At 63.1% G+C, this 113,579-nt stretch carries 106 protein-coding genes and 1 pseudogene (1 of these 107 running past the window's edge); 45 read left to right on the top strand and 62 right to left on the bottom strand.

What is annotated here, in order from left to right; all coding sequences use genetic code 11:
* Positions 1–14: 14 nt before the first annotated feature.
* Positions 15–335 carry a helix-turn-helix domain-containing protein gene (locus tag ACYVNQ_RS21400; protein WP_460904583.1) on the top strand — a complete coding sequence of 107 codons (321 nt, stop codon included), beginning with the start codon at positions 15–17 and terminating at the stop codon, positions 333–335.
* A 119-nt stretch (positions 336–454) separates the two neighbouring features.
* Here ACYVNQ_RS21400 and ACYVNQ_RS21395 read toward each other — a convergent pair whose 3' ends face one another.
* The 7 genes from ACYVNQ_RS21395 to garD form a co-directional block, all read right to left on the bottom strand.
* Complete coding sequence (locus tag ACYVNQ_RS21395; protein WP_460904582.1) at positions 455–1,657, bottom strand: porin; 1,203 nt, start codon at positions 1,655–1,657, stop codon at positions 455–457.
* 86 nt (positions 1,658–1,743) lie between these two features.
* Positions 1,744–3,096: a TRAP transporter large permease gene (locus tag ACYVNQ_RS21390; RefSeq protein WP_460904581.1), complete on the bottom strand. Its 1,353-nt coding sequence runs from the start codon at positions 3,094–3,096 to the stop codon at positions 1,744–1,746.
* A gap of 8 nt (positions 3,097–3,104) precedes the next feature.
* Positions 3,105–3,584, bottom strand: coding sequence for a TRAP transporter small permease (locus ACYVNQ_RS21385; RefSeq protein WP_460904580.1), 480 nt, complete (start codon positions 3,582–3,584; stop codon positions 3,105–3,107).
* Positions 3,585–3,735: 151 nt separating this feature from the next.
* Positions 3,736–4,728, bottom strand: coding sequence for a TRAP transporter substrate-binding protein (locus tag ACYVNQ_RS21380; protein ID WP_460904579.1), 993 nt, complete (start codon positions 4,726–4,728; stop codon positions 3,736–3,738).
* A gap of 409 nt (positions 4,729–5,137) precedes the next feature.
* The gene (locus ACYVNQ_RS21375; RefSeq protein WP_460904578.1) at positions 5,138–6,067 is read right to left on the bottom strand and encodes an SMP-30/gluconolactonase/LRE family protein; all 930 of its coding nucleotides are present in this window, start codon (positions 6,065–6,067) and stop codon (positions 5,138–5,140) included.
* Positions 6,064–6,906 (bottom strand): NAD-dependent epimerase/dehydratase family protein, encoded by an 843-nt coding sequence (locus tag ACYVNQ_RS21370; RefSeq protein WP_460904577.1) that lies wholly within the window; start codon positions 6,904–6,906, stop codon positions 6,064–6,066. The genes ACYVNQ_RS21375 and ACYVNQ_RS21370 overlap by 4 nt, the downstream gene beginning before the upstream one ends.
* A 78-nt stretch (positions 6,907–6,984) precedes the next feature.
* Complete coding sequence (gene garD / locus ACYVNQ_RS21365) at positions 6,985–8,577, bottom strand: galactarate dehydratase (protein ID WP_460904576.1); 1,593 nt, start codon at positions 8,575–8,577, stop codon at positions 6,985–6,987.
* A 218-nt stretch (positions 8,578–8,795) separates the two neighbouring features.
* Between garD and kdgD the strand changes: the two genes are divergently transcribed.
* Positions 8,796–9,713: a 5-dehydro-4-deoxyglucarate dehydratase gene (gene kdgD / locus ACYVNQ_RS21360; RefSeq protein ID WP_460904575.1), complete on the top strand. Its 918-nt coding sequence runs from the start codon at positions 8,796–8,798 to the stop codon at positions 9,711–9,713.
* 91 nt (positions 9,714–9,804) lie between these two features.
* Here the strand turns inward: kdgD and ACYVNQ_RS21355 are convergent, their stop codons facing one another.
* The 4 genes from ACYVNQ_RS21355 to ACYVNQ_RS21340 all read right to left on the bottom strand — a co-directional run bounded on the left by ACYVNQ_RS21355 (position 9,805) and on the right by ACYVNQ_RS21340 (position 12,379).
* Positions 9,805–10,302 (bottom strand): DUF4442 domain-containing protein, encoded by a 498-nt coding sequence (locus tag ACYVNQ_RS21355; protein ID WP_460904574.1) that lies wholly within the window; start codon positions 10,300–10,302, stop codon positions 9,805–9,807.
* 16 nt (positions 10,303–10,318) lie between these two features.
* Complete coding sequence (locus tag ACYVNQ_RS21350; RefSeq protein WP_460904573.1) at positions 10,319–11,374, bottom strand: phosphotransferase family protein; 1,056 nt, start codon at positions 11,372–11,374, stop codon at positions 10,319–10,321.
* A 331-nt stretch (positions 11,375–11,705) separates the two neighbouring features.
* Complete coding sequence (locus tag ACYVNQ_RS21345; RefSeq protein WP_460904572.1) at positions 11,706–12,128, bottom strand: DUF1801 domain-containing protein; 423 nt, start codon at positions 12,126–12,128, stop codon at positions 11,706–11,708.
* The gene (locus ACYVNQ_RS21340) at positions 12,125–12,379 is read right to left on the bottom strand and encodes a hypothetical protein (RefSeq protein WP_460904571.1); all 255 of its coding nucleotides are present in this window, start codon (positions 12,377–12,379) and stop codon (positions 12,125–12,127) included. The genes ACYVNQ_RS21345 and ACYVNQ_RS21340 overlap by 4 nt, the downstream gene beginning before the upstream one ends.
* 120 nt (positions 12,380–12,499) lie before the next feature.
* On the opposite strand from ACYVNQ_RS21340, the gene ACYVNQ_RS21335 reads away from it, so the two are divergent.
* The gene (locus tag ACYVNQ_RS21335) at positions 12,500–14,629 is read left to right on the top strand and encodes a TonB-dependent siderophore receptor (protein ID WP_460904570.1); all 2,130 of its coding nucleotides are present in this window, start codon (positions 12,500–12,502) and stop codon (positions 14,627–14,629) included.
* 16 nt (positions 14,630–14,645) lie between these two features.
* Positions 14,646–15,341, top strand: a complete 696-nt coding sequence (locus tag ACYVNQ_RS21330) for a PepSY-associated TM helix domain-containing protein (protein WP_460904569.1) — start codon at positions 14,646–14,648, stop codon at positions 15,339–15,341.
* Between the two features lie 71 nt (positions 15,342–15,412).
* Here the strand turns inward: ACYVNQ_RS21330 and ACYVNQ_RS21325 are convergent, their stop codons facing one another.
* Positions 15,413–16,339 carry a LysR family transcriptional regulator gene (locus ACYVNQ_RS21325; RefSeq protein ID WP_460904568.1) on the bottom strand — a complete coding sequence of 309 codons (927 nt, stop codon included), beginning with the start codon at positions 16,337–16,339 and terminating at the stop codon, positions 15,413–15,415.
* Between the two features lie 91 nt (positions 16,340–16,430).
* Between ACYVNQ_RS21325 and metE the strand changes: the two genes are divergently transcribed.
* The 3 genes from metE (at position 16,431) to ACYVNQ_RS21310 (ending at position 21,118) form a co-directional block, all read left to right on the top strand.
* The gene (gene metE / locus ACYVNQ_RS21320; RefSeq protein ID WP_460904566.1) at positions 16,431–18,722 is read left to right on the top strand and encodes a 5-methyltetrahydropteroyltriglutamate--homocysteine S-methyltransferase; all 2,292 of its coding nucleotides are present in this window, start codon (positions 16,431–16,433) and stop codon (positions 18,720–18,722) included.
* Between the two features lie 171 nt (positions 18,723–18,893).
* Positions 18,894–20,054, top strand: a complete 1,161-nt coding sequence (locus ACYVNQ_RS21315) for a winged helix-turn-helix domain-containing protein (RefSeq protein WP_460904565.1) — start codon at positions 18,894–18,896, stop codon at positions 20,052–20,054.
* Between the two features lie 101 nt (positions 20,055–20,155).
* Positions 20,156–21,118 (top strand): LysR family transcriptional regulator, encoded by a 963-nt coding sequence (locus tag ACYVNQ_RS21310; protein WP_460904564.1) that lies wholly within the window; start codon positions 20,156–20,158, stop codon positions 21,116–21,118.
* Positions 21,119–21,142: 24 nt separating this feature from the next.
* On the opposite strand, the gene ACYVNQ_RS21305 is transcribed toward ACYVNQ_RS21310, so the two are convergent.
* From ACYVNQ_RS21305 to ACYVNQ_RS21285, 5 genes are all read right to left on the bottom strand, one after another.
* Positions 21,143–21,898 (bottom strand): hypothetical protein, encoded by a 756-nt coding sequence (locus ACYVNQ_RS21305; protein WP_460904563.1) that lies wholly within the window; start codon positions 21,896–21,898, stop codon positions 21,143–21,145.
* Positions 21,899–22,096: 198 nt separating this feature from the next.
* Positions 22,097–22,363, bottom strand: a complete 267-nt coding sequence (locus ACYVNQ_RS21300; RefSeq protein ID WP_460904562.1) for a hypothetical protein — start codon at positions 22,361–22,363, stop codon at positions 22,097–22,099.
* A gap of 64 nt (positions 22,364–22,427) precedes the next feature.
* Entirely contained in the window at positions 22,428–22,556 is a 129-nt protein-coding gene (locus tag ACYVNQ_RS21295; RefSeq protein ID WP_460904561.1) for a hypothetical protein, read from the bottom strand.
* A gap of 508 nt (positions 22,557–23,064) precedes the next feature.
* Positions 23,065–24,090 (bottom strand): zinc-binding alcohol dehydrogenase family protein, encoded by a 1,026-nt coding sequence (locus ACYVNQ_RS21290; RefSeq protein WP_460904560.1) that lies wholly within the window; start codon positions 24,088–24,090, stop codon positions 23,065–23,067.
* A 197-nt stretch (positions 24,091–24,287) separates the two neighbouring features.
* Entirely contained in the window at positions 24,288–24,713 is a 426-nt protein-coding gene (locus ACYVNQ_RS21285) for a hypothetical protein (RefSeq protein ID WP_460904559.1), read from the bottom strand.
* Between the two features lie 305 nt (positions 24,714–25,018).
* Here ACYVNQ_RS21285 and ACYVNQ_RS21280 point away from each other — a divergent pair, with 305 nt between their 5' ends.
* Positions 25,019–26,398, top strand: coding sequence for an NAD(P)-binding protein (locus ACYVNQ_RS21280; RefSeq protein WP_460904558.1), 1,380 nt, complete (start codon positions 25,019–25,021; stop codon positions 26,396–26,398).
* A gap of 71 nt (positions 26,399–26,469) precedes the next feature.
* Here ACYVNQ_RS21280 and ACYVNQ_RS21275 read toward each other — a convergent pair whose 3' ends face one another.
* Positions 26,470–27,402, bottom strand: coding sequence for a LysR family transcriptional regulator (locus tag ACYVNQ_RS21275; RefSeq protein ID WP_460904556.1), 933 nt, complete (start codon positions 27,400–27,402; stop codon positions 26,470–26,472).
* 201 nt (positions 27,403–27,603) lie between these two features.
* Between ACYVNQ_RS21275 and ACYVNQ_RS21270 the strand changes: the two genes are divergently transcribed.
* The 4 genes from ACYVNQ_RS21270 (at position 27,604) to ACYVNQ_RS21255 (ending at position 31,601) form a co-directional block, all read left to right on the top strand.
* The gene (locus ACYVNQ_RS21270; protein ID WP_460904977.1) at positions 27,604–29,019 is read left to right on the top strand and encodes an MFS transporter; all 1,416 of its coding nucleotides are present in this window, start codon (positions 27,604–27,606) and stop codon (positions 29,017–29,019) included.
* Positions 29,016–30,554, top strand: coding sequence for a M81 family metallopeptidase (locus ACYVNQ_RS21265; RefSeq protein ID WP_460904555.1), 1,539 nt, complete (start codon positions 29,016–29,018; stop codon positions 30,552–30,554). Before ACYVNQ_RS21270 ends, ACYVNQ_RS21265 begins: the two co-directional genes overlap by 4 nt.
* A gap of 268 nt (positions 30,555–30,822) precedes the next feature.
* Positions 30,823–31,167 carry a DUF4148 domain-containing protein gene (locus ACYVNQ_RS21260; RefSeq protein WP_460904554.1) on the top strand — a complete coding sequence of 115 codons (345 nt, stop codon included), beginning with the start codon at positions 30,823–30,825 and terminating at the stop codon, positions 31,165–31,167.
* 77 nt (positions 31,168–31,244) lie between these two features.
* On the top strand, positions 31,245–31,601 hold the full coding sequence (locus ACYVNQ_RS21255) for a DUF4148 domain-containing protein (protein ID WP_460904976.1): 357 nt from the start codon (positions 31,245–31,247) through the stop codon (positions 31,599–31,601).
* Positions 31,602–31,742: 141 nt separating this feature from the next.
* On the opposite strand, the pseudogene ACYVNQ_RS21250 reads toward ACYVNQ_RS21255, so the two are convergent.
* From ACYVNQ_RS21250 to ACYVNQ_RS21235, 4 genes and pseudogenes are all read right to left on the bottom strand, one after another.
* Positions 31,743–32,762, bottom strand: a pseudogene (locus ACYVNQ_RS21250) (thioredoxin family protein); the annotation flags it as partial.
* 235 nt (positions 32,763–32,997) lie between these two features.
* Complete coding sequence (locus ACYVNQ_RS21245) at positions 32,998–34,317, bottom strand: HAMP domain-containing sensor histidine kinase (protein WP_460904553.1); 1,320 nt, start codon at positions 34,315–34,317, stop codon at positions 32,998–33,000.
* Complete coding sequence (locus ACYVNQ_RS21240; protein ID WP_460904552.1) at positions 34,314–35,054, bottom strand: response regulator; 741 nt, start codon at positions 35,052–35,054, stop codon at positions 34,314–34,316. The genes ACYVNQ_RS21245 and ACYVNQ_RS21240 overlap by 4 nt, the downstream gene beginning before the upstream one ends.
* Before the next feature lie 121 nt (positions 35,055–35,175).
* Positions 35,176–35,547 (bottom strand): GFA family protein, encoded by a 372-nt coding sequence (locus ACYVNQ_RS21235; protein WP_460904551.1) that lies wholly within the window; start codon positions 35,545–35,547, stop codon positions 35,176–35,178.
* A 262-nt stretch (positions 35,548–35,809) separates the two neighbouring features.
* On the opposite strand from ACYVNQ_RS21235, the gene ACYVNQ_RS21230 reads away from it, so the two are divergent.
* The 3 genes from ACYVNQ_RS21230 to ACYVNQ_RS21220 all read left to right on the top strand — a co-directional run bounded on the left by ACYVNQ_RS21230 (position 35,810) and on the right by ACYVNQ_RS21220 (position 38,458).
* Positions 35,810–36,889: an MBL fold metallo-hydrolase gene (locus tag ACYVNQ_RS21230; protein ID WP_460904975.1), complete on the top strand. Its 1,080-nt coding sequence runs from the start codon at positions 35,810–35,812 to the stop codon at positions 36,887–36,889.
* A 196-nt stretch (positions 36,890–37,085) separates the two neighbouring features.
* Positions 37,086–38,102, top strand: coding sequence for an LLM class flavin-dependent oxidoreductase (locus ACYVNQ_RS21225; protein ID WP_460904550.1), 1,017 nt, complete (start codon positions 37,086–37,088; stop codon positions 38,100–38,102).
* An 83-nt stretch (positions 38,103–38,185) separates the two neighbouring features.
* The gene (locus tag ACYVNQ_RS21220) at positions 38,186–38,458 is read left to right on the top strand and encodes a hypothetical protein (protein ID WP_460904549.1); all 273 of its coding nucleotides are present in this window, start codon (positions 38,186–38,188) and stop codon (positions 38,456–38,458) included.
* A gap of 51 nt (positions 38,459–38,509) precedes the next feature.
* Here the strand turns inward: ACYVNQ_RS21220 and ACYVNQ_RS21215 are convergent, their stop codons facing one another.
* The 4 genes from ACYVNQ_RS21215 to ACYVNQ_RS21200 all read right to left on the bottom strand — a co-directional run bounded on the left by ACYVNQ_RS21215 (position 38,510) and on the right by ACYVNQ_RS21200 (position 41,853).
* Positions 38,510–38,680 (bottom strand): hypothetical protein, encoded by a 171-nt coding sequence (locus tag ACYVNQ_RS21215; protein ID WP_460904548.1) that lies wholly within the window; start codon positions 38,678–38,680, stop codon positions 38,510–38,512.
* Positions 38,681–38,814: 134 nt separating this feature from the next.
* The gene (locus ACYVNQ_RS21210; RefSeq protein WP_460904547.1) at positions 38,815–39,945 is read right to left on the bottom strand and encodes an AAA family ATPase; all 1,131 of its coding nucleotides are present in this window, start codon (positions 39,943–39,945) and stop codon (positions 38,815–38,817) included.
* A gap of 151 nt (positions 39,946–40,096) precedes the next feature.
* Positions 40,097–40,474 (bottom strand): DUF427 domain-containing protein, encoded by a 378-nt coding sequence (locus tag ACYVNQ_RS21205; protein WP_460904546.1) that lies wholly within the window; start codon positions 40,472–40,474, stop codon positions 40,097–40,099.
* Positions 40,475–40,680: 206 nt separating this feature from the next.
* Entirely contained in the window at positions 40,681–41,853 is a 1,173-nt protein-coding gene (locus tag ACYVNQ_RS21200; RefSeq protein WP_460904545.1) for an MFS transporter, read from the bottom strand.
* Positions 41,854–42,612: 759 nt separating this feature from the next.
* Between ACYVNQ_RS21200 and ACYVNQ_RS21195 the strand changes: the two genes are divergently transcribed.
* A complete protein-coding gene (locus tag ACYVNQ_RS21195) occupies positions 42,613–44,424 on the top strand; it encodes a PQQ-dependent sugar dehydrogenase (RefSeq protein ID WP_460904544.1) in 1,812 nt (603 codons plus the stop codon).
* 109 nt (positions 44,425–44,533) lie between these two features.
* Here ACYVNQ_RS21195 and ACYVNQ_RS21190 read toward each other — a convergent pair whose 3' ends face one another.
* From ACYVNQ_RS21190 to ACYVNQ_RS21150, 9 genes are all read right to left on the bottom strand, one after another.
* Complete coding sequence (locus tag ACYVNQ_RS21190; protein WP_460904543.1) at positions 44,534–45,298, bottom strand: IclR family transcriptional regulator; 765 nt, start codon at positions 45,296–45,298, stop codon at positions 44,534–44,536.
* Between the two features lie 20 nt (positions 45,299–45,318).
* Entirely contained in the window at positions 45,319–46,071 is a 753-nt protein-coding gene (locus tag ACYVNQ_RS21185; protein ID WP_460904542.1) for an amino acid ABC transporter ATP-binding protein, read from the bottom strand.
* Positions 46,068–46,718, bottom strand: a complete 651-nt coding sequence (locus ACYVNQ_RS21180) for an amino acid ABC transporter permease (protein ID WP_460904541.1) — start codon at positions 46,716–46,718, stop codon at positions 46,068–46,070. Before ACYVNQ_RS21180 ends, ACYVNQ_RS21185 begins: the two co-directional genes overlap by 4 nt.
* Before the next feature lie 52 nt (positions 46,719–46,770).
* Positions 46,771–47,487 (bottom strand): amino acid ABC transporter permease, encoded by a 717-nt coding sequence (locus tag ACYVNQ_RS21175; RefSeq protein ID WP_460904540.1) that lies wholly within the window; start codon positions 47,485–47,487, stop codon positions 46,771–46,773.
* Positions 47,488–47,527: 40 nt separating this feature from the next.
* The gene (locus ACYVNQ_RS21170) at positions 47,528–48,361 is read right to left on the bottom strand and encodes an ABC transporter substrate-binding protein (protein ID WP_460904539.1); all 834 of its coding nucleotides are present in this window, start codon (positions 48,359–48,361) and stop codon (positions 47,528–47,530) included.
* 252 nt (positions 48,362–48,613) lie between these two features.
* Positions 48,614–50,458, bottom strand: a complete 1,845-nt coding sequence (locus ACYVNQ_RS21165) for an ABC transporter ATP-binding protein (RefSeq protein ID WP_460904537.1) — start codon at positions 50,456–50,458, stop codon at positions 48,614–48,616.
* Positions 50,459–50,850: 392 nt separating this feature from the next.
* Positions 50,851–51,819, bottom strand: coding sequence for an amidohydrolase family protein (locus ACYVNQ_RS21160; protein WP_460904536.1), 969 nt, complete (start codon positions 51,817–51,819; stop codon positions 50,851–50,853).
* A gap of 66 nt (positions 51,820–51,885) precedes the next feature.
* Positions 51,886–53,145 carry an MFS transporter gene (locus tag ACYVNQ_RS21155; protein ID WP_460904535.1) on the bottom strand — a complete coding sequence of 420 codons (1,260 nt, stop codon included), beginning with the start codon at positions 53,143–53,145 and terminating at the stop codon, positions 51,886–51,888.
* A gap of 120 nt (positions 53,146–53,265) precedes the next feature.
* Positions 53,266–54,333, bottom strand: a complete 1,068-nt coding sequence (locus ACYVNQ_RS21150; protein ID WP_460904534.1) for an isocitrate/isopropylmalate dehydrogenase family protein — start codon at positions 54,331–54,333, stop codon at positions 53,266–53,268.
* A 184-nt stretch (positions 54,334–54,517) separates the two neighbouring features.
* On the opposite strand from ACYVNQ_RS21150, the gene ACYVNQ_RS21145 reads away from it, so the two are divergent.
* The 5 genes from ACYVNQ_RS21145 (at position 54,518) to ACYVNQ_RS21125 (ending at position 59,725) form a co-directional block, all read left to right on the top strand.
* Complete coding sequence (locus ACYVNQ_RS21145; RefSeq protein ID WP_460904532.1) at positions 54,518–55,204, top strand: GntR family transcriptional regulator; 687 nt, start codon at positions 54,518–54,520, stop codon at positions 55,202–55,204.
* Between the two features lie 266 nt (positions 55,205–55,470).
* A complete protein-coding gene (locus ACYVNQ_RS21140; RefSeq protein WP_460904531.1) occupies positions 55,471–56,766 on the top strand; it encodes an MFS transporter in 1,296 nt (431 codons plus the stop codon).
* Positions 56,763–57,194 carry a nuclear transport factor 2 family protein gene (locus ACYVNQ_RS21135; protein ID WP_460904530.1) on the top strand — a complete coding sequence of 144 codons (432 nt, stop codon included), beginning with the start codon at positions 56,763–56,765 and terminating at the stop codon, positions 57,192–57,194. Before ACYVNQ_RS21140 ends, ACYVNQ_RS21135 begins: the two co-directional genes overlap by 4 nt.
* A 206-nt stretch (positions 57,195–57,400) precedes the next feature.
* Entirely contained in the window at positions 57,401–58,651 is a 1,251-nt protein-coding gene (locus tag ACYVNQ_RS21130) for a porin (protein WP_460904529.1), read from the top strand.
* Between the two features lie 57 nt (positions 58,652–58,708).
* Positions 58,709–59,725 carry a LysR family transcriptional regulator gene (locus ACYVNQ_RS21125; RefSeq protein WP_460904528.1) on the top strand — a complete coding sequence of 339 codons (1,017 nt, stop codon included), beginning with the start codon at positions 58,709–58,711 and terminating at the stop codon, positions 59,723–59,725.
* A 27-nt stretch (positions 59,726–59,752) separates the two neighbouring features.
* On the opposite strand, the gene ACYVNQ_RS21120 is transcribed toward ACYVNQ_RS21125, so the two are convergent.
* From ACYVNQ_RS21120 to ACYVNQ_RS21110, 3 genes are all read right to left on the bottom strand, one after another.
* Positions 59,753–60,661, bottom strand: a complete 909-nt coding sequence (locus tag ACYVNQ_RS21120) for a 2-hydroxy-3-oxopropionate reductase (RefSeq protein WP_460904527.1) — start codon at positions 60,659–60,661, stop codon at positions 59,753–59,755.
* Between the two features lie 33 nt (positions 60,662–60,694).
* Complete coding sequence (locus ACYVNQ_RS21115) at positions 60,695–62,875, bottom strand: acetate--CoA ligase family protein (RefSeq protein WP_460904526.1); 2,181 nt, start codon at positions 62,873–62,875, stop codon at positions 60,695–60,697.
* Positions 62,876–62,969: 94 nt separating this feature from the next.
* Positions 62,970–63,809, bottom strand: coding sequence for an enoyl-CoA hydratase/isomerase family protein (locus tag ACYVNQ_RS21110; RefSeq protein ID WP_460904525.1), 840 nt, complete (start codon positions 63,807–63,809; stop codon positions 62,970–62,972).
* 645 nt (positions 63,810–64,454) lie between these two features.
* Between ACYVNQ_RS21110 and ACYVNQ_RS21105 the strand changes: the two genes are divergently transcribed.
* From ACYVNQ_RS21105 to ACYVNQ_RS21065, 9 genes are all read left to right on the top strand, one after another.
* Entirely contained in the window at positions 64,455–65,282 is an 828-nt protein-coding gene (locus ACYVNQ_RS21105) for an IclR family transcriptional regulator domain-containing protein (RefSeq protein ID WP_460904524.1), read from the top strand.
* Between the two features lie 370 nt (positions 65,283–65,652).
* Positions 65,653–66,612, top strand: coding sequence for an SMP-30/gluconolactonase/LRE family protein (locus tag ACYVNQ_RS21100; protein ID WP_460904523.1), 960 nt, complete (start codon positions 65,653–65,655; stop codon positions 66,610–66,612).
* Positions 66,613–66,661: 49 nt separating this feature from the next.
* The gene (locus ACYVNQ_RS21095; protein ID WP_460904522.1) at positions 66,662–67,636 is read left to right on the top strand and encodes a Bug family tripartite tricarboxylate transporter substrate binding protein; all 975 of its coding nucleotides are present in this window, start codon (positions 66,662–66,664) and stop codon (positions 67,634–67,636) included.
* 163 nt (positions 67,637–67,799) lie between these two features.
* Entirely contained in the window at positions 67,800–68,864 is a 1,065-nt protein-coding gene (locus ACYVNQ_RS21090; protein ID WP_460904521.1) for a porin, read from the top strand.
* 45 nt (positions 68,865–68,909) lie between these two features.
* The gene (locus tag ACYVNQ_RS21085) at positions 68,910–69,428 is read left to right on the top strand and encodes a tripartite tricarboxylate transporter TctB family protein (protein ID WP_460904520.1); all 519 of its coding nucleotides are present in this window, start codon (positions 68,910–68,912) and stop codon (positions 69,426–69,428) included.
* A gap of 3 nt (positions 69,429–69,431) precedes the next feature.
* Positions 69,432–70,991 (top strand): tripartite tricarboxylate transporter permease, encoded by a 1,560-nt coding sequence (locus tag ACYVNQ_RS21080; protein WP_460904519.1) that lies wholly within the window; start codon positions 69,432–69,434, stop codon positions 70,989–70,991.
* A gap of 7 nt (positions 70,992–70,998) precedes the next feature.
* On the top strand, positions 70,999–71,877 hold the full coding sequence (locus ACYVNQ_RS21075; protein WP_460904518.1) for an acyl-CoA thioesterase: 879 nt from the start codon (positions 70,999–71,001) through the stop codon (positions 71,875–71,877).
* A gap of 48 nt (positions 71,878–71,925) precedes the next feature.
* Positions 71,926–72,699 (top strand): hydroxypyruvate isomerase, encoded by a 774-nt coding sequence (gene hyi / locus ACYVNQ_RS21070; RefSeq protein ID WP_460904517.1) that lies wholly within the window; start codon positions 71,926–71,928, stop codon positions 72,697–72,699.
* A 99-nt stretch (positions 72,700–72,798) separates the two neighbouring features.
* On the top strand, positions 72,799–73,656 hold the full coding sequence (locus ACYVNQ_RS21065; RefSeq protein ID WP_460904516.1) for a DUF817 domain-containing protein: 858 nt from the start codon (positions 72,799–72,801) through the stop codon (positions 73,654–73,656).
* A gap of 40 nt (positions 73,657–73,696) precedes the next feature.
* On the opposite strand, the gene ACYVNQ_RS21060 is transcribed toward ACYVNQ_RS21065, so the two are convergent.
* The 7 genes from ACYVNQ_RS21060 to ACYVNQ_RS21030 form a co-directional block, all read right to left on the bottom strand.
* The gene (locus ACYVNQ_RS21060; RefSeq protein WP_460904515.1) at positions 73,697–75,040 is read right to left on the bottom strand and encodes a hypothetical protein; all 1,344 of its coding nucleotides are present in this window, start codon (positions 75,038–75,040) and stop codon (positions 73,697–73,699) included.
* 580 nt (positions 75,041–75,620) lie between these two features.
* Positions 75,621–76,499 (bottom strand): amidohydrolase family protein, encoded by an 879-nt coding sequence (locus ACYVNQ_RS21055; RefSeq protein ID WP_460904514.1) that lies wholly within the window; start codon positions 76,497–76,499, stop codon positions 75,621–75,623.
* Between the two features lie 14 nt (positions 76,500–76,513).
* Entirely contained in the window at positions 76,514–77,326 is an 813-nt protein-coding gene (locus ACYVNQ_RS21050; RefSeq protein WP_460904513.1) for an SDR family NAD(P)-dependent oxidoreductase, read from the bottom strand.
* 2 nt (positions 77,327–77,328) lie between these two features.
* The gene (locus ACYVNQ_RS21045) at positions 77,329–77,880 is read right to left on the bottom strand and encodes a carboxymuconolactone decarboxylase family protein (RefSeq protein ID WP_460904512.1); all 552 of its coding nucleotides are present in this window, start codon (positions 77,878–77,880) and stop codon (positions 77,329–77,331) included.
* 72 nt (positions 77,881–77,952) lie between these two features.
* Entirely contained in the window at positions 77,953–79,293 is a 1,341-nt protein-coding gene (locus tag ACYVNQ_RS21040) for a cation:dicarboxylate symporter family transporter (RefSeq protein WP_460904511.1), read from the bottom strand.
* A gap of 93 nt (positions 79,294–79,386) precedes the next feature.
* Positions 79,387–80,007: a hypothetical protein gene (locus ACYVNQ_RS21035; protein WP_460904509.1), complete on the bottom strand. Its 621-nt coding sequence runs from the start codon at positions 80,005–80,007 to the stop codon at positions 79,387–79,389.
* Positions 80,004–80,852 (bottom strand): alpha/beta fold hydrolase, encoded by an 849-nt coding sequence (locus tag ACYVNQ_RS21030; protein ID WP_460904508.1) that lies wholly within the window; start codon positions 80,850–80,852, stop codon positions 80,004–80,006. Before ACYVNQ_RS21030 ends, ACYVNQ_RS21035 begins: the two co-directional genes overlap by 4 nt.
* Positions 80,853–81,186: 334 nt before the next feature.
* Here ACYVNQ_RS21030 and ACYVNQ_RS21025 point away from each other — a divergent pair, with 334 nt between their 5' ends.
* Both ACYVNQ_RS21025 and ACYVNQ_RS21020 read left to right on the top strand, forming a co-directional pair.
* A complete protein-coding gene (locus tag ACYVNQ_RS21025; protein WP_460904507.1) occupies positions 81,187–81,465 on the top strand; it encodes a hypothetical protein in 279 nt (92 codons plus the stop codon).
* Between the two features lie 67 nt (positions 81,466–81,532).
* Positions 81,533–81,949 (top strand): organic hydroperoxide resistance protein, encoded by a 417-nt coding sequence (locus ACYVNQ_RS21020; protein WP_460904506.1) that lies wholly within the window; start codon positions 81,533–81,535, stop codon positions 81,947–81,949.
* Positions 81,950–82,046: 97 nt separating this feature from the next.
* Here ACYVNQ_RS21020 and ACYVNQ_RS21015 read toward each other — a convergent pair whose 3' ends face one another.
* The 10 genes from ACYVNQ_RS21015 to ACYVNQ_RS20970 form a co-directional block, all read right to left on the bottom strand.
* Positions 82,047–83,111, bottom strand: coding sequence for a GntR family transcriptional regulator (locus tag ACYVNQ_RS21015; protein ID WP_460904505.1), 1,065 nt, complete (start codon positions 83,109–83,111; stop codon positions 82,047–82,049).
* A gap of 13 nt (positions 83,112–83,124) precedes the next feature.
* The gene (locus ACYVNQ_RS21010) at positions 83,125–84,312 is read right to left on the bottom strand and encodes an ABC transporter substrate-binding protein (protein ID WP_460904974.1); all 1,188 of its coding nucleotides are present in this window, start codon (positions 84,310–84,312) and stop codon (positions 83,125–83,127) included.
* 62 nt (positions 84,313–84,374) lie between these two features.
* Positions 84,375–85,469: a CobW family GTP-binding protein gene (locus ACYVNQ_RS21005; RefSeq protein ID WP_460904504.1), complete on the bottom strand. Its 1,095-nt coding sequence runs from the start codon at positions 85,467–85,469 to the stop codon at positions 84,375–84,377.
* Complete coding sequence (locus ACYVNQ_RS21000) at positions 85,466–85,807, bottom strand: hypothetical protein (RefSeq protein WP_460904503.1); 342 nt, start codon at positions 85,805–85,807, stop codon at positions 85,466–85,468. Before ACYVNQ_RS21000 ends, ACYVNQ_RS21005 begins: the two co-directional genes overlap by 4 nt.
* 24 nt (positions 85,808–85,831) lie before the next feature.
* Complete coding sequence (locus ACYVNQ_RS20995; protein WP_460904502.1) at positions 85,832–86,590, bottom strand: SDR family NAD(P)-dependent oxidoreductase; 759 nt, start codon at positions 86,588–86,590, stop codon at positions 85,832–85,834.
* Positions 86,591–86,645: 55 nt separating this feature from the next.
* Positions 86,646–87,401 carry an SDR family NAD(P)-dependent oxidoreductase gene (locus ACYVNQ_RS20990; RefSeq protein ID WP_460904501.1) on the bottom strand — a complete coding sequence of 252 codons (756 nt, stop codon included), beginning with the start codon at positions 87,399–87,401 and terminating at the stop codon, positions 86,646–86,648.
* 19 nt (positions 87,402–87,420) lie between these two features.
* The gene (locus ACYVNQ_RS20985) at positions 87,421–88,758 is read right to left on the bottom strand and encodes an MFS transporter (protein ID WP_460904500.1); all 1,338 of its coding nucleotides are present in this window, start codon (positions 88,756–88,758) and stop codon (positions 87,421–87,423) included.
* A gap of 80 nt (positions 88,759–88,838) precedes the next feature.
* Positions 88,839–89,720, bottom strand: coding sequence for a polysaccharide deacetylase family protein (locus tag ACYVNQ_RS20980; protein WP_460904499.1), 882 nt, complete (start codon positions 89,718–89,720; stop codon positions 88,839–88,841).
* Positions 89,721–90,019: 299 nt separating this feature from the next.
* Positions 90,020–90,544 (bottom strand): 3-isopropylmalate dehydratase small subunit, encoded by a 525-nt coding sequence (locus ACYVNQ_RS20975; protein WP_460904498.1) that lies wholly within the window; start codon positions 90,542–90,544, stop codon positions 90,020–90,022.
* Positions 90,537–91,847, bottom strand: a complete 1,311-nt coding sequence (locus ACYVNQ_RS20970) for a 3-isopropylmalate dehydratase large subunit (RefSeq protein WP_460904497.1) — start codon at positions 91,845–91,847, stop codon at positions 90,537–90,539. Before ACYVNQ_RS20970 ends, ACYVNQ_RS20975 begins: the two co-directional genes overlap by 8 nt.
* A 118-nt stretch (positions 91,848–91,965) precedes the next feature.
* Between ACYVNQ_RS20970 and ACYVNQ_RS20965 the strand changes: the two genes are divergently transcribed.
* Positions 91,966–92,856, top strand: a complete 891-nt coding sequence (locus ACYVNQ_RS20965; RefSeq protein ID WP_460904496.1) for a LysR family transcriptional regulator — start codon at positions 91,966–91,968, stop codon at positions 92,854–92,856.
* Between the two features lie 7 nt (positions 92,857–92,863).
* Here ACYVNQ_RS20965 and ACYVNQ_RS20960 read toward each other — a convergent pair whose 3' ends face one another.
* Positions 92,864–93,805, bottom strand: coding sequence for a LysR family transcriptional regulator (locus tag ACYVNQ_RS20960; RefSeq protein ID WP_460904495.1), 942 nt, complete (start codon positions 93,803–93,805; stop codon positions 92,864–92,866).
* A gap of 207 nt (positions 93,806–94,012) precedes the next feature.
* Between ACYVNQ_RS20960 and ACYVNQ_RS20955 the strand changes: the two genes are divergently transcribed.
* From ACYVNQ_RS20955 to ACYVNQ_RS20925, 7 genes are all read left to right on the top strand, one after another.
* Complete coding sequence (locus ACYVNQ_RS20955) at positions 94,013–94,864, top strand: alpha/beta hydrolase (protein WP_460904494.1); 852 nt, start codon at positions 94,013–94,015, stop codon at positions 94,862–94,864.
* A gap of 281 nt (positions 94,865–95,145) precedes the next feature.
* A complete protein-coding gene (locus tag ACYVNQ_RS20950; RefSeq protein WP_460904493.1) occupies positions 95,146–96,630 on the top strand; it encodes an SLC13 family permease in 1,485 nt (494 codons plus the stop codon).
* 133 nt (positions 96,631–96,763) lie between these two features.
* Positions 96,764–97,795: a porin gene (locus ACYVNQ_RS20945; protein ID WP_460904492.1), complete on the top strand. Its 1,032-nt coding sequence runs from the start codon at positions 96,764–96,766 to the stop codon at positions 97,793–97,795.
* 169 nt (positions 97,796–97,964) lie between these two features.
* Entirely contained in the window at positions 97,965–98,363 is a 399-nt protein-coding gene (locus ACYVNQ_RS20940) for a VOC family protein (RefSeq protein WP_460904491.1), read from the top strand.
* The gene (locus ACYVNQ_RS20935) at positions 98,360–99,580 is read left to right on the top strand and encodes an FAD-dependent oxidoreductase (RefSeq protein WP_460904490.1); all 1,221 of its coding nucleotides are present in this window, start codon (positions 98,360–98,362) and stop codon (positions 99,578–99,580) included. The genes ACYVNQ_RS20940 and ACYVNQ_RS20935 overlap by 4 nt, the downstream gene beginning before the upstream one ends.
* On the top strand, positions 99,577–100,425 hold the full coding sequence (locus ACYVNQ_RS20930) for an alpha/beta hydrolase (protein WP_460904489.1): 849 nt from the start codon (positions 99,577–99,579) through the stop codon (positions 100,423–100,425). Before ACYVNQ_RS20935 ends, ACYVNQ_RS20930 begins: the two co-directional genes overlap by 4 nt.
* A gap of 138 nt (positions 100,426–100,563) precedes the next feature.
* Positions 100,564–101,544, top strand: a complete 981-nt coding sequence (locus tag ACYVNQ_RS20925; protein ID WP_460904488.1) for a LysR family transcriptional regulator — start codon at positions 100,564–100,566, stop codon at positions 101,542–101,544.
* 37 nt (positions 101,545–101,581) lie between these two features.
* Here the strand turns inward: ACYVNQ_RS20925 and ACYVNQ_RS20920 are convergent, their stop codons facing one another.
* The 4 genes from ACYVNQ_RS20920 to ACYVNQ_RS20905 all read right to left on the bottom strand — a co-directional run bounded on the left by ACYVNQ_RS20920 (position 101,582) and on the right by ACYVNQ_RS20905 (position 106,540).
* On the bottom strand, positions 101,582–102,571 hold the full coding sequence (locus tag ACYVNQ_RS20920) for an ABC transporter substrate-binding protein (protein WP_460904973.1): 990 nt from the start codon (positions 102,569–102,571) through the stop codon (positions 101,582–101,584).
* 55 nt (positions 102,572–102,626) lie between these two features.
* Positions 102,627–103,334: a class II aldolase/adducin family protein gene (locus ACYVNQ_RS20915; protein WP_460904487.1), complete on the bottom strand. Its 708-nt coding sequence runs from the start codon at positions 103,332–103,334 to the stop codon at positions 102,627–102,629.
* Positions 103,335–103,403: 69 nt separating this feature from the next.
* Entirely contained in the window at positions 103,404–105,083 is a 1,680-nt protein-coding gene (locus ACYVNQ_RS20910; protein ID WP_460904486.1) for a Bug family tripartite tricarboxylate transporter substrate binding protein, read from the bottom strand.
* A gap of 185 nt (positions 105,084–105,268) precedes the next feature.
* The gene (locus ACYVNQ_RS20905) at positions 105,269–106,540 is read right to left on the bottom strand and encodes a Rieske 2Fe-2S domain-containing protein (protein WP_460904485.1); all 1,272 of its coding nucleotides are present in this window, start codon (positions 106,538–106,540) and stop codon (positions 105,269–105,271) included.
* A 346-nt stretch (positions 106,541–106,886) separates the two neighbouring features.
* Between ACYVNQ_RS20905 and ACYVNQ_RS20900 the strand changes: the two genes are divergently transcribed.
* From ACYVNQ_RS20900 to ACYVNQ_RS20890, 3 genes are read left to right on the top strand one after another with little or no spacing between them, the layout of a single operon-like run.
* A complete protein-coding gene (locus tag ACYVNQ_RS20900) occupies positions 106,887–107,486 on the top strand; it encodes a MarR family winged helix-turn-helix transcriptional regulator (protein WP_460904484.1) in 600 nt (199 codons plus the stop codon).
* Positions 107,483–108,724 (top strand): Gfo/Idh/MocA family oxidoreductase, encoded by a 1,242-nt coding sequence (locus tag ACYVNQ_RS20895; protein ID WP_460904483.1) that lies wholly within the window; start codon positions 107,483–107,485, stop codon positions 108,722–108,724. The genes ACYVNQ_RS20900 and ACYVNQ_RS20895 overlap by 4 nt, the downstream gene beginning before the upstream one ends.
* Positions 108,725–108,736: 12 nt before the next feature.
* Positions 108,737–109,801, top strand: coding sequence for a PDR/VanB family oxidoreductase (locus ACYVNQ_RS20890; RefSeq protein WP_460904482.1), 1,065 nt, complete (start codon positions 108,737–108,739; stop codon positions 109,799–109,801).
* A gap of 123 nt (positions 109,802–109,924) precedes the next feature.
* Here ACYVNQ_RS20890 and ACYVNQ_RS20885 read toward each other — a convergent pair whose 3' ends face one another.
* Both ACYVNQ_RS20885 and ACYVNQ_RS20880 read right to left on the bottom strand, forming a co-directional pair.
* Complete coding sequence (locus ACYVNQ_RS20885; RefSeq protein ID WP_460904481.1) at positions 109,925–110,914, bottom strand: PDR/VanB family oxidoreductase; 990 nt, start codon at positions 110,912–110,914, stop codon at positions 109,925–109,927.
* A 44-nt stretch (positions 110,915–110,958) separates the two neighbouring features.
* Positions 110,959–111,753, bottom strand: a complete 795-nt coding sequence (locus ACYVNQ_RS20880; protein ID WP_460904480.1) for an IclR family transcriptional regulator — start codon at positions 111,751–111,753, stop codon at positions 110,959–110,961.
* A 149-nt stretch (positions 111,754–111,902) separates the two neighbouring features.
* Here ACYVNQ_RS20880 and ACYVNQ_RS20875 point away from each other — a divergent pair, with 149 nt between their 5' ends.
* On the top strand, positions 111,903–113,255 hold the full coding sequence (locus tag ACYVNQ_RS20875) for a Rieske 2Fe-2S domain-containing protein (RefSeq protein WP_460904479.1): 1,353 nt from the start codon (positions 111,903–111,905) through the stop codon (positions 113,253–113,255).
* A gap of 72 nt (positions 113,256–113,327) precedes the next feature.
* A protein-coding gene (locus ACYVNQ_RS20870) for an aldo/keto reductase (RefSeq protein WP_460904478.1) crosses the window boundary here: on the top strand, positions 113,328–113,579 show its beginning. The gene runs 771 nt beyond the window's last position; only the first 252 of its 1,023 coding nucleotides appear in the window; the start codon lies at positions 113,328–113,330; its stop codon lies beyond the right edge, outside the window.

The raw sequence follows: 113,579 nt of genomic DNA, 5'->3' as shown, positions 1-113,579 counted from the left end.
GATGACGAACTCAAATGAGCAAAAAGCCAAGCCCATTGTTTGAAATCCTGCAGAACGGATTCGACGCGTTGGCTGCCGAGCGCGCAGGAAAAGTTACGCTACGCAAAACTCAGGCGGCGTTGCTCGACCCAGTCGAAGTCTCTGCCGACGAGATCAAGGCCGTGCGCGAATCGTCGCACGCTTCTCAGGCCGTGATGGCCCATCGCCTGCGCACTAACCCGCGCACATATCAAAATTGGGAACAAGGTAAGGCGAAGCCGAACGCGCAAGCGGCTCTGCTGATCAAGCTGGTGAAAAAATACCCGGACATGGTCGAGCGCCTCGAATCGCTCTGATTTCCATGTCTCTATAGGAATGGCACTAGCCGGTAGTCGCGTACCACCGCGAACAGCGGCGATGGCACGCGTGAAATGAAGCATGCGCAGACGGTGCTATACCGCCCGCGCGCCGCGCATCAGAACTTATGAATAATCCCCACACCAACCGCCACCATACTGCGCGACGAAGCCGGCGTACCGTTCTGCCCGTCGCCGACATCCGCCGTCGCGTTGATGATGCTGACGCCGTCCGTACCAAGCGTCTGGCCACCGGCGCGCTGATACGCCTCGACTGCATACAAACCGGTGCGCTTGGACAGCGAGTAAAACTGCGACAGGTTGAACTGCTGATACGACGCCGTACTCGAGATGCCGTTGGCCGAAGTCGCGCGCGTATAGCTGTAGCCCGCGGCCAGATCGAACACCGGTGACGGCTTGAAGTGCAGCACCGCGCCGCCGGTATTGAAGATCGCCTCCTGATGGAACTTCGAGTTGATGCCCGCGATGTACTGCACGTTCGAATACGAGAACGACACGTCCCACTGCGAACTGAACGCGTAACCGCCGGTCACCGCAATACGCTGCTGTGCCTGCGCGGTCTGGTAGCCGTTGTTGATGGCCGATACGCCCGGCTGCGCGCCGCCGTTCGACATCGTGGAGTTGGCGCCCCATGCGCCGCCGCCCGGCGTCGAGTTGTTGACGCGCTGGAAGCCCGCGGCAATGCCGAACGGCCCATTCAGATACTGCAGCGCGGCGCTATACGTCGAACCCGCGTTGGTGCTGCCGGCCACGCCACCCACCGAATACGACACGCTGCCCGTCAGCCCGTAGATGCTCGGCGACGTATAGACCAGCGAGTTGTTCGCGCGATACAGCGTATCCATCGAATCGAGATCGCCCGGGTGCGCGCCATACGCGCCGGTCAGCCACGTGGTCGGGCTATACGGCGACAGCAGCAGATAGTACGGCGTGTACTGACGGCCCGCAGTGAACGAACCGTACTTCGTATCGGTAATGCCGACATAAGCCTGCCGGTTGAACATCAGGCCCGACACGCCCATCGCGCCATTCGAGCTGTTAAAGCCCTCTTCCAGCTGGAAGATCGCCTTGGTGCCGCCGCCCAGATCTTCTGCGCCTTTAAAGCCGAAACGGCTGCCCGCCCACACGCCGTTGACCATCTTGACCGCCGAGCGGCCGCCGCTCGTCGCACCGAGCGTCGAGACCTGGCTGCTTTGATATCCGATCCCCGTATCGACGATGCCGTACAAGGTCACGCTGCTTTGTGCATGTGCGCCGAGCGCGACAAGGCCAAGCGCTGAGCTTGCCAGTGCTTTTTTCATTCTTCAATCTCCAAGGGTTTGTTATTCGTTTGCGCTTTTTGTTCTGGTGCTCCAACCGGCGTTTATCGTTGCTTGTTTGTCTCCGTTCAGTAGACCGGGTGGCCGTTGATCAGGCTCGGCAACCACGTCGAAAACAGCGGCACGTAGGTCACGATGTTGATCGCGCTGAAAATGGCGAGGTAATACGGCCATGCGACCTTGGTGGTTTCGCCGATCGACACGTTGCCGATCGCGCAGCCGATGAACTGCACCGAGCCGATCGGCGGGTGCACCAGACCCAGCGCGCAATTGAGCAGGATCATGATGCCGAACTGCACTGGCCCGACGCCGGCGTGCATCGCCATCGGCAGAAACAGCGGCGTGGTGATCAGGATGTGCGCCGCCATATCGACGAAGGTGCCGAGGAAAATCTGGATCAGGTTGATGTACAGCAGCATCAGCCACGGGTAGCGGGTGGCGCCGTCGAGCATGTGCTCGATCGCATCCGGAATCTCCAGATACGCCATCTGGTAGCGCAGCATGTTCGAGACGCCGATCAGCAGCAGCACCACGCCGGTGGTCTTGGCCGCTTTCGCCAGCGCATGGCCGAGCTTTCTCAGCGACATCGACCGGTACACAACCATCGTCAGCACCAGCGAATAGGCCACTGCGATAGCCGCGGCCTCGGTCGCGGTGGCAATGCCCTTGGCCACGCAGACCAGAATGATCGCGATCACCATCAGGCCCGGCAGCGCACCGAAGAACGTGCGTACCACGGCGAGCCAGCCCGGAAAGCGCTGCAGCCCGGTCGAACCGTCGGCGCGGCGCGGATAGCCGTAGCGCACGGCCTGCCAGTACGCGGCGATCAGCACGAGGCCCATCACCCACAGCACCGGCAGCAGGCCCGAGAACAGCAGATCGCCGATCGATACGCCGCTCAGTTGCTGGCCGTGCAAGGTGCCGGTGATGCCCTGCGCCGCGAATGCGTAGATGATCATGTTGGTCGAGGTCGGCATCAGCGCGCCGGCCAGCGACGAGTGGGTCGTCACGTTGACCGCGTAAGCCGCGCTATAGCCTTCGCGTTTCATCAACGGAATCACCACGCCGCCCATCGCCGAAGTATCCGCGGTGGGCGAGCCCGATACGCCGCCGAACAGCGTGCAGGCCACCACGTTGGCCATGCCGAGGCCGCCGCGAAAATGGCCGACGGTGGCCTGCGCGAAACGCAGGATGCGGTCGGCAATCCCGCCGTGCAGCATCAGCTCGCCGGAGAAAATAAAGAACGGCACCGCGAGAAACGAGAAGGCGTTCATGCCGGAGATCATCGACTGCATCGCGGTAGCCGCCGGCAGACCTTCGTACAGATAGGTCAGCACGCACGACAGCCCCAGCGCAAACGAAACCGGCACGCCAAGCACCAGAAAGACCAGAAAACTGACGGAGAGAAGAGCAAGTTCCATGACGGGTTCTATTTGTGTTTCTGGGCGAAAAGCGCCAGCAGGTTCTCGAGCGAGAACAGCGCAATGCACACGCTCGCCACCACCGGAATGCAGTAGCGCAACGCTTCGGGCAAGCCGAGAATCGGGATGCGGTCGTCTATCGTGGTTTCGGCCATCTGCAAACAGCCGAAGAAAATCGCCACCGCCAGCGCGATCAGGCACAGGTGCTGGAACACCATCGCGGCGCGCTGGCCTTGCGGCGGCAGTTTGGTGACGAACGAATCGAGCCCGATATGGCCGCCCTCGCGCACTTTCAGCGCGGCGCCGAACATCGCAATCAGGATCACCAGCAGCAGCGCAATCGGTTCGACGAAATCCGGCGCATCGTTGAACACATAGCGCATCACGACGCTGTAGATCACCAGCAGGCTCAATACGGCTAGCCCCAGCGAAGCGGCCACCACCAGCAAACGGAACAGCAGATCGTTCGGCCGTTTCAGGAATTGCATTGCCGGCTTCCTCGCATACATCTGGGGTTCATGGGTATTCGCCTGTCACTACACGCTTCACGCGCAGCAGCACATGCGGTGACGCGCGCGGCGACCTGGGGTCGCGCGCGCGGCGTGCCTCTACGGCGTTCTGATTGCTGAAACGTGGGCCTTACTTGACCGCTTCGATCTCATCGACGATCTGCTTCATCTGCGGGGTTTTTTCGTACTTCGTCCACACCGGCTGCATCGCCTTGACGAACGCCGCGCGATCGATCTGCGAAGCCGCGACGATGGTCGCGCCGCCCTTCGTGACGGTCTTTTGCGCCTCGGCTTCGCGCGCCGTCCACAGCTTCTGGTAGTACGGCACCGAATCGGCCGCGGCCTTGCGGATGATGTCCTGCTCCTGCGGGCTGAGCGTATCCCACACCTTCTTCGAGAACACCAGCACTTCCGGCGTCATCGAATGTTCGGTTTCCGAATAAACCTGCGCGACTTCGAAGTGTTTGGTCTCTTCGTACGAAGGCAGGTTGTTTTCAGCTGCGTCCACCAGCCCGGTCTTCAGGCCCGTGTAGACCTCGGCGAACGGCATCGGCGTCGGCGTGCCGCCCATCGCCCGGATTTCGTCGACCATCAGTTCGGATGGCTGCACGCGCACCTTGAGGCCCTTCATGTCGGCCGGCGAATGGATCGGCCGCTTCGTGTAGATCGAACGCGCGCCGCTTTCGTAGAAGGTCAACGCGATCATGCCTTTCGCCTTGAACGCGTCGAGAATCTTCTGCCCTTCGGGGCCGTACATCACCTTGCGGAAATGGTCGATGTCGCGAAACAGGAACGGCAGCGACGGAATCATCGATTCGGGCACGATCTCGTTGAAGGCCGCGCCGTTGGCGCGCGCCATGTCCAGCGCACCGATGCGCACCTGATCAATGGTGTCGTTTTCCGAGCCCAGCGCGCTGTTGCCGAATACCTTGACCGAATCCTTGCCGTTGGTCGCCTTGTTGATCTGCTCGCCCATGTACTTGACGGCCATGTTGGTCGGATAGGTGTCGCCATGCACATCCGACACGCGAAACACGCGCGCCTGCGCCGACATCGTGCCGAAGGCCAGCAGCGCGGCCGCGACGATCGTCGAAACACGGGAAGACAGATAAGGGTGATTCATCGTGACATTCCTTGAAAATGGGCCAGCGTGGCGATCGATTGCGGATGTCGGGTTTGCCGCGCGTGTGGCGCGACGTTAGCCTCTCGCCGGCGGTGACGGTGATCACCGCCGGACGGGCATGCCGAAATCCTGGAATTTGCGAAAGAGGAATTCTTTTAGTCTTATACGTTGTACGACAACGTATGAAGAATATTGAACGTAAGGTGAGCTGTACAGACAGTATTTACCCGCAGCGCGGCGACGTAATTTACTGGGATTGCTAAGCAATATGGATATTTAGCGCGATATTCGCGCGCTGGCATGCAGCAGATCGCCACATTGTGGGAATTTTAAATCTGCATCCCAACTATTATGTTGTACGATGAGTGACGAATAAAGCCGGGCTTAAACGCTGGACGTCCCGGGCGCTTTATAGCGCCGTCGCGTACTCAGGCTCAGGCAGCCCTGCCACACCAGGGCGCAGCGCGAACAGATGTCCATCGTGTTCGCTGGCGTTTGCCGCCGGGCGAATCGTCGTGACGAACAAGGTATCCAGATCGCGCCCGCCGAACGCGCACATCGACGGCTTGGTGGCCGGCACCGCAATCTGCCGGTCCAGCTTGCCGGCAGGCGTGAAGCGCAGCAGCAGGCCCGCGTCATTCGCACAGGTCCAGTAGCAGCCGTCGGCATCGACCGCGGCACCGTCGGGCCGGCCCGCATAGTGGTTCAGATCGGCGAACACGCGCCGGTTGTGCGGCGTGCCGGCTTCGACGTCGTAGTCGAAGGCCCAGATCTGCCGGCGCGAAGGATGCGAATCGGACAGATACATCGTCGTGCCATCCGGCGACCACGCAAGGCCGTTTTGCGTGATCAGCGAGTCGACCACCGGCGCGGACAGCACGCCGTGTTCGTCGAACCGGTATAGCGCGCCGGCCGGGTTGGCGGCCGCCATGTCCATCACCATCGTGCCGGACCAGAAGCGCCCCTGCCGGTCGCAACGGCCATCGTTAAAGCGCATGCCTTCGGATGGGAACAGCGGCGCAGCGAGCTGGCGTGTGGTGGCGGCAACCGGCTGCGCGCCCGAACCCGGCTCGCTCAGCGCGATCGCGAACAGGCCGCTTTCGCAGCCGGCCAGCACGGTGCCGTTGCGATCGAACGCGATGCATGCCACCTGCTCCGGCAGCAGCCACGCGGCGCGCTCGGCGGTGTCTAGCTGCAGCCGCGCGATCTGGCGTGCCGGAATGTCCACCCAGTACAGCGCCTGCTCGGCCACGCGCCATACCGGGCTTTCGCCGACTGATGCCGGCAATCGCCCCGCCGCTTCGACCCGCTCGACCCGCACGCCGGCCGCGCCGCTCACGCCTTCGGCTCCATCGGGCCGGCCAGCACGAACGGGCCGCCCTGGAAGCGCTGGGTCGGGTCGTCGAGTTCCGCGGTGGGCGCGCCGACTGGGAACAGGTGCTCGAATTCAGCGGAACTGTCCTGCGGACGAAAACCGAGGAACGCCGCCTTGGTGTTGTCCACCCATTTGGTGCGGTTATCCGATACGCCGTAGACGATCGCGTGCCCGACGCGGTTCGTGAACAGCGAACAGCGCACCAGTTCGATCAGGTCGCGAAAACTGAGATAGGTGACCAGCATGCGCGGATTCTTCGGCTGCTCGAACGACGAGCCGATACGCAGGCACACCGTCTCCAGTCCGAAGCGGTCGAAGTAGTAGCGCGACAGCGATTCGCCAAAACACTTGGTCACGCCGTACAGGCTGTCGGGGCGCAGCGGCGCGTCGATGTCGAGCACTTCCGTCACCGGATGAAACCCCACCGCGTGATTCGAGCTCGCGTAGACGATGCGCTTCACGCCGTGCTTCTGCGCGGCCGAATACAGGTTGTACAGGCCGCGAATATTCGCTTCGAGCAGATCTTCGAACGGCGCCTCGACCGAAATGCCGCCGAGATGAACCACCGCATCCACCCCTTCCAGCAACTGATGAACCGCTGCCTTGTCGGCCAGATCGACGCTCGCCGCTTCTTCGTGCGCCGCCGTTTCGCCGAGCGGCGCGACGTCGCTCAGACGCACGACGTCGGCCCATTGCGCCAGCGCGCCGCGCAACTGTTTGCCGAGGTTGCCTGCCGCGCCGGTCAGCAGCAGACGATGGAACGGTTTGCGTGCCGCGGCGCGGTCACGATTCGAATCGGTCATAAGCGTATTGATCTGGTTGTGAATGCATCGAAACCGGGTGGCTAGGCGCAGCGCTGTGACACTACAGCACGCGGCCCGTCAGGTTACCGGCGCCGGATTGAAAAGCACTAGCGCGTTGTGCAGTTTCAGCTTTTCCGCGCACGTGGGTTGGCGGCCGCTCGCCACCTCGAGCATCAGGTGAAACATCTGCCAGCCCACCTGTTCGATGCTCGCAGAACCCGTAGCAATGGTGCCGGCGTCGATGTCCATCAGGTCGTGCCAACGGCGCGCGAGGTCCGAACGCGTCGCGACCTTGATCACCGGCACTTCGGCGAGGCTATACGGCGTACCGCGGCCGGTGGTGAACACGTGCAGGTTGATGCCCGCCGCCACCTGCAACGTGCCGCAGATGAAATCGCTGGCCGGCGTGGCCGCGTAGATCAACCCTTTCTGGCGGACCTTTTCCCCCGGCGCAAGCACACCGGAGATCGCCGAGTTGCCCGATTTGATGATCGAGCCCATCGCCTTTTCGACGATGTTCGACAAGCCGCCCTTCTTGTTGCCCGGCGTGGTGTTCGCACTGCGGTCGGCGCCGCCGCGCTTCAGGTATGCGTCGTACCACTGCATCTCGCGGATGATCGCCGCGGCCACTTCAGGGTTGGCTGCGCGTGCGGTCAACTGGTCGACGCCGTCGCGCACTTCGGTGACTTCCGAGAACATCACGGTAGCGCCCGCGCGCACCAGCAAGTCGGTTGCGAAGCCCACCGCCGGATTGGCGGTCAGGCCGGAAAACGCATCGCTGCCGCCGCATTGCACGCCCACCACCAGGTCGGCCGCGGAACAGGTCTCGCGGCGCCGCTGGTCGAGCCGCCGCAAATGGCCTTCCGCCATTCTGATGATCGAGTCGAGCATCGACTGAAAGCCGACGTGCGCTTCGTCCTGCAGTACGACGACGTCGCCGTTGGCGGTGTCGGCATCGGCTGCCTGCGTTGAACCTTCCGCTGCCTTGCCCGACGCCGCAGCAATCGGAATCGTGCCCGGCGGCATCAGACGTTCGGGCTGCAGCTTCTCGCAGCCGAGGCTGACCATCATCACCTCGCCGCCGAAATTCGGATTCAGCGCGATGTTGCGCACGGTGCGGATCGGCACCATCGCATCGGGCGCGTCGATCGCCACGCCGCAGCCGTAGGTGTGACCGAGGGTGACGACGTCGTCGACGTGCGGGTATTTCGGCAGCAGTTCGGCTTTGATGCGCGTGACCGCATGCTGCACGACGTCCGCCACGCATTGCACGGTCGTCGTGATCGCCAGGATGTTGCGCGTGCCGACCGAGCCGTCGGTATTGCGATAGCCTTCGAACGTGAAGCCATCGAGCGGCGCCATGGCGGGCGCCTTGATCGTGGCGATCGGCAGATCTTCGAGGCCGGGCGGCTCCGGCATGCGGATCACGTGTTCATTGATCCAGCTGCCCTTCGGCAAGGCCTGCAGCGCGTAACCGATCACCACGTTGTAGCGGATCACTTCGTCGCCGGCGGCCAGGTCGCTCAGCGCGACCTTGTGGCCCTGCGGCACGCGCTCGCGCAGCACGAGACCATCGGGAAACACGGCACCCTCGCCCAGGCCGCCGTCGTTGACGACGATCGCGACGTTGTCGTTCGGGTGCACGCGAATGTAGTGCGGGGGTTGTTGCATTGCTTGAATCCTCGTGACGCGTCATGACGACTCGTGAAAACGATGGCCCGATCCGTCAAGATTTCGGGCCGTCATTTATACGTCATCCTACAACATGGGATACGGGCAAATTCGCAGTATTTACCCTGAAAACCCGTATTATGCCGCGAAATCCGGTTGAGCCATGACATTTGTTGTCGTACGATGACATATAAGAAAACCTCTCCGATCACCACACCATGACCACTCCGCAGGAACTTAAGCAGATCGTCTCCGCCGGCCTGCTGTCCTTCCCCATCACCGATTTCGACGAAGCCGGCGAGTTCCGCGCCGACACTTATGCGGCGCGCCTCGAATGGCTTGCGCCGTACGGCGCTTCGGCGCTGTTCGTGGCGGGCGGCACCGGCGAATTTTTCTCGCTGACGCACGACGATTATGCGCAGGTCGTACGCACGGCCGCCGCGACCTGCAAGGGCAAGGTGCCGATCATCGCCGGCGCCGGCGGCCCGACCCGTGTTGCGATTGCCTACGCGCAGGAAGCGCAGCGCCAGGGCGCGAACGGCATCCTGCTGATGCCGCACTATCTGACCGAAGCCAGCCAGCAAGGCATCGCCGCGCATGCCGAAGCGGTCTGCAAGTCGGTGCCGGAGATGGGCGTGATCATCTACAACCGGGCGAACTCGCGGCTCACCGCCGACACGCTCGAACCACTGGCCGAGCGCTGCCCGAACCTGATCGGTTTCAAGGACGGCGTGGGCGAGATCGAAAACATGGTGACCATTCGCCGCCGCATGGGCGAGCGCTTTTCGTATCTCGGCGGCTTGCCGACCGCGGAAGTCTATGCCGAGGCCTACAGGGCGATGGGCGTGCCGGTGTATTCGTCGGCGGTGTTCAATTTCATTCCGAAGACTGCGATGCAGTTCTATCGCGCGGTCGCCGCGAACGACCGCGTGACCACCGGCAAGCTGCTCGACGAATTCTTCCTGCCGTATCTCGCGATCCGCAATCGCCGCGCGGGCTACGCGGTCAGCATCATCAAGGCGGGCGCGAAGCTGGTGGGACGCAGCGCCGGACCGGTGCGCACGCCGCTCACCGACCTGACCGAAGAAGAGATGGGCGCGCTCGACGCGCTGATCAAAACGCTCGGGGCGCAGTGACGGGGGTGGCTGGCGGCACGCGGTAGCGGCGAACCGTCGTGCTGTGCGGCCGCGCGTCGCGCAAGCGTCGTCGCAGCGCCGCGTGCCCGGTTCAGGCATCGGCGTATGGCAACCAGACCACGTCGACCTGCCCGCCGATCGCGTTTGCGCCTGCGCCATCGCGCACCTCCACCATCACGCTGACACGGCCTTTGCGCCGGCCCTGCAATGCGCAAGGCGCGTCGCCGTCGAAGCGTGCCTCCGCGAAGATTGCGCCAGCCAGCGGTCGTTTGAAGTCGAAGCGCACGCGCCGTACAACCACTTGCACGGCACGCCGATCGACATGCTGCGCGACCAGAAAACCCGCGGCATATTCGCATGCGAGACTCGCAACCATCACGTGCAGGCTGCCCGTGCGGCTGCGCAAACGCCGGCGCTCGCGCACCTGCAAGCGGACTGCATCCGGTGCAATTGCATCGACCTCGATGCCGCAGGTCCTGAAAAAAGGGCTGTGCCGGCCAAAGATCGCACCGGCAATCGCATAGCGCCACGATAACGGCAGCCAGCTGCCGCGCCGTTGCACGAAGTCGATCAGGTCCATCACCGACATCGCAACCGCTTTCGCCTCAGCATGGCGTCAGCGCACCGTATGCGTCGATCTTCGCAACACATCGCTGCCGGACATGCTCGAGCAACGCGGGAACGCCGGCGAAAAACGGATCCCCGCCATCGCGGCCGGCAAGATGCCGCGCGTGCAGAAACTGCGCGACTGTCGCGTAGTAAAACAGGCCGAGCACTTCGTAGTATCCCCATTGCGCGATCGGATACGGCCCGTGCTGCGCGTAGAACGCGAGGATTTCCGCGCGGCTCAGCATGCCGGGCGCCAGCACCGGTTGATACAGATAGCGCCTGAAAATAGCGGCGTCGTCCGCTTGCGGCCACAGTGCGAGCAACAACGCGAGGTCGATCAGCGGGTCGCCGGGTGCGGCGGATTCCCAGTCGAGCACGCCGAGCACGCGCAGTTCATCGTCGTCGCTGAACACGATGTTGTCGAATTTCCAGTCGTTGTGCGTGAGGCAGCGCGGCGTGGGTGCGGGCGCATGGGCAATCAGCCACGCGTACACGTCGTCGAGCGCCGGCGTATCGCCGGTAGCGAAGCGCAGATAGCGGCGGTACCAGTAGCGCACCAGCGCGGCGGCACAGGCCACGCGGTGCTCGCCGAACACCGGCAGCAACGGCTCGAGCGGCAGCCGGTGAAGTTCGATCACGCGCTCGAGCATGCGTATGCATAGCAAACGGTTCTGCGCGGCCGTGAAGCGCCCGGGCGCCGCACTGCTGCGATCGATGTTGATACCGCTGACATGTTGCATCGCGTAGAAAGGCACGCCTGCGACGTCGAGGTTGTCGCATAGCGCGAACATTGCCGGCACCGGAAAAGAGCCGGCCAGAAAGTGCTGTAGCTGATATTCGCGGCGCATCTGCCGCAGCGCGCCGGCATGCAATGGAAAACGCAGCACCATGTCGCGGTTGATAAAGCGCAGCCGGTAGGTTCTGCAGGACAAGCCATTGTGATATTGCGTCAGGCGAGGCTCGCCGTGCATCGGCTGCCCCTGGCGCCTCAACCACTGGGTAATCGCCGCTACGTCGATCTGCTCGCCGCTTTTAACCGCGCCTTCCATCATATGCCCCGCCTATTGCGCGCATGATGGTTTTTAAAAGGATGCTCATGCGCATGTTTAAATCGATCATACGCGCGCCAGGCTGATTTTACGGTTTTGCATTTCTAAACTTTTTTGAACTTCCCGCCCTGCATACCGGGGCATTGAACCAATGTCCGATCCGGCCATAACCGCTTGATAACAAGGCCTTACGATTCACCATCGAAAATTATCGATATGAAACATTGAGCATTCCCGCTTATCCATTCTCAATGAATTTTTATTTGCGATTAGATACAGCGGATAAAGACATTTTAAAATCCGTATCCGCGTTCGAACGCGAGCGGCAGATCGGTCAGCTCGACGCTCCGCTTTTGCCCGCTTTGCCGCGCGTGCCGGCGGCAGCTTTCTTCTTCAGCTTGCGTTGATTGAGCTCGATCGCCGCGCGCACCAGGTTCTTCAGTGCGCGCACGTTGATCGCATCGCCCTCGAAATAATCGATCGCGCGCCGCTCGTTGCCTTCAAGACCCGCATTGAACAGCTTGTCCGGGTCCGGCAGCTCAGCGCCGTGCGCGAATGTAAGCTTCACCTTGCCTTTGTGTGCGTTGCCAACCGCGATCATGCCGTCGCGGTACCACACCGGGCTACCCATGTACTTCCATTGCTCGACGATCTGCGCATCGGCCTCGAGGATGCACTTGCGCACGGCGGCGAAGATCTCGCCGCGCCAGTCCGTCAGGTCCGCGATCAGTTGGTCGATCTGTTCGCAGGCGGTCATCGCTTGATCTCCTCGCGTTCACGCAGCGCCTGTGACGCGTCGGCCTCGCCGATACGCAGTACGTCGCCTTGCATGTTGGTCATGGTTGTCAAAGCAGTCTCCCCCGAACGGTTCGATTGCGCCGGATACGAAGTCTCGATTCTTGCACAACCACGCCCGCAATCCTTTCGATCTGTAATAAATTTCAATGTCCATTCACTTTCCAAATGATAGTTATTCGCATTAATATGGCCGCCATTTACGGATGGCATAACGTAGGCCATGTGCTGTGTGACGGTCGCTCTGCGAGGAGGTCACGATGAACCTGGGGAAACGGAATGATCGAAGGCCGACTGAGCGGGCATCTCCCGGCTCGGACGAAAACGCGCTGGATGAGCGTCGTATTGGCGACCAGCCTGGCCGGCAGCGTCGCGCAGGCAGCGGATCTGTCCGCCACGGAAGCCGGCTCCGGCAAGCAGAACACTGATCCGACGACGAGCGCCGCGGATGCGCCGCAGCTCGCGCCGGTCAAGGTCGTCAGCCAGAAAACGCAGGGCTTCGCGCCTACCTCGGTCGAAACCGGCCCATACAAAGGTCTCGATGCGCTCGATGTACCCGCTACCATCAACGTCGTCACGCGCAGCGTAATGGACGCGCAAGGCGATACCGGCCTGTACGACGCGCTGCGCAACGTCCCCGGCGTGGTGCGTCAGCAACTGAACGGGCTTGCTTACGACAACCTGTCGGTGCGCGGTATCCCGCTCGACAACCGCTCGAGCTTTTTGATCGACGGCGTACTGCCGATCGACAACAACATCTGGATGCCGATGGAGGACAAGGAGCGCGTCGAAGTGCTCAAGGGTGCTTCCGCGCTGTACTACGGCTTCACGGTGCCGGCCGGCATCGTCAACATGGTGATGAAGCGCGCCGGCAGCGAGCCGGTGACGAGCATCACCGCACTCGGCGATTCGCATGGCTCGATCGGCGCGGCGGTGGATATCGCGCGGCGCTTCGGCAACGACAATCAGTTCGGCATCCGCGTCAACGCAATGGACGAACACGTCGAAACGCCGATCGACGGCGATCGCGGCTATCGCAAGTTCATCAGCGCGGCGCTCGACTGGAAAGTGACGAGCCGGCTGAAGCTGCAGTACGACCTCGAACACATCGAGACGCGCGTCGTCGAGCAGGCCGGCATCGCGCCGCTCGCGGCCGGCAAGAACGGCACGATTTCGCTGCCGGGCATGCCCGATCCGTCGAAGCTGCTGTCCAGCAACGCGCATCCGACCAACGCTACCGCGACCTCGCAACTGGTGCGCGCCGACTACGCGATCTCGGACAACTGGAGCGCGAACTTCACGCTCGGCCAGTCGATCACGCGGCGCGACCGCTGGGCATGGGTGTTCCAGAAGTACAACGTGGCGACCGGCGCCGGCACGCTGCAGGCAAGCGAGCAGAACGGCCAGATGTACGAGAACAAGAACGTGCGCCTCGAAGTAAACGGCGCGTTCAGGACCGGGCCGTTCGCGCATACGCTGACGCTCGGGCTCACGCAGGACTGGTTGTTCCAGCCGGACTTCACGACCTTCTTCTTCAACGCGCCACAGAATCTGTACAACCCGGTGCCGGTGACGGCCTTCACGTCGGGTGGCGCGCCCAAGCAGTTCTTCGCGCAGCACATCCGCAATGGTGGCGCGTATGCGTTCGACCAGATCGATCTGACGTCGAGGTTGCAGCTGCTCGCGGGCGTGCGCCGCTCGGAGTTCGTGGCGTCGCAGCAAGGCACGCCGAATCAGGACATCAGCCGCACCTCGCCGGCCGGCAGCCTGACCTACCGGATCACGCCGAACACGAGCGTCTATGCAAGCTATGTCGAAGCGCTCGAATCAGCTGGCAGCGCGCCGGCCACCGCGGCTAATGCCAACCAGATCCTGCCGGCGGCCGTCAGCCATCAGGAAGAAGTCGGCGTGCGGACGCGCTTCGCCGATCGCGTGCTGGTGTCGCTGGCACTGTTCAATCTGCGGCAGCCGGCCGCCGAGACCAATGCGGACAACGTATTTGCGCTCGACGGCAACGCGCGTTATCGCGGCGTCGAATTCTCGGTGCAGGGCGATATTACGAAGGACGTGTCGCTGATCGCTTCGGCCGTGTATCTGAACGCGAAGCAGGTCGATTCGTCGGATCCGACGCTGATCGGCAAGACGCCGGAAAACACGCCGCACGTCACGGCCAGCCTGTTTGCCGAATATCGCGTGCCGCTGGTTGCGGGCCTCGCGGTCAATGCGGGCGTGTACTACGTCGGACCGCGCCCGGTGAATAGCGCCGATCAGGCCACCATCGGCGGCTACACGCTGCTCACCGCGGGTGCGCGCTATGCCACGCGCGTGTACGGCAAACGTGTGTCGTTCCAGGCCAATCTCGAGAATGCTGCCAACCGGCGCTACTGGAGCGCCGCCGGATCGAATCAGCTCGGCGTCGGTCTCGGGCGCACGCTCGAACTGTCGTCGACTCTCGAGTTCTGATTAACAGGGAAGATCCATGAATACTTCAACCACGCGCGTCACCACCGCAGAAGAAAGCGCTACGGCACGCGCCAGCGCCAGTTCGACGCGCTCGCGGCGCAGCCAGTTCCTGAAGTGGCTGCGCAAGATCCACGGCTGGGTCGGCCTGTGGGGCGCCGTACTCGGTCTGATGTTCGGCGTGACGGGCTTTCTGCAGAATCATCGGGCCACGATGAAGATCAAGGCCGGTGCACCGGAAGTGTCGACCGTGCAATTGCCGGTGGCCGCCGATGCCTTTCATTCGCCGCGCGATCTGTCGAAGTGGGTGCACGACCAACTGAAACTCGACCGGCCCGCGACCCGCGTTCAACGCGAGCCGGCCAAGCCGGTCACGTGGGGCGACGAATCGATGACGCAGCCCGAGCACTGGACCGCGCGCTTCATCACGCCACGCTATCTGGTCGACGCCGACTACTGGAAAGGCGGCACCTTCGTGCGCGTCGAGCGGCGCGAACAGGGCGTGATCGGCGTGCTCGAAGCGATGCATCGCTCGCAAGGCGCGAATGTCGGCTGGATTCTGCTGGCCGATTCGATCGCGGGCAGCCTCGTGCTGCTGTCGCTGACCGGCGTGCTGCTGTGGACCGAGCTGAACCGCAGGCGCACGGTCGGCGCGATTATTTTTATGGCGTCGGTGGCTGCGATTCTCGTGCTGGCGGTCGATTCGATTAGTTGAGCGTGCAACGCTTCGCTTAACGTACGCCTAGTACGCCTAGTACGCCTTGCACGCCTTGCACGCCTGAAGCGCTAAACGCGAAAACGCGCCGGCGCCCAATCCGCTTTGCGCGCCAGCGCGACGAAGGCACTCAGATAATCGATGCCGTCGTCCGCTTCGCGCGTGCCGAGAAAGATCTGCTTGGCGATTCCCTTCTTGCCGAGGCGCAACGGCGTGAGCTGCATCCAGCTGCCGTACTCCTCGGCCAGCCAGCGCGGCAGCGCGGCCACGCCGCGGCCGCTTGCAACCATCTGCAACATGATGTCGGTGGTTTCTATCACTTTGTGACGTTTCGGCACCACGTTGGCCGGCGTCAGAAACTGCGTGTAGATGTCGAGCCGGTCGGTCTCGACCGGATACGTGATCAGAATTTCATCGGCCAGCTGGGCCGGCGTTACATAAGGCTCGTTGGCGAGCGCATGCGCGTCGGCCACCACCAGCACCTGTTCGTAGTCGAACACCGGTGCAAAGTGCAGCCCCGGCTTGTTTAACGGATCGGGCGTCACCAGCACGTCGATGTCGTAGCCGAACAGCGCGCCGATGCCGCCGAACTGAAAGCGCTGCTTGACGTCGACATCGACGTCGGGCCAACGCGCCAGATAAGGCGACACGACCTTCAGCAGCCACTGGTAGCACGGATGGCATTCCATGCCGATGCGCAGCGTGCCGCGCTCGCCTTGCGCATACTGCCTGATGCGCTCTTCGGCGTGCTCGAACTGCGGCAGCAGCCGGTTGCCCAGTCCCAGCAGATACTGCCCTGCCTGCGTGAGACGCATCGAGCGGCCTTCGCGTATCCACAGCGGCGTGCCGAGCTGCTGCTCCAGTTTCTTCACCGTATGGCTCAACGCCGATTGCGTGATGTTCAGCACGTCGGCAGCGGCCGTCAGCGACCCTTGCCGCTCGATCTCCCTGACCACCATCAGATGACTGCGTTCGAGCACGTCTGCCTCCATGAACATAAATAATCGATGTATGAAATAAATCAATTTTTATTCATACATCGAAAATTCTATCATCGCTGCCAGACACTTTCCTCTACGCAGACAAACCATGGTCACCACACACAATCTGGGCTTTCCGCGCATCGGCGCACAACGCGAACTGAAGTTCGCGCTCGAGCGCTACTGGAAGAGTCAATCGTCGCGCGACGAGCTGAAAGCGCTCGGTGCGCAATTGCGCGCACGTCACTGGCAGGATCAGGCGCGCCTGTCGTTCGCGCCGGTCGGCGACTTCGCGTTCTATGACCAGGTGCTCGATATGAGCTTCACGCTCGGCAACTTGCCCGAGCGTGTGCGTGGCTTTCACGGCGATGCGCTCGACAACGCTTTTCGCGTCGCACGCGGCCGTTCCGCACAAGGCGCCGACGAACATGCCGCATGCTGCGGCGGCGTGGCGGCGGGCGAGATGACCAAGTGGTTCGATACCAACTACCACTACATCGTCCCCGAGTTCGATGCGAACACGCAGTTCGCGCTGGATCCTTCGCGTCTGGTCGAGCAACTCGGCGAAGCGCGTGCGCTGGGCATCAACGCGAAGCCGGTGATCATCGGACCAGTGACCTATCTGTGGCTCGGCAAGGCAAAAGACGATTCCGACAAGCTCGCGCTGCTGCCGCGTCTGCTGCCGGTCTATGCGGCACTGCTCGACTACTTCACCGCGCTCGGCATCGAATGGGTGCAGATCGACGAACCGGTGCTCGTCACCGAACTGACGCCGCAATGGCGCGACGCATTGACCACCGCATACGCGGCGCTCGAAGCACGCCGGGTCAAACTGCTGCTCACCACCTACTTCGGCCCGTTGCGCGAAAACCTCGACCTGGCGTGCAAACTGCCGGTGGACGGGCTGCATATCGATGCGATCAATGCACGCGACGAAGTCGCGCAAGTGGCGGCGCAACTGCCTGCTTCGTCGGTGCTATCGGTTGGCGCGATCAACGGCCGCAACATCTGGAAGACCGATCTGAATGCGGTATTGCAATGGCTCGAACCGCTGCATCGGTCGCTCGGCGAACGCCTGTGGCTGGCACCGTCGTGCTCGCTGCTGCACGCACCGGTCGATCTGAACAGCGAACAGAAGCTCGATGCCGAGATCCGCGCGTGGCTCGCTTTCGCGCTGCAAAAGCTCGACGAACTGACGGTGCTGGCCCGCGCGTTAAGCGACGGCCGTGCGTCAGTGGCCGCCGAGCTCGATGCGAATGCCGCCGCCGTCGAAAGCCGCCGTGTTTCGCCGCGCGTGCACAATCCGGCCGTCAAGGCTGCGCTTGCGCGTGTCGATACCGCCCTTGGCAAGCGCACGAGCGCATATGCACAGCGCGCGCAAAAGCAGGCTGCACGGCTCAAACTGCCGGCCTTTCCGACCACCACGATCGGCTCGTTCCCGCAGACCGGAGAGATCCGCCAGGCACGCAGCCAGTTCAAAAGCGGCGCACTCGATGCAGCGGACTATCGCGCAACCATGGAACGCGAAATCACGCGCGCGGTACGTGAACAGGAAGCGCTCGGGCTCGACGTGCTGGTGCATGGCGAAGCCGAACGCAACGACATGGTCGAATACTTCGGCGAACAACTCGACGGCTATGCGTTCAGCCAGTTCGGCTGGGTGCAATCGTATGGCTCGCGCTGCGTAAAGCCACCGATCCTGTTCGGCGACATCAGCCGGCCGCGTGCGATGACGGTCGAATGGATCCGCTACGCGCAGTCGCAAACCGCGAAGCCGATGAAGGGCATGCTGACCGGTCCGGTGACGATCCTGAACTGGTCGTTCGTGCGCGACGACCAGCCGCGTTCGGTGTCGTGTTACCAGCTGGCGCTGGCGATTCGCGAAGAGGTGCTCGACCTCGAACAGGCCGGCGTGCGCGTGATCCAGATCGACGAAGCCGCGTTGCGCGAAGGACTGCCGCTGCGCCGCGCGCAATGGCACGAGTATCTGCAATGGGCGGTGGAGTCGTTCCGCATCGCCGCGAACGGTGTGCGGGACGAAACGCAGATTCACACGCATATGTGCTATTCGGAATTCAACGACATCATCGCGTCGATCGCCGGTATGGATGCGGACGTGATCACGATCGAGACGTCGCGCTCGGATATGGAACTGCTCGATGCGTTCGACCACTTCGACTACCCGAACCAGATCGGGCCTGGCGTGTACGACATTCATTCGCCGAACATCCCGAGCCAGCAGCACATCATAGATCTGATGAAGAAAGCTGCCGAGCGCATTCCGGCGGAGCGTTTGTGGGTGAACCCCGACTGCGGGTTGAAAACGCGCACGTGGGATGAAGTGATTCCGGCGCTGCAAAACATGGTTGCGGCTGCGCATGCGCTAAGGCAAGGCGTTTAAGCACGGCCCGCACGCTCCGGCACACGATGGGAACCGTGCCGGAGCGCCGTATCGCAACCGATGCTGCAGTGCGCTGCTGCGCCGGATGCAGCGCCATCCCGCCGCTGCCTGCCCGCACACGCCGCCATCGTTTTGCGTAAAATCGGCGAACCGATCGTTCCCGAATCCGCCATGCCGCGCCTGTCCACCGCTCCCGCTCCCGTGCCGCTCACCCTCGATGCAGCCCGCCGCATCTGGCTGCATGCGCAACGGCTCGACACCGACGAGCCGTTCGGCGGCGACGCGCAGGCCACGCGCGCGGCCATCGAGCATCTCGGCTATGTGCAGATCGATACGATCAACGTGATCGAGCGCTGCCATCATCACATCCTGTGGACGCGTATTCCGCAGTACCAGCGCGCGCATCTGCGCCAGGCGCAAACCATCGACAAGTCCGTCTTCGAGTATTGGACGCACGCGCTGTCGTATGTGCCGACCCGCGACCTGAAGTACTTCATCGCGGACATGAAGATGCATCAGAAGTCGCCGAAAAGCTGGTTCGACTCGGTCACGCCAGCCGACCTGCGCAAGGTGATCGCGCGCATCCGCGAGCACGGTGCGCTGTCGATCCGCGATATCGACGACGACGTCCCGGTCGAAAAAGATCATCCGTGGGCGAGCCGCAAGCCGTCAAAGCGCGCGCTGCAGTTCGCGTTCTTTATCGGCAAGCTGACGGTGAGCGAGCGCGCCGGCATGTTGAAGACCTACGAGCTGATGGAGCGCCATTTCAGCTGGGAACGGTCGCCGCGCGGCGCCTCCGAGAAAGAATCCACCGCTTACCTGCTCGAGCGCGGCCTGCGCTCGCAGGGCCTCGTGAGCCTCGATTCGATCTGCCATCTGAATGCAAAGCGCAAACCGCTGGTGCGCGCCGCCATCGACGCGCGCGTGCGCGAAGGCTTGCTGGTGCCGGTGGCCGTCGAAGGCGCAGGCAAGTCCGAACATTGGGCCGAGCCGCAGACGCTCGCCGCTGCGCCTGAAGCGGCGCATGGCGTGCATATCCTGTCGCCGTTCGATCCACTCGTGATCCAGCGCAAGCGGCTGCAGTTGTTCTTCAATTATGAGCACCGCTTCGAAGCGTATCTGCCGAAGGAAAAACGCCTGTACGGGTACTTCGGTTTGCCGGTGCTGGTCGACGAACAGATTGTCGCGGTCGTCGATCTGAAGGCCGACCGCGAACGCCGCGAATTGCAAGTGCAGCAGTGGCATTGGCTCGTACGCGGCAAGCGTGCGGCGTTGAAAGCCGCGATCGAAAGCAAGCTGCACGCGTTCGAGCAGTTTCAGTTTGCGCCTTGAGCGGTGTGGGCATCGGGCTATACGATTGCGTATGATGCGGGCAAGGCGCTGCATGAAGCGGCGCCGCCTGTTCGCGCGGCCAAGCCCCCGGGAGCCCCGATATGCAAAGAAAATTCGACGATCTCCTGTTGGGCAGCATCGAGCTGTTCTGCATGGCCGCCGAACTGGGCAGTTTCACACTCGCCGCCACCGCTGCGAGCGTCACGCCCGCGGCCGTGAGCCGCTCGATCGCGCGGCTCGAAGAGCGCCTGAACGTGCGGCTCTTCGTGCGAACCACCCGGCAGATCCGCCTGACCGACTCCGGCCGCCGCTACTTCGAACAATGCCGCGAGGCGCTGAACCAGCTGGCCGATGCCGAACGCGAAGCGACCGGCCAGCAGACTACGCCGAGCGGCGTGCTGCGCATCAGCATGCCGACGCCGTATGGACACTATCGCGTGCTGCCGGTGCTCGCCGAGTTCCGCAAGCTCTATCCGGACGTGCAGGTCGAAACGCATCTGAGCAACCGCAACATCGATTTCGCCGACGAAGGCTTCGACCTCGCGATTCGCGGCAAGACACCGGCCGACTCGAACCTCGTCGCGCGCAAGCTGGAGGATGCGGAACTGGTGGTGGTTGCGTCGCCCGCTTATTTGAAGCATGCCGGCACACCGCGCACGGTTGAAGCGCTACAGGCGCACGCTTGCATCCAGTATGAAATCCCCAGTAGCGGCCGCTCGCTGCCATGGGTGTTTACCGAAGGCGGCGAGGAAATCGAACTGACGATACCTATCGGCTATGGCACGTCGGGCGACGTGCTGGCCGGCGTCACGCTGGCGCGCAACCACGCGGGCCTGTTTCAGACCTACCGCTTCTGCGTCGAACAGGATCTGCGCGACGGGCGCCTCGTCGAACTGCTCGCCGACAAGGGCGGCTGCACGCGGCCGTTCATCCTGTTGTATCCGCATGCGCGGCATCTGTCGTCGCGCGTGCGCGCGTTTGTCGATTTTCTCGTGGAGCGGCTAGCCGGCGGGCACGCCGCTGCGCCTGCGCCGCGCGTGCCGCCTGCTGCAGCGCAAGCGTGACGTCGTGAGCGCCGCCGGCGCCCGCTATCTGGCCAGACGAAGGCGCGTGGACAACACCGTGTTGTCGCTGCGGTCGATCAGCCACACTTCTTCCACATCGACGTGCAGCGTCGACGTGCGGGTCGTGATGTCGGTCGGTTCCTCGTCGCTGGGCTCGTGGTGCTCGTGCTCGTCGGTCAGGTATGGCGGCGTGAGCCGGCATAGCAAGGCGATCGCGAAGTCGCCGTTGGCCGCCTCGAACGCGCTCTGCGACAGGCGCAGACTGCCATGCGCGGTGGTACGGCGGCCCGTCGCATCGAGATCGATGCGGTCGATGTTTTGCACGTAGCCCTTGGCCTTCGCATCCGGCGCGATCACGAGGCGCCGGCCGCTCATACCCTTCACGGTTTTCTGCAGCGCGATGTAGCCGGGACGGTCGTCGTCGGCGAGCGGTACGTCCACTTTCAGCAGACGCGTTTTCGCCTGGTACAGGATGCCGATCGGCGCGTCGACGATGAACAGATAGTTGCGCTCGCGCAGCGCCTGCGCGGCCAACGCGCCCTGCGTCGCGCTCACGCCATGCGGAAACCGGGCGAGCAGGTCTTGGAAGCGGCTGCGCAGGGTGCTCGGCGCGGCATCTTCAGGCTTGCCGGACAACATCGCGCGCACCGCGACCGGATCGTCGCTCTGGAATGCCGCCTTCGGCTTTTGTTCGGCGTGAGCCACGCCCGCCCCGCATGCGAGCGTCAACGCAACCAGCGCCGCACTACCCCAGCGCCCCATATGAATCGAACCTGCCACTGATCCCCCGCCCTCGTCGTGTCACACCTTTGAAACAGGCGCATCGCCACACCGCGGCCACACCGCGGTATGGGAGACGACCTGTGCGGCGGCCATGCAGGCTCCGCCTGCGCGCCGTTGCCGCTGCGCACAGTCTATTGGAAGCCGTCCGGTTTTGCAGCGTTGACAGTGTGCACGATGAGACAAGCGAGCCCGGGGTCAGCCGTCCAGCAACGGTGACCAGCGCCGGCACACCGGCAGGCTGCTTTGCGCGCGCCAGACGAGCGGCGACAACGCCCGGTGCTGTGCGCCTCGCGCGGCGTCCCGATCGCGGTGCGCGTGGCGCGCAATCCTTTGCAGACGCCTGCCTGAGCGCCGCTGGCGGCCGGCGGCCGCGCGCGCCCCTCGCAAGCCGGCGGCGCGCACCGTTGCATCGGCGGGCACATGCCGGGTGATAGAGGGTTTGATCGTGCACAGGTGCGTCATGGCAGCATTCCGTCGAAAGTCAGGCAGGCGAAGCCGGCATTGGGGGCACGGGCCGCGCGGCTGCTCATAGCAGCGTGATGCAGCTTAATTCGACGGTTCTGCGATAGATGTTCTTGTTGAGCCACGGCACGAATGTGTACTCGTCGTACGCATTGCTGCCGAGAAAAATCCAGTGATGCAGAACGTTCAGCATGACAGCTCCCACCGACCCGCAAATCCGATCCGCGTACGCGCCGCGGCTGCAGGCGTTTGCGGTGATTTCAGCTTAGACGTCTGGTTCAAACAAAACTATTGTCGAAGAGTGTCGTGCGACCGTGCGTGCGCATGAGCCACCCATACGTGGGTATAACGCGGCTGCGGCGTATCCGGATGACATGTGTGGCGTTTTCTGTGCGTGAGGTGCAATACGCGAGGCGCGAAGACGGGACGCTCTGCATCGCGAAGCAATCGAGCGGCGCTCAGGCACCCACTCCTTGCATCGTGTGCGATGGAGGAGGCGTACGGCGCGTTCGCGCTTCAGATGCTGCGACTGCGGCCATCAGTACGGCCAACAGTAGGGCCATAAACGCGGCGAAAAGCGCGGCGAAAAACGTGGCCGCGTTTGTGGCCGCGAAAGACATTAGAGAACGCACAGCCGCCAATGTTGCAGCGCACTCGCCTCTTCTGCGGCGAGCGCGCCGGGCAGCCGTGCGGTTACCCCGTTACTTGCCGAAGCCCTCGAGCACGATCTTGCCCTGCGTGCGCTGGCTTTCGAGCAACTGATGCGCACGGCGCAGGTTGTCTGCGTTGATCTTGCCGAAGTGCTCGCCCACCGTGCTGCGCAACTCGCCTGCGTCCACCATGTCGGCGACCTTGCACAGCACCTCGTGCTGGCGGATCACATCAGGCGTGTCGAACAGCGAGCGCGTGTACATCAGCTCCCAGTGCAGCGACGCGCTCTTGCGCTTGAGCAGGCGCACGTCGATCGCCTCCGGATCGTCGATCAGCCCGAGGCGGCCTTGCGGCGCGAGTGCCTCGACAATCTGCTCGAAATGGCGGTCGGTGTGTGTCAGCGACGCGACGTACTGCGCATGGCCGACGCCGATCCGCTTCATTTCTTCGGCAAGCGGTTGCGTGTGATCGATAACGTGCTGCGCGCCGAGTTCGGTGACCCACTGCCGCGTCTGCGGACGCGATGCGGTGGCCACTACGTTCAGCGCGGTCAACTTGCGCGCGAGCTGAATCATGATCGAACCGACGCCGCCAGCCGCGCCGACGATCAGCAGCGTTTTCGCCGCCGGGCCGCCGGGCTGCGACTGCCCGATCTGCAGGCGGTCGAACAGCAGTTCCCACGCGGTCAGCGCGGTTAGCGGCAGCGCCGCGGCCGCCGCGAAGTCGAGGCTCGCCGGCATGCGTCCGACGATGCGCTCGTCGACCGCATGCAGTTCGGCGTTGGTACCGGGCCGCACGAGGCTGCCTGCGTACCACACGCGGTCGCCCGGCTTGAACAGCGTGACCTTCGCGCCCACGCTACGCACTACGCCCGCCGCGTCCCAGCCGAGCACCACCGGCACGCCGCCTTCGGCCTTGCGGCTCTTGCGTATCTTGGTGTCGACCGGATTGACCGACACCGCCCGCACTTCGACGATCAGATCGCGCTCGCCCGCCACCGGCTCGGGCAACTCGACGTCGATCAGCGCGTTTGCTTCGGTAATCGCAAGGGGTTCGTAATAGCCGACTGCTTTCATGTTTTGCTTCTCCGTGAATCAGGTTGTCTGTGCCGATGATGATGACGAGCGCCAGTGCGCGAGTGTGACAAATGCGTGCGGACGCGGACTACCGCCGCAAACGCGAAAACAGTTTCAGGATTTCGTTGAAAGCACGCGTGGCGGGCTCACGCGGCGTTCGACCGCGCCGCGGCATGCCGCGCGCGCCGCCGCACGGGCTACGTGCCGCGCGCCGGCGGCTGCGGGTTGTGCGCCGGGTTCGTGTCGAAGCGCGAGATGCCTTTTATCTGCGCGGCGTCGACCAGCGGCGCAAGACCGGCTTCGAGCGAGTCGGCCACGGTTTTGTCGTAGATCGCTTCGCCATCGACATAGATGGTAAAGGTTTCGAGGTACTTTGCCTTCTTGGCCGGGTTTTCGATCGTGTCGCGGGTCCACTGGTACAGCGGGTAATTTTCGGGGCCGAACCTTTGCGCTTCGTTTACATACTCGGCAAATGCGTCGTACTGGCACATCATCGACGCCTGGTGCAGGGACAACACATAGTGCAGCCCTTCGTGCGCGCGGCACGCGGGGTCGCCGCGCAAGCGCTGCGCCAGTTGCGCCGACACGTTGACCCGCAGCTGAAACTTCCAATTGCCTTCCATGTTCGCCTCGTGCTCCCCACTGCGCTTACCGATATCTGGCCGTACGACAGGCCCCTCGCCCGGCCTGTCATTCTAGCCGACACCAATTTCGCCAGCAGGACAGTGGCGCACAGCCCGCATGCGGATGGGCCGGCCTGCGCCGCTGCTGTTTTGCTTACACCTTCACATCGGGATATCTGACGATACGTAGGATGCCGTAGCAGGACGCAGACCTTCATGGAATAACCGCGGACCGGCAGGTGTTAGGACAGGAGCCGACCGGTTCGCCGCATCGCGAGCCGGTTCGACACCCAATACGGAGCCGTATGAAAAAGCCTTATGCAGACAAACGAGCGTTTGTAATCGGTGCAGGACTCGGCGGGCTTTCGGCCGCAGCTGCGCTGGCCGGGCATTTCGGGCAAGTCGTCGTGGTCGAGCGCGACCCGTTGCCCAGCGGCATTCGCGTACGTCCCGGCACCACGCAGGACAGACTGCCGCATGCGCTGCTGGCGGGCGGCTTCGCGGCACTGGCCGAACTGTTTCCCGGTCTTGCTGAAGATCTGCGGCAAGCCGGCGCGCGAATGTCGGATGCCGGCCTTGACGGCGTGATCGAGCTGGCCAACGGTGCGGCGCTGCCGCGCCGCGAACTGTGCATTAACACATATCTACAGTCCCGGCCGCTGCTTGAAGCGGTGCTACGCACGCGGTTGCGTCAGCTCGACAACGTCGTGCTGCGCGACGCCAACCGCGTGCTCGAGATCGTCGCGGACCGCGCCGGGCAGGTGGCCGGCGTCTGCGTCGAAACGCGCGAAGGCAAACGCGACGTGCTGTCCGGCTGCCTTGTCGTCGATGCATCGGGGCGCGGCCTGCCCACGCTCGAATTTCTGAAGACGCACGGGCGGCCGCTACCCGACGAAACGACGCTGCGCGTCGATCTGACCTACGGCAGCGTGCTTTACTCGTTTGCGCCCGGCTTCGAGCCCGACTTCAAACTGGCGATTACCCATCCGGATGCACCGCAAGGCACGCGCGGCGGCATGCTGCTCATGCGCGAGCACGGGCTGTGGGACGTGCTGCTCGCAAGCCGCGGCGACGACCTCGCGCCGCTCGACGAGCCCGCGTTCCTCGACTGGGCGCGCAGCCTCAACACGCCGACCCTCTACGACGCCGTGCGCCTGGGGCGCCGCGAAAGCAAGGTGGTCCGCTTTGGTTTCGCCGAAAGCCGGCGGCGCCATTTCACGCGTATCCGCGATTTTCCGGCCGGCCTGCTGCCGTTGGGCGATGCGATCTGCCATTTCAACCCGGTGTACGGCCAGGGCATGACAGTCGCCGCGCAGCAGGCGCTGCTGCTGCGCAGCCTGCTCGACGGACCGACCGGCGCCGACGGTTCGCTTACCGAGCTGGGCATGACCTTTCTCGCCGGCAGCGACGAACTGGTCGATACGCCGTGGTCGCTGGGCGAAGCGGCAGACCTCGTCTATCCGCAAACGCGTGGCCCGCGGCCAGCCGATCTGCAGCAGCGCGTCAGGTATCACGCGGGCCTGAACAGCCTCGCCGTGCATGATCCGGGCGTGCAGAAGCTGCTCGTCGAAGTGAGGCACCTGCTGAAGCCGGACAGCGCGCTGCACACGCCCGAACTGAAGCGACGCGTAAACGAGGCGTTGCACCGGCAACAGGCGCAGCAGCAGCCACAGCTCGTTCTATAAGCGAGGCACGCGAAGCGACGCTCATGCGGCGCGTTTGCCTGCACGCTGCATGGCGCTTCATATGCGGCACTTCAACCCCGCCCCCCGTTCGCCTGCTGCGCGAACATCGACATACGCTGCAAGATCCAGTCGAGCAGCTCCTGTGCCGCAGCCGTCAGCGGCCGTCCCGCCTTGACGAGCGCGCGCGCCCTGGTACCGCGAAACAGCGGATGATCGATCGGCACAATCGCGAGATCGCCTGATGCGATTTCGCGATACGCAGCGAATTCCCCGATCAGCGTAACGAAATTCTCGTGTGCAACGAATCGCTTGAGCGCGCTCAACGAATTGGTGGTGAGCGTCGGGCGGATCTGGATGTTTTCCGCGAATGCCAAGAGCCGCGCCGCCTGGCCGATGCCGAAGCTTGCGGGCATCAGCGCGAGCGGCCACGCCAGCAGGTCGGCGACGCTCGCCGGCGTGCCGCGCAGCGCCAGCGGATGCGTGGCCCGCACCAACAGCACGACCGGCTGCGCGCAATCCGCCACGAACTCGATACGCTCGTGCGGCGGCGGATTGTACGCAAGACCGATGTGCGCGCGGCCCTCGGCCACTTCCTCTAGTACGTTGTCGACCGGCAGCACGTCGATGCCGACGTCGAGCGCCGGATAGCGCGCGCAGAACGGCGCCATGACTTCATCGATCAGCATGTCGATGTAGCCCTCGCTGATCGCCAGCTGGATATGGCCTTGCTGCAGCCCGCGCAGCGCTTGCAGGCGATCTTCGAACTGCTCCTGGTGGGAGCGGCAGCCGCGCCAGTATTCGAGCAGATGCGCAGCCGCCTCGGTCGGCCGCACGCCGCGCGCCTCGCGATAGAACAGCGCCGCGCCGATTTCGTCCTCGAGCAGCTTGATCTGCCGCGCAATCACCGAAGGCGATGTGTTGATGCTGTCCGCCGCGCCGCGAATCGTGCCGTGGATCAGCACTTCGTGGAAGTAGCGCAGCCGCTGCTGGTTGATCTCTCTCATCTTTTGCTGTTTCGCCTGCGGGCATTGACCCACGCGGAGTACCGGGCATTGCCGGGTGTCGGCGTTGCTCATAAAGCAACGATACGTGAACTTAGTTGCTCTTGCTCGTTCTTTCTGCGTCTACCAACATTCGATCAACCCCGATCGACCCGAACGAAGGTCACGCACACCAGCCTCAAGGAGACAACCGCCATGCCGACGATGCAGCTTCAGCAAGCCTCCTCCAGCGCCGACGCCGCAGACCGCGAACGCCTTGCCGTCGTTTACCGCACGGTGAACTGGCGGTTGTTGCCGTTTCTGCTGTGCTGCTACCTGTTTGCCTATCTCGACCGCGTCAACGTCGGCTTCGCCAAGCTGCAGATGCAGACCGACCTCGGATTTTCGGATGCGGCTTACGGCGTCGGCGCGGGCATTTTCTTCATCGGCTACGTGCTGTTCGAGTTGCCGAGCAACCTGCTGCTGCCGCGCATCGGCGCACGCAGAACCTTCAGCCGCATCATGGTGCTGTGGGGCATCACGTCGGCGTGCATGCTGTTCGTGCACAGCGTGACGGCCTTCTATGCGATGCGCTTTCTGCTCGGCGTATTCGAAGCCGGTTTTGCGCCGGGCATGATCTACTACCTGTCGCGCTGGTACGGACCTTCGCGGATGGCACGCGCGATCGCGATCGTGTTTCTCGCCGGGCCGATCGGCGGCATTGTCGGCGGGCCGCTGTCCGCGTGGCTGATCACCGCGTTTCACGGCACGCACGGCCTCGCCGGCTGGCAGTGGATGTTCCTGCTCGAAGGGCTGCCCTGTATCGCGCTTGGCGTCATCACCTTGTTCTTTCTTGCCGACGAGCCCACGCAGGCCCGCTGGCTTTCGTCTGACGACAAAGCCTTGCTCGCCGGCGAGACGCGCCCCGAGCGTGCCGCGCATCATTCGTTCGGCACGGTGTTGCGCGACCTGCGGGTGTATCGCCTCGCGTTCGCGTACTTCTGCATCATCTGCTCGATCTACGCGATCAGTTTCTGGCTGCCTACGTTGATCCGCGAGCAAGGCGTGACCGATACGCTGCAGCTCGGCTGGTATGCGGCGATTCCGTACGTAGCAGCGGCGTTCGGCATGTTTTTCGGCGGCCGCCGCTCGGACCGCGTCGGCGAGCGGCGCTTTCACAGCGCGCTGCCGGCGCTGGCCGGCGGCGCCGCGCTTGCCTGCACGGTATTTACCGACGGTCAGCTGTTCGCCACGCTGGCACTCGTCACCTTCGCTACCGCGATGATGTGGATCGCCTACACGGTGTTCTGGGCGATTCCGTCCGAATGCATGCTTGGCTCCGCCGCCGCGGGCGGCATTGCGCTGATCAATACGATCGGGCTGTCCGGCGGCTTCTGGGGGCCGGCCGTGATCGGCTGGACCAAGACCGCGACCGGCAGCCTGCACGCCGGGTTGCTGGCAATGGCGGGCCTGCTGGCGCTAGCGTCACTGTTGCTTCTGATGTACCGGCCACCTGCGCGGCAGGGGGTTGCCGCGTCAGGTTCGCCCCTTACGTCTCTTACGTCTCTTGCAGCCGCTTCGCCCGCAGAAGCAGCCGGCACCGCTCACCCCACCTCCAACCAGGGAACGCTCCCGACATGAAGATCCTGATCGCAGGTTTCCAGCACGAAACCAATACCTTCGCGCCGACCAAGGCCACTTACCAGAACTTCCTGCAAGGCGAAGGCTTCCCGCCCCTCACGCGTGGCGCTGGCGTATTGAGCCTGCGCGACGTAAACGTGCCGATCGGCGGCTTTATCCGCCGCGCCGAAGCCGCAGGCCATGCGCTGATTCCAGTGATCTGGGCCGGCGCCAGCGCTTCGGCCCACGTCACCGAAGATGCCTACGAGCGCATCGCCGGCGAGATCGTCGATGCGATCGAACATGGCGGCTTCGATGCGATCTATCTCGATCTGCACGGCGCCATGGTCACCGAGCATCTGGACGACGGCGAAGGCGAACTGCTGCGGCGAGTACGCGCACGCGTCGGCCCGCAGATGCCGCTCGTCGTGTCGCTCGACCTGCATGCGAACGTCACGCAGCAAATGCTGCAGCACGCGGACGCAATGGTGGCGTACCGCACCTATCCGCACGTCGACATGGCCGAGACCGGCGAACAGGCCGCGCGCCTGCTCGCCGAACTGCTTGCGGCGCAGCGCCCGTTCGTGCGCGTCGCGCGGCGCATACCGTTCCTGATTCCGGTGAACGGCATGTGCACGCTGGTGCAGCCGGCACGCGGGCTGTACGACCGGCTGGCAGCGCTCGAACAGGGCAGCGTCCGTTCGCTGTCGTTTGCACCGGGCTTTCCTGCTTCCGACTTCCCCGAATGCGGGCCGATGATCTGGGGCTACGGCCTCGACGCAGCGGAGCTCGAGGCGGCCGTCGACGAACTGGCCGCCAGCATGGTGCAACAAGAAGCGCAATGGGACGTGCCGTTTCTGGCGCCGAACGAAGCCGTCATCGAAGCGATGCGTCTTGCGCGCAAGGCGCACCAGCCGGTGATCATCGCCGATACGCAGGACAACCCCGGGGTAGGTGGCGATTCGAACACGATGGGCATGGTCCGCGCGCTGCTCGATAACGGTGCAACTGACGCGGCGGTCGGCCTGATCTGGGACGAGCGGGCTGCGGCGGCCGCGCACTGCGCCGGAGTCGGCGCGCGGATCGAACTCGCGCTCGCCGGGCGTTCCGGCGTGCCTGGCGATGAACCGCTCTCCGGCATTTTCGAAGTCGAGCATCTGTCCGACGGGCACTATCGCTTCGACGGCCCGATGATGCACGGCGTGGAAGGCGAGCTCGGGCCGGTTGCGTGCCTGCGCATCGGCGGCGTCAGGATCGGCGTGAGCTCGATCAAGATGCAGATGTTCGACCGCAATCTGTATCGCACCGCGGGCATCGAGCCCGAACGGATGAAGATTCTCGTCAACAAGAGTTCGGTGCATTTCCGGGCCGATTTCCAGCAGATTGCGAGCGCCGTGCTGGTCGCGAAAGCGCCCGGCCCGATGGCCGCCGACCCGGCCGATCTCGACTGGCAGCGGCTCGATCCGTCGCTGCGGCTGCGTCCGCACGGTCGCACGCTCGAAGAGCTGCGAGCGGCCGCAGAGGCGGCTTCGCAGGTGGCCGGGCAAGTAGCCTGAGAGGCCCGCCGGCACGACTGTACAGGCGTTCTGAAAAATTTCGGGAATAAAGGAAGCGCGCGTCTTGTTCGCCCTGATGTAGCACGCAGACAAACGCGAGCGAAAGCAAGCGGGAATAAATTCGGACGATGCGGTGTTTTGCCTGTCGTAACGCTCTTGCAAAACACTTGTTGCAAAACACCGCACAAAACCCGGAATAAACCGACGGACCGCAGTGTTTGCACCTCTGACAACGCCAGCTTCCTTTTAACCTGATTAGGATTTCCAAATGAACGCCAAATCGCTTATCGGCCTTTCCCTGATTGCCCTCTCGTCATTCGGTTTCGTGACCGCCGCATCCGCACAAGGCCTGACGCGTGCTGAAGTTCGTGCGGAACTGGTTCAGGCGGAAAACAACGGCTCGCGCTTTGTCGCCGATGCTTCGTACCCGGACGTCAGCCCGATCTTCACGCAACAGGTAGCGCGCCTGAAGAAGCAGCACAGCGACAGCGACGTCGGCGGCACTTCGCAAGGCACGACGCAGTCGGGTATGCGCAGCGCAATGACCAGCGTAAGCATGAGCAACGCATGCGTCGGCCCGCGCAGCTACTGCGATCTGTACGCAGGCAGCTGAGCCGCTCGCTGAACACGAAGCCAGCGCGTCACACGACGCGCACCGAATCGACACTCAATCAATTTTTCAGGAAAGCCATCATGAAGACCATCGCCTCCCTCGTTATCGCTGCTGCCGCTCTCGCCGCTCCGGTTCTCAGCTTCGCGCAAAGCGCGGACCAGGGCCTCACTCGTGCACAGGTGCATGCGGAACTGGTGCAAGTCGAACGCGCGGGTTACAGCCCGTCCAGCGGCGACGACACGCAGTACCCTGCCGACATTCAGGCAGCCGAAGCCAAGGTGACTGCCGCCAACGATGCGCAGGCAAGCCGCGATGCGGTTGGCGGTATGCCGATGAACGGCACGTCGCAGATGGGCAAGTCGCATATGCCGATGAAGTCTGCGCAGAACTGTGTCGGACCGGTGAGCTTCTGCAATATCTATTTCGGCAGCTGAGCGGTGACGGCGACTGCCACGCGGCCGCCCAGCTCACAAGACGGCCGCAAAAAAATCATGCCCGCAGTGCCTCGACGGCTGCGGGCATATTTGTTTCAGGAAGCGCGGTTTTGACGGGCCGCACGGGTTGGAGCGATTCGCTCAACCAAACGTAAACACATAGGCATCGACTCCCGGTTCATCGAATTCAATGCTGAACGTGTGATCGACGATCTTGCCGTTCTGCCGCACCAGCTGATACAGGCGCTGTTGCGTCACGACACCGGTGCCATCCGCCGCTACGTCCGAACCGTGGGCCTCGCCAGGCGGCGCGCCATCAATGCTGATACGAAACTTCACCGGCTTGCCATCGCGGCTCGGTCCGAGCACGAGGTGCAGATCGCGCGCATGGAAACGGTAGACGATCCCCGCGCGTGCATCGTTCGAGCTTGCGAACTCGCGGCCGAGCGTCCATGCACCCGTTAGCGCCCAGTGGTTGAGCGGCAGCGTATCGGGCGCGCTGTAGCGCTGCAGCCGGTCGAGCAGCGGTGCAGTGGCCGAAGCGAAATTAGTCGCCTGCTCGTAGCCGATGTAGGTCTCCGGCGACTTCATCGCGCCGGCGTCGGCCGCGAGCCCGATACCTTGCGATGGCGCCGCGACGAGCTGCTTGTCGATGTGACCGGCGTCATGGCCCGCGCCACGCTCGGCGAGCAGCTGCTGGATCGCGCGCTCGGTCTCCCGATAGTTGCCCTCGCCGAAATGTTGATAGCGTAGGCGGCCTTGCGCATCGGCAACATACAACGCGGGCCAGTACTGGTTGCGATACGTACGCCAGATGCCGTAGTTGCTATCGAGCGCTACCGGGTAGTCGATGCCGAGCCGCCCGATGGCCTTTTTCACGTTGTCGGCGCTACGCTCGAAAGCGAACTCCGGCGTGTGCACACCGATGACGACCAGCCCCTCTTCGCGGTATTTTTTCGCCCATGCGCTGTAGTACGGCAACACGCGCAGACAGTTGATGCACGAGTACGTCCAGAAGTTGACGAGCACGACCTTGCCGCGCAGCGCCTCCGGTGTGAGCGGCGGCGAGTTGAACCATTGCACCGCGCCCGAGAACGGCGGCAGCGCGATCGATGCGGCCGGCACGGACAAATCTGCATCCGCGGATTGCGCGAAGGCGCTGGTGCCGAAGCTCATCGCAACGGCAAGCAACGCGCCGAGGCCGCGCCGCACGAATCGATGCACACGCAACGAGTGGAGCGACCGGACGCGCAACCCATTGAATACACCGCCGACGTTAGCGAAATTCACCGACGACATCAAATGACACTCCTGCCAGGGAACAAAAAAACAATCGATATAAATCCGCGGAGCCACACGCACGCACGCATGCGTGCAGTGCGCTCTACGCAAGCGCTCAGGACGCCTTTTCCAGAATCAGCCGGGCCTCGAGCCCACCACCCTCGCGATTCTTCAGTTCGAGCGTCGCGTTCATCGCCAGCGCCAGTTGTCTCGCGATCGCAAGGCCCAGCCCGTTGCCGCCCTTGCCGCGCTCGCGCGACGTGTCGAGCCGGAAGAACGGCTGAAACACCGCGTCGAGCTGATCGGCCGGAATGCCCGGGCCGCGATCGGACACGCTGATCGCGATGCGCCGGTCCTCCGACACCTCGGCGGTCAGTTCGCCAGCACCCGAAAACTTGATCGCGTTATCGAGCAGGTTGGCGAGAATGCGCCGCAGCGCCACCGGCCGCGTGACGATCGGCACGCCGATCCCACCGGACAGCATGACGTGCGCGCCCGCGTCTTCGTAGTCGGACACGAGGCTTTCGAGCAACGCGTCCGGATCGATGCGACGCGGCGCTTCCGCGGTGCCATGCAAGGTTCTGCCATATGCGACACCCTCGCGCACCAGCGACTCCATTTCGAGCAGGTCTTGCTGGAACCTCGCGCGCTCGGTTTCGTCGTCGAGCAGATCGGTACGGATGCGCATGCGCGTGATCGGCGTCTGCAAGTCGTGCGAGATCGCCGCGAGAATCTGGATGCGCTCCTTCATGTACATGCGGATGCGGTCCTGCATCGCATTGAACGCCTTCGCCGCGCGCGCGACTTCGGTCGGGCCGGTCTCGCGCAGGCGCGTTGCGGTCATGTCGGGCCCCAGTGTTTCCGCCGCGTGCGCGAGCCGGTTGAGCGGCCGCGTCGCAAGACTCACCGCGATCCAGCAGCACACGGCCAGCAGCACGAACTGCACGCCGAGCACCAGCGGCAGCCACGCCGACAGCGGCATCTTCGCGACCGGCCGGATGTCGATGGTCAGCGGCGCGCCATCCGACAGCTTCAGATGCGCCTGCAGATGCTCGCCCGCACCGGGCACCGCGTTCACCACCACCGGGTAGCGCTGGCCGATGCTCTGTTCGATTGCCGTGCCGATCTCGGCGGACAGCTTCTGGTCCGGCGGCTCACCGCTCACGCCGGAGCCGAGGATAAAGCCGTAATTGCGCCGCGCCAGACGCGGCACCCAGTCGGGACGCTCGGCGGCCGGCACCCGGTCGAGCAGCGCGACGGCCGATGCGATCTCGCGCTGGATGTTGCTGATCATGAACGTGGTCTGAACCTCGTTGCGTTCAGCCATCGTCGCGTAGAACGTCAGATACTGCGCTGCCACGAGACCCGCGAAGAAAATCAGCGTGACGCGCAGAAACAGCGTTCGCGGTCCTTTGAGCAAGCTTGAAACGTTCACTGGTTGCCTTCCTGCGGTGTTACTGCAGCCGAAAACACATAGCCTTCGTTGCGCAATGTCTTGATGTAGCGTGGATCTTTCGCGCCGTCGTTGAGCCGCTGGCGCAAGCGGCTCACGAGCAGGTCGATCGACCGGTCGAACGGCTCGGTTTGCCGGCCTTGCGTCAGGCTCAGCAACTGGTCGCGTGTCAGCACCCGCTGCGGATGATCGACGAACACGCGCAGCAACCGGTACTCGGCACCGCTTAGCGCAACCATCGTCCCCTCGCAGTCGATCAGATGACGCCCGACCGTATCGAGCTTCCAGTCGCCGAACAGCAGAAACGGCGGCGCTTCCGGGCGCTCGAAGCCTTGCGGCACCATGCGCGCGCGGCGCAGGATCGCGCGAATCCGCGCGAGCAGCTCGCGCACGGCGAACGGCTTGATCAGATAATCGTCCGCACCGACTTCGAGGCCGACCACCCGGTCGGTCTCGTCGCTCAACGCGGTCAGCATCAGGATCGGTATCGTGCGCCATTGCCCGGCGCGCAGTTCGCGGCACAACGCCAGCCCGTTCTCGCCAGGCAGCGTGATATCCAGAACGATGATGTCCGGCGGCTCGGTGGCCAGCACCGCCCACATTTCGCGGCCGCCCGACGCCTTCGAAACCCTCGCGCCGTTCTTCTGCAGATACGTGCCGATCAGTTCGCGGATGTCCCGGTCGTCATCGACGATCAATACGTGCTCGACCTTTTCCATCTAACCGCCTCTCCCTTTTTGCGGCGCTCGGTTTGCGTGAACCCGCACGAGCAACTGAGAGGACGGACCAGTTCGGCGAAGGTCAGGCCGAAAATCACGCATAGCGCGGCGAAGATGCGGTTCATGCGTCGTTGACCACGCTAAGACTTGCACCGTCGCTGACGGACGACTCGAGGGCATAAGGATCTACTCCGTGCAGACAGCCGACATTGGCTCGCCACAGACCCCGGTCTTTTCGCGTCTGATGAAACGGATAGATGCCACAAGTGCGGCAGAACCAATGCCGCGCGACACGTGTGTTGAACTGATAGACGGCGAGGTCGTCGCTACCGCTGATTATACGGAGATTGTCCTGAGTAAATGCCGGCGTCATCAGCGCGCCCTTGCGCCGGCACAGGCTGCAGTTGCAGCGCACCGCCGGCATGATCGGAGAATCGATTTCGAACTGCACCTTGCCGCAATGGCAAGAGCCTTTGTACACGTGACCCGTCACTTCGCACTCCGGTTAGTTGCCGGGCAGTGTCACATGGGCGCGTGTGACGCTTGTGTCGCAACGTAGCGGATGTGTATCAGAACGTAGGCGCCGAGGTGGGATGAGCCCCGCGTTCAACGGACTGCCGGGCCTGGTGTATAAATCGCACATTTGATCGCACAGGTATTTCTTTCGGCCTTTGATGAAAACCTTGCTCCGCTTACGGCTGCTGCGGCGCCTTGCCACTACCTTCATCGTGCCCGGCATCGCGTTCGGTGTGTTCATGCTGGCCGCATGTGCAGTACGTGCCACACCGGAAGCCGCCGCGCCCGCTTCCGCCGGGCCGGCGCAAGAGCGCCTGTTTGCGCACGCACCGCGCGAAGGCGCGCACTTCGGCAACAACGATGGTCCGCTGCCGCGCGCGTCGTTTCTGAAATGGCAGTGGGAACGGCTCACGCACGGGCTGCCGCCGAAACCGGCTAACGGGTACCGGTTTCCGGTCGATCATCCGGACATTGCATGGATCAGGACGAACCGCAGTGCCGACACGATGACATGGATCGGGCATGCAACCGCGTTGCTGCAGATCGACGGCGTCAACATCCTGACCGATCCCATGTTTTCGGAGCGCGCATCGCCGTTTTCGTTTATCGGACCGAAACGCAAGGTGCCGCCTGGACTCGCACTCGATCAGTTACCGCATATCGACGCGGTACTGATTTCACATAGCCACTACGACCATCTGGATGCGCCGAGCGTCGCGGCATTGAACCGCCAGCCAGGCGGCCCGCCCGTCTTTCTGGTGCCGCTCGGCGTGAAGCAGTGGCTCGCCAGCGAGGGCATCGACCATGCGCAGGAATTCGACTGGGGCGATCATACGCAGGTCGGCGGCCTGGACTTCTGGTTCGTGCCGGCACAGCACTGGTCGGCGCGCACGCTGACCGATCGCAACGAAACCCTATGGGGCGGTTGGGTCGTCAAGACACCCGCTGGCGCCGCGCAGCCGCGATCGGTGTATTTTGCCGGCGATACGGGTTACTCGAACGACTTCCGCAAGATCGGTGCGGCATTCGGCTGCTTCGATCTCGCGTTGATCCCGATTGGCGCCTATGCGCCGCGCTGGTTCATGCGCGGCCAGCACGTCGATCCGCAACAGGCCGTGCAGATCTTCGAAGACATTCACGCGAAGCGCGCCATCGGCATTCACTGGGGCACCTTCGAACTGAGCGACGAGCCGATCGATGAGCCGCCGCGGCTGCTCGACGAAGCGGCTCGCGCAGCGCGGCTCGCACCTGGGGTATTCACAGTGTTGCATCACGGTCAATTGATCCGGCTCGACGACGACAAGGCGCCGCACTGCTAGCGCGAGGCGAATTGTCTGCACTGTGCGAACGGGTTATCCATGCAGCGCAAGCTGCGGATTCGATTCGCGCCGGCGTATGCGAGGTTCGTACATGCAACTGCGAAGACCAGCACATTGACTAGAGTGGGAGTTCAGGGCACGTTCGTGCCGCCGCTCTTCTCGTGGCACCGCTTGTGTCACGCCACCGACCTCAATCATGACCGCACCCACGCCATTCTCGATTCTCGACTTCGCGCCGCTGCGCGCCGGCGACAGCGCACGCGACGCGCTGCTGCAAACCGTAAAGATGGCACGCACCGCCGAAGAATTCGGCTTTGCGCGCTATTGGCTCCCCGAGCACCATGGCGTGCGTGCCTTCGCCAGCGCCGCGACGTCGGTCCTGATCGCGCACATCGCCGCACAAACGTCGACGATCCGCGTCGGCGCCGGTGGCGTGATGCTGCCGAATCATCCGCCGCTGGCCATCGCCGAACAGTTCGGCACACTCGAATCGCTATACCCTGGGCGTATCGATCTCGGGGTCGGCCGTGCTTCGGGCTGCGAAAACGACGATGTCGCACTGGCCCTGGGTTCGACCCAGCAAACGCGCGATCGCTTTCCGGACGACCTGCGGCAACTGCTGTCGCTGTTTGGCAAGGCGCAGGCCGATCAAAAGGTCTGTGCGATGCCCGGCGCAGGCCTTCACGTGCCGGTCTGGGTACTGGCCTCGTCCACATATTCCGCACAGCAGGCTGCGCAACTTGGGTTGCCGCTCGCGTTCGCATCGCACATCGGTGCCGCTGCATGCGACGCGGCGATCGCCGCGTATCGCAGCGGCTTCCAGCCATCTGCCGTGCTGGCGAAGCCGCACGTGATGATCGCGACGTTCATCACCGCGGCCGATACCGATGCCGATGCGCAGCGCCTGTTCACGTCTGTGCAACAGATGACCCTCAGCCGCCTGCGCGGCGCGCTGCTTCCCCATTTGCCGGAACCCGTCGCCGACTTCGACGCGCTCGCGAGCGCAGAGGAACGGCAACGCACCGACGCTGCGGCACGCGCGGCAATCTACGGATCGGCACAGAGCCTCGAAACGCAGTTGATGGAGATGCTCGAAAAAACCGGCGCAGACGAAATCATGGCGCTGTCGTTTATCCACGACCTCGATGCGCGGCGGCGCTCGCTGGACATCATTGCGCAGGTGCGTGAGCGCGTTCACGCGCGACAGCGCTAGGCCACGCGCTGGTCGCACATCGCGCATCGCGTTAGACTAGCCAGCACGATCCAATGCGACCGCTGCGTCGCCGGAGGTTGATGATGGCTCAGACAAAACTCACGGCCCACCTGCCGACAGTCGACGTCGAAATCACGCGGCGCGATCTGCCCGAGCAGAATGCACAAGCCGTGACGATCCACATTACCGCCACGCCGTCGTTCGATGCGGCGGCGAACTGGCTGATGCAGCCGCAATGGTTCATGCCGTTGTCGATGTTCCCGGCGCCGCTGATGATGTGGGCGGACATGATGCGGGTATGGCAGCCGTGGCTGCCTTCGTTCGCGCCGGTATTTGCGCTGCCGCGACCGGATTGAGCGGTTCGCGGCCCACACGGCACGCGCTGTGCCGCGTTGCCGTGCTGGCAGTCAATGATCGCGCCTGCCGCGCGCGCGTTTGGCGCTGGTAATCACGGCAAGCCCGACCATGATGACTACGACGATCGCCACCGTGTGCTCGGACACGTGCAACGTGACGAGCGCCCATGCCACCCCGCCAATCAGAATCAGCCATCCAACCAGGTAAATGATGAGCGACATCGGATTCTCCGCGAATCTCCGTAGGGTTGCCAAAACGCCACTGCGGCACATCTCGACGCGCAGCCGTTGCAAGGTTTAGCAAATTCGATACCCGCTGCCTCGCAGCAACCTCACACCGCGCTGCGAAGCAGCGTTCAGTGCCGGCGCGCGTTGCGCCGGCGGATCCACTCGGCGAAGGCTTCATCCTCGATGCGATAGTCGCCGACTGCCATACGCGTCACCACGTTTTGCGCCTGCAGACGGCGTAGCGCCTGCGCCGCCGTATTCTTGGTTGCCGGTTTGCCCAGACGCACCGACAGGCGGCTCAAGCCCGCCGCGCTGTGCAAGTCCATCGAGCCACGCGCCAGCAGCGCGATGACGGCCTGATCGGCCGGGCTCATGCTGCTCCACTGCTTGAGAAAACTTTCGTCAGAGAACACGGATGCCTTGGTATGCGCAAGGGCAGCCTCGACGCCCTGCACCTGGTACAGCATGTATCGCTCGATAAACCGCTTGAAGAACTCCGGTGTGCGATGCAGTTCTTCGAACGCGTGCTTGCCCTGCTCGAGCGTCAGCCGGTTGCGCGCCATGCGGTTCATCAGTTTGACGGTGAACGCCACGAACTCGTCGCCCAGCAGCGGAAACGGTTCGAGCGCTGCCCAGTTGTAAAACGGCTCGGACGCGCGTGCGAACATTTCGCGCAGCGTGGTCTCGGAACTGCCGGCGAAAATGACCTTGATGCGCTCCTTGCGCACATCGAGCCCTGCGCGCAACGCATGCGCAAAGTCGGCATGCTCCACGCGCGCGAGCACCTGCGCCTCGTCGATAACCAGCAGCAGAGGCTTTTTCTGGCGATCCAGCTGCTTCAGCACCTCGCGCAGCGCAGCTGTGCGGTCCAGTTCGGGCGCCGATAGCTCCGCCTCGAGCGAACCTTCCACGCCGCCCGGAATTTTTGCGCTGGCCCTGACCCTGCGCACCGGCCGGCCAAGCTTTGCGAGCACCGCCTTGACACCCTGAGGCTCCAAAGCATCGGTCAGCGCCGCTACGAGCGCCGAATCGGGCGACGAGCGGCTGTCCCACAAATTCGTATAGGCAACGAGATAGTCCCTCTGTTGGGCCGCAGGCAGCAAATCCCTTCTCAGGAATTCGGTCTTGCCCATACGCCGGCGGGCAAACAGGCCCCGGGCCGACGAAAGCTTCAGATCGAATGCTTCAAGATAGATATCGGCCAGCTCGGGCCGAGCGAAATGCCAGGGATCGGGCTGCAGGGTTTCATGAAGTTTCATGCGAAATGAGAAGTTTCAAAACCGATGAAACTCCATGATACCGGCGTTGGGAAACCACGCAAATACGAGCGCCTTCAGATAGGCCAGCGCCTTGAAGACGGCGCAGGCGCTCGTGCCAAAGCGTGCCGAAGCGCACCCAGGCGTGCGGGACCTAGCTGGCCTCGACCCGGATCGCGTCGACGCGATCCGGATAAAACGCAAGATAGTCCTTGATTTCACGCACGGCGTCGTATGGCGCTTCGTACGTCCATACCGCGTTGGTCGCGCGCTCGCCGCCTGCCGGGACGCTGTAGTAGCTGCAATCGCCCTTGTATGGGCAGTAGGTGGCGTGCGCGGTGCGTTCGAGCTGTGCCATGTCGACGTCCTGGCGCGGAATGTACAGCGTTTCAGGGTACGTCGATTCGCGCAACGCGAGCGCGCGCCGCGTATCCGCAATCGTCTTGCCGGCCACCACCACGGTTACGTGCGAAGCGCTTTTCGTCACGGTAATTGGATGATCGGGGCCGGGGATCTTCACTGTCTTCTGCATAGGTGAACTCCTGTCGGAAATGGCGCGGCGCGCCGCAGACAGGCCATCATATGCCGATTGGAAAACCAGCGTGCGCGTGGCGCGATCGGTATTGCGGAACGACGCGCGCACCGCATGCAGTGCGTAGCGCGCAACGTGTATTGCGAAACGCGTGCGGAGCAGGTGCGAATCGCGCCCGCGCGCGTCGCGTCGAGTCAGCGTTAGCGTCAGCGATCGGCCAGCGCCGGACGCGAGCGACGGTCCGCAACCAGTTGCACCAGCACCGATGCAGCGCAAAAGCCAAGCCCTGTCACGCACACGCCGGGCCATTGCCACACGCTCCATGCATAGGTGCCGACCGCCGTGCCGAGCGCGCCACCCGCAAAGCGGATCGTCATGTACAGCGTATTGGTGCGGTTCATCGCGCCGGCCTGAATGCCCATATTGCGCGCCATGTTCGCGACGTGTCCGGTCTGCAGCCCGAGGTCGAGCAAAATCACACCGGCGACGAGACCCGCAATCGTATGACCCACCATCGCATAGACGAGATATGAGGCGACCAGCAGCAGGCTGCCCGCCAGCACGACATAGCGCGCGTCGCGCGAATCGGTCCATTTTCCTGAGAACGTCGCAGCGCTCGCGCCCACTACGCCGACCAGCCCGAACAGGCCCGCTGCCTCGCTGCCGTAGCGGGTATCGATTGCGTGCAGGTGGAAAGCAAGCGTGCTCCAGAACGCGCTGAATGCGGCGAACTGCAGTGCCGCGATGCACGACGTCTGGCGGATCAGCGGCTCGTTGCGCAGCAGCGTCCACAACGAGGCCATCAGTTCGGGCCAACTGCCCTTGAAGCTCGGTTCCGCGCGCGGCACGATTGCCAGCAGCAGCCCAACCACGGCGACCATTGCGACCGCGGCCACGTAATACACCGCGCGCCAGCCGAGCGCCGCGGCCAGCACACCGGAGATGGTGCGCGACAGCAGCACGCCGCACAGCAGGCCGAACATCACGATACCCACCGCCCTGCCACGCTGCTGCGGTCCGGCCAGTTGTGCGGCAAGCGGCGTCAATAATTGCGGGGTCACGCTGGTAAGACTCGTGATGAAACTCGCGACGACGAGCCACGCAAGCGTCGGCGCGAGTGCAGTCGCAATCAGCGACGCCGCGGCGGCAAGCAGCGTGACGGTAAACAGCGTGGTGCGCCGGACCATATCGCCGAGCGGCACGAACAGCAGCAGGCCGAGCGCATAGCCGGTCTGCGCAGCAACCGAAGCGGCGCCGGCCGAACGCTCCGTCACACCGAACGTGTGCGCGAAATCGACTAGCAGCGGCTGGTTATAGTAGTTGTTTGCGACGACAAGGCCGGCGGCCAGCGCCATCGCCCAGTAGATCGACCGGTTCATCGGTTAACGACTCCTGCGTATTTGATTGGCACGCGTCGCGACACCCGGCCGCAAGCACGCGATGGTGCCGCCGCGCAACGCGCCTGCCGCACAAAATACGCAAGGATAGTCGAAGGCGCGGCGGCCTGGGTAAAGCGCTGTGTAGCGGTCTTGCCGAAAATCTTCTTTTAGCCCCTTTTAGCCTTTGCGTACAGGCGCGCTTCATAGAGCCGCTTCACAACCCGCTTCACAGTTGTTTTCACAGCCAGCTTCACCCCGCGCACCAACGCCCTTTCGACACACTTTCAAAGCACGTGAAATGCCACGCAAATGTGACTTCCGTAGCGCTGGCGAAAGCCTCGCAATGCAGTAAATGCAAGCCTCTCAAGCCATTGCGCAAAACCGCTATTGCATCGCGCATAAAACGATTTATGGCCCACGCAAACGTTCAACATATGGCCTATACTCAGTCCCGCCAAGTGCGTCTGAAGGATCCTCTTAATTCGTCAACGCATCATGCTGCCGCCGGTTTCGCACCCGGCAACGGGTACGCCCGCTCGCGTATCCGCATAAGCGATTCGAGGAGACAGGTGCTGCGACAAGGCATCGTTTGCGCTGCGAGAGCAATCTACCGTTGCCCGCTTCATCCGGCTGCACGGATGGAAAGCAGCAGCATCTAACGAGGCCATGCCGCGTGTCGCCGCACCATGCCCGCCCCCGCGCCCTTTTGGCGTACTTCGCGCCCTTTCCGCTTGCAAACCGTTTGAAGGAGATCGCTCAATGCGCGTCAGGTATGCGTCATCGCTTCGTTCCCTCGTGCGGCTCGCCGGTGCGGCAGGCCTGGCCGCCGCATCGCTCGCACTCGCCCCCGATGTCCATGTCGTGCAGCCGGCCCATGCGGCCGAAGGCACGGCCACGACCTGCAACAACGAAGCAACCGGTATTACGCTTCCCCCCGGCTTTTGCGCCACCGTCTTCGCCGACAATCTTGGTCACGCGCGTCAAATGACCGTCGCGCCGGACGGCACGCTTTACGTGAACATGTGGAGCGGCCGCTACTACAAGACAAACACGCCTCCCGACGGCGGCTATCTGGTCGCCTTGAAAGACACGAACGGCGACGGCAAGGCCGATACGATCCAGCACTTCGGCGAAACCGCCGCCGACGGCGGTCATGGCGGCACCGGCATTGCGCTGTACAACAATGCGATCTACGCGGAAAGCAACGACCGCATCATGCGTTACGCGCTCAAGCCAGGCGAGATTGCACCGTCGGGTAAAGGCGAAGTGGTGGTATCGGGCATGCCGGTAACAGGCGACCACCCGATGCACCCATTCCTGATCACGCCGCAAGGCGACCTGCTGGTCGATCTGGGTTCCGCCACCAACGCCTGCGAAAAGCAGAACCGCACCCCCCATTCGACCGGCAACCAGCCTTGCACCGAAAAGGAAACACGTGCCGGCATCTGGCGCTACGACGCCAACAAGACCGACCAGAAGTTCTCGCCGGCCGAACGCTACATCAGCGGCCTGCGCAACGGCGAAGGCATCGCGATGGACAGCGCGGGCCGCATCTTCTCGACGCAGCACGGCCGCGATCAGTTGCATGAAGACTGGCCGGACAAGTTCACCGCGAAGCAGGGGCAGGAGTTGCCTGCGGAAGAAATCGTCGAGTTGAAGAAAGGCGGCGATTACGGCTGGCCGGAATGCTACTTCGACGAAACGCAGAAGAAGCTCGTGCTTGCGCCCGAGTATGGCGGCGACGGCAAGAAGGTCGGCCTGTGTGCGCAGCGTAGCGCGCCGGTGGCATGGTTCCCGGGCCACTGGGCGCCGAACGACCTCGTGTTTTACGAGGCGAAAAGCGGCTTTCCGAAAGCGTACGACGGCGCTGCATTGATCGCGTTCCACGGTTCATGGAATCGCGCACCCGGTCCGCAAGGCGGTTATGACGTCGTGCTGCAGCCGTTCCACAACGGCAAGGCATCCGGCAAATACCTGAAGTTCGCGGACGGCTTTGCGGCCGGCGTGCTGGAGCCGGGCGGCGCAGCGTTCCGTCCTTCGGGTCTTGCGGTGGCTGCGGATGGTGCGCTGTTCATTTCCGACGACATCCACGGGCGCATCTGGCGCGTCACGTATCAAGGCGGCAATGCCAGTGCGAAGATCGCCGCGGCAGCCGTGCCGCCGGGCAAACCGGCCATGTCGTCGAGCAACGAACTGCCGCCGGAAGGCATTCATCCGGATGCCGGGCGTCAGGTGAACAATGCGTTGCCGGTGCCGCCGAATTCGTCGAAGCAGCAGGTCGCGCTCGGCGAACGCGTGTTCCATGGCGAAGTGGGCGGTGCAACCTGCGCCGGCTGCCACGGCTCGAACGGCACCGGTTCCGGCGTCGGCGCGGATCTCACCGCCGGCAAATGGCTGTGGAGCGACGGTAGCCTGTCCGGACTACAGAAAACCATCGAGCAAGGCGTGGCAGAGCCGAAAGAGCATAGCGGCGTGATGCCGCCTGAAGGCGGCGTCAAGCTGTCGCAGGAACAACTGCTGGCCGTAACCGCCTATGTGTGGGCGCTGGGGCACCAGCAGCAGGCGCATTGATCGCGCAGCATTGATGCCATAGCCGTAGCAGCGGCGCGCGCGGAACGTGAGTTCCACACGCGCCGCTGCGGCAGAACGCGAGCACCGCATTGAACCGCACCAGATAAAACTAAAGCACGTACGCCTGCGACAGCGCGCGCGCCGACCTGATCAGATCGTCCAGCATCGCCGCGCGTTTGTGCGAATCGGTATCGCGGCCAGTCATGAAGCACAGCGCCGCAATCGCCAGCCCGCCGCGGTCGCGAATCGGCGCGGCCATGCAAAAACGAAACGTCTGCGACAAACCTTCCGTACAGCAATAACCCTGTTCCGCCGCATGCTCGACATCGCGCAAAAAATCTGCGAAGTCGACCCGCTTGCCGTTGTCGAGCACGAAATCTTCGTCGGGAATCAGCGTGCGAATCTCGTCGGCGTTCAGGTGCGCCAGCAGCAAACGGCCCGACGCAGTCCACGGAATCGGCACCTTCACGCCGATGTCGGAGCTGATATTGAATGGCCGCGAACTGTTCTCCGACAACACCACCGTGTATTTGTTGCCCTCCAGCATGCACAACTGCGCGGTTTCGTCGTGATGTTTGACAAGCGTGAGAATCGTCTGGTGCGCGCGGCTGATCAGATCGTTGTGCAACGCATAGTCGCAGCCGTAGTAATGCATCTCGCGGCCGAAAAATACGCTGCCGTCCGGCCGCATTTCGAGCCAGCCCGCATCGGCGAGGATCGTCACCAGTTCGTAGACGCTCGAGCGCGGCGCGCCAGTCGATTCGATCAGCTCGCGCATCGTCAGCGGCCGCCGCGCGCCATGCAACTGCTTCAACAGCGTGACCACGCGCTCGACGCCGCGGGCGCGCGGCGAGGCGGAAGCTTCGTTACTCAAGGTGGCATTCACGCAGGCACTCAATGGTCTAGCACGCGGTGCAGGAACTGCCGCGTGCGTTCGTTCTGCGGGTTCACGAAAATCTGCTCGGGCGCGCCCTGTTCGGCAATCACGCCTTTGTCCATGAACACCACGCGGTCGGCGGTCTTGCGCGCAAAGCCCATTTCATGCGTGACGACCACCATCGTCATGCCGTCGCGCGCAAGTGTACGCATTACTTCGGTCACTTCGCCGACCAGTTCCGGATCGAGTGCGGAGGTGGCTTCGTCGAAGAACATGATGCCGGGCTCGACTGCCAGTGCGCGCGCAATCGCGACCCGCTGCTGCTGGCCGCCCGACAACTGGCCCGGATAGTGTTCGGCCCGATCGGCAAGGCCGACGCGATCGAGCGTTTCCAGCGCGCGCTTGCGCGCATCCGCAGCGCTCATCTTGCGCGCCTTGATCAGCGCAAGCGTCACATTGCCAAGCGCACTCTTGTGCGGAAACAGATTGAATTGCTGGAACACCATCCCGACGTGGCCGCGGATTTCCTTCGCACGCCGCGCATCGTGCAGCGGCACGTGGTTGACCCACACTTCGCCCGCATCCGCGGTTTCGAGGCCGCTCATGATGCGCAGCACCGTGCTCTTGCCCGACCCGGACGCGCCGATCAACACCAGCACTTCGCCGGGCTGCACGTCGAGATTCACGTCGCGCAACACCTGGGTTGCGCCAAACGACTTGCTGACGCCGCTCAGATTGATGATCGGTTTGCCGGCGTTGTCCGTGCTCATTGCAATACGCTCCTTCTGCGATCGTGACGGCGCACCCACTGCGACAGCGGAAAGCACACGATGAAATACAGCACCGCAACCAGCCCGTAAATCTCGACCGGTTTGCCGACCCGGTCGACGATCGCCTGCCCACCGTGCATCAATTCCGACATGCCGATCATGCTGACGATCGACGTGTCCTTGATCAGCGACAGATACTGGCCGACCAGCGGCGGCAGCACGATCTTGCCGGTCTGCGGCAGGATCACCGAAAAGAACGTCTGCCATTTGCTCAAGCCGAGAATCTGCGCAACCTCCCATTGGCCTTTCGGCACCGCCTCGATACCGGAACGGAACACTTCGGCGATATAGGCGCCCTGATACACGCTCAAACCGACCACCCCGGCTGCGAACACATCGATTGCGTAGCCGAAGTACGACACCCCGAAGTAAATGAACAGCAGTGTGATCAGCACCGGCGTGCCACGAAACAGTTCCGTGTAGAGCGTCGCAAGATAGCGCGTGCCGGCCGGTCCGAACGAACGCAGCACAGCAGCAAGCAGTCCGATTACGGTGCCACCTGCAATCGCGGCGACCGATAGCAACAAGGTGGCCAACAGTCCTTGCAACAGGATCGACAGGCTCGTGTACAACAGTTCGCTCGTCATGGGCTGGTTGACTCTCCGTGCGTTCTGCGTAGTCGCCTATTCATGCAAGCGCTCAGGTGCGGTTCGCGCGACGCGCAAACAGGACCAGCCGGCGCGCGCGCTTTTGCATCACGAGCGGCGGATGAAAGATGCGCGCGCCCAGTTGCGCCGCAAGCCATGAAAGCACGTTGCTCAACACCAGATAGGCAATCAGCGTAATCGTGAACGTCTGCACGTAGAGCAGCGTGCGCGCGTTGATCACGGTCGCCGTGCCGCTCAGTTCCGGCAGCGCGATCGCCGACAGCAGCGACGTGCCGAGCAGCAGCTGGATCAGGTTGTTGACGATCGCCGGGTACACAGCGCGTGCTGCCTGCGGCAACACTACATCGACGAATATCTGTGCGCGCGACAAACCGAGAATCGATGCGGCCTCGAGTTGCCCGCGCGGCACCGACTGGATGCCCGCGCGAAACACTTCAGCCAGATACGCACCGACGTTCACGCCCAATGCGATCACGCCGGCCGTATACGCATCGAGCGTGATGCCGAGTGTGGGCAGACCGAAGAACACGATAAAGATCTGCAGCAGCACCGGCGTATTGCGGATCGCCTCGATATACACGCTTGCCGCGCCGCGCAACAACAGGTTGCGCGATGCGCCGGCCAGCGCCGCCGCCAGGCCGAGCACCAGTGCAAGTGCGAACGCGAGCAGCGTGATCTGCAACGTGAGCCACCCCGCACGCACGAAGTCGTGCAGATACCCGGCGAGCGTCAGCCATTGATAGCTCATGGTTCCTCCAGCCGCGCCGCGGCCAACTGCCTGCAGCGCGTCAGAACTGCGGGTTCAGCGAATAGTGCGGTTCGACGCCGAACCACTTCTTGTACAGCTGCGCATTGAGCTTCGACGCATTGATCTGGAACAGGAACAGGTTCAGATAATTGAGCCACACCTGATCGCCGGCCTTCACACCGAATGCGTTGTATTCGAGCGGCACCAGCGCTTCGTCAGTGACGGCGAGTTCCGGATCGAGCTTGGCCTGGTACGCAAGAAAGTTGTTGTCTTCGACCATCGCATCGGCCTGGCCTTGTTTCACCGCCAGAATCGCCGCCTGTGAGCTGTCGAACTCCTGAATCTTCACCTGCATGTTCAGCGCGCGCACCTCGTCGCCGTTGGTCGAACCCTTGACCGTGGCAATCGTGCGATTCGTCATGTCCTTCACCGACTTGATACCGCTGCTCTTTTTAACCAGCAGTGCCTCGCTTGCGACCACATACGGATTCGTAAAGCCGATTTCCTTCGCCCGCTCGAGGTTGCGCGTGAAATTGCAGAACACTACGTCGACCTTGCTGGTCTGCAGGTTCGGAATGCGGTTCGCGCTGGTCGTATTGACCATTTCGAGCTTCACGCCCATCTGTCTGGCGAGTTCTTTCGCGAGATCGACGTCGTAGCCGTCGGGCGCGCCGGCCTGATCGTAGAAGCCGAACGGTGCAAAGCTCAGGCAGTCGCCGACGCGCAGCGTACCGCGCTGCAGAACCTGTTTCAGCACTGAATCGGCGGCGCCGTCCTGCGCGGGCGTAGCGACCTTCGTGCAGCCGGCGAGCGTCAAAAGAGCGGCGACGGCGAACCAGCAGAATAGTTTTGTTCCTGGTTTGGCGAGCTTCATGATTTGGCGTCCCGGTCTCGAACAGACAGTCCGTGCATCACAGCGAACGGCCCACACGCGTTGATGCCGCTTGCGTGCAGGAGCAAAGTTTCGATCTGGCTGGTCGCCACCGCGAGTAGCCGGGCGGCTGTCCGGTATATCGGAATCACGTCCGACACAGCAGATGGATGCGAGTGTTTCACGGACAGAAAGCTATGCGCATCAGGGAAAACGCGGAGAGGCTGCGCACACGGGACGGAGTGGCTCGACCGACTATTCGCCGCCGCCGGTAGTCGTCGCGGCGCGACGTTCCTGGCGCAGCAGCACGTCGCGATAGATGCCCGCACGCTTTGACAGCTCCGCTGGCGAGCCGTCGTCGACCAGGCGTCCGTGCTGGATCACGACGATCCGGTCGAAGTTGCGCAGCGTCGACAGCCGGTGCGCGATCGCGATGACGGTACGCTCGCGCATCAGCCGGTCCAGCGCAAGCTGGATCGCGGCTTCGGATTCGCTGTCGAGCGCCGAGGTCGCTTCGTCGAGCAGCAGGATCGGCGCGTTCTTCAGAAAAGCACGCGCAATCGCGATGCGTTGACGCTGGCCACCGGACAGACGCGCGCCGCGCTCGCCCACCAGAGTGTCGAGACCGTCCGGCAGCGAGCGCACCAGATCGGCACAGTTCGCGTGCGCACAAGCCTCCAGCACTTCCTCGCGGGTTGCGTCGGGCCTGCCGTAGCGCAGATTGTCCAGCAGCGTGCGGTTGAACAGCGAAATGTCCTGCGGCACGACGGCGATCGCGTCTTTCACACTGGCAAGGCTGACATCGCGTAACCGCTGGCCGGAAATCGTTACAGCGCCGCATCCCTTCGATGGATCGAACGAACGCTGCAACAGCGCGAGCACCGTACTCTTGCCCGCGCCCGATGGGCCGACCAGACCGACTCGCTGGCCCGCGTCGATATGCAGGCTGAAGTGATCAAGCACGGGGCGCCTGCCCGCATACGCGAACGTGATGTTTTCGAAATCGATGTTGGCATCGCGAATCTGCAGCGCCGGCGCGCCTGATGCGTCCTCCATATCGCGCGGCACCAGCAGCGTCTGCGCGGCTTCGGCGAGCCGCGCCACATGCTGCGTCAGGTCGACCAGCGACACAGCGAGGTCGCGCGTGCCGTGCAGGATCGCAAAGCCAAGCGAACTGACCAGCACCACGTCGCCGGTGGTCGCGCGGCCTTGCTCCCATAGCCAAAGCACCCAGCCGAGCAAACCCGCAGAAAGCAGCGCAGTGACGACTGCATGCAGCAGCCGCAGCTTCTCGAGGTAGCGCAGACTGGTCTGGCGCGACACGATTTCGCCCTGCACGAACGCATCGAGCCTTTCGCTTTCGCGGCGCGTGGCGATGAACATCCTGACCGTCGCCATATTGCCGATCACATCCACCAGTTCGCCGTCCACGGATGCCGCATCCGCGGCAAAGCGCATGTGTTTGCTATTGCCCTTGCCCGCGAGCCAGAACAGAAACGAAGCCATGCAGACCGACACGAACAGCAGCGAGAGTGCCATCAGCGCGTTGACCGATACCAGCATGCCAATCGCGCCAAGCACCGAAAGCAGCGGCGGCAGCGCAGTCCACGCGCAGGTGTTCTCGATGGCGAAGACGGCGTTTGCGGTGGCCGACACACGCCCGGCAAGCGTGCCGGGCCGCAGGTCCGAGAAATAAGTGGAGGAATGCCCGAGCAGATAGCCGAACAGTTGGCGCCGCACGTCGCCGGTTACCGTAACGAACGTGCGCACACTGATGCGGCCGGCAACGCGCCAGAACAGGTTGTCGGCGAACAGCAGTACCACGATCACCAGATACGCCGTGACGACGGCCGCGCGATGCTGGCGGCCACCGGACAATGCGTCGATCAGGTCTTTGATCGCGAACTGCGCGGCGAGCGAACAGCCCACGGCAGCCACGATCCCGAGCAGCACGAAAACATGCGCAAACGGATGGCGGCCGATGAAATGCATCAGCAGCCGCAGCGGTTTGTCTACATAGTTCTCGAGCGTTTCGACGCGCCGCCGACGAGCGCGCGGCGCGCCCTCGTCATCCAACGCGTGTGAAGCTACGCTGTTCATCCTGGTGCGCCCCGGCTAGGTGTGTCGTCTGACGATCCTGACAGCCGCGTGCTGGCTGCTTGCGCCGGAAAAAGTGCAGCGCGCCAGAGCGGCTGCGTCGCGAACACCCCGGCGGCTGAAAAGCATGCGCGCCGCAAACTTAAGCAAGACGCTCGCCTGCTCCACTTCGCGGGCATCGCGTGACGTACGGGGATTGCTGGCTAGCTCGGCCAGGTGCTCGTTGCAAATTTGACGTTGGGCGTGACCGGCTTTGCAAAACTGACCGTATTAGCGTTACGTGACGCTTTTCGTCGATGAACTGGGGACGCGATCCGTTGAAGAGCCATTGGCTGCTACGCGTGGGCAATGCGTGATCAACCGGCTGTCCCCACGCGTTCGCGGCGCTGTGCGTCTCAGAAGCCGTACAAGGCAGCGGGCGTCGTAACGAGAATCCGCTTGCGCAACTCGGGCTCCGGCACCCAATGCGACAACTGGTTCAGCACCGTAACATCGTCGACCTTGCGAAACGGGCTGACTTCGGTAGGCCCTTTGCCCGGCGCACGGTCCGTGTGCGGCCAGTCGCTCGCCCATACGATGCGCGACGGATTCGCTTCGACGAAACGCCGCGCGAGCGGCCGGACATCGTCGTAATGCGGCACATCGTGCGAGATCCGATAGGGCGCCGACAGCTTGACGTAAGCATGACCGCTGCGCACCAGTTCGACGATCGGCTGCAGATCCGGTTGCGTCATGCCTTTGGCAGGCTGAACCATCGCGAAGTGATCGAGAACGACCGGCACGTCGAGTGCCGCAATCGCTTCCGCCGACGCTGCGATGACGTGCGACGCCGCGTAGATCTGGATGTGCCAGCCGAGCGGCGCGATGCGCGCGGCCAGTGCGCTCAACGCGCGCCGCGCAGCAGCCGGATCGTTGACACCGCCCGATTCGAGATTCACGCGCACGCCCTTCACGCCGTTCGCGGCCAGCGCGTGCAGGGTTTCATCGGGCGTCTTGTCGTCGATCACAGCAATCCCGCGTGCGATGCCGCCTAGCGCCTGCAGCGCATCGACAAGGCACGCGTTATCGGTACCATAGAAACTCGGCTGGATCAGCACCACGCGCGACATTTTCAGCAACGCGAGATGCGCACGCAAATCGGCCACACTCGATTCCGGCGGCGTATACGCGCGATCCGGCAGCATCGGATAGTGGCTTTGCGGTCCGATGATGTGCACATGGCAATCGCAGGCGCCGGGGGGCACGGCGAACAGCGTGTCGTGCCGCATGGATGCCGCCTCGGCAGCATGACCCGTCATGCCGAGCGAAGCGCCCGCAAGACAGGCAGCGGCGGACTGCAATACGAAGCTTCTTCTAGTGGTCAAATCTGTCTCCGCAGATAAATTGAAATATAGGGGGCGCACGGCGAGGCGCGTGACGCGCCGGCCTCGTTACGACTGCGGCACGAGCCGCAGCGATGCGGCCAGCAATGCCGACAGAATCAGAAAGCCCGCCATGCCGATCAGGCCCGCATCGAAGCTGCCCTGCCAGTCCTTCAGCACGCCGATCATCGAAGGCCCGACAAAACCGCCGATCGTCCCCACCGAATTGATGAACGCAAAGCCGCCGGCCGCTGCGGCACCGGTCAGGAATCGCGCCGGAATCGCCCAGAAAATCGCGCGCGCCGCGTTGATGCCGACCAGCGCGAGCGTGATACCCAGCATCGACAGCAGGAAGGATGAGCTTTCAAGCGACAGCAGCAGGCCGAGCGCGGCCAGCGCGGAACCCGCCGCGACACTGCCGACCTTGTTGTCCTTGCGGTCCGACCATGCGGCCCATGCGATCGGTGCAAAAGTGGCGAACAGATACGGAATCGCTGCAATCCAGCTGACGAGATGATTGTCGTGCACGTGTGTCTTGACGATCTGCGGCAGCCACACGCCGATCCCATACGAGCCGACGATCAGCCCGAATTGCGAAGCGGCGAGGATCAGCACGCGCCGGTCACGCAATGCAGCGCCAAGGCTGGTTTTATGGGCGACCCGCGTTTCTGCCGCCAGCATCGCCTCGAGCGTGACGCGCTCTTCGTTCGACAGCCATCGCGCGTCGCGCGGCGAATCGGCCAGCACGAAGGGAAACAGACAGCCGAGCAGCACCGCCGGCACGCTGACCAATACGAACATCCACTTCCATCCGGCGAGGCCCGCGTAGCCGTTCAGATCGAGCAGCATACCGGCGATCGGTGTGCCGATCAGCGACGACGCGGGAATCGCGAGCAGGAACCAGGCAAGAATGCGCGCGCGATAAACCTTTGGGAACCAGCAGGACAGGAAATACGCGACGCCCGGAAAAAAGCCCGCCTCCGCGGCGCCCAGCAGAAAGCGCACGATGTAGAAGCTGACCGGCCCCGACACCCACGCGGTACACGCCGAGACGATGCCCCACGTGACGATGATGCGGGTCAGCCAGATCTTCGCGCCGTAGCGGTACAGCGCGAGGTTGCTGGGCACTTCGAACAGGCAATAGCCGACAAAGAAGATCCCGGCTGCATAGCCGAACTCGGTCGCGCTCAGATGCAGATCGTGATTCATCGTCAGCGCAGCGACACCGAGGCTCGTGCGGTCCAGATAATTGACGATGTAAGCGATGATCAGAAGCGGCAGGAAGCGCCATGCGACCTTGCGCAGCACGGCCTTTTCCATGTCGGACATCGGTGTCTCCGGTTCTTTTCGGCGACCGCTTCGAAGCGGTCGCTCATCATGCGTGTGTTCGTTTCGGTTGCGCACACAACGAACCATGCGCAACCGTGCAGCACGCCGCCGTGCTATGTGCTAGCGCGCGTGTGCCTGCAAGCGTCTGGCGAACGCTTCGCCGGTCTCGCGCGTGCCGAGCGCACCGCCGACGTCGCGCGTGGCCTCCTTCGCGGCGATCGCCGCAGCCGTGGTCTGCTCGATCGCGTTGGCGGCTTGCAGGAATGCGGTGCGAGACGACTTTTGCCCGAACCAGCGCAGCAGCAACGCCGCAGAAAGAATCAACGAGAACGGATTCGCGACGTTCTTGCCGGCGATGTCCGGTGCGGAGCCGTGCGCGGCCTGCGCCATCGCGTGCGTGCTGCCCGCATTCAGCGAGCCCGCCAGACCGAGGCTGCCCGACAGCTCCGAGGTCAGGTCGGACAGGATATCGCCAAACATGTTGGTGGTGACGATCACGTCGAAGCGTTGCGGCGCGCGCACCAGGTGGGCAGTCATCGCATCGACGATGAAATCGTCCACGCTCACTTCGGGAAACTCGCGGGCCACGTCGTGGCACACGTCGATGAACATGCCGTCGCCGATCTTCAGCACGTTCGCCTTGTGCACGATGCTCACGTGCTTCGAGCGTTGCATCGCCAGTTCGAATGCACTGCGCGCGATCCGTTCGCAGCACTGTCGCGTGATGCGGCGCAGTGAGATCGCGACGTCCGGCGTAACGAGAATCTCGCCGCTGCCCTGCTCCATATTGCGGTCCGCATAGAAGCCCTCGGTGTTTTCGCGCACCACGATCAGATCGAACTCGCCGACCGGCGACTTCAAACCGTCATAAGTGCGCGCCGGACGCACATTCGCGTACAGGTCGAGACTCTTGCGAAAAAACTTCGATGGGTTGATCTCGCCCTTCGCTTCGTCCTTGAAGTCGTAGGTGGACATCGGGCCAAGCACGAGGCCGTCGGCGGCCTTGACCCGCTCCAGCAACTGCGGCGTCACCGTCGCGCCGTGCCGCGCCAGGCTCGCGTGGCCGGCTACATCGTTGATGAACTCCAGACCGAGGTCGAAACGGTCTGAAGCGGCTTTCATGACCGACGCCGTCGCCTCGGTGATTTCCGGGCCGATACCGTCGCCCGGCAGCAAAACGATCCGCACGCGCTTCTCCTGAATGTTCGAATGGCAGGCTTGAATACCGATGTATACTATTGAACACTTGAGGATACAGTCAACCGCAAAGACACGAAACGCGTGGTCCGCGCGAGGTGGGCAGTCGTAATGAAAGCAATGAGTGAAAGCAATGAGCGGAAGCAATCGGAAAGCAATGCGCGTTGAGGAACGTATGGAGAGTGCTGAGTCGGCACAGCCCGCGCTGGATCTGGGCACCGAGGCTTACGAACGCCTGAAGGGGGCAATTCGCAAAGGCGAATTGCTGGCGGGCGACCGCCTCGTCGAGAAAGACATTACCGAGCGCTTCGGCATGTCGCGCACGCCGGTGCGCGAAGCGCTAAAGCGTCTGGAGGCAGAAAGCCTGCTGACGTACGAGCCGCGTCGCGGGCTGACCGTCACGCGGCCCACGCATCAGATGATCATGGAGTTGTATTCGATGCGCGAAGCGCTCGAAGCCAAGGCGGCCGCCCTCGCTGCGCAGCACGCGTCCGACATCGAGATTGCGGCGTTGAGCGCACTGGTCGACGAGGAAACGCGATTCTTCAACGATCCTCCACGGCTATCGGAAATCAATCAACGCTTCCACGCGATGATGCATCTGGCCGCACACAACCGTTATCTGCTGCGCAGCCTGCAGACGATGAACGACACGATGGCGCTGCTGCCCACCATGCTCGGCGATCCGGCACGCGCGCGCGAAGCGCATCGGGAGCATCTGGAGATCATCCGGCATATCGTCGCGCGCAACTCGGCGGCGAGCGGTCAGGCCGCGGAGGCGCATATTCGCAGCGCGCAAAAGCGGCGCGTGCAGTGGCTGCTTGAAAGCGGCAGCCTGGATCACAAGCGTCTCTACGTTTGATGTTTCCCTTACGCGCAGCCTGCATCCGCTGCGCCGCCCAGACACGCACTAGCCCTATGCGCGTGCGCTTGCATGTATCCGCACGCATGCCTAAGTGGCGCGCACACGCATGCGCGCACCACGCTTTCGATACCCGCTCCCATACCGAACCGGCATAGCATCCGATCACCCAAAGGTTTTTTACAAACCTGGGGCGATGCCGCAAAGTGCTGAAAATTCGCGCGAAATACGCGTCGCATAACAGAACCACTTTGGGAGACGCCTCAATGAAAGCGGGCCGGATTGTCATATACCTGCTGCTGTTTACCGGATGCTCGATCAACTACGTCGATCGCGTCGTGCTGTCGGTCGCCGCGCATCCGATTGCACAGGAGTTCGGCCTGTCGACCGTGCAACTCGGCTATCTGTTCTCCGCGTTTCTGTGGACCTATCTGATCTTCGTGCTGCCGTGGGGCATGCTGGTCGATCGCATCGGCACGCGCCGCTCGACTGCATCGGGTATGGCGATCTGGTCGTTCGCCACGGTGCTGACCGGACTATGTGGCGGCTTTACGTCGGCCATTCTGTCGCGCCTGCTGATGGGCTTCGGCGAAGCGTCTACCTACCCTGCGGGCGCCAAGACCATCCGCGAATGGATACCGGCACGTGAACGCGGGTTCGCGACCACCGTGTTCAATTGCGGCGGCTATGCAGGGCCCGCTCTCGGTTCGGTGTTGATGGGTTCGCTGGTCAGCGCGATCGGCTGGCGCGGTGGATTCTTCGCTTCGGCGGCGATCGGCTTTCTGTGGATCGCGATCTGGCTCGTCGTGTATCGCTCGCCGGAACGCGCGCGCTATATCGGCGCGAGCGAGCGGGCCATGATCCTCGCGCAGCGCGGCGGCGAGGCAGACCCCGGCAGCAGCGCGCCGCTCTCTGCGCTGCTGCGTTGTACGAGCCTGTGGGGCCTGTTCATCGTGCAGGGCTGCGCGGTCTATACGGTGTACCTGTTTCTCAGCTGGCTGCCGAGCTACCTGCAGGCAGCTCACGGCCTCACTGTGCTGAAGACGGGCTTCTATACCGCCGTCCCCTACGCGGTGGCGGTGCCCGGCACGATCTTCATGGGCTGGCTGAGCGACCGCCTGTTGCGCAATGCGCCGGTGAATTCGGGCCGTCGCCGCAACATGGTTGCCGTATTGCTGTTGTGTTCGGCGTGCATTCTCGTCACGCCGCTCGTGAAGAACACCGCTGTCGTGCTCGCGCTGTTTTCGTTTTCGCTGACAAGCATCGGCAGCACGGTCGGTCTCAACATCGCATTGCTGAGCGACCTGTTGACTAATCCTGCGAATACCGGCCGCGCCCATGGTTTCCTCGTGACCGGCGGCAATCTGTTCGGCGTGCTCGCGCCGATCGCAACCGGCTATGTGGTGTCGTTCACCGGCAGTTACAACGCCGCGTTCGTGATTGCCGGCGCGCTGCTGGTTGTGGGCGCAACGGTCTGCCTGACAATGACACGCGCGCCGATCTCGCCACCCGCGCCGGTTGGTGCCGTGCAAGTCGAATCCGCTTCGGGAGTCAAAGCATGAGTACCGCAGACGACAAGGATGCCATCCGTGAACTGCTCGCACGCTACTGCTTTTTGCTCGACGACTACCAGTTACCGGAATTCGCCGCACTGTTTACCGCGGACGGCCGCTGGATTTCGCGCAACGGCGCAGCGACCGGGCCGCAAGAAATCGAGCGCCTGTTGCGCGGCCTCGTGCCAGTGCCGGGCCCAGGCACGCGCCGCCGGCATCTGACCACCAATGTACTGATCGAGTTGCAAGGCGATATCGCAACGGTCCGCTCGTATTTCATGGTGGTGCGCGACACCCCCGACGGCCCGGCAATCGCGGTGGCCGGTCGTTACGAAGACGAAGTCGTGCGCCACGACGAAGGCTGGCTGTTCAGATCACGCAGGCTGTCGCACGACATCGCCGGTGAGAGCGGGCTGCTTTCAGGCACGAAACATTAGGCCTGTGCACCCGATCGCTTGAGGCTACGTGCATCGAGCGCTGCCTGAGCACCGCTGCATCAACCAGAAACAACCGCATGCCCACGCGTGCCGGCCTCGCCCGGCATGCTGGCCGGCGTTCGCGCGCGCTCGCGGTTCGTACCCGTGCACGCGCTGCTTTGCGCAATACCCAAAACAAAGACCAGACAACAACACGAGACACCGCCATGAAATCCGCCCCGTTCAATCGAAAAACCGCCTGTGCAGTGGTGCTCGGCGCAACCGGCCTGTTGGCCATTTGCCACGAAGCAGAAGCCAGCGACGCAGTCACGCTATACGGCATTCTTGATAACGGTTTCACCTATACGAATAGCGCAGCAGGCCATTCGTCGATCGTGCAGCAGGACGGCAACAACACCGGAGCCCAGGGTAGCCGCTTCGGTCTGCGCGGCAACGAAGACCTGGGCGGCGGTCTCAGCGCAATCTTCACGCTCGAGAACGGCTATACGTTGCCTAATGGCGGACTTCAGCAAGGCGGCCTGCTATTCGGCCGGCAGGCGTACGTCGGGCTCGACAGCCGGCTCGGCACGCTGACCCTTGGACGGCAATACGATTCTCTGTCCGACTATCTGCAACCGCTTTCGGCTGCCGCACAATGGGGCGGCTATATGACGGGCCACGCCGACGAGGTCGACAACATCGTCGATACGAACCGGCTCAATAATTCAGTGAAGTTCAACACGCAGCGCTATGCGGGCTTTCGCGTGGGCGGCATCTACAGCTTCGGCGGCGTGCCCGGCGACGTAACACGCAACCAGACCTTCGCACTCGGCGCGGACTATGCAAGCGGTCCGCTGGTGATCGCTGCAGCCTACCTGAACGCGAAGGACCCGAACTTCGGCTTCTTCGGCGGCAACGGCAATGCGCTGACACCCAGTTCAGTGGGCGCAAACGGCGCGTCGAATACCAACAACATCGGCAGCACGAGGCCGGCCTATTCCGGCTTCGCTTCGGCGGGCAGCGAGCAGATCGCTGCACTCGGCACCGCGTATGCATTCGGCAAGGCGCGCGTCGGCCTGATCTATTCGAACGTGCGCTTTCACGATCTGGGCGCCGTGGCCGTATCGGGAACCTCAGCGTTTTTCGCCGGCAGCAGCGCGGCATTCAACAGCATCGAAATCAACTTCAAGTATCAACTCACGCCGGTGCTGCTGGTCGGTGCAGCGTACAACTGGGTAAACGGCAGTTCCGTCACCACCACGAACGGTGTTGCTATCGGCGCAACGTATAGCCAGTTCGAAAGCGGCATCGACTACTTTTTCAGCAAGCGCACCGACGTCTACTTCGTCGGCGTTTATCAGCATGCAAGCGGCACCGATTCCACCGGCTCCGTTGCACATGCATCGATCGACGGTCTGACGCCCTCTTCGACCAGCAATCAGCTGGGCTTGCGGGTTGCATTGCGCACGCGCTTCTAGGGCGCTGGCGCTTTTCGCGTCCTGGCGCCTGGCGCGTTTGACAACAGCGTTGCTGCAATGGCAGCCTATACCGGATCAGCATGGCCGCTGCGGCCAGCCAATCTCCGGGAGACCAGCATCGACATTCGCGAGCTACGCTATTTCGTGCAGATCGCGCGGGCCGGCAGTTTTAGCCGGGCCGCGGCCGAACTGTATATCGCGCAACCGGCGTTGAGCCGCCAGATCACCAAACTCGAACAGGAACTCGGCGTCGACCTGTTCGTGCGGCACGGCCGCGGCGTCAAGCTGACCAACGCGGGCGCGGTGCTGCTCGAGCGCGCGGAGTTGATCACGCACTACGTGCGCCAGGCCGGCGACCAGGTACGCGCGGCCGGCGGCGGCTTGAGCGGGCACATCACGATCGGCATGCCGCCTGCCATCGGCGTGCCGCTATTGCCGCGTGTCGTCGAATCGTTTGCCGCGAACTGGCCGAGCGTGTCGATCCACGTACGCGAGGGCCTGAGCAACTCGCTGCAGGAATGGCTGATCGACCGGCGTGTGGATGTCGCGATCGTCTATAACCAGCCGCCGCTCGACGCGCTCGACATCACGCCGATGTTCAGCGAGCCGATGGTGGTGGTCGGTCCGCCCGACGCACAGGATGCGCCGGTAGCCGAGCAGTTGCGCATCCGCGATCTGGCCGATCTACCGTTGATCTTGCCGGGGCTGCCGCATGCGAACCGGCGCATTATCGAACGCGCTGCGGTCCAGCACGACGTGCATCTGCGCATCGTGCTCGAAGTGGATAGCGTGCCGCTCACCCGATCGCTGGTAGCGAACGGCTTCGGCTATTCGCTGCTGACCTATACCGCCGTGCAGGATGATGTCGCATGCGGCCGCTTGCGCGCGTTCTCGATCGAACGCCCGTCGATCCGCTCGACCGTATCGATCGCGACGTTGCGCGACCTGCGCAAGTCGCCGATCGTCGATGCGATGTGTGAAGTCGTTTCGGAGAAACTATACGAGCTGGTCGTCAGCGATGGCTGGCAGGGGCAGGTGTCGTGGGTCGGGAACGAGCCGGCGGCTCACGAGTAGCGTAAGCCGCCGGCCACGTGCTGCACGTCAACCCATGCCGACACTTGAACCGACCGCGGCAATGTCGTGCTGCGACATCCGCTCGAGCACGTTGCAAAGCGCGGCGTGGTCGAGTTCGTCGAGCCCTGCGGCAACGCCGGCATTCATCAGTTGCTGCGCCATCGCCGTATTGGGCAAGCCGATCTGCAGCGCACGCGCACCCTCGGTCGCGAGCCCGAGGTCTTTCAGATGCAATCCAATCTTGAAGCCCGGCTTGAAGGTGCGTTTGATCATCCGTTCGCCATGCACGTCGAGCACGCGCGATGCTGCGAAGCCGCCCATCAGCGCTTCGCGCACCCGCGCCGGATCGGCGCCCGCTTTCGACGCGAACAGCAGTGCCTCGGCCACCGCCTGAATATTCAGCGCGACGATGATCTGATTCGCGACCTTGGTGGTTTGCCCGTCGCCATTGCCGCCGACTAGCGTGATGTTTTTTCCCATCAGCGCAAAGAGCGGTTTGACCGCGTCGAATGCGCGTTGCGTGCCGCCCACCATGATCGTCAGCGACGCCGCTTTTGCGCCGACTTCGCCGCCGGAAACAGGTGCATCCAGGTACGCGCAACCCAGTTCGTTGATACGCGCCGCGAATGCCTTGGTCGAGATCGGCGAAATCGAGCTCATGTCGACGACGGTCTTGCCCGCCGTCAGCGCCGCTGCGACACCATGTTCGCCGAACAACACGGCTTCCACATGCGGTGTATCCGGCACCATCAGAAAGATCACATCGGTTGCGCGCGCAACTTCCGCAGCCGATGCACACGCCTTTCCGCCTGCAGCAAGCAATGTTTCCGGCACACCGGAGCGGCTATGCAAGAACAGCGTATGCCCGCCTTTCAGCAGGTTTTCCGCCATCGGTGCGCCCATGATGCCGAGCCCGATAAATCCAAGATTGGCCATAAGGTCCTCAATATTTGTTCGTCGCGAAACGGATCAGTCGATCAGCAACAGCCCATCGACAGCCGCCACGCCTTTTTCGCCAAGCTTCAGCGGATTGATTTCGAACGTGAAGCTGCGCCACGGCGCGCCGGCAACCAATGCCGAGAAACGGGCAATGAATTCGGCCGCCTGCTGCCGCTGCATATCGGAGATGAATTTCGGAAAGCGCTTCGCCGTGCGCAGCGTACCGATCAGGTCGAATGCACCGTCGAGGTCGAGTGGCGCGCGCGCGAATACGACGTCGTCGACGATTTCCGTCATGCCGCCACCGATGCCGACACCGAGCATCACGCCGAACTCCGCATCGCGTAACGCGGTGACCAGCAGTTCCTGCGAACCGGCAAACATGTGCTGCACCCACACGCCGTCGAGCGTCACGCCGCGCGCCGCGGCACGTTCGCGAAACAGCTGTTCGGTAGCACGCACCGCTTCGTTCGCATCGATGTTCAATGCCACGAGTCCTGCCGCAGCCCGGTGCGTAATCGCCGGCGAGATACCTTTGATCGCGACCGGATAGCCCACTTCACGCGCCATCCGCACCGCTTCATCCGCAGATCTTGCAATACGCCCACGTGCAACCGGCAGACCCGCGTCCTCGAGTATGCCCGCCACGAGGTTTTCCGAAATCACATGCGGATCCGCGCTCTGCGCGACATACGCTTGCCAGTCGAACGACAGCGCAGGCGCATCGATGCGCCGAATCCGGTGCTGCCGGTTTTCAGCGAAGCGCACCAGATGGCCGAGCGTGCGCACTGCGCGGCCGTGCTCGGTGAAGGCATAAATGCCGCGCGCCGCCAGATTGCCAGCCAGCCCTTTGGGCATCGATTGCCACGTCAGCAACACGGGCTTGCTCGACGTCTTGCGCAACGTGTCGTATTTCTCCGCGAGTTCCGGCGCCTTGTCGCCGAAGCCCGATGCCATGAACAGCCACGCGTCGGTCTCGTCGGTGTCGGCCAGCGCGTGCATTGCATCGGGCAGGTTCGCGCGATGCCGGTCGTTGGTCATCATGCCCGGCGTCAGGTCGATCGGATTGAGCGTCGAGCTCAACGGCGTCAGCAACGGCGCGACGCGCTGCTGCGCTGCGTGGCTCAGCGCCGGCACGTCGAGGCCTTCGCGGCCGCATTGGTCGGTGCAGATCACGCCGCTACCGCCGCCGAACGTGGAAATCAGCACACGCCGCCCGTTGGCCAACTGGTCGCCGCGCATCGATGCGAGCTGCAGACACACGTCCAGCATCTCCTCCTGCGAGTACACGCGAATCACGCCGAACTCGCGGAAGATTGCTTCATATGTACGGTCGGAGCCTGCAAGACGACCTGTGTGCGCCATCGCGGCGCGGCCGCTCGCTTCGGTTGCGCCGCCCTTCAGCACGACCACCGGCTTGTTGCGGCGGCGTGCTTGCGCAAGCGCATCGATAAACGCATCCGGGTCCGACAAGCCTTCGGTGTAAACCGCAATCACGCGCGTGCCGTCGTCCTGCGCGAGCACGCGCATGAAATCGGCGACACCGAGCGCGGCTTCGTTGCCGCAGCTGATCGTCACGCGAAAGCCGAGCCCTAACTGTTGCGCACGCGAATGCGTGTTCACCGCAATGCCACCACTCTGGCTCACCATCGACACGCAGCCCGGCGTCAACGCATCGTGTTCGAGCAGCATCGAGCTGAACGACGCGGTCATGCCGATCGATGTGTTGATAATGCCGATGCAGTTCGGCCCGCACAATTTGATGCCACGTTGCGCGCACAACGTTTCCAGTTCGCGCTGCCGTGCCTTGCCTTCGTCGCCCTGCTCGGCGAATCCGCCGGCCCAGACCACTGCAGCCGCAATGCCGGCATCCGCGCAGTCGCGCACGACGTCGAACACGGCGTCGGCCGGCACCGCGACGATCGCGAGATCCGGCGTGCCGGGCAGATCGGCTAGCGATGTATAGCAACGCAGTTCCGCGACGCTCGTACGCCCGGCATTGACCGGCCACACATCGCCGGCATAGCGGAATTTGCGCAGGTAGCTAACGGCGATGCCGCCGAGATTGCCTGGGCGGTCCGACGCACCGATCACCGCGATCGAACGCGGCGCGATCAACGGTGTGAGTTCGCCGAACGGCCGATGCTCGGCTTGCACTTGCGCGGCAGAAGAAGGAGAAGACGGGTAAGCAGCACTAGCGGCTGAAGTCATGGGCATTCCAGAGTCGAACGAAAACACAGCAAGCTGAAAACTTAAGCAAGACACCGGCGCCGCACACACACACGCACACGCCGGCAACGCGCGCCTAGCGCATCTTCCACACCGGTTTTCTCTTCTCCTTGAACGCACGCACGCCCTCGATGCCGTCCTCGCTTTCCCCCGTCACCTTGTCCTGTTGCTGCGCATACGCGACCAGCGCAGGCGGAAACGCAGCGCTCAAGCGGTACAGTCGCACGACTGCCTGCGAGGCGAGCGGCGAACCCGCGCACACCTTTTCTGCAAGCTCTTCCGCAGCGGCCATCAACTGGTCAGCCGGCACGACGCGATTGACGATGCCTAACCGGTAGCACTCTTGCGCGTCCAGGCGGCCGTTGCACAGCGTCAGATACGCCGCGGCGGTGCGCGGCAGCGCTTCGTACAGGTTGTGCGGCGAGCCGACCCGGCCGATCTTCGTATGCGTGTCGCCGATCCACGCGTCTTCCGACATCACGCGCAACTGGCACTGCAGCGCGAGACTGAGGCCGACACCAATCGCAAGCCCATTGATCGCAGCGATCAGCGGCTTTTCGAGGTTTGCATCGCTCGGCTGCCCGCCGCCGCCCCAGTGATAGGTCGCGCTGCCCGGATCCTCGTGCGGCGTGCGCTTGCCTGCCGCCTGATGCTCGGCGAGAAACTTCACATCACGGCCGGAACTGAACGCTTTCGCTTCGGGCACACCGCTTACGATGCCGCAGTAGATCTCTGGATCGAGCCCGATGTCGCGCCAGCACGCGCGCAGTTCTGCGTAAGCCTCCGAATGCAGCGCGTTGCGCGTTTCCGGACGGTTGATGATCACGTACGCCACATGACCTTTTTTCTCGTAGATGATGTGCTTGAGGTCTTGCGGCGCCATGGAAGGCGTGTACGTGCTTTGATAGATCGACATGCTGCGCTTCTCCTGCAGTGGGTGAATGGGCGCGATCTGCGCGAAACGGCAAGCGCGGTAGCGACGCGCAAGCGAGTGGCGGACGTGGCCGGCGGTACCGGCAACGCGCGAGCGGAGGGTCGAGCGCGGGTTGCAGCAGGACACGGCGCGCGGCGTGCGGTGACCAAAGGCGTCTCATTTGGTTGAAATGTTCTCACAGCGCACACAAGTGCGTTGGATGAGCACAATATCGGCTCGTGTTCGGGATGTCAACGCTGGGTGGCGGTTGCGGCACGCGCGCAACATGCCCGCGTCCGTCGGCTGGCGTGGGTCATCAAAAAAATTTCTGATAAGCACAGCGTCAATGCGGTGCAAAATACCGCTCGACGAATTCAATATTCGCGCGCGATTTCTGCTCGACGTTAATTACCCGATACTAAAATCGGGGATAATCGGAGATGGCGGCCAACATTAAAACCCGGCATTAATGGCTGCATACCGAAAGCAAAGCCGGCCGGCCACACCCGGCAACCCGCCGGTATCGGCGCGCGGATGTGGTATATGTAGCGACCTGACGGCCGCCCTGGAGCGTAACCGGCTGCCGCTGCAGGCGCGCGCTCCCGCGCCCGGCCTCGCGGCAACGGCCTATTCCGACAGCAATCCTTGATGAACGACAGACCAAAGACCAAACAAACCGACGACGAGATCGACAGTACTGAGTCTCAAGGTTCCAGCAGCAACTACCTGCAATCCTTCGCACGGGGGTTGAGCGTACTGCGCTGCTTCGACGCCGACGCGCCGGCGCAAACCGTCTCCGAAGTCGCGCAGCGCACCAGCATGACCCGCGCCGGCGCGCGGCGCATCCTGCTGACGCTGCTGCAGCTCGGCTACGTCGCGCAAGACGGCCGCTACTTCAGCCTGACGCCGAAAGTGCTCGATCTCGGCTTCGCGTATCTGGCTTCGCAGCCGGTGTGGCGGCTCGCGCAGCCAGTGCTGGAGCGCTTTAGCGCGAACACGGGTCAGCCGAGTTCGATGGCGGTGCTCGACGGCGACGAGATCGTCTGTGTGCTGCGCATCGCGGCGCCAAACCGGCTGATGACCATCGACCTGACCGTCGGGCGCCGCTTTCCCGCCTATTGCACGGCGCTCGGCCGCGTGCTGCTTGCCGGACTGCCGACAGCGCAGGCGGCCGAACGGCTGTCGTCCACGCCGCTCGAGCGGCACACGTCGAATACCGTCACCGACCGCGACCGCTTGCTCGAAATCGTCGACAGCGCGCGCCAGCATGGCTGGAGCATGATCAAGGACGAACTCGAGCCGGGTCTGATCGCAATTGCCGCGCCGGTGCGCGACCGCAGCGGCAAGGTGGTCGCGGCGATCAGCGCGCACTGCCACGGCGGCGATCCGATGGCGCAGAGCCCGGCCGAGAATCTGCTGCCGCCGCTGCAGGCCGCGGCTGCCAGCATCAGTCTGATCCTGCAGACGCAAGGTTGAGCAACCGGCGACGCAGGCTATGCGATGCCTGAAACCGAATAAAGACATGCCGGCGTAATTTTAAAGCCGGCATCCGCTATCCGATTCCCGCATTATTCAATCGAAGCTCAAGTACGCGAAAGCGGATAACCGGCGATTACCGGTTATCCGCTTTTTCATTTCCACGCTGCCAGTTTCTTCCGCGCTTTTCACTGACGCCAATCTTGCGCCGGTTCGCCCATCTCTCGCTGCAACGCACAATAAATTCGCGTTGACAGTCCTGCGCACGGTCAGTAACGTGTGCATCCAACGCACTCATGTGCGCTGAACGAACAAATTTGCCGTAGACCGGCAACGAATCCCGGAATCAAAGGCTAGATAAAGGCTATTCATGCGCGTTATCGCGGAGGATCTGTGGTTTCCTGAAGGGCCGGTCTGGCTCGGCGACGGAAGTTTACTGGTAGTAGAAATTCGCCGGCAAACCTTGACGCGCATCTGGCTCGACGGCCGCAAGTCGATCGTCGCGAAGCTAGGCGGCGGCCCGAACGGCGCCGCGCTCGGACCGGACGGTGCGTGCTACGTCTGCAACAACGGCGGCTTCGACTGGAGCCGCAACGAAGCCGGTGCGTATACGACGGCAGGCGCCGCGCCGGACTATAGCGGCGGCCGCATCGAACGGGTCGACCTCGAGACCGGCACATTCTCGGTACTGTACAGCCACGCGCATGACGAACCGCTGCGCGGCCCCAACGATCTGGTGTTCGATACGCATGGCGGCTTTTATTTCACCGATACCGGCAAGACGCGCCACCGCACCGTCGAACGTGGCTCGGTGTACTACGCAAAAGCAGACGGCTCGTCGATCGAAGAACTCATCTTCCCGATCAGCCGGCCCAACGGCATCGGGCTGTCGGCCGATGGCGGCACTCTGTATGTATCGGAAACGGAAACCGCGCGCGTATGGGCCTGGCCGCTCGCCGCGCCCGGCACGCTCGGCGTGCCGGTCAAGGCGAGCCCCGCGTCGCCGCATGGCGGGCGTCTGGTGCATGCGGCGCCGGCATACATGCGCTTCGATTCGCTCGCGGTCGACGCAAATGGCGACATCTGCGTGGCTACGCTGGACCGCGGCGGCATTACCGTGTGCAAACCGGATGGCAGCGGCAGCCGCTTCGTCGCCGTGCCGGGCGACACGCACGCCACCAACCTCTGCTTCGCCGGCACGAACCCGACGCGGGCCTACGTGACGCAAGCCTACGCGGGCCGCCTCGTCGAGATCGAGTGGCCGGTGCCCGGCTTACCGCTCAACGGCACGTACCGGCCGCAGCACGCCACACTGCTAAAACCGGACTGACGCTGCGCTGGTTCGCAGCATGCAGATCGATAGCTAAAGGAGACAACGCATGTTCCGCTTTATCAAACGTATCGCCACTGCCGCACTGGTCGCCGCGGCGGTGACGCCTGCTGCACCGGTGCACGCCGCGGCCTTTCCGTCGCGACAGATCCGCCTGATCGTGCCGTTCGCGCCCGGCGGCGCGAGCGACGTGATCGCGCGGATCATCGGCAAGAAACTCACGCAGGTGCTCGGCCAGCCGGTGGTCGTGTTCAACCGGCCCGGCGCAGGCGGCACGATCGGCGTGGATTTCACCGCGCGCGCGCCTGCCGACGGCTACACGATCACCCTCGTCAACGCGATCCAGCAGACTACCAGCAAGGAGATGTACCCGAACCTCACGTACGACCCGGTCAAAAGCTTCCGGCCGCTGGCGACGATCGGCTCGGTGCATTACGTGCTGGTCGTGAACCCGTCGTTTCCCGCGAAAGACTATGCATCGTTCGTGAACACCGTCAAAGGGCAGCCGGGCAAGTACAGCTACGCGTCGCCCGGCATCGGCAGCGCGCCGAACCTCGTGATGGAGCAGTTCAAGCAGGCCGCCGGGCTCAATATCGTGCACGTGCCCTATCTCGGCAGCGGCCCCGCGCTGAACGACGTGATTGCGAACCACGTACCGGTTTCGATGGACAACGTCGCAGCGATTCCGCTGATCAAGTCCGGCATGCTGCGCGCGATCGCAACCACCGGCGACACCCGCTCGCCCGCGTTGCCCGACGTGCCGACCTTCGCTCAGGCAGGCCTCGGCAGCTTCAACGTGGCGGGCGTATGGGGCTTTCTCGCACCGGCCGGCATCCCGGACGAAGCCGCTGCGACGCTGAACAACGCGATTCGCACTGCGTTGCAGGATCCGCAGGTCAAGCAAGGGCTGGCCAACCAGGGGCTCGATCCGGCCTACGGCAGCGCGGACCAGTTCGGCGCGACGCTTGCCGCAGAAACCACCCGCTGGGCCGCGTTGTTCGCGGCAGGCAAGATCAAGCGGTAGAACCTGCTGCCAGTCGCCGCTGCGCGCCAGACCGGCAATGCGCGTAGCGGCCCGCTTTACCGCCAGCTCCACAGCTTTCGTTTTCCGTTCATCTATTAGCACAACAAATGTCTGAGCATTTGTTGCGTAGAGCCATGCCCAAAAACAACACAAGGAGACTCGCATGTTCAGGAAAGCCGCCGCCGCGGCCGCCGCATTATCGGCTTGCGCCACGCTGGCGCACGCGCAATCGAGCGTGATGCTCTATGGCATCGTCGATTCGACGATACGTTACAGCACGCATGAAAACCCGCAGGGCAACGACCGCTTCACAGTCGGTGACGGCGCGGTGACCGGCAGCCGCTTCGGCTTGCGCGGCAGCGAAGATCTGGGCGGCTCGATGAAGGCCGTGTTCTGGCTCGAGAACGGTTTCAATCCGGCATCGGGCACCGCGAACCAGAGCGGCCGCCTGTTCGGACGGATTTCGTACGTCGGGCTCGAAAGCGAATACGGCAACCTTTATCTAGGGCGCCAGTACACCATCGCACACGTCGCGATCGCCAAGTGGGACGTGTTCCAGCTCGCCAACAACGCACTGCTGTCATTCGAAGGCGGCAACATCACCGCACTGCGAAACGACAGCATGGTCAAGTACACGAAGTCGTTCGGCGGCTTGACGATCAGCGGGCAATACACGTTCGGCGGCGTGGCAGGCGACGTCAACGCGAACTCGGTGCGCGGTGCGAGTGTCATCTATGAAGGCGCGAGCTTCGGCGCCGGTGCGTTCGTCCAGTCTTCGGACGACGTGAGCGCCGCGTACTACGGCGCAGTGCCGGCCGCGCTCGCGAGCCGCCAGCTGGTGTGGGGCCTTGGCGGCACGTATCTGGTGGGGCCGGTAAAACTCTACGCACACTATGAAAACAGTCAGCTCGACATCGCGCGTTATCGCAACCAGACGTTTTCGCTCGGCGCGGCCTACACGATCACGCCGACGTGGCAGCTGCTTGGCCAGACGTATCTTGACAAGCTAAAGCATCCTGGCGCAAATGGCGACGGCACACGCTTTACCGCAGGGCTCGTGCTCGACTACTTCCTGAGCAAGTCGACCGATGTCTATACGGAGCTCGATTACACGAAGCTAAGCGGCGGCTGGATCAATCTGGCGAACAACACCGCACTCGGCACTGCCAGCCTGTACGGCAACGCGAGCCGGCTCGGCGTGATGCTCGGGATGCGGCACCGGTTCTGATCACGCCGTCGAAGCAGGCGGTTCCGACCACGCAAAGGAGCAAGCATGAACGGACAACCAGCGGGCAGCAGCCATGCACCCGCGGCACGCGGCTTCAACCGCGACTATTACGGCGGCGCGCTGCTGATGCTGCTGGGGCTGTATGCGACCGTACAAGGCCGTCAATACAGCATCGGCACGCTCGAGGCGATGGGGCCGGGCTTCTTCCCGGTCGTGCTCGGCGTGCTGCTCGCGGCACTCGGCATGATCGTCGCGTTGCAAGGCGCGCGCCGCGGCAGTGTGCGCAGCAACAGCGGCAGCGGCGGCAGCGGCAATGCCCACGCCGCACCGCTCGAATGGCGCGGCTGGGCCTGCATCGTGGCGAGCATCGTCGCCTTCGTCGCGCTCGCCCGCTATGGCGGTTTCGTGCCGGCCACCTTCGCGATCGTGTTCATCTCGGCAATGGGCGATCGGCGCAATTCATGGCGCGACGCCGCGCTGCTTGCCGCCGCGATCTGCGTGGTGTGCGTGGTCGTGTTCTGGTGGGCGCTGCAGTTGCAATTTCCGTTATTCGCGTGGGGTTGAGCAGTGATTGCACATTCGCTATTGGATCTCTGGCAGGGCTTCGGCGTCGCACTCACGCCGCACAACCTGATGTGGTCGTTCTTCGGCGTGCTGGTCGGCAACCTGATCGGCGTGCTGCCCGGCATGGGCGCGCTATCCGCCATCTCGATGCTGTTGCCGCTCACCTATACGATGCAGCCGGTCGCGGCGATCCTGATGCTGGCCGGGATCTTCTACGGCTCGCAGTACGGCGGTGCAATCGGCGCGATTCTGCTGAATCTGCCGTGCCATCCGCCGCATGCGGTGACCTGCCTCGACGGCTATCCGATGACCAAAGCCGGGCGCGGCGGCACGGCACTCGGTATCACGATGATGTCGTCGTTTTTCGCGGCGTCGGTGGGCATTGTCGTGATGGTGTTCGCTTCGCCGCTGCTGGTTAGCGTGTCGTTCAAATTCGGGCCGCCCGAGCTGTTTTCGATCATGCTGCTGGGGCTCGTCGCAGGCGGCACGCTGTCGCGCGGTTCGGCGGTGAAAGGCGTCGCGATGACGGTGTTCGGCTTGCTGATCGGTCTGGTCGGCACCGATGTGAACAGCGGTGTGCAACGCTTCACGTTCGGTCTGGCAGAACTGTCGGATCGCGTCGAACTGGTCGCGCTGGCGCTTGGGCTATTCGGCGTAGCGGAATTCCTGCGCAACGTGAACGGCATGAGCGTGATCGGCAAACCGAAGCTGCGGTTTCGCGACATGCGGCCTAGCCGCGCCGAAATCAAACAGTCGTTCTGGCCGATGGTGCGCGGCACGCTGGTGGGCACGCTGTTCGGTGCGATGCCGGGCACTGGTCCGACCGTCACGACCTTCGTTGCTTACGCGCTGGAAAAGAAGGTGTCGAAGCGCGGCAAGTACTTCGGCCAGGGCGAGCTGGCAGGGGTGGCAAGCCCGGAAGCTGCATCGCATTCGAAAACCCAGGTCGACTTTATCCCGACCATGAGTCTTGGCATTCCCGGCGATTCGGTGATGGCGCTGATTCTCGGCGCACTGCTGATTCAGGGCATTCAGCCCGGGCCGCTGCTGATCACCGAGCACGCGGATCTGTTCTGGGGCTTGATTGCGAGCTTCTGGATCGGCAACCTGATTCTGGTTGGGCTGAACCTGCCGCTGATCGGCGTATGGGTACGCCTGCTGCAGATTCCTTACCGGCTGATGTACCCGGCCGCATTGTTCTTTATAGCGGTAGGCGTGTACAGCACGAACAACAGCCTGTTCGAAGTTGGAGAAGTGCTGGTGTTTGGTCTGATCGGCGTGGTGTTCTCCGTGCTGGAGTTTTCGGTGGCGCCGATCATGCTCGGCTATGTGCTGGGACCGATGGTCGAAGAGAACTTCAGGCGCACGCTACTGCTGTCGCGCGGCGACCTGACGGTGTTCGTCGAGCATCCGATCAGCGCAGCATTTCTCGGCATATCGGCGCTGCTGATCGTCGCGCAAGTGGCATTTGCGATCTGGCGTGCCTGCCGGGCGCGGCAAACCGGTGAAACCACACCGCGCTTCGACGACCTCGGCAATCCCGCCGTGCATTTGGACGATTAGGCTCGACATGCCAATCAACCCGTTTCATAGCGTACAACCGCCCTACGACAAAACGCTGCACGACACGCATGAAGTGCTGGCGATGCTCGACGTCGAGCGCGTCGCGCCGCTGCAGTTTCGCGGCCGCGCCGATGCCGAACGGCCGCGCCTGTTCGGCGGCCTGCTGGTAGCGCAGGCACTGGTGGCGGCAGCGCGCACGACGGCACGCCGTCCGCACGCGCTGCATGCGATCTTTGTCGATGGCGGCAAACAACAGCCGGTCGACTACGCAGTGGAAGTACTGCGCGACGGCGGCACATTCAGTTCGCGGCGCGTGGCTGCGACACAAAACGGCCGGCCGATCTTCCAGATGTTCGTATCGTTCCAGGACGATGAAGACGGTCTCTCGCATCAAGATCCGTTTCCGCTCGACGACGCCGCGCGCAACACCGAACTGATAGCGTGGGGACCACGCTGGAAAGCCGAGGCTCAGCGCATCGGCACCGAGTTCTATCGCGCGCCCCTCGAGTTCTACACCGCGGGCTGGGATCCTTACGAAAATGAAACCCGCGCGGCCGCGCGGCATATCTGGGTGCGTGCCCCCGCGCCGCTCGACCTCGAACGCGGCATGCACGAAGCACTATTCGCGTACGCCTCCGATTACTGCCTGCTGTTCAGCGCATTACAGCCACATGGCGTCGGCCGCTCCGAGCCACGCCTGCAACGCGCCAGCCTCGATCATTCGATCTGGTTTCACCGCGCGTTTCGCACCGATGCATGGCTGCTGCTCGATATGTCGAGCCCGAGCGCATCGGGCGCGCGCGGCCTGAGCGAATCGGCGGTCTACGACCTTGCCGGCGCGCGCGTCGCGACCGTCATGCAGGAAGCGCTAATCCGCCTGCGCTGAGCTAAACTGCCCGGGCGCCGCACCCCCTTCAACTGCACGAGAACGACCATGCCTCGCTTCGCCGCCAATCTCACGATGATGTTTCCTGAAGTGCCGTTCCTCGACCGCTTCGCAGCCGCCGCCAAGGCCGGCTTCAAGGCCGTCGAGTTTCAGTTTCCTTATGCGTTTGCTGCGAGCGACATCAAGCAGCGTCTGGACGACAACGGGCTGACCGCGATTCTGCACAACTTCCCCGCCGGCGACTGGACCGCGGGCGAACGTGGCCTGCCGAGCTTGCCGTCGCGCGCGGCGGATTTCCGCGCGGGCGTGGCAAAAGCGCTCGAGTACGCGACGTATCTTGGAGTCGACCGCCTGAACTGTCTGTCGGGCATTCCGCCCGCGGACGCGGAGCCCGCACTGGTGTGGCGCACGCTGACCGAAAACCTGCGCTATGCCGCGGATGAAGCGGCCAAGGCGAACGTCCGCGTGATGGTGGAAGCATGCAATCGCTACGACATCCCCGGTTTTCTGCTGAACACGTCGGCCACCACGATCAAGGCCATCGACGATGCCGGCGGCACCAATCTCTGGCTGCAGTACGACATCTATCACATGCAACGCAGCGAAGGCGAGCTGGCGGCGACGATCGAACGCCTGCTGCCGCGCATCGGACACATTCAGATTGCCGACAACCCGGGGCGACATCAGCCTGGCACGGGGGAAATCAATTACCCGTTCCTGTTCGCTACGCTCGATCGTATCGGTTACAGCGGATGGGTGGCTGGCGAATATAATCCGCAAGGCGCGACGGAAAGTGGGCTGGGCTGGCTGCACGGGCGCTAGAACGCGCAAGCGTCGCCCCAATCGGAGCGACGTGTGCTGGCGGCCGAAGCGCACACGCGCCAGCACACCCAAAGACCAATCTATCGACTTGCACACCAGATGCAAATACAGGCGGAATCGGGTCACCCCGGGGAATGGGTTGAAAGAATCGTAGCCAGCCTTCTTTCCGCCAACGACAAACACAGCCGAATCGGCGCTGCGCTGCGCATTTTTCTCGCGTTCGGCATCAAGCAGGCATGGGTCTGCCTGTTCGGCGGTCTGATGGTCGCGCTGCTGATCGCCACGCACTTCTGGTATCCGGCGAGTGCGACGCTGCCTCGTTACGATGCGCTGACTATCTCGGCAATCCTGATTCAAATACTGTTGATCGCGTTGCGCCTCGAAACTTGGGATGAAGTTGCGGTCATTCTGCTGTTCCATCTTGCCGGTACCTGCATGGAGCTGTTCAAGACGGCGGTCGGCTCATGGGTGTACCCGGAATTCGCATACCTGCGCATCGGCGGTGTGCCGCTTTTCACCGGCTTTATGTATGCGTCGGTCGGCAGCTACATCACGCGCGCGTGCCGGGGCTTCGATCTGCAGTTTTCCCATCACCCGGGGTTGGCCGCGACCGCGGCGTTATCGGTCGCTATCTACGCCAACTTCTTTTTGCATCACTATCTGCCGGATTTTCGCTATGTGTTGATGGGCTGCACGGCGCTCGCCTTTCGCCGCTGCTGGGTATTTTTCCTGATTGGCCGCACGTATCACCGCATGCCGATGTTGCTGGCCTTCGTGCTGATTGCCACGTTTATCTGGCTAGCAGAGAACGTCGGCACGTTTAGCCATGCGTGGCTGTATCCGAGTCAGCTGCAAGGGTGGGCGATGGTGTCGGTCGCCAAGCTCGGTTCGTGGTTCCTGCTGACCATCATGAGTTACGTGATGGTGACGCTGGTCAATCGACCGCGTGAAATGTAAGACATGCTGCCGGCGGAATCTTGCCTGCCTCCCAGCGTAGCTAAGGTGTCGGCCACTGCGCTCTGGACTCGCTGCATGTCTGATCGAGGATGCTTTGCTTCGGCTCTCCTTGCTGCTTCACCGGGTAATTGAACGGCACGACCGTGTATCTACGCTTTGAGCCGACGGGCAACGGGTCAGTATCGCTTTCCGTATGATCCTTGCGCCACGCGCCAACCGATCTTCCTCCTATAGCGGACACGCTTTTCCCCTTCAGGCTCCCCAACCAGATCGTAAAGGCTTCCGCGTCATCGACCGACTGGAATCCGAGCTGCTCCATTCCCTGACCGGTGTTGACCGCCAGTACTCTCTCCCCGTCAAGGAACACTCTCCAGATCGGGATCCGAGACTCGTCGACGCCGGTCAGCCACGCATGCCTCGCGATTGTCCGCGATGCAACGTACGTCGCGTCGTCGTCATCTTCACGATACGTTTGCTCACCCGTCCCTCCGACATGACGAAGCTCGTAGGTCAAACACGTCGTCGCGCCGAAGCGGATTCCTTTTAGCCCGCTGGCGATGCCTAGCTCGAGGCTCGCGGCTTCGGGCTTGAGTGGTCCGCTTGCCACATCTGTAAGTTTCTGAGTCGTTACAACGAAGGCCTGTGTCAAGTTCCCTGCGTTATCTGCACTCGGAGACAGCTTCAGCTTGACCACCGTCGTTCCGTAGAGCGAGATACCTCTCGCGCCGACTGCAACCACGGATAGATTGCCGTTCATCAAATTTGCCGTCGGCGCCAGAAAGGGCTCGACATTGGTGGACTTCACGTCTGTCTGGTGAGTGGAACTGACCGGCCCCTTCGCGGAACCTTGTACATAACCCGCCAGCGTCAGGTCGAGTTCAGGTTGAAACTGGTTTGTGGTGGATACATCGAGCGTGTCGATGGTCTGGGTGCCCCACGTGGTGGAAGCAGCAGTAATCCCACTGAAAGTCACACCGATATCGGGAATGACCTTGATTGTATAGAACACTACGCGATCCGCAGGATGATATGACGTAGGGTATAGCGTGAAAATCAATGACCTCGATAGACTGGTATGGTCGATTGAGGATCCGGATGGCTTCACATCCTTGCTCAACTCGGCATGAAGCTCGGCCGCCGATTTGGTTTTAGCTGCCAGTGCGCGTATATAGGCCGCTTCCGCGCGTTCGGGTAAATCCTTCATCGCGACACTACCAGCACTGTCTGATGCCGCAGTAGTTGAAGAAACGTCGAGATTGATGGACGGCATGTCGTCCGAGAGTCCACGCTGAGTTGCGTAGCGCCGGTCGGGGGAATTGGCACAAGCCGTCAATGCGGCCACAGCCAACAAACCGATCGCTCGAGTAACTGAAACGCGATTCATTGTTTAGCCCCGGTATATCGCAGCAGGTACGGACGGGTTACCGGGAGCAGACAGATTGGTTAATTGGAGTCTTTTGACAAGCGTGAGTTGCCCAGGATTGATTACCTGCTTGAGCGACACCAGTCTAAAGCTTCGCTGGGCAGCTAGCGCGTCGACACTGTCACTCTCGTTGACTACCTGCATCAATGGTTTTCCGCATGGAAGATCTGAATCGAGAATCAGATAACATGCCATTTCGCCCCCTCTTTATGCTCGGCGTTTTTATGCACCACCCATTTTTCGGCCACTGAAACCGAACAACACTCATTTTGTTACACAGATGGATATTAGATGTTTTTCTTCGCATCAACAATGGGATATTTATATCCACCCCAAGCAATATGAAAGAATACACGAAACGTTTATTCATTCAATGCATAAACCACCATTCTGCGTGTTGACACAAATTTTTAAACCGAATTTACAGACAACCTTCCGCGATGGCTACGCCATTCAGTTACCTACGCTTTAAAAGTGCATATGGTCCGACTGGAATGCGCTGTACATTTTATGCACGATCGACGACCACGCCATGTGTCCTTCATCTGAAGCCCAAAAACCTCGCCGGATTGTCGACCAGCAGTTTGTGCCGCAGCCCTTCATCCGGCACGATGTCCGCAATCAGGTCCGTCAGATCGCCATCGTCAGGCATGGGCCCATGCAGATTCACGTGCGGCCAGTCGCTGCCCCACAGCACGCGTTCGGGTGCATGCGCAGCGACACTGCGCGCGATCGGCAGCGCATCGTGAAACGGCGCGCCCGTTTTCGACAAGCGGTCGGCTCCGCTCAACTTTACCCATACGCGTCCGGTGTCGAGCAGCGCGCGCAGCGCCGCGATTGCCGCGCCATCCGGACCAGCCGCCAGATCGGGTCGCGCCATATGATCGATCACCACCGGCACATCGAGCGTGCGGATGAACGCCGCATACTCGACGATGTCGTTGCCCGCCACATGCAACGCGAGATGCCAGCCGAATGGCTTGATACGCGCCGCAACCGCGCGAATCACGTCGAGATCCGGCGCGCCGCCCAGGTGCGCCAGAAAATGAAAGCGTGCGCCACGCACCCCCGCTTCGTGATATTCGGCGATCGTCTCATCGCTATCCGCCGCACGCACCAACGCCACGCCTCGATAGCGCCCGGCGCCGCCGCGTAGCGCATCGAGCAGCGGCCGGTGATCGTATCCATGCCCCTGGCTTTGCACGATCACACAGCGTTCGAAACCAAAGCGTTGATGCCAGCGGCGCAACGCACTTTCCGGCGCCAGCGGCGGCGTAAAGCTTCGATCATCCGGCAACGGATAGCGGTCGAACGGACCAAAGATATGGCAATGTGCATCGCAGCTGCCCGCCGGCAAACGCAGTGACGGCGTACGCGGATGCTCGAGCGGCGGCGCGGAGATTTTCAGGTTGATCGTCATGTCGTGTTCCTTCATTAACCGCAGCGCACGGTCATGCCGCCGTCGACGACCACTTCCGTGCCCGTCACGAAACGCGCTTCATCCGACGCCAGATATAGCGCGGCATTCGCGGTATCGCGGCCATCGCCCATAAAACCAAGCGGAATACGCGCCAGCCGCTGCGCGAGCAATGCATCGACATCGCCGCCGGCGCGCTGCCCAGCGAGGCGCGCTTCGACCATCGGCGTATGGAGTTGCCCCGGCACCACAGTGTTCACGCGAATCCCCTTCGCTGCATATTCAACCGCCACCACACGCGACAACTGGATCACGCCAGCCTTCGACGCCGCATACGCCACCTGCGCGGCACCGGTAAAGCGGATACCCGACGTCGACGCGGTATTGACGATCGCGCCGCCGCCCTGCCGCTCCATTACCGGCAGCACGTGCTTGCAGGTCAGGTACACACTCTTCAGGTTCAGCGCGATCTGCGCATCCCAATGTTCTTCGTCGAGTTCGACCGGGCCACCTCGCGCCGAGCCACCGACGTTGTTGACAAGGATGTCAACGCGACCGTACCGCGCTACACATTCATCGACCATACGCGCGACGGACGCACTATCGGTCACGTCGCACACGGCAGTCGCAATGTCGCCGCCCAGCGTGCGCACGCGTTCGACGGTTTCCTCCATCGCCGCCAGATCGCGATCTACTGCATAGATTTTCGCGCCCTCTTCGGCAAACCGCACCGCAACGGCGCGGCCATTGCCCCAGCCGGGCCCGACGCAGCCCGCGCCGGTGACGATCGCCACCTTGTTGTCGAGTCTTTTGCTTGCAGTCGCGCTCACCGTCACGCTCCGAGTTCGCTTGCCGCACCGGCGGGCGGCGCAACCTGAAAGACGTTGATCGTCATCGAGATCAACGTGTAATAGCCGGCCACGCCAGTCAGATCGATCACGCCCGCTTCGCCCAGTTGTTTGACCGCGTCGGCATAGGTCGCATCCGACACCTTGCGATCGCGGTGCAGTTCGGTGAGGAATCGATAAACAGCTGCTTCGTCTTCATGCGCGAAGGCCGGCACCGCATGCGTGCGGATCGCTTCTGCGACATCCGCGCTAACGCCCGCCTGCAGCGCGATCGGTTTATGTGCGTACCACTCGTATTCCGAGCCCCAGATGCGCGCGATGACCAGAATCGCGAGTTCCGACAGCCGCGGTTCGAGCGACGTCTCGTAGCGGCAATACCGTCCAAGCGCCTGTGCGTTCTGCGCCAGTTGCGGACGGTGCAGCCAGACCGCCAGCGGGCCGCGCACGCCTTGGCGAGGCCCGCTGGCGATCGTGTCGTAGACGCTGCGTTGGTCAGGCGTCATCTGCCCGGGGTCGAGATCGGCGATTCTTTTCATCGGTGTTTCCCTGTTACATGACGATAGTCGTGGTGCGCCGCGTGAAACCCTGGACGCTGCGCGCCGGCGACGCTATTTCGAAGAAGACTCATGCGAAGCGAGCGCCGCATGTGAAGCGGTAGCATGCACAGTCGCTGCGTGCTCGCCAACTGCAAGCGCATGCGGCTCGTTCTGCCCTTTAACGTAAGCACGGAATCGCGCAGCATCGAACGCCCCTTCCCAGCGCGCCAGCGCAAATACCGCAACCGTGTTGCCGATAATATTGGTCCACGCAGTCACTGGCGCCATCAAACGATCGATGCCAAACATCAGCGCCAGCCCGGAAAGCGGCAGCACGCGCAGCGATTCCATCGTCGCAGCGAGTTTGATGAACGCACCGCCTGCCACCGTCGTGCCGCCCTTCGACGTCAGCATCAGCACGCCGATTAGCGCGATTTGCTGCATCAGCGAAAACGGCGTGTCGGTGGCCTGTGCGATAAAGCCAACCGACATCGCCATATAAATACCGGTGCCGTCCAGATTGAAGCTGTAGCCAGCCGGCAGCACGAAGCCCACCACCATTTCATCGCAGCCCGCGTACTGCAGCTTCTGCACGAGGCGCGGAAACACCACCTCGCCGGACGCGGTGCCGAGCACCAGCAGCATCTCTTCGCGGATCATGCGCAGCACCGCGAAAATCGAAATGCCGCAGCTTGCGCAGATGCCTCCGAACACGATCAGCACAAACGCAACCGACCCTGCGTAATAGAGCAACACCAGCTTCAACAGATACAGCAGCGTCTCGCCGCCATAACTGCCAACAGCGGCTGCCATCGCGCCAAACGCACCGAGCGGCGCGAGACGCATGATGAAGCCGAGAATCGTGAACAGCACGCGCTGCGCTTCGCCGACGCCGCGCAGCAGCAACGAATCACGTCCCACCGCGAGGTTCAGCGCGATGCCCGACAAAATCGCGATCAGCAGCACCTGCAGGATGTTGCCGCTCGCAAACGGACCGATCAGCGTGGGCGGCACGATGCCCAGCAGAAAGTCGGCCACGTTCATATGCGCGGCGCTTTGCGCATACTGCGTAATCCGCGCGTTGCCCGCCAGATGGGTGGCGTGCAAACCGAGGCCCGGCTTGAACAGATTGACGAGCAGCAAGCCGGCCATGAAGCCGAGTGTGCTGACCACTTCGAAATAAAGCAGCGTCTTCGCGCCCAGCCTGCCGAGCCGTTTCATGTCCTGCGCATGCGACAGGCCATGCACTACCGTACAAAAAACGATCGGCGCGAGCAGCATGCGCAGCAGGCCGATGAACCCATCGCCGAGCGGCTTCAACGAAACGGCCACGCCAGGCGCCCAGCAGCCGAGCATCACCGCGAGGATCAGTGCGATCAGCACCTGCACGTGAAGCTTCCTGAGTTGCCTCATCGATGTCTCCACCTGTCCGGTTCGTTTTATACCGCGCAGTGCAGCGCTGCGCTGTGCGGTCGTTGCGCGCTCAACCACGCATACATCAAGCCTTCAATAACCGCTGCGCTGGTACGGCGCGTACAGATTGAAATTCGCAATGCTGGCGCCGCCTGGCCGGCCGATCGATGCAGCAAGCTCAGCAGCGCTCACGGGTGCGGCGAATGCGGCGCACGTCCACAGCGCGCCGCTGGATTCGACGAACGACCGTAGTTGCAGCAGATCTTCACGCCTGGCAAGCGACTCGCGCAACGCAGCGGCAATGCCACGCGCTCGTGTCAGATCGTGCGTCGGTTCTGTACCGATCACCAGCAAACGGCATGTCTCGGATGCAGCGTGCTGTTCGCGCGCCTGTTCCGCATCGACGGCGAGCGCCACCACCCGCGTGCGCCCTACCGTGCGCGGCAGAATGCGACGGCTCCACGGCGTTGCATGCGCGCCGGATACCGCGCGATACGCATCGCTTTGCAGCGCGTGGATCGTTTCGAGGTCGTAAAGCGCCATCCAGCGCGGCCAGCCGTCGAGACACACCCAGCGCGAGCCGCTGCGAAAACCGGGTAGCGCGCAACGCTGCGGGAAATGCTCGGTGTCGTACCAGTCGTTGAATTCCTCTTCGAGCGACGCCGGCGGCTCCATCGACACCATCAGCATGGCGGCTTCGTCAGATGCACTCATACGCTGTGCTCCGCAATGAAGGCGGCGATGCGCGCAGCCACCGCGGCGGGCTGTTGTACCGCGAGCAGATGGCCGGCCGATGCGACTACTTCGAATGTCGCGCCATGCACCTGCTGTGCCTGCGCGGCAATTCGCGCGGGTGGGCGTTGCACGTCGAACTCGCCGGCAAGGAACAGACAAGGGCAAACAATCGACCGCAACCCAGGCAACAGATCGATGCTACCCAGCGCGCGGTTCGCATACGCATAACCATGCGGATCGCTGGCGACAAAGCGCGCGCGATAAGCATCGAAGGCTGCCTGATTGCCGTTGCGCAAATGCGCGGGCCACGAGTTGCCGAGCGTCGTATCGGCAATCGCCGTCATGCCGTCGCGCACCGCGGTTTCGGAGCGCTCGAGCAGATAGTGCAGGCGCGCCGGGTCCACATCGAGAGCCGGCGCGCATAACACGAGGCCCGCCACGCGCTGCGGATAGCGCATTGCAAAATCGACCGCCACGGCCGCGCCCGCCGCCGCCGCGACCAGCCAGCAGGCACGCGGCCATTCGAGCGCAGCGAGCAACCCGCCCAGATCGTCGACCTGCTCGGCGAGCGTATAAGGCTCGCGCACCGGCGGCGCCGCGCCTTGACCACGCTGGTCGTAGCGCAGCACGCGCAGCGCCGGCGCCAGCCGCAGCGCGACTTCGTCCCAGCTCGCGAGGCTGCCGCCCAGTTCGTGAATCAGCACCGCGTGCGCCGTGCCAGCGCCTTCGAGGCGGTAACGCATACCGCCGGGTACACCGTCGTGCCATGCCGGATCGCTATCTGTGAGCGCCGGCGTGTCGATACCATTGGACAATGAGTTCAAGTAAGCCTGTCTCCGTTTCCCGATACTTTGCGCGCCGCCGCCCAGGTTTGACAAAAACCTTTTTTCGATGGGAATCGATGCCGCCGCGGCATACGAGAGCCGGCACGCCGATCGTTTCATGCTGCTCACCAGACTTTTACATTTAATCGCACACGATCTAATCGAGAGCGCTTGACAGCATCCGGCGATCACGTATTATTCGGCTCATGCGATTACATCGCATCCGATACAAACCGTAGCCACCCGGCACTTGCCGGAACGCAACACAACCGCAGATCGGCCTGCTCCGTGTGCGACGCGCCGATACATCGACACCTTTTCAGGAGATTTAAAAATGAGCAAACGTCTGATCGCCGCCGCCCTCGTCGCTATCGGTGCAGCAGTTGCAGCGCCCGCGTTCGCCAGCGGCTACGGCCCCGCGCCGGCCTATCGTCCGGACGCCGGCGCGCCGGCTTCGCAACGCGGCCAGAGCGCTGCAACGCTGCAAGCGGACAACGACGCTACCGATGCCAACGCAAGCAACGGCGCAGTAGGCGGCGTGCACGACAATTCATCGCAAGCGGGCACCCGCGTGCAGTTCGGCACGAGCCACACGATCTTCGCGCATCACTGAACGCCGCGCGCGCCTATCGGGCGCGCCGGGCCTCACTGAACCTGATATCTGCAAACTGGAGCTCACGATGTCCCAATCCGACAAGACGCTTTACACCGGCAAAACCCGCACGACCGGCGGCCGCGATGGCGCTTCGCGCAGCACTGATGGTCTGCTCGACATCAAGCTGTCGCCGCCGGGCAGCCATGCCGGCGGCACCAACCCCGAGCAGTTGTTCGCGGCAGGCTGGTCTGCGTGTTTCATCGGAGCGCTGGGGCTGGCTGCTGCCGACAAGAAGATCAAGCTGCCGGCGGACACCGCGGTAGACGCCGAGATCGATCTGAACAAGGACGACAGCGGTTACTTCCTGCAAGCGCGGTTGAATGTGAGCCTGCCGGGCGTGGCACGCGATGTCGCGCAACAGCTGGTGGAAGCCGCGCATCAGACTTGCCCGTATTCGAAGGCAACACGCGGCAATATCAGCGTGCAGATCGCGCTGGTTTGAAGCACATTGCAGGCGCACTGCCGAGCCGCGTACGCACGCACGCTCCACGCTGCACGCTCCGGCAGTGCGCCGGCGCTGCCCTCGAGCAACGTCGAAGCTACGCGATGCGCTGCATATAAGCCGGCAGTTCCGGCTCGGGCAATACCGCCATCACTTTCAGGCGCTGCAGCGTGCGCTTCTGCCCCGCGCGCAGATGATCGGCCAGCAACTGCGCGGCGGCATCGATATCGCCGCGTAATAACTGCTCGAGCACCGCGCGGTGTTCGAGCAGCATCGCGCGTTCGGGGTGCAACTTGAACGCCTCGTAAAACGCATGATTGACCGTCAACGGCAAATGCGCGCGGCCGATCGTCTCGAGCAGTTTGCGGTTCGGCGCGTAATGCAGGAAATCCGCATGCAGCGTCATCTCGAGCCGATAGAGGGCGGCCGCATCGATGGAATCGGGATCGGCAATCGCCTGCTCCAGTTCGACGCTCGCCGCTTGCAGATGCGCGTCAGGCAACACGCGCGCCGCCGCTGTCAGCGCGGCCGGCTCGAGCAGGATGCGCAGCTCGTAGTCTTCGCCGACTGCACGCGCGGTCAATGGCCCACACAGCCAGTGCGAATACGCGGACTTCTCGACCAGCCCAAGATCGCGCAAGCGACTCAAGGCCTCGCGCACGGTACCGCGGCTCACACCGAAGCTCTGCGCCGCATGGCTTTCGTCGATACGGAAATGGCCAAACACGATGCCAAGCGAAATGGCGGCTTCGAGTTCTTCGTAAATGCGCTCACTATGCGAGCGCGTATCGAGCGGTTGCGGCGGCTCTTCAAAACCGAGCGCAGCCTCCGATAGCGGCAAGCGCACCGGCGCCGCCGCGCTGCCATCAGGTCGCGCCGCAAGATAGCCGCGCCCGTCGAAGGTATGCAGCAAACCGCCCGCATGCAGCATCTCGAAGGCCTTGCGCACCGGCTCGCGGCTCGTGCCGAAAATGCGTGCCACCGGCCCTTCGAGCAGCACGAGGCCTGGCGTGATGCGCCCCAGCGCAATCGCACTCTTCAATTGATCGTGAATCAGCCGGTAGCGCAGCCGCGCGTCGCTGCCGGCCAGACTCTGCTGTGCACGGCCGGCCGCCGCGGCTTTGACTACAGGGGTGGCGCTTGCGCGTCTTGTCATCGTCATGGCAACGGTACGCTCAGGACCGCATGAATTCGGTCCAGCGGCGCACCAGGTAGTTGTGCTCGTCCATCACCGAATTCCATACGGCAATCCGGCTCATGCGTGAGGTGTAGCTGCCGCCGTCGCGCTGCTGGCCGACATGCACCAGATGCTTGCGCGTCGGTCCCGGCAGTTCGGCCGGAGCGGGCGCACCATCGTACCAGTACGCCCATTCGGCGTCGCTCATGCAGGCCCGCGTGCGTTCCGGGTTCGCGATGTAGTAGCCCTGGCGCGCCATCGTCGCGCCGGCCCAGCCGTCCATCCACCAGTTCAGATATTCATAGGCCGCATCCAGTACGCGGCCGTGCGCGAGCCGCGAAATCGACATGCCGCCGAACCACGCGCGATAGCCCTCCTTCGGGCAAGCCAGCCTGAAACGCAGGCCCGCGCGCTCCAGTTCGACTGCGGCCGGCGACCAGATGCTCTGGATCACCACACGTTGTGCAATCGCCAGTTGCGCGGCATCGGCGAAGCTCGACCAGAAGCCGGCGAAATGGCCGCGCCGCTTGAATTCGATCAACGTGCCGATCAGCGCGTCGATTTCCTCGATGCTCAGGTTGCCGATGTCGGCGAAGCTCATCAACCCGCTGGCCTGCACCGCGAGCGCGGCATCGATTGCGCCGATCGCTGCGTCCGCCTGCAGCGCGACGCGGCCCGCGAGTTCGGGCGCGAGCAGCCAGGCCCAGCTTTCTTCGCCTGACAGCAGCGTGTCGGGCAGTTCGTCGGGCAGGTACACGAAGCTGTCCGCGTTGTGCGTGAGCGGCAGCATGCTGATCAACTCGCCCGGGGCACTGCCGAGCGAGCCGTCTGCCTGTACGTAAAGGCGTTCTGCCGGGACGCTGCCGGCGTTCATGCTCGCACCGCTACCGATCGGTCCGCGGCGTCCGGTGCGCGGTAACGCGTTGACTTCGTCCCAGCGCGCAATGCGCCGCACGTCGATCGGCTGCAAGGCGCGCGCCGGCCATAGACAGTCGATGCTGTGAAACCACTGGTCGTAGAGGTCGTAGCTATCCGGCCGCATCACGCCGTCACGCTGCACGTCGGAGCCGTCCGCGACGATAAAGCGCAGGCGGATGCCGAGATCGTGCTCGGCCTGCTTGCGGATATGCTCCTGCAACGTGACCGACGTACCGAGCACGCGCAACTCGACCTTCGAGCGATGCACGGACGGCGCTTGCGGCGCGCTTGCGTTGCGCTCGGCGGTACGCTGGATGGAACGCGTGGAATTCAACGGGCGGATTCGGCTGGTTGAAGAGTTCGGCAAAAGCGCTGCCATGAACGGGCCACTGCAGCACGCGTCAGACCGGACGTGATGAATACGAGGCGCGCGGTGCGGTTCGCATCCGGCCAGGCGTCCAGATGCAGCACCGGATGAACCAGATGATGCACCGCGTGCACGACCACCGGCTGCTGAGTGCCGACAATCGCCAGCAGGCCTTTCACGCGCAGGATGTTATCACCGTGACGGTTCAGCAGTAGCGTGAACCATAGCGTGAAAACCGGCCATTCCACCGGAGCATCGAATTCGATGCAGAAGGAGGCGATGTTGTCGAGATGGTGGGCATCGCCCGGTGGCGGCACCGCAAGTGGCGCGGCATGAACCGCGCGCTGTTGCGATTGCGTGCGCGCCTGCCCAGCTTCAGCTTCAAACCGGCGCGCCGCGTTGCCTGCCCGCGTAGCGATCGTGCCGAGATCGGGCACCGTCTGCGCTGCAGCGAACAGGTGCGCCGCATCGTCTGCGGCACTACGCAGCGCGATCTGCGCAGCCGGGTTGATCTGCAGCAACTGCGCGTGCAATTCATCCAATGCCGCGGCGTCGGCCAGATCCGCCTTGCTGATCACGATACGATCCGCCGCGCTCACCTGCGCGAGCCACTCCGGATGACGCACACGTTGATAGTCCGCCTGTACCGCATCGACCACCGTCACGGTCGCATTCAGCACATAGTGATGGGCGACCAGCGGATCGGCGAGCAGCGTCGCGATGATCGGCGCGGGCGTCGCGAGCCCTGTGGTTTCCAGCACGACGCGCGAAAACGGCGGCAGTTCGCCACGCGCGCGGCGCGAGAACAGCGACGCAAGCGCGTCCTTCAGATCGGAGCGGATCGCACAGCACACGCAGCCGTTGTCGAGCAGCACGGTCTGCGCATCGATTGCGCCAAGCAGCAGATGATCGAGCCCGACCTCGCCGAACTCGTTGACGAGCACCGCCGTATCGCGCGCCGCGGCGCCATGCAGCACATCCGCAAGCAGCGTCGATTTACCGCTGCCGAGAAAACCCGTGACGATGGTCACCGGAATCACGTCGTACGCGAGGCTCATGAGCGGGCCTGCGCGTTTGCACCCGCATTTGCACCATCTATCGCGCCCTCAGCGCCTTCATCTTCATCGATGAACAGCGTCAACGGATCGAGCGGCCGGCCGAGCATTTTTTCCGCGGCCTGCCAGACCTGCATCAGGTCGCCCGCCATCTCACGCGCGCCGGTCGGCGACGACACCACGAACGACTGTCCGTGGAAATCGTCCAGGCGCAAGCGAAACAACCCCAGCACCCGGTTCGCATGCGCGACCTGCACGAGACGCTGCCTGCGCGCATTGGCGCCCGCACCGGGCGCGACCGTGTTGGACCAATGGCGTCCGCCACCGAGCAAGCCGCACATGCCGCACATATTCCACCTCTTCGTTCAGGGCATCACATCGCCCGAGTTCGGCCCGAGCGTCTGGCCGACGAACAGATTGCCGCCCGGATCGGACGCGAGCAGCAACGCCGTAGGCGCAACTTCTTCCGCAAGACCGAAGCGGCGCAGCGGCAGTTCCGCCGACTTCGCCGCCTTCCACTCGGCGCTGATACCGTCGACCAGCGGCGTTTCGATCGGGCCGGGCGCAATCGCATTGACCAGCACATTGTGCGGCGCGGCCTCGAGCGCCAGCGACTTGGTAAAGCCTATCACCCCGGCCTTCGCCGCCGAGTAATGGCACAACTCCGCGCCGCCCTTGATACCCAGTTGCGACGCGATATTGATCACCCTGCCCCAGCGCTGCGCGATCATCGAAGGCAGCGCGCGGCGCGTACACAAGAATACGCTGCGCAGATCGACGCGCATCATCTCGTCCCACATCTGGGTGGTCAGTTCGGTGCAGCGTGCCTGGGTCAGCATACCCGCATTGTTGACCAGCACGTCGATCCCGCCGAAGCTGTCGATACAGCGCGCGACGATCGCATCGGCCCCCGCTTCTTCGCCGACGTCCGCCTGCACGGTTTCCACCACGACGCCGAGCGCACGGCATGCGTCGGCCTGTTGCGCGAGACGCCCGGCGTGCAGATCGGCGAGCACCAGACGCGCGCCGGCAGCCGCATAGGCCAGCGCAATCGCCGCGCCGATACCGCTCGCAGCACCCGTGACGACCGCACGGCGGCCGTCGAGCGAAAACGGTGAAGTCATTTTGTCGTTCCTGTCATGAATTCACGATTGCATGGTCGCGCGATCGTGCCGTGCGTCAACTCGGCCAGCGCACCGTCAGCCCGCCATCGGCGATGATCGACTGGCCGGTGATGTACGAGGCTTCGTCGCTGGTCAGAAAGCGGATCAGCGCTGCGATTTCGTCCGGGCGCCCGACACGTTGTAGCGGAATGCTGCGCGCTGCGTCGCGCAGGCCTTGCGGCCCGAGCGAATTGACCGCGTCGAGCGACTGCGGCGTTTCGATCAGCCCGGGAATCACCGCGTTACAGCGGATATTGCGCGGCGCAAGTTCCATCGCTACGGCGCGGCACAAACCAGGCACGCCTGCTTTCGCAGCCGAATAGTGCGTATGGTTCTCCCAGCCATAGACGCCGCCTGCAATCGACGACACCGCCACCAGCGCGCCGCCGTCCTTCATCAGGCGCGCGGCCGCGCGAAACGTGCGCATCACGCCGGACAGATCGACGTCGAGCATCTCGTGCCATTGCTCGTCGCGCATTTCGGTGAGCGGCGCGGCGCGCAGCAGCCCCGCATTCGCCACCGCGTAATCGATGCTGCCGAAGCGTTCGATGGCCACCTGTGCGAATGCATCGACCTGTACCGCCGATGTCACATCGACCGGCTGCATTACACATTGCCCACCCGCCTCGCGCACCGCGCGTTCGGTTATGGCGGGATCGTGCGGGTCGCCCGGCAGAAATCCGCCGACTATCGCGATGCCGCTCTTCGCATACGCAACGGCAAGCGCCTGCCCGATACCGCTGGCCGCGCCGGTCACGATGGCTACTTTCATGGCTCAATCACTCCTCGAATTATTTGACCGCGGCCGGATCGACGTGCTTTGCAAAGAAGATCAGCACGCCGGACAGAAAGCACGGCAGCGCGCCGAACCACAACCCTGCATGCATCCAGTCGCTACCGCTATTGAGCATCGATGTCACGCCGACACCGGCCAGAATCGCGCCGATCGGACCCATCGCATGCACGATCGAACTGCCAGTGCCGCGAATTGCAGTCGGATAGCTCTCGCCGATAAAGAACAGCGCCGCCGAATAAGGTCCGATCAGAAAGAACAGGCCAAGGCTGTACAGCGCGACCACCACACCCTGACTGCTAGGTCCGTACAGCATCGCGGCAAATGCGGCGCCGCCGAGCATCCAGCCGAGTGCGAGCGTGTTGCGGCGGCCGATCTTGTCGCCGATCCAGCCGTGGCACAGATAGCCGCAATAGCCGATCACATTGGACAGCACCAGAATCAGCAGCGAGCTTTCGAACGACACGTTATGCACGCGCGTGAGCACCGTCGTGCCAAGCACGCTGAACACCTGGATTGCCGACCAGTTCAGCAGGATGCCACCGCCCAGCACCAGCGTCGCGCGCAGCGCACTGCCGCGAAATGCTTCACCGAGGCCCGCACGGCTATGTTCTTCGTAGTCGACTTGATGCTCGCCCGCCAGCGAGCGCGCCTCGCCATGATTGCCCGCCTCGCGCAGTTCCTTGATGCGTTTGTGCAGCAGGAACTGCGGGCTTTCCTTCAGGCGCCGCGTCATGAAGAAAATCACGATCGCGGGAAACGTCGCGAAGATAAAGCAGCCCTGCCAGCCGATACGAGGCAGCAGCAATGCCGTCAAACCCGATGCAAGCAGTGCGCCGATTGGCCAGCCGCCTTGCACGAGGCTATAAATAAAGCCCTTGTTGCGGTTCAGCTTCGGATCGTTGGCGGCGGAATAGAGTTCGTTCAGATAGGTCGCGTTGACCGTTTCCTCCGCATAACCGAGCCCCGACAGCGAGCGGATCAGCACCAGCGGCCACTGGCCGAGCGCGCCACCCGCCACCGTCAGACCGGAGCAGATGGCCGCGCCGGCCACGGTCCACAGCAGACCCGCGCGGCGGCCGAGCCGGTCGAGCAGCGGTCCGATCGCAAACGCGATCACCGCGGTGCCGATCGCGACGAAGGTTGCAATCTCCGCCTGCGCGGCGGCATCCCAGTTGTAGCGCTTGCCGATTTCAGGCAGCAACGTACCGAACAAAATGAAATCGTAGACGGCGAATACCCACGCGAAGAAAGCGACGATGGTCGCGCGCTTCACATCGGCCGGCAGGATTTTTTCGAGCTTGAGGCCGGCGGTGGACAGCGGATTCTGTTGCATCGTTGCGCTCCTTCACGGGGCAGGCTGGGGGGCTGGATGACGGCGGACCGGCTTGGAAAACGGTGCTCAGGCAAGCGTACTCAGACAGACTTTGGATGACGGCGCAGGAAGTCGTCGGCGATTTCGTCGCAGGTGCAAAAACGCACGCCTTCATGGCCGCGGAAATGCGCGATCAAACGCTCGAGCATCAACAGCACCTGCGGACGCCCGGACACATCGGGGTGAATCGTGATCGGGAACACCGCATAGTCGTGCTCGCGATAGACCCAGTCGAACTGGTCGCGCCACATCTGCTCGATGTCGCGCGGATTGACGAAACCGTGGCTATTCGGCGCCTTCTTGATGAACATCATCGGCGGCAGGTCGTCGAGGTACCAGTTCGCAGGGATTTCGACGAGCCCGGTTTCCTTGCCGCGCGTGAGCGGTTTCATCCACGTATCGGGGTGCTTGCTGTAGTCGATCGTGGTCCACGCGTCGCCGACGCGCACGTAGTACGGATGGAAATCGTTGTGCATCAGGCTGTGGTCGTACTTGATGCCGCGCGCGACCAGCAGTTCGTTGGTCACCGTGCTGAACTCCCACCACGGCGCGACATAACCGGTCGGCCGGCGGCCCGACAGTTGCGTCACCAGTTCGATGCTGCGATCAAGCACGGTCTCTTCCTGCTCGCGCGTCATCGCGATCGGGTTCTCGTGGCTGTAGCCGTGAATGCCGATTTCGTGGCCGGCATCGGCGACCGCTTTCATCTGCGTGGGAAAAGTCTCGATCGAGTGCCCGGGAATAAACCATGTGGTGCGAATCTTTTCGCGTTCGAACAGTTTCAGCAGACGCATCGAGCCGACTTCGCCGGCAAACAGACCGCGCGAGATGTCGTCGGGCGAGTCTTCACCGCCGTACGAGCCAAGCCAGCCGGCAACCGCGTCTACGTCGATGCCGAAGGCAACCAGAATCTCTTTAGCCATGCGTGTCTCCTTGGATAAGACCTGTGTCGTGCGTTGTCCGCGCTGCCGTATAAATGCATTTCGTTGACAACATACGTTTACACTGCGCATGCCAAAAACATTGGCATATAAGGGTTTTCCAGTAGAAAACGAAAATGGCGCGGAAGTGCGCCGAGGACAACTGAAGGACGGGAGACGAATGGGTATGGCGCACTGTTCGCGCCATTGAGCGGTTCAGGAAGACGGCTCCGAGTGGTCCGACTGGGTTGCGACAGGCAGCGTCATGCGTATGCGTGGCACCGCCTGCACGCGCCTTTGTGCTATCGCCGGCCCTGCTTCCACCAGTTCGCGAGCCATGCGTCGTTGCCGCCGCATGCGACGAGTTCGCGCAATGCGTCTGGCAGCGCGGGCGCCTGCATTGTGGTTTGCCGGGTATGGTTGACGACGCGTCCCGTTTGAAAATCCACTTCGAGATCGTCGCCATGTGCGCAGAAAGCGTCGATACCGGTACACGGTGCGAGCACGCGCAGTCCGGCATTGATTGCGCCGCGATACCCTTGTGCAGGCATCGATTCGCACAGCAGGCCAAGCCCCAGCGCCTGCATCCCGATGTAGCCGGTGCTTTTCTGTCCGACGCCGAAATTGCGTCCTGCAACGACGATGTCGCCCGGCCTGCTGCACTGCGCGAAACCCGGATCGGTCATCGCGAACAGATGTTCGGCAAGCACGGCCGGGTCCGTCTCGCGCTGCGTGATAAAGCGCGCGGGAATCACGCCATCGGCGTGCGGAACGTCGTCACCGAGTTTGTAGCAACGCCCCCTCAGGGTCCACTCGAAGTCACGCATAGGCGGCGCTCCGTCGTGCATAAAGGGCCTCGTCAAGCGCAAGCGCACGCGGATCCGAGATGGCACCCGCTACCGCGGAGGCGGCAACGGTCAGCGGATTGCCGAGAAACAGGCGCGCCTCACGCGAACCGAAGCGGCCGGCGATATTGCTCGCCGCAGTCGAGATCGACGTCTCGCCATCGGCCAATGGGCCCACCACCGCATCGTTGCAGGGCCCGCAACCGGGCGGAAGAATCATCGCGCCGGCGTCGAGGAATAGCGACATCAAACCGTCGTCGCTCAGACGTCGCAGCGACCGCTGCGAGCCAGGCACGACGAACAGACGCACGCCCGGGGCGACCTTGCGCCCCTTCAGCACGCTCGCTGCGCACAGCAGATCTTCGTACATGCCGGAGCCGCACGAGCCGATGAACGCGTGATCGATTCGCGTGCCAGCGGCTTGCGCCACGTCGACGGCATTCGACACGCTGCCGGGCAGCGCGACCTGCGGCCCGATCCGGTCGAGCTGCAACGCGACGCTTGCTTCATAGGTGGCGTCCGCATCGCTATATATCGGCTCGAACGGTACCTGTGCATGGCGCCGGCAATGCGCAAGTACCGCATCAGACGGCGGCACGAAGATGCCCGCCGCACGTATCTCGGTTGGCGTGCTGCACAGCGCGACACGTTCGCCGAGACTGAACTGCTCGAGATCTCCGGCGTATTCGAGTACCCGCGCATCCATCGATACCTGCAGCGTACGGTCCTTCACACGCGCGGCAAAATAAAAACCAATATCGCGGCCGTGCACGCCATGCCCAACTGCCCCACGCAGTTCGAGACGCACGGTCTTCGGCACCTCAACCCAGGTGGTACCGGTGGCAAGCACACGCGAAATCTCAGCGCCGACGCGCATACCAAATGCGCCGACCGCGCCGGCGTTGGTGGCATGCGTATCGTTGTCGAAATAGAACATGCCCGGCAGCACGCGCCCGTCTTCAAGCGGAAAGATGTGGCCATGCCCGCCCTCGCCGACGTCAAGAAATGCGCCGACACGCCACTCGCGCGCCGCACGGCGATTGAACGCACCGCGCTCTGCGGCCCGCGCATTGCCATACAGCACGTCGTGATCGCTGACGAACATCACCTTGGCTGGCTGCGCGAGCCGGTCGATACCGATGCCATCCAGCACCGCCTTGCTTTGCTGCACAAGCCCGTCATGCACCATCACGAGATCCGGGTCCGGATAGACGACCTCACCGGCCCGCACGGACATGCGGCCGCTCACCCGGGCCAGCACCTTTTCGATTGCGGTGTATCCCACGCCGATTCTCCGTTCATATCGCCGCGCCGCGCATCGGCAGGCGATCTGCGCATGCAGTATCGACCCGCTCAATTTATAAGTAAAATTTCGAATCGTTATCGATTATTTTCAATTAGCTATGAAACCCAATGTCCGGCAAATCGAGGCTTTCGTCGAAGTCGCGCGGCTCGGCAGCTTTTCCCGCGCCGCCGAGCGCCTGTATCTGAGTCAGGCGGGCTTGAGCATCCTCGTGCGCAAGCTCGAAACCACGCTCGGCGTGCAGCTGTTCGAGCGCACCACGCGCAATGTGATGCTGACTGCTGCCGGCGCGGAAATTCTCGAAGCAGCCGAGCGCATCGTGTCCGACTTCTCGATGCTGGCCGATGCGGCACGCGGCGTATCGCGCCGCATTGCAGGGCGCGTCGCACTCGCGTTGCCGCCGCGCCTTGCCGCCACGCGGCTGCCGCTCGCATTGAGCCGGTTCAAACGGGAGTTCCCGGATGTCGAGGTGGTTTTCCGCGAATGCATCAACACGGACATGGTCGCCCAGGTCAGCGCCGCTGAAGTGGACTTCGGTCTAGGCTTCGACATCGCGCCGCGCAGCGACATCGTGCGCGAGACCATCGGTGAAGACCGGCTGGTGGCAATCTGTGCCGCGTCGCATCCGCTCGCGCGCCGTCGCACGCTGCAATGGCACGACCTCGCCGGCGAGCCCATCATTACGCCGCCGCGCAACAGCGCAGCACGCACGCTGATCGAACGGCAGTTCGCCGCTTGCGGCGCCGAACTGACAGCCGTTTATGACGCAAATTCGCTGGTCGCGATCGAAATGGCCCGCCATCAGCTCGGCATCGCGATCGTGTCAGCAGGCATGAAAGAGCAGGCAGGCGGCGCCGGCATCGTACAAAAGACCTTGCAGAAGCCTGCTATCACCCGCTCGCTGATGAGCGTGACACGGCGCGGCGTCGTGCTGCCGGACGCGGCCAATGCGTTGATCGCCCAATTCGCCGCAGCATCCGGCGCACGTTAGCGCGGCATCAATCGGCTGGTGCGCCGGCGCGATCCAGCACGGTATCGAGTTCTCCATCCCAATACGGCTGCGGCCCGAAACGCTCGACCAGAAAGCGGACGAACGCCGTAATGCGCTGCGGTGGCCGCCGGTCCGGCAGAAACATCGCATAGAGTGTGCGTTCCGGCAACCGGTACTCGGGCAATACCGGCACCAAGAGTTTGCGCATCAGATACGGGCCGGCCGCAAACGACGGCAAGATGCCGATGCCTAGCCCCGCGAGCGCCGCTTCCAGCAGACCATCCGCGTTGTTCGCCTGAAAGTTTCCGCTGATCGCCACCTCCTGTATGCCGTGCGGACCTTCGAACCGCCAATGCTCCGCTGCGCCCGCGTAATGCAGACAGTTGCAGCGTTGCAGATCGGCCGGCACCTGCAGCGGGGGCAGGTTCGCCAGATACGCGGGCGAGGCGGCGAGCACGAAGCGCGCCGGCGCGAGCTTGCGCGCCACCACCTGGCTCAAGCGCGGCGTATCGGCCATCCGCACTACGAGATCGGTGCGGCCCGACACCAGATCGGCGAATTGCTCCGACAGCGTGACGTCGAAGCGCACCGCCGGATGCGCGCGCATAAACGCGGCGACTGCCGGCAGCACATGCAGACGGCCAAATGCGATGCCGGTGCTGACGCGAATCAGCCCGTGCAACTCGCCGGCTTCGTCCTCGAGATCGCGCACTGCATCTTCGGCCTGTTCGAGCACGCGTACGCAGCGCTCGAAAAAACGCTCACCCGCCTGCGTAAGACCAAGCCGACGCGTCGTACGATGCAGCAAGCGCACACCAAGCGAAGTTTCGAGCGCCTGCACCTGTTTCGTGACCATCGCGCGCGAAATGCCGCAATGCTCGGCGGCCAGCGCAAAGCTGTTCAGGCGAACCACGGCGACGAAGGTGGCCAGCGCATTCAGATCACGCATCGTGATTCCCGCGCGCGAGCGTGAACGGACAATTCACGAAATGCCGTTCAATCGCGGCGCAAATGCCGTAACAATACGCGACGATGCAAGCCGGCCTTGCGGCTTGCCGCTTTTTCGAAACCAGTTCACAGGGGCATCCAGACCATGACATGGTCCGCAGAATACTACGTTCAAAAACGCACCGGAGCGGGTGCAACGAGACTGTATGTGTATCGTAAGCGAGCCAGCGAACCGCGCGACGGCGCGGCGCCGTTGCCCGTGCTGTTCCTCGTGCACGGCTCCACCGTGTCGGGTCGCAATACTTATGATCTACCGGTACCCGGCCGCAGCGACTACTCGGTGATGGATCATTTCGCGGCTGCCGGCTACGACGTATGGACCGTCGATCACGACGGCTACGGCCGCTCCGGCTGGACCGAAGGTTCGAACTCGGACATCCGCAGCGGCGCCGACGACCTCGCGTGCGTGGTGCCGTTCGTCCTGGAGAAGACCGGCGCTGCACGGCTCGCGATGTTCGGCACGTCGTCCGGCGCGTTGCGCGCGGGCCTGTTCGTATCCGAACATCACGAACGGGTGTCGCGTCTTGCACTATCGGCACTTGTCTATACCGGCGCGGGCTCGCCGACGCTCGAGCAGCGTCGCAAGAAGCTGCCCGAATATTCGGCAAGCCCGCGGCGCGAAGTGAATCTCGCGTTCTACCAGGGGATGTTCAACCGCGACAAGCCCGGCAGTAGCGAAGATATCGTGCCCGAAGCCATTGCAGCAGCGGAACTGCCGCTCGTTACCCACGTGCCGACCGGCACCTACGTGGATATGTGCGTCAACCTGCCGGTCATCGATCCCGCGCGCATCCCCTGCCCGCTGCTGCTGATACGCGGCGAACACGACGGGATTGCCGCGGAGTCCGATCTATTGGACTTCTTCTCCCGCCTGCCGAGCCGCGACAAGCAATTCGTCATGCTGTCCGATATTGCGCACAACCCGATGATGGGCGTGCATCGCCACAAGTTCTATCACGCGCTGCAAGCGTTCCTCGCGATGCCGCTCGACGCTGCCTAGATTCGCTCTGCCGCACCCCCGCCGTTGTACCGCTGTTGTGTAGCGCGCCGTCCCGTTTATAGCGGGACCGCGCGCTTTTTTGCGTGATCTGCTTACGACCCGTATGCCTCACGCGCCAATCCCATGGGCTGCACTGCTGGACATCATTAGATTGTTTAATGTTGCCGATTTCTTTCTTTTTAGCATTTTTGAACTTGCTAACTTCGCATTCAACGCGACGCGACAAGATCACACCCCCTCTGCCCGGAGGGCCTGGATCGCTCGCTCTAAAGGAGAGTTGAATGGCTTCCGCAGATAACCCCAAGCCGTATCCGGCGATAAGCGGCGTGCCCGATGTGCCCGCATCGTCCGGACGTACGCATGCCGCTGCTGCACACACGCGCCTGCGCATGCTCAAGGTGCTGCTTTGCATCGCGCTACCCGCAGCTGTCTGGCTGACGCCATTGCCGCTCGAGCGTGCCGCGCACGGCGCGCTGGCGATCTGCGCGTTCATGATCGTCGCGTGGATCACCGAAGCGATGGAGTACGCGTCTGCGGGACTGCTGGGTCTGATGCTGTTCTGGGCATTTCATATCGCCCGTCCTGCGGTGATCTTCAGCGGCTTCGTCAACGATGCCTCGTGGTTCTACCTCGGTGCGATGCTGCTCGGCGCGATGGTGTCGAAATCCGGTTTGCCGCAGCGCATTGCCAACTGGGTCATCGCGCACGTCGGCATGACCTATTCGCGCCTGCTGCTCGGCCTGATCCTGATCGACTTCCTGCTGACTTTCCTCGTACCGTCCGGCGCGGCCGTGATCGTCATCATGGCGATGATTTCGATCGGCCTGATGCAACTGTTCGGCGTCGGCAAGGGCTCGAACATCGGACGCGGCATGTTTCTCGTCATCACGTACACCACCAGCATCTTCAACAAGATGATCGTGGCCGGCACGGCTTCGATCATCGCGCGCGCCATCATCGAGCGAACCGGCGGCGTGACGGTATCGTGGAGCCTGTGGTTCGCGGCATTTCTGCCGTGCTCGCTGGTGACGATTCTCGGCTCCTGGTGGCTGACGCTCAAACTCTTCCCCGCCGAAACCGATTCGCTGCAAGGCCGCGAAGAGGAGATGCGCCATCACTTCCGCACCAGGACCCCATGGACGCCGATGGCGCTGAAATCCGCGCTGCTGAGCGGCATCGCGCTGTTGATGTGGATGACCGATTCCGTGCATCACATTTCGGCGTCGATCGTCGCGTTTGCGATCGGCCTGTTTGCGCTGCTGCCGTTTGTCGACGTGCTCGACGAACAGGATTTTCGCAAGATCAACATGCTGCCGTTCTTCTTCGTTGCCGCGGCGCTCGGTATGGGCGAAGTGCTGAAGGTGACCGGCGCACTCGGTTTCCTGACCGACGGCGCGCTCACGCTGATCAAGCCGATGCTGACGCACGAGCTGGTCGCGATCGTCACGCTGTACTGGGGCGGTTTCTTCTATCACTTCGCCACGGCCAGCGAAGTATCGATGCTGGCCACGTCGATGCCGATCCTGATGGAGTTCGCGCGCCAGCATGCGATCAACCCGGCGTGGGTCGGCATGATCTGGTCGTTCTCGTCGGGCGGCAAGCTGTTTGCGTACCAGTCGGCCGTGCTGGTGCTCGGCTATAGCTACGGTTATTTCCGCCCATCGGATCTGTTCACGATGGGGCTGCTGCTCACCATCATCGAATTCGTCCTGCTCGCGCTGAGCGTCCTGCTGCTGTGGCCGATGCTCGGCATTCCGATGCACTGACTCCAGGCCCGCCGCACGTGGCGGGCTGCCCTGTCCGTTTCTTCCTGTAATTGCGTTGCACTGGATCTGGATGGCTGCGATAGCGGTCATCCAGGCGGAGCGCGCTCGCCTTTTTTCTATCGACGAGGTTGCAATGAACAGAAGTCGTCTTGCCTGTGGGCTGGCTTTGCTGTTTTCCACGACAGCCGCATCGGCTCAGAGTTCGGTATCGCTATATGGCGTAGTGGATGGCGGATTGCGTTTCCTGACCAATGCGTCGGCCTCCGGCGGCAACCAGTTGACGATGCAGTCGAATGGTTACCACAACAACAATCGCTTCGATATCGCCGGCAAGGAGGACTTAGGCGACGGGTTGCACGCGCACTTCCTGCTCGAATCGGGTTTCATGCTGAGCAACGGTGCAATGGACAACACCACCGGGCAGATCTTCCAGCGTCAGGCGTTCGTCGGTCTCGACAACCAGTACGGCTCGCTGGATCTGGGCCGCCAGTGGACCACCGCGCACGACATCATCGAACCATTCGATCCGTTCGGCCTGACCTATACGCCGATCTTGCCGCTGTCGGGAGCCTCGGACGGCACGCGCGTCAGCAACGACGTCAAGTATCACGGCCATTTCGGCGGCCTGTCGGTGGTCGCCGACAATGCGTTCGGCGGCGTTGCCGGCAACGCGAACGAGGGCTCGTCTCGCGCGATCGGGGTGCGCTACGCGTGGCAGCGTTTCAGCATCGGCGGCGCGTATGGATATCGCAATCTCGCGGCAAAGAACGGCGCGTTCGGTGGCGACAACTTTTACATGGCCGGCGCGTACTACGACGTGCTGCCGCTATTTCGCGTGGCAGCGGGCTATATCAACGAAGTTCAGAATCAGGTCGGCACGCAGGTCTCGTTGCGTACGGAAAACATCTGGGAAGGTTTCTCGTGGCAGGCGGCCCCGCAATGGACGATCCAGGCCGCGCACTACCAGACCAACGTGCGTATGGGCTCGCTCCCGTACGGCAAGCACATCACGATGGCCGGCCTGACCTATCTGCTGTCGGTGCGCACTTCGCTGTATGCGGAAGTCGATTACACGCGCTACCAGGGGCATGGCGTCACCAGCATCAACACAACCGGCCAGCAGCAGCAATTCGGCACCACGGTCGGCATCGTGCACCACTTCTAACGGATTCCCCCTGTCTGGATACGTCTTTAAGCGCTCGTCAGAAGCCACGCTAATGCACATCTTAAGAAGCGTTTAAGCCCACGCAAAAGTCTTTGAATCGCCGAATGCCAATGCGACCATGTTCGCACCGACATGCAGGCACACGTCACTTTCAGTACGGAGAGTATCAATGGCAAAGCTAAGACACCTGGCAATTCTCGTCCCCGATCCGGAGGCATCCGCAACGTTTTTCGAGCAGGCATTCGGCATGACGCGCGCAGGCATGGCGCGCCGCGGTATCTATATGTCGGACGGCGTAATGAACGTCGCGCTGCTGCGCGTCGATCCGGAGAAAGAGAAGGTCGGGCTGTTTCACTTCGGCATGTGGGTCGACGATCTCGACGCCGCCGAGGCACGTGCACAGGCTGCCGGAGCGACCTATCTGAAGGGCCGCCCGGATTCGCCGAAATCGTTCTATGAAGCGAAGTATCGCAACCCGGACGGCATCGTGTTCGACATGACGCACAGCGGTTGGGCGGGCGCAGTAAAAGACCCGGGCGTTGCGGCAGACGAAGGAGGACAGGCATGATCGATCGCGCACGTCCCATCATCATCGTCGGCGCGGGGCCGGTCGGGCTGTGCCTGACGCTTGCGCTCACCCAGGCCGGCTTGCCGGTAACGCTGATCGAAAGCCGCAACGACGCCAATCTGCTCGACCAGGTGCCGCGCGCCGGCACGAATCATCCGGCAACACTCGAAATGTTCGACCGCATCGGTCTGTACCAACGTCTTGAACCGCGCGGCCTGATCGCACCGATTTTCCACTACTGGGAGCGCCAGGGGCCGGAGCTCGTCGCAGCATTCGATCACAAGCATTTGCAGGACGACACGCCGTTTCCTTATGTGTTGCAATGCGAGCGCATCAAGATCGTCGAAGAGGCGTGGCAGATGGCCAAGGACGATGCGCTGTGCACGCTGATGATGGACACGACCTTCAACTCGTTCGAGCAGAACGCCGATGGCGTGATCGTCAGCGCGACCACCGCCGGGGGCGAACCGGTTGAACTGCGCGGCCGTTATCTGATCAGCGCCGAGGGCGCGCGCAGCGAGATCCGGCGGTTGCTCGACATCGAGTTCGAAGGCTTCACGTACCCGGACCGCACGCTGAATATCGAAGTGGCCTACGATTTCACGCAGCACGGCTATGCAGACCGGAACTACATCTCCGATCCGCACGAGTGGGCCAACCTGTTCCACTGGCCCGGGCCGCCGGAACGCTGGCGCGTGCATTTTCCGACCCAGCCCGACGAAGACCCGGACGCGATCACCGCATTGCCTGCGTTGCAGCGGCGTTTGCGCGCGTTCATGCAAAGCGACACGGAGTTCGATATACGCGGCTCCAATCTGTACACCGTGCATCAGCGGGTCGCGGCGCGCTTTCGCGTCGGCAATGTGATGCTGGTTGGCGATGCTGCGCACGTAAACAGTCCGATCGGCGGCATGGGCATGAACAGCGGCATCCATGACGCGTTCAATCTGGCCGACAAGCTGATCGCGATTTCGCGCGGCGAAGCGGACGAAGATGTACTCGACCGCTACGAACGGCAGCGCCGCCACATCGCGATCCAGCATACCCAGGCACAGACCATTCGCAACAAGCGCCTGCTCGCCGAGAAAGACCCCGCAGTGCGCCGCAAGAATCAGGACGATTTGCGGCGCACCGCTGCAGATCCGGCTCTTGCACGCAACTTCCTGCTGCGCGCTTCGCTGATAAACAGCATCCGCGAAGCGGAGGCGATCCAGTGAGCGCAGCCGAGGACCTGATCTGGGACACGCCGCCGGACGGTCCGCTGCTCGCGCGCCTGTACCGTCCCGCCGCGCGCCGTCCGCTTGCTGCCGTCGTGTCGGTGCACGGCGGACGTTGGTGCGCGGAGTCTCGGCTAACCAATGCGGCGATCGACACCGCGCTCGCCGAGGCTGGCGTGCTGGTGATGGCGATCGACTTTCGCATGCCGCCCGCGCACCGCTACCCGGTGCCGGTGGCGGACATCAACCGCGCGATTCGCTGGCTAAAAGAGCATGCGGACGAGCATGGCGTCGATCCGCTCAGCGTTGGTGGAATCGGCACGTCGAGCGGTGGGCACCAGTTACTGTTGAACGCGCTGCTGCCCAATGCGCCCGAGTATGCAGGCCCCGCGCCCGACTCCGGATTGCCTGACGGCACGCGTGCAACAGATGCATCGCTTGCGTTCGCCATCACCTGCTGGGCCGTATCGGATCCGTTGGCGCGTTATCGGCATGCATTGGAGCACGGCATGCAGTTGCATATCGACAGTCATCGGGCCTACTGGCGCGACGAGGCGCAGATGGCCGAGGGCAGCCCGCAGCGTATCGTCGAATCCGGCGCGGCGACGCATCTGCCGCCGCTGCTGATGATCCAGGGTACAGCCGACACCGTGCTTACACCGGACATGGCGCCGCGCTTCGCAGGTGCGTACGCGGCAACTGGGGCACACGTCGAGTTGAAGATGTTCGACAATGTTGGGCACACGTTCATTACGAAAGAGCCCACGCGGCCCGAATCACGCGCGGCCCTGCGTGAACTATGCACGTTCGCGGCCGCGGCGGGGCGGCGAACCATGTCGGCATAAGCAGCTTGCGTCGACCGGGCTCCGGTTGTCATGCGATTATTGGCGTGTTTTAAAGGACGTCGCAGCGGACCCTCGCAGCGGACGTTGTAGCGGCCGCCACGCTGGCCGCTACATTTGCCCACCCTGCTGGATCGGCACGTGACACCTGGCTTCGACATTCTCAAATCGCTCGATACGTTCCTGACCGTCGCCGACGCCGGCAGCATGACGACGGCGTCGCGACGTCTGGGCGTCACGCAATCGGCGATCTCGCAGCAGATCAAGCTGCTCGAAACCGAGTTCGGCTCGCCGCTGTTCGACCGTCAGAGCCGGCCACTGACCTTGACGCCCGCCGGTCTCGCGCTCTATCAGCGTGCCGGCCGCCTCGTGATGGACGTCAAGGAAACCTGGACCTTCGTACGCGAGTCCGCCGCAATGGCGCTGCCGCACTTGCGGGTTGCGATGTTGTCGACGCTGGCGCGCGAACTGGTGCCCGCATTGATGGCAGCCACGGACTCGGGCGAATTGCCGATCCAGAATCTGTCGATCGTGCGCGGCGTGTCGCAGAACCACATCCAGGATCTGGCGGCTCGCAAGATCGATATTGCGATCACGTCGGATCAGCTGTACCAGAACGACGGCATCGAAAGCCGCGCGTTGATGCGCGAGCGCTACGTATTGATCCTGCCGCCCGGTGCCGTGGCGGCGTCAGCCGACCTGCGGGAGATTGCGCGCAGCCTGCCCTTTATCCGCTATCTGTCGAGAATCACTTCCGGGCAGTTGATCGAACGGCACTTTCGCAGGCTGCAGCTCGATCTCGCGCCAAAGTTCTCTTTCGAGTCGCCGGAGGATCTGGTGGCGAGCGTTGCTGCCGGATACGGCTGGTCGATCGTCGCGCCATCGCAGCTCGCCTACGCGAAGGAGCACGCGATGAAAGTAGAGACGCGCCCGCTCACCGCATTCGGGCTATCGCGCACGATCACGCTGATTGCGCGGCGCGGCGAGTTTCCGGACATCGTGCGGATCGTCGAGAACCTGACCCACGGTGTGCTGCGCGACGTGTGGCTACCGCATATTGCATCGGTACTGCCGGGAATCGGCGATGCATGTTCGCTGCTGGACATGGATGGAACCGGTTAAGCGCTCAAGCGTATGCATGTCGTCGCCGCAACGACACTCAGATCCTTGCGGTCTCGTAAGTGGCCGGATGGAAAATCTCATCCACCGACAGCAGCCGCTTCGACAAGCCTTGCGCGTGGTGATGCCGCAGGAAAATCTCGAGCGTATTGCGGTTGGACGCTACGCCGTACGGCCAGTGATCGTCGCCGAGCAGTTCGCGCGCGGCCTTCAACTGCTCTTCGACGAACGGCAGCGTGACCTTGGTTGCGGACGTATCGGACAGCTTGTCCAGTGCGATCCGCTTCGCTTCGTCGAATGCCTTGAGCACCGCTGCGGGCAACCACGGTTGCTGCTCGACCAGCGTCTTGCGAATGCCGACCACGTGCATGATCGGAAACACCTGCGTGCGCCGGTAGTAGTCTTTCGCAGCTTCGGTCGGATCGGGAAACAGCCAGCCCACGTTCGGATTCTTGCCCGCGCACGATGGCGGACGCGGCGCCATAAAGGCATCGATATCGCCGCGATCAAGCATCGCCGAAATCGTGTCGCCTTCGGGCGCTGCTTCGAGACGCACGTCGGACGGCAATTGCAGCTTGATCTTTTCCGGCCGCCCCGGCTCGTCGATGCCGCCGCGTACCCATGTCACGTCTTCCGGGTTCACGCCGAAATCGTCCGCCAGCAGCGCGCGCGCCCATACGTTCGCGGTCAATTGGTACTCGGGCAGGCCGATGCGTTTGCCCTTCAGGTCTTCAGGACGTTTGATGCGGTCGGTACGCACATACATCGACGTATGGCGAAACGCGCGCGACAGGAACACCGGCACCGCAATATACGGGCAGGTCCCTTCCGCATGTTTCACCGTATAGCTGGAAAAAGACAGCTCGCTGATATCGAACTCTTCATTGCGAAACGCGCGAAAGAACATCTCTTCCGGCGACAGCGTCATGAATACCGGATCGACGCCGTCGATCTGCACCTGGCCGGAAATCAGCGGACGGGTGCGGTCGTAATCGCCGGTGGCGATCGAGAGGTTGAGTTTTCCGTTCATCATATTCATGTGGCGGCTGACTAAAAAGTACGAGATAAAAACTGCGGGAAGGCAATCACTGCGCAACGAGACTGCGCTGCACCTTGCGGCGCAAAAAGTCGAAATTCACCGTGAACTGCTCGGGGCGTGTGACGGTATCGTGCAGCCGCTGGATATCCGCGTCGGAGAACAGCTCGCCGGCACCGCCCGCGGCTTCGGTGATCAACTGGATCTGGCAGGCGTTTTCGAACAGCAGCGCGAGCACCACGGCTTCTTCGATCGAGCGGCCGGCAATCGCGATGCCGTGGTTGCGCATCAGCACCGCCTTGCATCCGCCGAGCGCGCGCGCGACACCCGCACCCATCTCCTGAGTGCGGATCAGATTCATCGTGTCGGTGTAATACGGCACGCCGTCTGCGAAATGGCAGGCAGGCTGGCTGATCATGCGCACCGGCTGCCCGGTGGCCGACAGCGCCACGGCATGCGTCGGATGCGAATGGATCACGCTCATCACGTCGGGCCGCGCGCGCAAGATCTCCGAGTGAATGAACACCTCGCTATGGCGCCGCCCCGCGCCGCCGACCTTCTCGCCATCGAGATTGCAGATCACGATGTTTTCCGGCGTGATTTCGTCGAAGCCGTGACTGTGCGGCTTCATAAAAAAGTGGCCGGGGTCGCCCGGCACACGGATCGACACGTGGCCGCGGGTCAGATCGCCCTGTCCTTCAGCTTCGAGAATGCGGCCTGCGTCGATCAGTTTCTGTTTGGCTTCGTCTGCGTTCATGGTGTGCTCTTGCTTGCGCGTTAGCGGAAATGAAGGCGGCCGCATGCGCTGAACGCGGCCGCCGGATCGTCAGAACCGGCCGCCCACCGCGGCTTTTGCCTTGGCGAGCACGTCGGGCGGTGTGTTGTACAGTTCGTCGAGCAGCTGGTCGATCCGCTCGGGCGGCACCGGCCGCACTTCGAGGCCGAGCTTTTTCGCTTCGGCATTGAAGGCCGGATCTTTCATCGTCTGTGCAAATGCGCTGCGCAGCGCGGCCGCGCGTTCAGGCGGCAGGCCCGGCGGCGCCGCGAACGGCCGCGCAAAGGCCTGGCTCGCGACGATCACGCGCAGCACCTGGCGGGTTTGCGGGTCCGGTGCGAGGTCGATCAGCAGCGGTACGTTCGGCAGGTCCGGATGCTTTTCCAGCGCGACCTGCACCAGCAGGTTGATCTTCTTGTCGCGAATCCAGTCCGGATGACGTACGAGGATCGTGCTCCACGACGTGCCGCAAGTGCCGTCGATTTCGCCGCGCTCCATCGCGAGTGCGGTTTCGTTGCTGCCCGGATAGCCGGTGACGAGCTGGAGCTTCGAGTGGAACAGCGTCTTCATCGTCGACGCGATCACGTCGGGGTCCGAGCCCGCGCCTTGACCGCCGAAGCGCGATGGCTGGTTCACGAAATCGTCAAAGGTCTTGATCTTCGACGTGTGCCAGGAAACGCACAGGCTTACGTCGCTGGTGATGCTGCCAAGCCAGGTCAGCTTGCGCGCGTCGAAATTGGCCTCGCCGAGCAGCGGTTCTTCCGGCATCGTGCGGCCGAAAGTGCCGAAGGTGGAGCCGTCTTTCGGCGCGACGCTGTACAGATAGTTGATCGCTTTCAGGCTGCCCGCGCCAGGCATGCTTTGCGGTGTGATAGTCGGCTTGCCCGGCAGGTAGTTGCCGATGTATTTGCCGAGCAGGCGTGCGTAAGTGTCGTAGCCGCCGCCGACTGAGTAGCCGATCGTCAGGTTGACAGTGCGGCCGCTGTAGAAGCTTGCGGCGTCGTCGGCTGCGTAGCCGCTTGCCGGCAGATAGCTGACCGCCGTGAGCAACGCGAATGCCATCGCCCGCACACGCCGCAGCCATGGTGCGCGAGCCGGCTGGGCGTGCGCTTCGCGAGCCCGGCATGACTGCGGCGTGGCTTCCTGCATGGGTTTGTCTCCGTGATGGTCGGCTAGCTTCGGCTTGCGCGTTGCTGGCACTATGGGGTGGGGATTACTCGCGCTTCTCGTGCTATTCGCGCCATGGGTGCGCAGCGGTGTCGCGCGATGGCCGCGGTAAGCGTCCGTGCGCGCTGCGCTGTGTTCGCTCACCGCGGCGGTGCTCTGGCGGGCTGCGTGCATTGAAGTCGTCGTGCACGTTGTGGCCCCAGCAGGTGCTGTCGCTATCGCGCGCCGTGTCGTTGCCATGCGTGTCATACGAGCCCACCTAGCGCGCGCAATTGCGGCACGTAGTCGCCGAGCAGTGCAGCCGGCCACCGTGCCCGGCACGCCGAACAGCACGGCAGGAATGAAATCGGAGACCGTGGTCACCGCAGCCATGCCGAGCAGCAGCGCGAATGCGGTGTAGCCGTCGAGGTGATACGTGAACGGAATCAGCAGCGCCAGCCCGACAATGCCACCGAGCCCCGGCACCACGCCGAGCGCGAGACCGAGCACCACACCGCCGAACATGATCGCCAGACGCAGCGGATCCAGCACCATCGATAGCGCATGAAACGCGGCAGCGCCCATCAGATCGCCCTCCTGCTGAACCCGGCATGCGTCACTGAACCGCTCGTATCCATGGGGTGTCTCCGGTTCGAGTCCGGCTATGCCGCCGGACTTCGTTCAGGCTTGCCTTTCTGTACGGCCTTGTATTGCATGCGTTGCTGTGCTCAGCCGGTCACTGCGCTCGCGCTGCCGCGCGGCGGCTATCCTCAGCTTGCGGCTTCTTCCAGCGCGCGCGGCTGCTGCTCGAAGATCCGCACGAGGTCCTGCGCGATCGGCGAATACTTCGCATGCGTGCGCAACATGAAGCTCGCGAAACCATCGCTGTTGTGGTGCTTCTTGCGCTCGTTCGGCAAGTCGATGCGCAGGTTCTTCGCGGGATCGCGCACGATGCCCATCGGGTCCTCGCCCTGTTCGACCTTTTTCATTTCGCGGCGCAGAACGCGCCGGTAGATCGCGATGCCCTGATCGGTCGAGCCGAGGTTTTCGCGCGTACGGTCCGCAATCGGTCCTTGTGTGACCCAGGCCATCATGTCCTGACCATCGACGTTGTCGACGATGAATTCGCCGTGCTCGTCCCTGAACGGCACGTCGTACACGTGCACGCTATCGGTCAGGCGCTTCGGCACCTCGGCGCCCTGTGGCGGGATGTACGCGTTGTACCAGAGGTGCATCGTCTGCACGTCGTCGACCGGTACGCGAATCTGGAACGAGTAGTAGCGCGACGCTTCGTCGCCGTTGCCTACTGCAAGGATGTTCGGAAACACGATCGGGTGGCCGATGCGCCAGTCATCCGAATCTTCGGAGTGACCTGCGAGCAGCCGGTGCTTGGTAATGCCGAACTCGAATTCGTTGAAGGCGATCTTCTCGTGCTTCGCGCTGATCGCCACCTTGATGCCTTCCTGCTCTTTCTGGAATTCGTAGTGATGCCCGTGCAGCCATTCGGTGTGAATCGGGTCGAGCGAGTTCTCCATGATCTGCAGCCAGTTCACCGGCAGCAGCGCGCGGCCCATCATGCGAATCGCACCTTGTGCGATGAAGCCGTCAAAGCGCGGCAGCAGCGGTCGCGGCTCCGGGCCCATGTACGTGAACAGCAGGCCGCCCAGTTCTTCGACTGGGTACGCGTCGGTGGCGACCTTGTCGCGAAACGCGCAGTTGTCGGGCTCGTTCGGCTGGCTCAGGCACTTGCCCTCGGCGTTGAATTCCCAGCCGTGGTAAGGGCAGCGAATCCCATCCTCGGTCGGAATGCCGTGCGCGAACGACGCGCGCCGATGCGGGCACTGCTCGGCAATCAGCCCCCGCTTCCCCTGGCGATCGCGGAACAGCACCAGGTCCTCGCCCAACAGACGCACCCGCTTGGTCCAGCGCGTATGCAGTTCCGAGGCCGCACCGATCGGCTGCCAATAGCGGCGCATCAGATTGCCCATTGGCGTGCCCGGGCCCACTCGCGTCAACGATTCGTTCTGCTCAGCCGTCAGCATGGTCTTCTCAGTTCCTGGTTTTCGATGAAGCCGGTTGATCGACCGACACAGCAGCAGACGCTTCGATGTGCCGCACATCGAAGCAATCGCGCTGACCGGGCCGGCGTTTCGAATCATCATAAACTTAGATATCTAAGTTCCAATCATGGAAAACACCGAGACACTTCGCCGCGGCTTGCCGCGAACGGCCGCTCAGCCTTATCAGAAAAGGCTCAGGACCGAAGCAAAAAAGCCCTTCCGGGGACCTTTCTTCCACTCGGCTGACATCCGACCGTTGACACGTTAAACTTAGCTATCTAATTTATAAAACGCATGTGTACGCACATGCCCCGACACAGGTGAATGCATGAGCAAAAGCGACAAGAATCCGCGCGACCCATTGCCGGGCACGCTGCGCCACTGGCGCGAGGCCCTGCCCGAGGAGCGCATGGCGCACCTCATCAAGGACACGGCGCGCGGCTTCTCGCGTTCATTGCAGGCACGTCTGCGCAAGCACGCGGTGCAGTACGGGCACTGGACGTTCCTGCGCATCCTGTGGCAAACCGACGGCCTCACGCAGCGCCAGTTGAGCGAACAGGCGGGCGTGGCCGAACCCACTACTTTTTCCGCGCTGAAAACGATGGAATCGCTGGGATACCTGACGCGCCAGAAGCTGCCTGATAACCGCAAGCAGGTGCGCATCTTCCTCACGACGAAGGGGGCAAGCCTGCGCGCCGCATTGGTGCCGCAGGCGGTCGACGTGAACCGCATCGCGCTCGCCGGCATTTCCGCGGACGACATCACCGCCACACGCCGCACGTTACTCGCGATGATCGAGAACCTCGCAGGCGACTCGTTCGCAACCGGCCGCGCCGATGACGACGCAACCGATAGCGAAGCCGCAAACAAGGCAGGCAACGGCAAAGCACATCGCGACGACAGCAGTCCGGACGGCGACATCCTATGAACGCGACACCGCACGAACGCGCCGCCCGTGCGCTGCGCATCGGCATTGTGGGCTTCGGCACCGCCGGCCGCGCGTTCGTGCCGGCGATCGCCGCGCATGACGGTTTCGAACTCGCGGCCATCGCGGATCCGGCGCAAACCGTGCGGCGCGCAGCGAGCGACGAATTCGGGGTGGCCGCCTATGAAGATCTGCCCGCGCTGCTCGCGCATGCGCAGGTCGATGCGATCTACGTCGCATCGCCCACCACGCTGCATCGCGAACACGTGCTGCTCGCGTGTCGTGCGCGCAAGCACGTGCTGGTCGAGAAGCCGGTGGCCGCGCAACTGGCCGACGCGCAGGCGATGGTCGCCGCAGCGCAGGCTGCCGGCGTGGTGCTGCTGGTCGGACATTCGCACAGCTACGACACGCCGATCCACGCGATGCGCGAGCTGATCGATCAGGGCGAGCTCGGACGCGTGCGGATGGTCAACACGTGGTGCTTTACCGACTGGCTGTACCGGCCGCGTCGCGCGGACGAACTCGACACGCGTCAGGGCGGCGGCGTAACGATGCGCCAGGGCTCGCATCAGTTCGACATCATCCGCCTGCTGTGCGGCGGGAACGCGCGCAGCGTGCGTGCCAGAACCTTCGACTGGGACCCGCAGCGCAGCGCAATCGGCGCGCATACGGTGTTTATCGATTTCGTCGATGGCGCCACGGCCACCGCCGTTTATAACGGCTACGGGCGCTTCTTCAGCACCGAACTGTGCGATGGCATCGGTGAATGGGGCTTTGCAAGTCCTGGCCGCCCCGCCGCCGATGCATCGATGCGCAGTGGCGGCAGCGCGAAATCGAAGCGTACGCTCGAGGACGAACTGCTCGCCAAACAGGCTCGCGCGAAACACGCGATTCCCGGCGCCGCGCCGCATCAACCGTTCTTCGGCTTGACGATTGTCAGTTGCGAGCGCGGCGAGATTCGCCAGGCGCCGGATGGACTGATCGTCTATACCGACGCAGGCCGCACCGATATCCCGCTGCCTGCCGGCGAATCGCCGCGCGCACGCGTGATGGCCGAGTTCTACGCGGCGATTCGCGGCAGTGCGGCTGCAGTTCACGACGGCCACTGGGGCCTCGCGAATCTCGAAGTATGCGAGGCCGCGATCGCGTCGTCCAACAGCGGATGCGAAGTGCAACTGCAACACCAGGTCGCGTTGCGCGAACCGACCACTCAGCGAATACGCGAGGCTTTCCGCGCTTGAGAGAGATTGACGATGACCGATACCGTGATGCAAACCGCCCTTGAAGACGACGCCGACGGCGTCGCCACACTCGAAGAAACAGACACCGCGCAGGCGCTGTTCGACAACACCGGCTTCATGTCGCTCGAAGTCACGGCGCGCAGCGAAATCGCGGAAGACATCTACCTGTTCGAACTGCGCGCGGCGGATCGCGCGCCACTGCCGGCCTTCGAAGCAGGAGCGCACGTGCTGGTCCGCACGCCCGCCGGCCTGTCGCGCCGCTATTCGTTGTGCAATATGCCAGGCGAGCGGGACCGCTATCAGATCGCCGTGAAGCTCGATGCCGGCAGCCGCGGCGGCTCCGCCAGCATGGTGCACGACGTGCGCGTCGGCTCGCGGTTGAAGGTCGCGCGGCCGGAGAACTACTTTGCGTTGACCAGCGATGCGCCCTCGTATTTGCTGATTGCCGGCGGCATCGGCATCACACCGCTGCGCGCGATGATCGCCGAACTCGAAGCGCGCAATGCGCCGTACCATTTGCTGTATTGCACGCGTACGCCGGCGTCGACCGCGTTTCTCGACGAGCTCGGCGTTGCGCGTCGCATCGGACACGTCACCGTGCATCACGATTTCGGCGAGCGCGACAAATCGGTTGCGCTCGCCCCGTTTCTTGCCGCTCGCGATGGCGATACGCACCTGTACTGCTGCGGGCCGCGCGCGCTGATGCAGGCGGTGCGCGAGGCGGCCGCACAGTGGCCCGCGTCGGCGGTGCATTTCGAGGACTTCGGCACCAGTGCGCACAGCCGCGCAACTGGCGATGATGACGTGTCTGAAGACAAACCCTTCGTCGTACGGCTCGCGCGCAGTGGTGTATGCATCACCGTGCAGCCGCACGAGACGATCCTCGAAGCACTGCGCGACCACGATATCGATACTCCCAGCTCGTGCGAAGCCGGTACCTGCGGTTCGTGCCGCACGAAGCTGCTGGCGGGCGAAGTGGATCATCGCGACTTCGTGCTCGACGAAGACGAATACGGCAGCGCGATCATGATCTGCGTATCGCGTGCGAAGTCCGACGAGCTCGTGCTCGACCTTTGACATGCACTGACGGCGCATGCACGCGCGCCGTAAACCGTGCCGGGCGAATCGGGCGAACAGCATCGCGTGGCTCCTTGCGTTGCGACGCGATGCCACGTCGCCACGTTGCGCCGTTGCGTGCCGCTAGAAATCGATCACCAGCTTTTCCGATTTCGAACCCGAGCAGCAGATCAACATCGTCTCGCCGCTCTGCTTCTCGCGCTCGGACAATACGCTGTCGCGATGGTCGGGTGTGCCCGCCACCACACGCACCTGGCACGCGCCGCAGATGCCTTCCTCGCACGAGTACGGCGCAGCGACGCCCGCTTCACGCAGCACCTGCAGAATCGTTTTTCCTTCAGGTATCGCAAACGTCTGCCCGGTACGATGCAATTCGACCATGAAGTTGCCGTCACATGCGGCCTGTGCTTTCGGCATGAAGTATTCGGCGTGCACCTGAGCGGCCGCGAGACTCGCTGTGGCCGCTTCATACGCGCTCAACATCGGCAGCGGGCCGCAGCAATAGGTGTGCGCATCGTGCGGCGCGCGCGCGACGATGGCCGCCATGTCGAGCGGCTTGCCGTTCTGTTCGTCGTCGATATGCAGATGCGCATGCGGCAACGCTTCAATCTGTTCGGCGAATGCCGCCTCGCGCCGCGTGCGACACGCATAGTGCAGTTCGAACGAGCGCCCGAGCTTTTGCAAACGCTGCGCCATCGCCCAGATCGGCGTAATGCCGATGCCGCCCGCCAGCAACACGGTATGGCGCACCGTTTCGTCCAGCGGAAAGTTGTTGCGCGGTCCGCCCACCTCGAGGGTCTGCCCGACGCGCAGCCGGTCGTGAACGAACGCGGAGCCGCCACGGCTCGCGCGGTCGCGCTTGATGCCGATCACGTAGGCGCGCGGATCGCCATCGGCGGTGACCAGCGAGTACTGCCGCATGATGCCGTTCGGCAAATGCACATCGATATGCGCACCGGGCGTGACCGTCGGCAACGGTGCATTGTCGGGCCGGCGCATTTCATACAGGTTGATATCGGCCGCTGCGTAGCGAATCGACGTGAGCCGCAGGCTCAGCGTGCTGTGCGTGTCGACGCCGGCGGCCTCGACGCGCTCCATCGTGGATGTGTCCATTGAAAATTCCGGTTTTTCTCGAGAGAACCAAGGCCTCGCATGCGTCAGGCGCTATGCGCCGGATCGATGATGCGCAGCGGCGGCAGGCGCGGCCGCAATTCGTTTGCAGTATCGAGCAGCAGCTTGCGGAACATCTTCACCTGATCGGTGGTAAAGCGCGTGAGCAGCCCCGACACGGTCAGCGCGCCGAGCAGTTCGCCGCTCTCGTTGGTGAGCGGCACCGCAATCGCGGCCAGATCCGGATCGCGCTCGCCCTTCGATACGATCCAGCCGCGCGCGCGAATCGCCACCGAACTTTCGTCTTTGGCGAACTGCGGCTCGTAAGCGCACAGCACGCGGCCCGCCGCACCGCTTTTCAGCGGATGGCGCGAGCCTTCGTCCAGATGGTGGCGCGTCGAACGCGGCGAGTTCACGCGATACAGGCACACGCGCTCATTGCCGTCGCGCACATAGAACGATGCGGTTTCGCGCGTAAACGAAGACAGTTTCTGCAGCGCCGGCCGTACCAGCGCTTCGACACTGACCGGTGCTTCGCTCAGTGCACCCAGGCGCCGCAATTCCGAGCCGAGCCGATATTTTCCGGCCGCATCGCGCTCGAGAAACCTCATGTACACCAGCGACGCCGTGAGCCGCAGGATCGTGCTCTTGTAGAACCCCGACCGTTGCGCCAGCACCGCCAGCGAAAGCCCTTCGCCAGGCTGCCGAAAGCACTGCAACAACGCGAGCGAGCGTTCGACCGCCTCGACGCGAGTGCGGCCTTCGTCGCGCGCTTCGCCTTGTGTCTGAACGCGCATTTCAACGCTTTCAGCGGGCGCGCTTACTACGATTTCCGTGTCCATCCGTTGTCTCCGTCATGCACCGGTGAGCTTCGTTATACGCCGCCCACAGTGTTCTGTCGAACAGAATTCGTACCGCTTGACGGACCAACAGGCGAAACCTATTCTGGACTGACACCGACAGATAGATACGCCCCACCTCTGGAGACGACATGCTGACTGCAGCAATGAACGAGCGCCTGACGCGCGTGGGCCCCGGTACGCCCGGCGGCGAACTGATGCGCCGCTACTGGATTCCGATCGCCCCCTACGCGCAACTCGACGACAACCCGGTGCGCAAGGTGCGCGTGCTCGGCGAAGACCTGGTGCTATATAAGGACAAAAGCGGCACGCTCGGGCTGGTCGGCGACCGCTGCCTGCATCGCAACGTCGAGCTGCAATTCGGTATCCCGGATGAGTGCGGGCTGCGCTGCCCGTATCACGGCTGGCTCTTCAACGAAGGGGGCAAATGCGTCGAGCGCCCGATGGAAGCGACGCCGCGCGGCGAAATCAGGCAGAAACTGAAGGCCTACCCGGTGCAGGAACTGGGCGGTCTCGTGTTCGCATATCTGGGCCCGGCACCGGCGCCCGCGTTGCCGCGCTGGGATCTGTTCGTATGGCCGAATGCAGTGCGCCAGATCGGCATCATGCATATCAACTGCAACTGGCTGCAGTGCCATGAAAATACCGGCGACCCGACGCATAGTGCATGGGCGCACGGCCATATGTTCCAGTACGTGCTCGAACAGCAAGGACGTTTCGAAGAGGCCGCGGCGCACGCCGAACATACGCTGCATACGCGGCTCAAAACCGGCGTCGGCATCAAGGAGCTGTACGCGAACGAAACCGAGACCGGTTTTTCCAAAGGCGTGCGCTACGCGAAAGAACTTGGCGCAGATTCCGACTACACGCGCGAACATTCGACGGTGATCTTCCCGTTCTTCACGCAAACCGGCAAAACCGGCGCGGCGCGCAGCGAATATCAGATCCGCGTGCCGATCGACGATACGCACACTTATCACATCTGTTACCAGGTCTACGCTGCGCCGCCCGGTGTCGAAGCACCCCGGCAGGATTCGGTGCCGTGGTACGAGCCACCGCGCTTCGACGCGAACGGCAAGCCGATTCTCGATTATGTGCTCGCGCAGGACGCACTGGTATGGGACGCGCAAGGTCCGATCACCGACCGCACCACCGAGCTGCTTGGCCGCACCGACATTCCGATCGTGCTGCTGCGGCGCCAGCTCGACGAACAGATCCGGCGCGTCGAAGAAGGTCTCGAGCCGATCAACTTCTATCGCGATGCGTCGCCGAACATCATCTACGGTTCCGGCAGCGCGCCGGATTACAGCCAGCCTCTGCTGAAGCACAACTTCCGCAAGCTGTACCACCGGGGCTTCTTTAACGATGACGCCGATCGCTACGGCCCTGCCATCGAACTTGTGAAAGACCTGCACCGCAGCATCGAAGCGTTCGAGACGGCACAGCGCGAAGCGCAGGAGCAAGCGGACACCGCCGGACGCTAAAGCGCACGCCGCCGCGCAGCGCGAAGCCCGCTCGCGCTGCGTCCCTTCGACGATGCGGGCGGAGACAGATCGATGCGCTATAGAACGATTGGCACGACCGGTATCGCCGTTTCGGAGATCGGCTTCGGCTGCGGCGGCAATGCGGGTTTGATGGTGCGCGGCAGTTTCGACGAACAGTGCAGCGTGATTGCGCGCGCGCTGGAACTCGGCATCAATTACTTCGACAATGCGCCTGACTACGGCGATGGCGCAGCTGAAGAGAATCTCGGCCGCGTGCTGAAAGCCCTGCGCGTACGGCCGCTCGTCAATTCGAAAGTGGAAGTG

It is taken from the genome of Paraburkholderia jirisanensis (genome assembly GCF_054782355.1).
The sequence above is the reverse complement of the archived record's forward strand: the minus strand, read 5'-3'. Positions and strand labels throughout refer to the sequence as shown.

What these genes read in the sequence shown, in the direction of transcription:
- ACYVNQ_RS21400 (WP_460904583.1), top strand. Translation starts at nt 15, where the DNA reads ATGAGCAAAAAGCCAAGCCCATTGTTTGAAATCCTGCAGAACGGATTC.
- ACYVNQ_RS21395 (WP_460904582.1), bottom strand. Translation starts at nt 1,657, where the DNA reads ATGAAAAAAGCACTGGCAAGCTCAGCGCTTGGCCTTGTCGCGCTCGGC.
- ACYVNQ_RS21390 (WP_460904581.1), bottom strand. Translation starts at nt 3,096, where the DNA reads ATGGAACTTGCTCTTCTCTCCGTCAGTTTTCTGGTCTTTCTGGTGCTT.
- ACYVNQ_RS21385 (WP_460904580.1), bottom strand. Translation starts at nt 3,584, where the DNA reads ATGCAATTCCTGAAACGGCCGAACGATCTGCTGTTCCGTTTGCTGGTG.
- ACYVNQ_RS21380 (WP_460904579.1), bottom strand. Translation starts at nt 4,728, where the DNA reads ATGAATCACCCTTATCTGTCTTCCCGTGTTTCGACGATCGTCGCGGCC.
- ACYVNQ_RS21370 (WP_460904577.1), bottom strand. Translation starts at nt 6,906, where the DNA reads ATGACCGATTCGAATCGTGACCGCGCCGCGGCACGCAAACCGTTCCAT.
- garD (WP_460904576.1), bottom strand. Translation starts at nt 8,577, where the DNA reads ATGCAACAACCCCCGCACTACATTCGCGTGCACCCGAACGACAACGTC.
- kdgD (WP_460904575.1), top strand. Translation starts at nt 8,796, where the DNA reads ATGACCACTCCGCAGGAACTTAAGCAGATCGTCTCCGCCGGCCTGCTG.
- ACYVNQ_RS21355 (WP_460904574.1), bottom strand. Translation starts at nt 10,302, where the DNA reads ATGTCGGTGATGGACCTGATCGACTTCGTGCAACGGCGCGGCAGCTGG.
- ACYVNQ_RS21350 (WP_460904573.1), bottom strand. Translation starts at nt 11,374, where the DNA reads ATGATGGAAGGCGCGGTTAAAAGCGGCGAGCAGATCGACGTAGCGGCG.
- ACYVNQ_RS21345 (WP_460904572.1), bottom strand. Translation starts at nt 12,128, where the DNA reads ATGACCGCCTGCGAACAGATCGACCAACTGATCGCGGACCTGACGGAC.
- ACYVNQ_RS21340 (WP_460904571.1), bottom strand. Translation starts at nt 12,379, where the DNA reads ATGCCATCCGTAAATGGCGGCCATATTAATGCGAATAACTATCATTTG.
- ACYVNQ_RS21335 (WP_460904570.1), top strand. Translation starts at nt 12,500, where the DNA reads ATGAGCGTCGTATTGGCGACCAGCCTGGCCGGCAGCGTCGCGCAGGCA.
- ACYVNQ_RS21330 (WP_460904569.1), top strand. Translation starts at nt 14,646, where the DNA reads ATGAATACTTCAACCACGCGCGTCACCACCGCAGAAGAAAGCGCTACG.
- ACYVNQ_RS21325 (WP_460904568.1), bottom strand. Translation starts at nt 16,339, where the DNA reads ATGTTCATGGAGGCAGACGTGCTCGAACGCAGTCATCTGATGGTGGTC.
- metE (WP_460904566.1), top strand. Translation starts at nt 16,431, where the DNA reads ATGGTCACCACACACAATCTGGGCTTTCCGCGCATCGGCGCACAACGC.
- ACYVNQ_RS21315 (WP_460904565.1), top strand. Translation starts at nt 18,894, where the DNA reads ATGCCGCGCCTGTCCACCGCTCCCGCTCCCGTGCCGCTCACCCTCGAT.
- ACYVNQ_RS21310 (WP_460904564.1), top strand. Translation starts at nt 20,156, where the DNA reads ATGCAAAGAAAATTCGACGATCTCCTGTTGGGCAGCATCGAGCTGTTC.
- ACYVNQ_RS21300 (WP_460904562.1), bottom strand. Translation starts at nt 22,363, where the DNA reads ATGACGCACCTGTGCACGATCAAACCCTCTATCACCCGGCATGTGCCC.
- ACYVNQ_RS21295 (WP_460904561.1), bottom strand. Translation starts at nt 22,556, where the DNA reads ATGCTGAACGTTCTGCATCACTGGATTTTTCTCGGCAGCAATGCGTAC.
- ACYVNQ_RS21290 (WP_460904560.1), bottom strand. Translation starts at nt 24,090, where the DNA reads ATGAAAGCAGTCGGCTATTACGAACCCCTTGCGATTACCGAAGCAAAC.
- ACYVNQ_RS21285 (WP_460904559.1), bottom strand. Translation starts at nt 24,713, where the DNA reads ATGGAAGGCAATTGGAAGTTTCAGCTGCGGGTCAACGTGTCGGCGCAA.
- ACYVNQ_RS21280 (WP_460904558.1), top strand. Translation starts at nt 25,019, where the DNA reads ATGAAAAAGCCTTATGCAGACAAACGAGCGTTTGTAATCGGTGCAGGA.
- ACYVNQ_RS21275 (WP_460904556.1), bottom strand. Translation starts at nt 27,402, where the DNA reads ATGAGAGAGATCAACCAGCAGCGGCTGCGCTACTTCCACGAAGTGCTG.
- ACYVNQ_RS21270 (WP_460904977.1), top strand. Translation starts at nt 27,604, where the DNA reads ATGCAGCTTCAGCAAGCCTCCTCCAGCGCCGACGCCGCAGACCGCGAA.
- ACYVNQ_RS21265 (WP_460904555.1), top strand. Translation starts at nt 29,016, where the DNA reads ATGAAGATCCTGATCGCAGGTTTCCAGCACGAAACCAATACCTTCGCG.
- ACYVNQ_RS21260 (WP_460904554.1), top strand. Translation starts at nt 30,823, where the DNA reads ATGAACGCCAAATCGCTTATCGGCCTTTCCCTGATTGCCCTCTCGTCA.
- ACYVNQ_RS21240 (WP_460904552.1), bottom strand. Translation starts at nt 35,054, where the DNA reads ATGGAAAAGGTCGAGCACGTATTGATCGTCGATGACGACCGGGACATC.
- ACYVNQ_RS21230 (WP_460904975.1), top strand. Translation starts at nt 35,810, where the DNA reads ATGCTGGCCGCATGTGCAGTACGTGCCACACCGGAAGCCGCCGCGCCC.
- ACYVNQ_RS21225 (WP_460904550.1), top strand. Translation starts at nt 37,086, where the DNA reads ATGACCGCACCCACGCCATTCTCGATTCTCGACTTCGCGCCGCTGCGC.
- ACYVNQ_RS21220 (WP_460904549.1), top strand. Translation starts at nt 38,186, where the DNA reads ATGGCTCAGACAAAACTCACGGCCCACCTGCCGACAGTCGACGTCGAA.
- ACYVNQ_RS21215 (WP_460904548.1), bottom strand. Translation starts at nt 38,680, where the DNA reads ATGTCGCTCATCATTTACCTGGTTGGATGGCTGATTCTGATTGGCGGG.
- ACYVNQ_RS21210 (WP_460904547.1), bottom strand. Translation starts at nt 39,945, where the DNA reads ATGAAACTTCATGAAACCCTGCAGCCCGATCCCTGGCATTTCGCTCGG.
- ACYVNQ_RS21205 (WP_460904546.1), bottom strand. Translation starts at nt 40,474, where the DNA reads ATGCAGAAGACAGTGAAGATCCCCGGCCCCGATCATCCAATTACCGTG.
- ACYVNQ_RS21200 (WP_460904545.1), bottom strand. Translation starts at nt 41,853, where the DNA reads ATGAACCGGTCGATCTACTGGGCGATGGCGCTGGCCGCCGGCCTTGTC.
- ACYVNQ_RS21195 (WP_460904544.1), top strand. Translation starts at nt 42,613, where the DNA reads ATGCGCGTCAGGTATGCGTCATCGCTTCGTTCCCTCGTGCGGCTCGCC.
- ACYVNQ_RS21185 (WP_460904542.1), bottom strand. Translation starts at nt 46,071, where the DNA reads ATGAGCACGGACAACGCCGGCAAACCGATCATCAATCTGAGCGGCGTC.
- ACYVNQ_RS21180 (WP_460904541.1), bottom strand. Translation starts at nt 46,718, where the DNA reads ATGACGAGCGAACTGTTGTACACGAGCCTGTCGATCCTGTTGCAAGGA.
- ACYVNQ_RS21175 (WP_460904540.1), bottom strand. Translation starts at nt 47,487, where the DNA reads ATGAGCTATCAATGGCTGACGCTCGCCGGGTATCTGCACGACTTCGTG.
- ACYVNQ_RS21170 (WP_460904539.1), bottom strand. Translation starts at nt 48,361, where the DNA reads ATGAAGCTCGCCAAACCAGGAACAAAACTATTCTGCTGGTTCGCCGTC.
- ACYVNQ_RS21165 (WP_460904537.1), bottom strand. Translation starts at nt 50,458, where the DNA reads ATGAACAGCGTAGCTTCACACGCGTTGGATGACGAGGGCGCGCCGCGC.
- ACYVNQ_RS21155 (WP_460904535.1), bottom strand. Translation starts at nt 53,145, where the DNA reads ATGTCCGACATGGAAAAGGCCGTGCTGCGCAAGGTCGCATGGCGCTTC.
- ACYVNQ_RS21145 (WP_460904532.1), top strand. Translation starts at nt 54,518, where the DNA reads ATGGAGAGTGCTGAGTCGGCACAGCCCGCGCTGGATCTGGGCACCGAG.
- ACYVNQ_RS21140 (WP_460904531.1), top strand. Translation starts at nt 55,471, where the DNA reads ATGAAAGCGGGCCGGATTGTCATATACCTGCTGCTGTTTACCGGATGC.
- ACYVNQ_RS21135 (WP_460904530.1), top strand. Translation starts at nt 56,763, where the DNA reads ATGAGTACCGCAGACGACAAGGATGCCATCCGTGAACTGCTCGCACGC.
- ACYVNQ_RS21130 (WP_460904529.1), top strand. Translation starts at nt 57,401, where the DNA reads ATGAAATCCGCCCCGTTCAATCGAAAAACCGCCTGTGCAGTGGTGCTC.
- ACYVNQ_RS21125 (WP_460904528.1), top strand. Translation starts at nt 58,709, where the DNA reads ATGGCAGCCTATACCGGATCAGCATGGCCGCTGCGGCCAGCCAATCTC.
- ACYVNQ_RS21120 (WP_460904527.1), bottom strand. Translation starts at nt 60,661, where the DNA reads ATGGCCAATCTTGGATTTATCGGGCTCGGCATCATGGGCGCACCGATG.
- ACYVNQ_RS21115 (WP_460904526.1), bottom strand. Translation starts at nt 62,875, where the DNA reads ATGACTTCAGCCGCTAGTGCTGCTTACCCGTCTTCTCCTTCTTCTGCC.
- ACYVNQ_RS21110 (WP_460904525.1), bottom strand. Translation starts at nt 63,809, where the DNA reads ATGTCGATCTATCAAAGCACGTACACGCCTTCCATGGCGCCGCAAGAC.
- ACYVNQ_RS21105 (WP_460904524.1), top strand. Translation starts at nt 64,455, where the DNA reads ATGAACGACAGACCAAAGACCAAACAAACCGACGACGAGATCGACAGT.
- ACYVNQ_RS21100 (WP_460904523.1), top strand. Translation starts at nt 65,653, where the DNA reads ATGCGCGTTATCGCGGAGGATCTGTGGTTTCCTGAAGGGCCGGTCTGG.
- ACYVNQ_RS21095 (WP_460904522.1), top strand. Translation starts at nt 66,662, where the DNA reads ATGTTCCGCTTTATCAAACGTATCGCCACTGCCGCACTGGTCGCCGCG.
- ACYVNQ_RS21090 (WP_460904521.1), top strand. Translation starts at nt 67,800, where the DNA reads ATGTTCAGGAAAGCCGCCGCCGCGGCCGCCGCATTATCGGCTTGCGCC.
- ACYVNQ_RS21085 (WP_460904520.1), top strand. Translation starts at nt 68,910, where the DNA reads ATGAACGGACAACCAGCGGGCAGCAGCCATGCACCCGCGGCACGCGGC.
- ACYVNQ_RS21075 (WP_460904518.1), top strand. Translation starts at nt 70,999, where the DNA reads ATGCCAATCAACCCGTTTCATAGCGTACAACCGCCCTACGACAAAACG.
- hyi (WP_460904517.1), top strand. Translation starts at nt 71,926, where the DNA reads ATGCCTCGCTTCGCCGCCAATCTCACGATGATGTTTCCTGAAGTGCCG.
- ACYVNQ_RS21065 (WP_460904516.1), top strand. Translation starts at nt 72,799, where the DNA reads ATGCAAATACAGGCGGAATCGGGTCACCCCGGGGAATGGGTTGAAAGA.
- ACYVNQ_RS21060 (WP_460904515.1), bottom strand. Translation starts at nt 75,040, where the DNA reads ATGAATCGCGTTTCAGTTACTCGAGCGATCGGTTTGTTGGCTGTGGCC.
- ACYVNQ_RS21055 (WP_460904514.1), bottom strand. Translation starts at nt 76,499, where the DNA reads ATGACGATCAACCTGAAAATCTCCGCGCCGCCGCTCGAGCATCCGCGT.
- ACYVNQ_RS21045 (WP_460904512.1), bottom strand. Translation starts at nt 77,880, where the DNA reads ATGAAAAGAATCGCCGATCTCGACCCCGGGCAGATGACGCCTGACCAA.
- ACYVNQ_RS21040 (WP_460904511.1), bottom strand. Translation starts at nt 79,293, where the DNA reads ATGAGGCAACTCAGGAAGCTTCACGTGCAGGTGCTGATCGCACTGATC.
- ACYVNQ_RS21035 (WP_460904509.1), bottom strand. Translation starts at nt 80,007, where the DNA reads ATGAGTGCATCTGACGAAGCCGCCATGCTGATGGTGTCGATGGAGCCG.
- ACYVNQ_RS21025 (WP_460904507.1), top strand. Translation starts at nt 81,187, where the DNA reads ATGAGCAAACGTCTGATCGCCGCCGCCCTCGTCGCTATCGGTGCAGCA.
- ACYVNQ_RS21020 (WP_460904506.1), top strand. Translation starts at nt 81,533, where the DNA reads ATGTCCCAATCCGACAAGACGCTTTACACCGGCAAAACCCGCACGACC.
- ACYVNQ_RS21015 (WP_460904505.1), bottom strand. Translation starts at nt 83,111, where the DNA reads ATGACGATGACAAGACGCGCAAGCGCCACCCCTGTAGTCAAAGCCGCG.
- ACYVNQ_RS21005 (WP_460904504.1), bottom strand. Translation starts at nt 85,469, where the DNA reads ATGAGCCTCGCGTACGACGTGATTCCGGTGACCATCGTCACGGGTTTT.
- ACYVNQ_RS21000 (WP_460904503.1), bottom strand. Translation starts at nt 85,807, where the DNA reads ATGTGCGGCTTGCTCGGTGGCGGACGCCATTGGTCCAACACGGTCGCG.
- ACYVNQ_RS20995 (WP_460904502.1), bottom strand. Translation starts at nt 86,590, where the DNA reads ATGACTTCACCGTTTTCGCTCGACGGCCGCCGTGCGGTCGTCACGGGT.
- ACYVNQ_RS20990 (WP_460904501.1), bottom strand. Translation starts at nt 87,401, where the DNA reads ATGAAAGTAGCCATCGTGACCGGCGCGGCCAGCGGTATCGGGCAGGCG.
- ACYVNQ_RS20985 (WP_460904500.1), bottom strand. Translation starts at nt 88,758, where the DNA reads ATGCAACAGAATCCGCTGTCCACCGCCGGCCTCAAGCTCGAAAAAATC.
- ACYVNQ_RS20980 (WP_460904499.1), bottom strand. Translation starts at nt 89,720, where the DNA reads ATGGCTAAAGAGATTCTGGTTGCCTTCGGCATCGACGTAGACGCGGTT.
- ACYVNQ_RS20975 (WP_460904498.1), bottom strand. Translation starts at nt 90,544, where the DNA reads ATGCGTGACTTCGAGTGGACCCTGAGGGGGCGTTGCTACAAACTCGGT.
- ACYVNQ_RS20965 (WP_460904496.1), top strand. Translation starts at nt 91,966, where the DNA reads ATGAAACCCAATGTCCGGCAAATCGAGGCTTTCGTCGAAGTCGCGCGG.
- ACYVNQ_RS20960 (WP_460904495.1), bottom strand. Translation starts at nt 93,805, where the DNA reads ATGCGTGATCTGAATGCGCTGGCCACCTTCGTCGCCGTGGTTCGCCTG.
- ACYVNQ_RS20950 (WP_460904493.1), top strand. Translation starts at nt 95,146, where the DNA reads ATGGCTTCCGCAGATAACCCCAAGCCGTATCCGGCGATAAGCGGCGTG.
- ACYVNQ_RS20945 (WP_460904492.1), top strand. Translation starts at nt 96,764, where the DNA reads ATGAACAGAAGTCGTCTTGCCTGTGGGCTGGCTTTGCTGTTTTCCACG.
- ACYVNQ_RS20940 (WP_460904491.1), top strand. Translation starts at nt 97,965, where the DNA reads ATGGCAAAGCTAAGACACCTGGCAATTCTCGTCCCCGATCCGGAGGCA.
- ACYVNQ_RS20935 (WP_460904490.1), top strand. Translation starts at nt 98,360, where the DNA reads ATGATCGATCGCGCACGTCCCATCATCATCGTCGGCGCGGGGCCGGTC.
- ACYVNQ_RS20920 (WP_460904973.1), bottom strand. Translation starts at nt 102,571, where the DNA reads ATGAACGGAAAACTCAACCTCTCGATCGCCACCGGCGATTACGACCGC.
- ACYVNQ_RS20915 (WP_460904487.1), bottom strand. Translation starts at nt 103,334, where the DNA reads ATGAACGCAGACGAAGCCAAACAGAAACTGATCGACGCAGGCCGCATT.
- ACYVNQ_RS20910 (WP_460904486.1), bottom strand. Translation starts at nt 105,083, where the DNA reads ATGGGCGCTGCCGCGTTTCATGCGCTATCGATGGTGCTGGATCCGCTG.
- ACYVNQ_RS20905 (WP_460904485.1), bottom strand. Translation starts at nt 106,540, where the DNA reads ATGCTGACGGCTGAGCAGAACGAATCGTTGACGCGAGTGGGCCCGGGC.
- ACYVNQ_RS20900 (WP_460904484.1), top strand. Translation starts at nt 106,887, where the DNA reads ATGAGCAAAAGCGACAAGAATCCGCGCGACCCATTGCCGGGCACGCTG.
- ACYVNQ_RS20895 (WP_460904483.1), top strand. Translation starts at nt 107,483, where the DNA reads ATGAACGCGACACCGCACGAACGCGCCGCCCGTGCGCTGCGCATCGGC.
- ACYVNQ_RS20890 (WP_460904482.1), top strand. Translation starts at nt 108,737, where the DNA reads ATGACCGATACCGTGATGCAAACCGCCCTTGAAGACGACGCCGACGGC.
- ACYVNQ_RS20885 (WP_460904481.1), bottom strand. Translation starts at nt 110,914, where the DNA reads ATGGACACATCCACGATGGAGCGCGTCGAGGCCGCCGGCGTCGACACG.
- ACYVNQ_RS20880 (WP_460904480.1), bottom strand. Translation starts at nt 111,753, where the DNA reads ATGGACACGGAAATCGTAGTAAGCGCGCCCGCTGAAAGCGTTGAAATG.
- ACYVNQ_RS20875 (WP_460904479.1), top strand. Translation starts at nt 111,903, where the DNA reads ATGCTGACTGCAGCAATGAACGAGCGCCTGACGCGCGTGGGCCCCGGT.